Raw genomic sequence first — 114,750 nt, 5'->3', positions numbered from 1 at the left:
GCGCACCGGCAGGGCGGCCGGTGGCTCGTGCCCGGCGCGGGCTGGCGGCGCGACGACCTCTCGCACGGCACCGGGACGGCCGGGAGCCTCGGCTTTCTCGTTCGCCTCCGGCACGGGATCGGCGCCCCGTGGTCACCGCCGGGAGGACGCCCGCTCACGGCAGGCGCGCGCGCCAGCCTCGTCTGACGCCTTTCACGAACACCCTCAAGGAGGAGAACCCCATGGAACCGAACACCGACATCGACCGACTGCAGCAACTGCCGGAGACCGAGCCCGAGCCGGGAACCACCACCGGTCCCGGCGACCCCACCGTCGTCCGGCCCTACACCTCGCACACCATGCACATCGGCGACCCGGAGCCGGAGGACGTCGACGCGGACATCGACGCCGAGTTCGTCGCCGAGTTCGGCGACGGAGAACCGGCCCCGGAGGCCGACGAGACCGCCAAGGCCTGACCGGCCACCGGCTCGGGGGCGGGCGGAGGGGATCCGCCCACGGGGAGCCGGGAGCGGGGACGGCCTCGGGGGGTGCGCGGGGGCTCGGCGATCACGCCGGGCCCCCGCGCCCACGTTCACGCCCTGAACGACCCGTTTGGTGCGTTGAGCGCACTGAACGGGTCGTTCAGTGCGTTCAAGGACCTCAACGGGTCGTTTGGTGCGCGTGGTCAGGAGAGGTCGGCGAGGGCGGAGGAGATGGCGCGGTGGAAGGTCGGGTAGGCGTAGATCATCGAGGTCAGCCGGGAGACGGGGACCTCGCCGTGCACCGCGACGGCCAGCGCGCCGAGGATCTCGCCGCCGCCGGGGCCCACGGCGGTCGCGCCGACGAGGACCCTGCGGTCGGCGTCCTCGACGACCTTGATCAGGCCCTCGTTGCCAGCGGCGTGGATCCAGCCGCGCGAGGAGGAGGCCAGGTCAGTGGTGCCGGTGCGCACGGAGATGCCGCGCTCGCGGGCCTGCGCCTCGGTCAGGCCGACGGCGCCGACCTCGGGTTCGGTGAAGGTCACCCTGGGCATCGCGCGGTAGTCGGCGGGTGGCCCGTCGCGGCCGAGCACGTCGGCGATCACGACGTCCGCCTGGTACATCGACGTGTGCGTGAACGCGCCCTTGCCGGTGATGTCGCCGACCGCCCAGACGCCGTCGGCGACGCGGAGCCGCTCGTCGACCTCCAGCAGCCGGGCCTTCTCGTCGATCCCGATCGCGCCGACGCCGAGCTTGGCCAGCTCGGTGCACCTGCCGGTCGCCACGAGCAGCTTCTCGGCCGTGACGGTCGAGCCACCCAGGTCGACGGTGAAGGTCGTCCCGTCATGTGAGACCCCGGCGGCCCTGGCGCCGACACGCACGGTGAGCCCCTCAGCCTCAAGGACCTCGGCGAGCAGGGCACCCGCCTCGGGCTCCTCAAGGGCGAGCAGCCTCGGCTGGGCCTCGATCACGGTGACCGCGACGCCGAAGCGGGCGAAGACCTGCGCGAACTCCACGCCGATCGCGCCGCCGCCGAGGATTGCCAGCGATCGGGGCAGCTCCGTGAGCTGGACCGCGTCGCGGTTGGTCCAGTACGGCGTGTCCGCGAGGCCGGGGATCGGCGGGACGGCGGGCTCGGTGCCCGTGTTGATCACGATGCCCTTGCGGGCGGACAACCGGTGCTCAGCGCCGTCCGCCGCGGTGACCACGACCTCGTTCTTGCCGGTCAGCTTCGCCTCGCCCCGGAGGAAGGTGCCACCGGTGTCGGTGAAGCGGCGAACCGCCACCTCGTCGTCCCAGTCGTCGGTCGCCTGCTCGCGCACGCGCTTGGCCACCAGGGACCAGTCAGCGCGCACAGTGCTCTCACCAGCGAGTTCGGGCACGCGCCCGGCCTCGGCCAGCAAGCCTGCCGCGCGGACCATCATCTTCGTCGGCACACAGCCGTAGTACGGGCACTCGCCGCCGACGAGGCGCCGGTCCACGCCCACGACGCTCAGCCCGGCCTCGGCCAGCCTGCTCGCGACGTGCTCTCCACCGGGACCCATCCCGATCACCACGACATCGACCTGTCCGGCCGGTCCTGCCGCCATCCGCGAGCCTCCTCGTCAGCGTGTTTCCCCTGGGTTTCGCCCCTGGTCCTGCCTCGCCTTCCAGCTTCCCGCAGACGCGCCGCCAAGCGCCGCACACCACGCTAGGCGCGCCGGGGCGTTCTCGCTGGGGCACGCCTCCGTCGTCGCCGACAGTGTCCGGATGCGGCACCCAAAGCCGTGTGGTAATTGCGGTGGACGCAATACGGGAAGCCTGATGGAAACTCGGGAAATGACAGATCGAACGACTCGATAAATGCTGCGTAACCGGCTCGTGACCTCCGTGAATTCGCGGTTACGCCAAATAGCAGCCGACCTCTTCCAGGTGAACGCGAACCGGCGATGCCACCCCCCGATGATCACCTAGCGTGAACATCGGGGCTTGAGAGTGGTCACGGTCACGTCTCGTTCGTGGCCCGGGGCTAACGCTGCGGACGCCCTGGAGCGACGACCGAGCGGGGCGCGGACCCCCTCGCGGACCCCATTCGCCCCCGATCGGCAGGAAAACCCCCGGTCGAGGGAATCAGGGTCGTTCGGGATCGGCCGAAATTAGGGTCTACAGCCGCCGCCAGCCGGGACCGTGCCACTTGAGTCCCGCTTGAGGATCGCTCAAATCGAGCTTGAGACGACCTCAAGATGCTGTACTGCCCGTTGCACCATTTCGTTTTTCCCAGATAGCTTCCCGCTTCGATTCAGCCATTCGGGTTGGACCTCGCATGTCCAGCCGCACTGTCAGGTTGTGTTGATCGACGGAGGCTCAATGTCCGCGGAAACGGTGAGGCGCGAGCTGATCATCGGGGTGACCCCCTTCGGTGAGCCGAACGCCCGCCTGGTCGCCGCGCTCTGCCGCGCGGGTGCGCTCGGGGTCCTCGACCTCGGACGCGGTGACCGGCACGCGAGGCACGCGCTCGACCTGACGGCCCGCTGGGCGCAGGGCAGCTTCGGCGTCCGCGTGGCCCCAGGCTGCGCCCTGCGCCCACAAGACCTCCCAGCTGGCCGCGTCGACACCGTGGTCCTCGCCGAGGGCTCCACCTGGAGCGTCGCCGAGGCCGGTCCGCGCGTCCTGGTCGAGGTCACCTCGCCGGAACAGGCCCGCGCGGCCGTCGCGGCGGGCGCGCACGGACTGATCGCCCGCGGCCACGAGGCCGGAGGGCGGGTCGGCGAGCTGAGCTCCTTCGTCCTGCTGCAGAAGCTCGTCTCCGAATTCGACCTGCCGGTGTGGGTCAACGGCGGCATCGGCCAGCGCACCGCGACGGCGGCAGTCGTCGGCGGCGCCGCCGGTGTGGTCCTGGACAGCCAGCTGGCCCTGCTCGCCGAGTCCGACCTCGCCGAGGAGGTCACCGCCGCGCTGAGCACCATGGACGGTTCGGAGACCGTGCTCGTCGGCGGGCACCGCGTGCTCCTGCGGCGCGGCCCCGGTGCCCCGTCCACCACCGACCTGACCGAGGCCGACGTGCTGGCCCGGCTCGGCGCGAAGGACCTGCGCGAGCAGCTGCTGCCGATCGGCCAGGACGGGTTCCTCGCCAAGCAGTTCGCCGACCGCTTCGGCTCGGCCGCCGCGTGCGTGCGCGGGCTGCGCGAGGAGCTGCTGGCGTCCCTGAACACGCACTCCGGCGCGGACGCGCTGCGCCCCGGCGCGCCGCTGGCCGCCTCGCTCGGCATCGAACTGCCGATCGCGCAGGGCCCGATGACCCGCGTCAGCGACCAGGCCGCCTTCGCCAAGGCCGTCGCCGAGGGTGGCGCGATGCCGTTCCTCGCGCTGGCGCTGGCGGGCAAGAGCCAGACCCGCGCGCTGCTGGAGCAGACCCGCGACCTGCTCGGCGAGCGCCCGTGGGGCGTCGGCGTGCTCGGCTTCGCGCCGGAGGACGTGCGCGCCGGGCAGCTGGAGGTCATCCAGGAGATCAAGCCCGCGTGCGCGATCATCGCGGGCGGTCGTCCCGCCCAGGCGAACGCGTTGGAGGACAACGGGATCGCCGCGCTGCTGCACGTGCCCTCCCCCGGGCTGCTCAAGCAGTTCCTGGACGCGGGCGCGCGCCGGTTCATCTTCGAGGGCTCCGAATGCGGCGGCCACGTCGGCCCGCGCTCCAGTTTCCCGTTGTGGGAAGCGCAGATCTCCGTGCTGCTCGACTATCTGTCCACTAAGGACGGTCACGGCATCCAGGTGCTCTTCGCCGGTGGTGTGCACGACGAGCGCTCGGCCGCGATGGTGACCGCGATGGCCGCCCCGCTGACCGAACGCGGTGTCGCCGTCGGCGTGCTGATGGGCACCGCCTACCTCTTCACCGAGGAGGCCGTGGCGGCGGGCGCCGTCCAGCCCGCGTTCCAGCGCCAGGTGATCGCCGCCGAGCGCACGGAGCTGCTGGAGACCGCGCCCGGCCACGCCACCCGCTGCGTCACCTCCCCGTTCGCCGAGGAGTTCCTGGCGATCAAGGAGGAGCTGCGCACCAGCGGCGTCCCGGACCGCGAGGCCTGGGAGAAGCTGGAGCAGCTCAACGTCGGCCGCCTGCGCATCGCCAGCAAGGGCGTGACCCGCGACGGCGACCAGCTGGTCGAGGTCGCCGAGGCCGGGCAGCTCGCCGACGGCATGTTCATGGCCGGTCAGGTCGCGGTGCTGCGCTCGGCCGTCACCACCGTCGCCGACCTGCACGCCTCGGTCAGCACCGGCGCCGCCGAGCACCTGACCGCGCGCCTGGACGAGCTGGGCGCGCTCAGCGGGCGGGAGAGGGCCGAGGTGCCCGCGCCGCCGCCGGTGGACGTGGCGATCGTCGGCATGGCGTGCATGTTCCCCGGCGCGGCCGACCTGCCGACCTACTGGGCCAACGTGGTCGGCGGCCGCGACGCGGTGACCGAGGTCCCCGGCAGCCGCTGGGACCACGACACCTACTACTCGCCCGAGGCGACCGGTCGCAGCGCGGGCGAGAAGACCCCGTCGAAGTGGGGCGGTTTCCTGCCGGAGATCCCCTTCGACCCGCTGAGCTACGGCATCCCCCCGGCATCGCTGGCCGCGATCGAGCCCGTGCAGCTGCTCGCCCTTGAGGCCGCTCAGCGCTCGCTGGTCGACGCGGGCTACGCGACGGGCCGGGCCTTCGACCGCTCGCGCGTCGGCGTGGTGTTCGGCGCGGAGGCGGGCTCCGACCTGTCGAACGCGTCCTCGCTGCGCGCGGTGCTGCCGGGCTACATCGGCGAGCTTCCGGCGGCGCTGGACGAGCAGCTGCCGAAGCTGACCGAGGACTCCTTCCCCGGCATGCTGGCCAACGTCATCTCCGGCCGCATCGCCAACCGCCTCGACCTGGGCGGCGCCAACTACACCGTCGACGCGGCGTGCGCTTCCTCGCTCGCGGCGCTGGACGTGGCGTGCAAGGAGCTGGTCAGCGGCGCGGCCGACATGATGCTCTGCGGCGGCGCGGACCTGCACAACGGCATCAACGACTACCTGCTGTTCTCCTCGGTGCACGCGCTCTCGCCCACCGGGCAGTGCCGCACCTTCGACGGCAGCGCGGACGGCATCGCGCTCGGCGAGGGCGTCGCGTGCGTCGCGCTGAAGCGCCTTGAGGACGCCGAGCGCGACGGCGACCGGGTCTACGGCGTGATCAAGGGCGTCGGCGCGGCCAGTGACGGCAAGTCGCTCGGCCTCACCGCCCCGCGCCCGGAGGGCCAGCGCAACGCCCTGGAGCGCGCCTACGCCAACGCGCGGATCTCCCCCGCCGAGGTCGGTCTGGTCGAGGCGCACGGCACGGGCACGGTCGTCGGCGACCGCACCGAGCTGGGCACGCTGACCAAGATGTTCGCCGAGCACGGCGCTCAGCCCGGCAGCTGCACGGTCGGCTCGGTGAAGTCGCAGATCGGGCACACCAAGTGCGCTGCGGGCCTGGCCGGTCTGATCAAGGCGGCGCTCGCGCTGCACACCGGCATCAAGCCGCCGACGCTGCACGTGTCCGAGCCCAACGCCGCGTGGCAGCCGGACAGCAGCCCCTTCACCTTCACCTCGGCCGCGCTGCCGTGGGCCGAGGAGCCCGCCGAGCGCGTCGCGGGTGTGAGCGCATTCGGCTTCGGCGGCACGAACTTCCACGTGGTGCTGCGCGGCTACGACGGCGGCCCGGCCCCGCGCCACGTCGGCGACGAGTGGCCCGCCGAGCTGTTCACCTTCCGCGGCGCGGATCTCAAGACCGCGGGCAAGCACGTCGAGCAGACCTTGGAGCTGTTGCGCGGCAACGACTCCAGTGGTCGGCCGTGGCGGCTGCGGGATGTCGCGCGCACCGTGGCGCGCCGCTCCGACGCGCGCACCGAACCCGTGCAGATCGCTGTCGTGGCAACGGATCTGGACGAGCTGGCCCAGCTGCTGCGCTCCGCGCTCGCCGGGGAGACCCCGCGCGGCGTGCACCTGGCGTCGGTCTCGCCCGAGGTCGGCGGCAAGGTCGCGTTCCTGTTCCCCGGTCAGGGCAGCCAGAAGCCGGGCATGCTGGCCGATCTGTTCGTGGCCTTCCCCGAGGTGCACCACCTGCTGCACGAGGGCCGCAAGTGGGCCTCGACGATCTTCCCGCCCACCGCCTTCGACGAGCGCAGCGCCAAGGAGCAGGACGCGCGGCTGCGCGACACCCGCGTGGCGCAGCCCGCGCTGGGCATCGCCGGGCTGGCCGTGCACGAGCTGCTCAGCCGCTTGGACGTGCGCCCCGACATGGTCGCCGGGCACAGCTACGGCGAGCTGATCGCGTTGGCGGCGGCGGGTTCCCTGGACTCCGCGACGCTGCTGCGCCTCAGCGAGGCGCGTGCGGATTCGATCCTCGGCGCCACAGGGGACGACCCCGGCGCGATGGCCGCGGTGAAGGGCGGGATCGAGCGCGTCACCGAGGTTCTGCGCGATGCCGGGTTGGCCGACGAGGTCGTGGCCGCCAACCACAACTCGCCCGAGCAGCTGGTGATCTCCGGGCCGACCGCCGCGATCGACGAGGCGGTGACCGCGCTCAAGGCCGCCGGGCTCGGCCCGAAGAAGCTGAACGTGGCGTGCGCCTTCCACAGCCCGCTGGTCAGCGGCGCCACCGAGACCTTCGGCGCGGTGCTGGCCGACGCCGATGTGCGCGCCCCCGAGCTGCCGGTCTACGCCAACCGCACTGCGGCTGTGTACGGCGAGGACGTTCGCGCCGAACTGGCCGCTCAGGTCGGTGCTCCGGTGCGCTTCGTCGAGCAGATCGAGGCGATGTACGCCGACGGCGCGCGGATCTTCGTGGAGGCCGGGCCCGGCAAGGTGCTCAGCAACCTGGTGAAGGCGATCCTGGGCGACCGGCCGCACCTGACCGTCGGCTGCGAGGGCCGTCCCGGGCACGGGCTGGCCGGGCTGCTGAACGCCGCCGCCACGCTCGCGGTGTCCGGGGCCGGCGTGCGCACCGGCTGGCTGTTCGCCGGTCGCGACGCCAAGGACCTGACCAACGCCAAGCCGCCCAAGCGCGCAGGCTGGACCATCGACGGCCACGTCGTGCGGACCGCCGCCGGCGACTTCCTGCCCAACGGCCTCGCGCCCGCCCGACGTGTGGAGATCACCACCATGACGACCCCAGGCGGTTCCCCGCAGCCCGGCACCAACCGCGACGCCATGGTCAACCAGTTCCTCCAGGCCAGCCGCGAGATGGTGCAGGCGCAGCGCGACGTGCTGCTGACCTACCTCGGCTCCGCGCCGGAGGTGCAGTACGCGATCCCGGCGGTCGCCGCGCCGCTCGCGCCGGTTCAGCAGGTTCAGCAGTACTCGCCGCCCGCGCCCGCTGTTGTTGAAGCTGCTCCCGTCGCTGTCGCCCCAGCACAGTCCACTGTGGACGTCCTGGGCGTGGTGCTGGAGATCATCAGCGAGCGCACCGGCTACCCGCTGGACATGATCGAGCCCGACCTCGACCTTGAGGCCGACCTCTCGATCGACTCCATCAAGCGCACCGAGATCGCGGGCGAGCTGGCCTCGCGCATCGGCGCGGCGGACACGCAGCTGGAAGACGACCAGCTGGAGGAGCTGGCCAAGGCGCGCACCGCGCAGGCGATCTCCGACTGGCTGAGCAGCCGAGTGGGCTCGACCGCCCCGGCCCCCGTCGTCGCCGCGGCGGCTCCCACTCCGTCCACTGTGGACATTCTCGGCACGGTGCTGGAGATCATCAGCGAGCGCACCGGCTACCCGCTGGACATGATCGAGCCCGACCTCGACCTTGAGGCCGACCTGTCCATCGACTCCATCAAGCGCACCGAGATCGCCGGTGAGCTGGCCTCGCGCATCGGCGCGGCCGACACCCAGCTGGCCGACGAGCAGCTTGAGGAGCTGGCCAAGGCGCGCACCGCCCAGGCCATCGCGGACTGGCTCGGCGGGCACACGGGTTCTTCGGCCCCTGCCGCCGCGGCTCCGGTCAAGGCCGAGGAGCCGGTGAACCCGGGCATCGCGCCGAAACGGCTGGTCATGGCACCCGCCGCGCTGGAGGCGATCTCCCTCGACGGCGCCGGGAAGGCATTGGGCGGCAAGAAGTTCCTGCTCTTCGGCACCGGCGCGGTGAGCACCGAGGTCGCGGCGCTGCTCGGCGAGCACGGCGCCACGGTGTCCACTTCGGACACTCCGCGCCCGCTGACCGGCTCCGACGGCGACGTGCACGGCGTCCTGCACCTGGACGGCTGGGACGAGGCCGACGAGCCGGTGCTGCCGGAGACCTTCCCGTCGTTCAAGTCGGCGCTGACCTCCGGGCTGAGCTGGCTGATCTCGGTCAGCCCGACCGGTGGTGGCACCTCCGTTCCCGAGCTGACCCACGGCCGCGCGGCCGGTCTGCGGGGCTTCTTCCGCACCGTGCAGCGCGAGTACCCCGACACCGTCGCCCGCCTCATCGAGGTCGACCACACCTCCGACGCGGCCGTGGTCGCGAAGCTGGTGCTGGCCGAGCTCCTGTCCACTGAGGACGCTCCGGTCGTGCTGGCCACCCCGGACTCCAGGCACGGCCTGGTGATGACCGAGCTGCCGCTGACCCTGGGCAGCACGGGTGCCGGTCCCGCCGGTGACGGTGCGGCCGAGGCGCAGGCGATCGGCCTGGACCGCGACTCGGTGGTGCTGCTGATCGGCGGGGCGCGCGGGATCACCGCGCAGTTCGCCGCGACCGTGGCGACGGCGAGCGGCTGCCGGATCGAGCTGGTCGGGCGCACCGCCGCCGGAGGAGAGGACGAGGACCCCAAGACCGCCGCGGCCACCGACAAGACCGCGCTGCGCAAGGCGCTCATCGAGCTGGGGCACCGCTCCCCCGCCGAGATCGAGAAGCTGAGCAAGCAGATCCTGGCCCAGCGCGAGGTCTCCGCGACCGTGGAGCAGCTGCGCGGGCTCGGCAGCCAGGTCCGCTACCACAGCCTGGACGTCCGCGACCACGACGCGTTGCGCCAGCTGGTCAAGGAGATCCACACCGAGCACGGCCGGATCGACGGCGTCGTGTACGCGGCGGGCGTGATCGAGGACAAGCTGTTGGCGGAGAAGGACGTCGAGTCCTTCCACCGGGTGTTCACCACCAAGGTCGGCGGCGCCCGCGCGCTGCTGGGCGCGCTGGAGGAACTGCCGACCGGGCCGAGCTTCGTGACCCTGTTCGGCAGCATCGCCGCCGTGCTGGGCAACCGGGGCCAGTCCGACTACTCCTCGGCCAACGACGCGCTGGAGGCGATCGGTGCGGGCTGGGCGAGCCGCACGGGCAACCGCGCCGTGACCGTCCACTGGGGACCGTGGGCGCCGAGCGCGCAGCACGGCGGCATGGTGACCGTTGAGCTGCAACAGGAGTACGCGCGCCGGGGGATCTCGCTGATCGACCCTGAGGAGGGCACGATGTCACTCCTGCGCGAACTCGCCTTCGGCGCACCGGACTTGCGAGCCGTCGTCTACACCGCTTCCGGATGGTGACGGGCTAAACAGCATGCAAATCGCGATCACAGGTATGTCCGTGCTTCTACCGGGCGCGCCTGACCTGGAGAGCTACTGGCGCAACCTCGTCGACGGGGTTGACGCGATCACCGAGGTGCCCGAGGGACGCTGGGACGCGGAGTTCTACAAGCCGTCCTCGGCGACCGGGAAGGCCGAGGCGGATGAGATCTACTGCCGCCGTGGTGGTTTCGTCGACGCTTACGCCGAGGTCGACCCGACGCGGTTCGGCATCATGCCCAACTCCGTCGCGGGCACCGAGCCGGACCAGCTGATCGCGCTGCGCGTGGCCGCCGCGGCCATCGCCGACGCCGGTGGTGACGCGAAACTGCCCGCCAGGGACCGGATCGGCGTCGTGCTCGGCCGAGGCGGCTACCTGACGCCCGGCCTGGTGCGGTTGGAGCAGCGGGTGCGGACGGCGCACCAGCTCGTGCGCACGCTGGCCGAGCTGATGCCGGATCTGCCCGCCGAGAAGCTGGAGTCGGTGCGCGCGGCGTTCACCGAGCAGCTCGGCCCGCACCAGCCCGAGTCCGCGATCGGCCTGGTGCCCAACCTCGCCGCCTCGCGGATCGCCAACCGGCTCGACCTGCGCGGCCCGGCGTACACGGTGGACGCCGCGTGCGCCTCCTCGCTGATCGCGGTCGACCAGGCCGTCAACGAGCTGGCCTCCGGGCGCTGTGACGTGATGCTCGCGGGCGGGGTGCACCACTGCCACGACGTCACGTTCTGGAGTGTTTTCTCGCAGCTGCGCGCGCTTTCGGTCAACCAGAGCATCCGCCCGTTCAGCAAGGACGCCGACGGCATCCTGATCGGCGAGGGCACCGGCGTGGTGGTGCTGAAGCGCCTTGAGGACGCTCAGCGCGACGGTGACCGGGTGTACGCGGTGATTCGCGGAACCGGTGTCGCCAGCGACGGCAAGGCGGCCAGCCTGTTCAACCCGGAGCCGGACGGCCAGGTGCTCGCGCTCCAGCGGGCGTGGGGCGCCGCCGGGCTCGACCCGACCGCCCCGGACGCCATCGGCCTGCTGGAGGCGCACGGCACCGCGACCCCCGCCGGTGACGCCGCCGAGCTGGACACACTGCGTCGGATCTTCGGTTCTGGCCCGGAGGAATCCAGCACAGCGTCTGAGTCCTCAGATTTTCCCGTGATCGGCTCGGTCAAGTCGATGATCGGGCACACCATGCCCGCCGCCGGGATCGCCGGGCTGGTCAAGGCCGCGCTCGCGGTGCACCGGGGCGTGCTGCTGCCGACGCTGCACTGCGAGGAGCCGCACCCCGCGCTGGCCGAGACCCGGTTCCGGCCGATCTCCACCGCTCGCCCGTGGGAGACCGCTGAGGGCACTCCGCGCCGCGCTGCCGTCAACGCCTTCGGCTTCGGCGGGATCAACGCTCACGTCGTCATCGAGCAGGCGTCCACTGTGGACGTTCCGGTCTCGGTCTCCGAGCCCGAGCAGGTGCTGCGGCTCAGCGCTTCCTCGCCCGCCGAGATGGCCAAGCTGCTCGAAGCCGACGACGCCGAGCTGCGCGCGATGTCCTTTGTGGACGGCTCCTCGTCGGACACTCGGCTGGGCATCGTCGGGCCGACCGCGCGAAAGCTCACCCTGGCCCGCAAGGTCGCGGCGAAGGCGGTGTCCTGGCGCGGCCGCAACGACGTGTGGTTCAGCCCCTCGCCGCTGCTGGGCGCGCCGAACGCGAAGATCGCCTTCGTCTTCCCCGGCCTCGAAGCCGACTTCGAGCCGAAGATGGACGACGTGGCGGCGCACTTCGGCCTCCCCAAGCGCGAGCTGTCCGGTGAGACCGTTGGCGCGCACGGAGAAGCGGTCTTCAGCATGGGCCGCATGCTCGACACCGTGTTGCGGCGCAGCGGGATCACGCCGAACGGCTTCGCCGGGCACAGCGTCGGCGAGTGGACCGCGATGGTGGCCGCCGGGATCTACTCCGACGCGGAGATCGACGGCTTCCTGCAGAACTACGACCCTGACGCGCTGAAGGTGCCCGGAGTGGCCTTCGCCGCGCTGGGTTGCGGTGTCGACCGGGTCACCGAAGCACTGCTCGCGCGCCCGGAACTCGTGCTCTCCCACGACAACGCGCCCAACCAGTGCATGGTGTGCGGCCCGGTCGACGTGGTCGAGGACCTGGTCCGCGAGATGCGCGGGAAGAACGTGCTCGGCCAGGTCCTGCCGTTCCAGTCCGGCTTCCACACGCCGATGCTGGCGCCGTTCATGGACCCGATCCACACCGCCGTGAACGAGCTGACGCTGCACCCGGCCGCGCTGCCGATCTGGTCGGCGACCACGGCTTCTCCCTACCCCACAACGGAGTCCGACGTCCGCGAGCTGTTCGTCCGGCACCTGCTGGAGCCGGTCAGGTTCCGCCAGCTGATCGAGGCGATGTACGCGGACGGCTACCGGGTCTTCGTGCAGACCGGCACCGGCCAGCTCGCCTCGCTGATCAGCGACACGCTGCGCGGCCAGGAACACCTCGCCGTGGTGGGCAACTCGGGCAAGCACTCCGGCATGGAGCAGCTGCGCCGCGTCGCCACGGCCCTGTGGGTCGAGGGCGGCACGCCGTCGCAGGACCTGTTCGGCCAGCCCGCTCGGGTCGCCCCGGCGCCGTCGGCTCCGAAGAAGAAGGCCAACCGGCCGCCGATGCGCCTGGACCTCAACGGTTCTCTGGTGTCGCTCAACGGTTCCGTGCCGCCGCTGGGCCTGAGCAGGCCGGTCGCCGACGCTGGCGCGCTGGGCAAGCTGGGCACCCAGTTCCCGCTCGCCGCGCAGCTCGAAGACCTGCTGCGCGAGACCGCTGACACCGCCGCCGCCGTCATCGGCGCCGCCGGGAGCGCACCGGCTCCCATCACAACCGTTGCGGCGCCGCGGGAACTGCACGAGAAGATGGCGGTCAACACCACGACGATGCCGTACCTGTTGGACCACTGCTTCTTCCACCAGCGCCCGGACTGGCCGGACGTGACCGACCGCTGGCCGATCGTGCCCGCGACCACGTTGGTGCAGCACATGATGGACGCGGCCGAGCGCAGTGCTCCCGGCCAGCGCGCGGTCACGTTGCACGACGTGAAGTTCAACCGCTGGATGGTCTCCGCGCCCGGCATCGAGGTCGACGTCACCGTCGTCCCCGTTTCCGCGCACCGGGTCGAGGTGTCGATCACCGGCTACTGCCAGGCCACGGTCGAGCTGGCCCCGAGCTACCCCGGCCAGGCACCCGCGCCGTGGCCGCCGTTCGCCGGTGAGCAGACGCCGGAGCTGCCCGGCGAAGGGCTCTACACCCAGCGCTGGATGTTCCACGGCCCGCTGTTCCAGGGCGTGACCGCGCTCTCCGGTGTCAGCGAGAACCACGTGCGCGGCACCATCACCACGCCCGCCGCTCCCGGTGCCCTGCTGGACAACGTCGGCCAGATCCTCGGCTACTGGATCATGTCGCGCTTCACCGACAAGAAGGTCGTCTTCCCGGTCGGCATGCGCTCCATCCGGTTCTTCGGCCCGCACCCGGCCGCCGGGGTCCCGCTGGAGTGTGTGATCGGCATCCGCGGTGTCACCGACACCCTGCTGGAAGCCGACATGCAGCTGCTGCTGCCCGACGGCACGCTGTGGGCGCACATCGACAGCTGGGTGGACCGGCGCTTCGACAGCAACCCCAAGACCGAGCCGGTGGAGCGCTTCCCGGAGCGCAACACGATCTCGCAGGCCCAGGACGGCGGTTGGTTCCTGCTGCACGAGCTGTGGCCGGACCTCGCCTCCCGCGACCTGATCATGCGCAACCACCTGTCCGCCGTCGAGCGCGCGGAGTACGAGGCGCGCTCGCCGAGGACGCGCAGGCAGTGGCTGCTCGGCCGCATCGTCGCCAAGGACGCTGTGCGCCAGCAGTTGTGGGCCGCGGGCGCACCGCCGCTGTTCCCCGCCGAGGTCCGGGTGGCCAACGAACCCAGCGGCAGGCCGTTCGTCACCGGGCGGCACGGCGCGGAGTTCACCGACACCGACGTCTCGATCGCGCACAGCCGCGAGATCGGCGTCGCCATCACCCGCCCGGTCCACGAGCGGGAAACGCCGTCGATCCCCGGCATCGGCATCGACGTGGAGGAGGTCGCCGAGCGCGACGAATCCACCGTCGCTTTCGCGCTGACCACCGAGGAACTCGACCTGCTCGACGCGCTCGTCGCGTCCACGGGTGAGTCGAGGTCGCTGTGGTTCACCCGGTTCTTCACCGCCAAGGAGGCCGTCTCCAAGGCGGAGGGAACCGGACTGCAAGGAGAACCGAAGAACTTCGTCGTCGAGCAGGCCACCGGCGTCCAGCTCGTCGTCCGCGTCGGAGAACGGCGCTACCTGGTGCACAGCACCGCGGCGAGCAACGCCGAAGGACTACCGGAACGGCACTACGTGGTGGCCTGGACTTCGGGCCTTACACAGCAGGAGGAAACCAAGTGACGACGATCCCTGACCAGTCGGCACCTGAGCAGTCGGCCGCCGTTGTGCTCGCGGACATCAGCAGGATGCTGCGCGAGGTGCTCGGCGAGTACGGCATGGACGACGCGGTGATCGAGGCGGACACCAAGTTCCACGAGGACCTGGAGCTGGAGAGCATCGACCTGGTCACGCTGTCCGGCGAGCTGCGGCAGCACTACGGCGACCGGATCAACTTCGCGGAGTTCATGGCCACGCTGGACCTCGAGGAGATCATCCACCTCACCGTCGGGCAGCTGGTCGACTACGTGGTCAGCTGCCTCGGTTCCGCCACGTCCGTCAGGGGGCAGTGACATGGCGATGGTGACAGCGAACGGAATCCGGCACCACGTGCAGCAGATGGCCGCCAAGGACACCGTCCTCGGGGAAGCCCCCGTCGTGGTGTTCATCCACGGGCTCTGCATCGACAGCCTGGCGAGCTTCTACTTCACGCTGGCCGCTCCCACCTCCGCGGCGGGGTTCGAGGTGCTGGCCTACGACATGCGCGGGCACGGCCGCAGCGAGAAGCCCGCGACCGGCTACCGGCTGAGCGACTTCGTCGAGGACCTGCACGAGCTGCTGAACGAGATGGACGTGCACCGGCCGGTGCACCTGGTCGGCAACAGCTTCGGCGGCACGGTGGCCTTCAGCTACGCGGTGGCCCACCCCGAGCGGGTCGCCAGCGTCGTGATGATCGAGACCGGGCCGGCGACCGAGGACTGGTCGACCGAGCTCGGCGCGGTCCTGGAGCGCGCCAAGCAGCTCGAGGACCCCGAGGTGATCACCGCGATCGAGGACACCTACGACCCGCACACCTTACGGCGGGCCAAGTCCCTGCGGGACGGGCTGCGGAACACCACCATCGCGCGGGAGGTCCCCTCCGGGCCGCTGCTGAGCGCGGAGCAGATCGAGTCGGTCGAGTGCCCGGTGCTCGCCATCTACGGCGGCGATTCCATCCAGGCCGCCCTGCACGCCAAGCCGCTCCAGCGCCTGCTGCCCCGCTGCCGGGCGGAGATCGTGCCCAACGCCTCGCACTGGGTGCTGGTGGAAGCTCCCCAGGCCGTGCGCGACCTTCTGCTGCCGTGGGTCTCCGAGCACGAGGCGAACGCGAGCCTGCTGCTGGAGGGCGCTTCGGCATGATCGGTGACAAGCGCCGTTCGCCCGCCCGTGGCGGCTGTGCCTCATGAGTCGCTTCCTGTTCGTCGTGCCGCCGCTGGTCGGTCACGTCAACCCGCTCGTCGGGGTGAGCGCCCGGCTCACCGAACTCGGCCACGAGGTGGCGTGGGCCGGTTCGCGCGACCTGGTCCACCAGCTCACGGGACAGCAGGCCCCGGTGTTCGACTGCGCCGCACCGCCGCGGCTGCACCGCCCGCCGGAGCTGAAGGGCCCCGCAGCGCTGAAGTTCCTCTGGCAGAGCTTCCTGGAGCCGCTGGCACGGACGATGGCGCCTGGCGTGCGCGAGGCCTGCGAGCGGTTCCGGCCCGACGTCGTGGTCGCCGACCAGCAGGCCCTGGCGGGCGGTCTCGTCGCCAACTCCCTCGGTCTGCCCTGGGCGACGACGGCCACCACCTCGGCGGAGTTCACCGACCCGCTCGCCAGCATGCCCAAGGTCGAAGCCTGGGTGCGCGACCTGCTGCGGCAGCTGCACGAGGACCTCGGTGGCGGGGCCGCCGAGATCGACCCGCGGTTCTCGCCGCACCTGGTGCTGGCCTTCACCACTCGCGCGCTGGTCGGCGAGACCGCCCACGAGCACGTGCGCTTCGTCGGCCCCTCGATCACCGCCCGGCCAGACGACACCGCTTTCCCGTTCGAGGAGCTGGCGCGGGACCGGTCGACGGTGCTGCTCACCCTGGGCACCGCCAACGACGAGGCCGGGGAGCGGTTCCTGCGCGAGGCCACCCGGGCGCTTGTCGAGCGCGCCGACCGGATCCAGGCCGTCATCGCCGATCCGGCCGGTGTGCTGACCGAGCACCCCGGGGGCGGAGCCGTTGTCGCGCCGAGGGTTCCGGTGCTGCGACTGCTCGACCGGGTCGACGCGGTGATCTGCCACGCCGGGCACAACACCGTCTGCGAGACGCTCTCGCACGGGCTTCCGCTCGTGGTCGCCCCGATCCGCGACGACCAGCCGATCGTCGCCCAGCAGGTGGTCGACTGCGGGGCGGGCGTCAGGCTGCGCTTCACCCGGGCGGGTGCCGAGCAGATCGGCGCGGCCGTCGACGCCGTGCTCTCCGGAGCGGAGCACCGGGCCGCGGCCGAGCGGGTGCGGGACTCCTTCCGCGCGGCCGGCGGGGCGGCGAGCGCGGCGAAGCACCTCGAGCTCCTGGCGCACGACGCCACCGCCACCGCACTCGCGGGCACAGGAGGGACCACAGCGTGACCGCAGGAAAGTCTCCTCGCAGCCGTTCCGGGAAGTGGGTCCGGCGCTGCATCCAGGCCGGGATCATCGCCGGGCTCGTGCTGGACACCGCGCAGCTGCGCCGCAGGCTGGCCGGTCTGCGCACGTTGCCGGACCGCCCGGAGCCCGGCCAGGACCGCTTCCGCGTGCTGGAGGCCGAGGACGTCCGGGTGGACCGGGCGACGCTCGCCGCGGCACGCGCGCACGCGCAGGCCGAAGGTCTGTCCACTTTGGACCTCGTACCGCGCGACCTCCCGGTGGCCCAGGCGCTGGACCTGTTGCGCGCGGTGGACCCGACGACCTACCGCACCGACCGGCAGGCACTCGGCCGAGGCGCGCTGCACGCGACGCTGGCCGATGACGGCGTGCTCCGCGCGGCGGGGATCCCCACCGACAACGGGCGCCCGAGCGCGCCGGAACTGGCCGAGGCGATCGCCCAGCTGAAGCTGCACGCGCCCGGGGGCACCGACCTCATCGTGGCGCCGCGGCTGACCAGCGCGCCGGACGTGGTGGCCAAGGACCCCGAGGTGCTGGCGTCGATGCACGGCGAGAACACCGCCGGTGCCCTGCTGCCGCAGTTCGCGTGGCTGTCGACGCTCGCGGCGAGCACGCTGATCAACCCCGCGTGGGCGTTGGCCGCGATCGGCGCGTGGTCCGTCCAGCCGCTGATCGTGTTCTACGGCAGCAAGAACATGCGCCCGGCGGATCTGCTGTCCTACAGCGCCACCCGCGCGGTGAAGGAGCCCAAGCGGCTGCTCGCCGCGCTGGCGACCGCCCGGTCCCGCACCGTCGAGCGGGTGGACCCGGTCGAGCAGCGCCGCCCCGCCTACCAGGCCGAGCTGGCCAAGGGCGTCGAGCGCTTCTTCGGGCAACGCCGCACCGACTGCCCGTGGTGCTCCTCGACGCGCCTGGAGGTCCGGCTGCGCACGCGGGATCTGATCCAGTGCAAGCCCGGCACGTTCGTGCTGGACCGCTGCCAGGACTGCGGACACGTCTTCCAGAACCCGCAGTTGACCCCGGCCGGCCTGGACTTCTACTACCGCGACTTCTACGACGGCCTCGGCGAGAAGCAGCTCGACGGGCTGTTCAAGGCGCGCGGGGTCATGTACCGGCCGCGCGCGGAGTCGCTGAAGCGCTTCGCCCAGCCCGAGTCCTGGCTCGACGTCGGCACCGGCCACGGCCACTTCTGCAACGCCGCGCGCGAGGTGTGGCCGCAGACCACCTTCGACGGCCTGGACATCACCGACGGCATCAAGATCGCCGAGCACCGCGGCTGGATCGACCGCGGCTACCGGGGCAGCTTCGTGGACCTGTCGCCGTCCATGGCCGCGAACTACGACGTGGTCAGCATGTTCCACTACCTGGAGCACAGCCTGGACCCCAAGCGGGAGCTGGAGGCCGCGCACACCGCGCTGCGCTCCGGCGGTCACCTGGTGATCGAGGTGCCCGACCCCGAGGCGCGCTGGGCGAGCCTGCTCGGCAAGTGGTGGCTGCCGTGGCTTCAGCCGCAACACCTGAACTTCGTGTCGATCGGCAACCTCCGGCGGCAGCTGGAGAAGATGGGCTTCACCGTGGTGCTGGAGCAGCGCGCCGAGGCCCACGAGGCGCTCGACCTGCTGTCGGCGACGTGGACGCGGCTCAACGACCTCGCCTCCCGAGGTGAGGACCTGCCGTGGCACGCCGCCAAGCCCGAGCCCGCCGCCAGGGCGTTGCACGCGGCCACCTTCATCGTTGGTAGCCCGGTCATGCTCGCGGCGAGCCTGGTCGATCGCGCGCTGCGCCCCTTCGCGGAGCGGCTCGGCCTGACCAACGCCTACCGCGTCATCGCCCGCAAGTCCTGACCGGACACAGGCAGCACCACGCTCCACAGTGGAGGGCCGTCTCCGCTGGGAAAACGACGCGGGTTCTCTTGGCGTGCGCCGATTCCTCCGCGTTCCGGCCCGACACCGAGGAATGCTCACCGGACGCTTATGTGCGTCGGGGAAGCACTGCTATAACTGCACGAATGGAACGCATCTCGATCGAACTCGGCACTGTCCAGGAGACACTGCTGAGCACCCTGTACGCCCGCGCCCTGGAAACGGGGAAGAAGAAGCGGGGTCTCATCCAGGACCCCAGGGCCGTCGAGATGGTGGAACAGATCGACTACGACTTCACGAAGTTCGTCGGGTCGCCGACGCTGGGCGCGTCGGTGCTGCGCACACTGTTCTACGACGACTGGGTGCGGAAATTCCTTTCTTCGCACCCCGGTGGAACCGTTGTCGAGATCGGAGCCGGGCTGAACACCCGGTTCGAGCGCGTGGACAACGGCCGGATGCACTGGGTCGACGTGGACCTCCCGGACGCGATGGAGCTGCGCGAGCGGTTCTTCTCCGAATCGGAGCGGCGTCGGTTGGTGGGCGGCTCCGTGCTGGACGATTCCTGGTTCGAGGTCGTCCGCTCGCTGCCGGCGCCGTATTTCTTCGTCTCCGAGGGTGTTCTGCTCTACCTCGACGAGGCGGACGTCCGCAGCGCGCTCGGCCAGCTCGCGCAGGGTTTCCCCGGATCCCGCGTCGCATTCGACACCGCGGGCCGCTGGATGGTCGAACACCAGGGCGACGAGATGTTCGTGAAGACGGTCGACGCCGAGTACTCCTGGCACTGCGACGACCCCGAAGTGGTGCAGCGCTGGGACATCGGTCTGCGCCTCACCGAATCCCGAACGCTGCTCCAGCTCCCCAGAGGACTCCGCTCCCGCCTTCCCCTGGTGCCGCGCCTGGCGCTCGCGGGTGCCAAGGCGTTCTACGGCAAGAAGGCCCGCGTCTACATGCTCAACCTGTTCGAGTCCCAGCCGTCCCTGAGCGCCAGCAACCAGTAGGTCCTGATTCGACGCTCCGTCACCCACAAGATCGGGTAATCGGGTTACCGCTGGTAGATGCCGATATCTGCGGTATGGCGAAGCGTGGGTGGTCCAAAGCTGTGCGCGTCCTGCCCGTGGCCGCGGTGCTGGTGACGGTGCTCGACGCGCTGGCCAAGCGGCGCAGGCTGGCCGGGCTGCCGGTGCTGCCGCTGGTGCCGAGGCAGCGCTCTGGCGAGTCCGAAGTGGACGGACAGGGTGCCGCGCTGCGCATGGTGCGCGCCAAGGGGGTCGTGGTCGACCAGGTCACCGAGGTGGCCGCGCGCGAGCTGGCCAAGCGCGACGGGCTCTCGGTGGTGAACCTGGTGCCGCGCGACCTGCCGACCTCGCGCGTGCTGGACCTGCTGCACGAGGTCGACCCGCGCACCCACCGCCAGGACCGGCAGGCGAAGGGCCACGGTGGCGGGCACGCGGTGCTGGTCGAACAGCAGTTGCTGCGCAAGGTGGGGCTGCCGCAGCGGGGCACGCCGAGCGCGGTGGAGCTGGCGAAGGCGGAGAAGGAGCTGAAGCCGCACGCGGCGGCGCGAACACAGGTCGTGCTGGCGCCGAGGCTGTGGTCCTCGCCCGCGGTGCTGGCCGACGACGCCGAAGTCCTGCGAGTCCGGCACGGTTCCCGGCTCGGCCCCAACGCGGCCACCCTGCTGACGATTCCGGCGCTGATCGTCGCAAGTGGACTGTTCAGCCCCGGCTGGGCGTTCGCCGCGCTGGCCGCGTGGTCGGCGCACCCGCTGATGGTGCTGGCGGGCAACCGCCACCTCAAGCCTGCGGATCTGTGGTCCTACAGCCTCCTTCGCCTGGTCCGCGAGCCGAAGCGGCTGGTGGCGGCGCTGCGCGCGGAGGCGGAGCACAGGGCGGGCGGCGAGGACCCGGTGCAGCGCAGGCGCGCGGCGTACCAGGCCGACATCGAAGCCGGGCTGGACAGGTTCTTCGAGCCGGAGCGCGCGGACTGCCCGTGGTGCCACGGCACCGAGTTGACGGTGCGACTGCGCACGAGCGATCTGAACCAGGGCAAGCCCGGCGAGTTCAAAGTGGACGAATGCCGGTCCTGCGGCCACATCTTCACCAACCCGCAGCCGACCGCCGAGGGCCTCGGTTTCTACTACCGCGACGCCTACGACGGGCTGAACGAGGACATGATCCAGGGCATCTTCGCGACGCGGCGCGGGTACTTCCAGCCGCAGGCGGAGACGGTGCGGCCGCACATCACGCCGGAGAAGTGGCTGGACGTGGGCACCGGCCACGGCCACTTCTGCAACGCCGCCAAGGAGGTCTGGCCGGACACCAGCTTCCACGGGCTGGACATGAGCGAGGGCATCGGCATCGCCGAGAGCAGGGGCTGGGTCGAGCGCGGATACCGGGGCATGTTCGTGGACCTCGCGCCGAGCATGCCCGACCGCTACGACGTGGTGAGCATGTTCCACTACCTGGAGCACAGCAAGGACCCGCAGCTGGAGCTGGAGGCGGCGACGAAGGTGCTGCGCCCGGGCGGCTACCTGCTGATCGACGTGCCCGATCCCGCGTGCCGCTGGGCGAAGCTGCTCGGCAAGTGGTGGTCGATCTGGCTCCAGCCGCAGCACCTGCACTTCTTCCCCGCGCAGAACCTGCGCGAGCGCTTGAGCGAGCTGGGCTGCACCGTGGTGCTCGAACAGCACGCGGAGGCGCACCAGCCCGCCGACCTGCTGATCTCGACGTGGACGGCGTTGCGCGCGGTGGCGCCGGAGCGCGATGTGCCGTGGCGCCCGGAGCCTCCGTCGACGCTGAGCCGGATCGCGAGGGGCGTGACTTTCGCGGCGGGCACTCCGCTGATGGCGGCGGGTGTCCTGGCCGATGTGGCGCTCAAGGACGTGGCGGAGAAGTACGGGCTGTGCAACTCCTACCGGCTGCTGGCCCGCAAGGACTGACCAACGGCCTAGGGTGAGCTGATGGGCGACACCCGCAGGCGGTTGATCGACGGCGCGATCGAAACGGTGCGCTCGCAAGGCATCTCGGGGGTCTCCGCCAGGACCATCGCCGCGACCGCGGGCGTCAACCAGGCCTTGGTCTTCTACCACTTCGACAGCGTCGACAACCTCCTCGCGCAGGCGTGCCTGGTGTCCACCGAGGAGCGGGTGGAGCGCTTCCGCGAGCGCTTCGCCGAGGTGGACTCGTTCTCCGGGCTGCTCGCACTCGGCGCGCGGCTGCACGAAGAGGAGACCGAGGCGGGCAACGTCACCGTGCTGGCGCAGATGCTGGCCGGAGCGCAGCGCGATCCCAAGGTCGCCGAAGCCACCGCCGCGGCGGTCGGGTTGTGGGTGACCGAGATCGAGCACGTGCTGCGCCGCCTGCTCGCCGATTCGCCGCTGGACGGGCTGCTCGATCCGGCCACGCTGGCGGGGACGATCGCCGCGACCTTCGTCGGCCTGGAGCTGTTCGAGCCGGTCGCGCCGATCGGCTCCACGCTGGAAGAACTCGCGAAGCTCGTCGAGGTCGTGGACGAGCTGGGCCCCCTCGCACGGCGCGTGGTGCGCGCGAAGCTGCGGAACACGGTCAAGAAGGAGCGCGCATGAACGAGATCACCGCCTTCGGCGTGCCCGGTTGGAGCTGGCTCAATCCGCCCGCCGAATGGTCCACAGTGGACGGACTCACGGTGACGACCAAGGACGACAGCGACTTCTGGCGCACCACGCACTACGACTTCGTCAGGGACACCGGGCACGCGCTGCTGCGGCCTGTGCGCGGCGACTTCGAGCTGCGGCTGAGCTTCACCGGCGACTACGCCGAGCAGTACGACCAGGCGGGCGCGCTGCTGCGGGTCGACGAACGGAACTGGATCAAGACCGGGATCGAGTTCGTGGACGGCGAGCACTTCCTCAGCGCCGTGGTGACCAGGGACTTCTCCGACTGGTCGGTGGTGGCGCTCGCCGAACTCACCGAAGCGGTGACCCTGCACGTCGACCGCACCGGTGACGCGGTCACCATCCGTTACGGCGTCGGCGCGGCCGAACCGAGCACCATGCTGCGGTTGGCCTACCTCCCTCCGGGCGGCGACGTCCTCGTCGGGCCGATGTGCGCGTCTCCGCAGGGCAAGGGCTTCACCACGCGTTTCCACCACTTCGAGGTGCGCACCTGATCAACTGGGTAGCGCTGCTCCGGTCGGGGTATCCGTTGTGCCCGAGCAGGCCAGGAGGTGCGCGATGGACACCCGGACCGCACAGGAGACCCAGCGCACCGAGACCGTCCAGGAGGTCTTGGTCACCTACTCGCTGCGCCGCTTCGTGTTCATGAGCGTGCTCGGATTCCTGTTCGTGGCCACCGGGCACGAAGCCTTCAGCACCGCCGCGACGCACGTCGCCGCCATCGGCCTGGCGATCAGCATGGTCATGCGCCCCGCTCGGGCCAACCGCGTGCAGGCTCGCGAGGAGCGCACCCGCTGGCGAGTGCTCGTGCCGAGGTGGTTCTGCTCGGGCCGCGAGCACGAGACGCACGCACCGCTGCTGCGCTACCGGGTTGACCGGCACCGATCGGGGTAACCGACAGCGTCAGAAGGGAGCTGACGATGTCGAAGACAGCGAATGCGGAACCGACGACCGGTGAACTCGTCGCGCAGTTGTCCGAGCAGGTCTCCCGCCTCGTGCGGGACGAGATGCGACTCGCCCAGGCCGAGCTCAAGGAGAAGGGCAAACGCGCGGGCGTCGGCGCCGGGGCGTTCGGGGTGAGCGGAGTCCTCGCGCTCTACGGGCTCGCCACGGTGTTCGCCGGTCTTGTGCTGCTGCTGGCGGTGGGCATGGCCCCGTGGTTGGCGGCGTTCGTCGTCGGCGCGGCACTGCTGCTCATCGCGGGTGTGCTCGCGGTGGTCGGCAAGAAGCAGCTCGCGAAGGCTGTGCCACCGGTACCGGAACAGACGATCGCCAACGTGCGCAAGGACATCACCGCGCTCAAGGAGGGCTCTGCCCGATGACGACGAAGCGGACCAACGACGGCGTCGCTGTGATCGGTGGCGCGGAACCCGAGACTCGCGAAGAGTTGCGCGAGGACATCTTGCACACACGTGCGAAGCTCGCCGGAACCGTGGATGCCTTGTCCTACAAGCTGGACGTGAAGGCACGCGCGAAGGAGAAGGCCGAGCAGCTGCGTGAGAAGGCCCAGTACGCGGTAGGACACGCGGTGGACTGGGCGCGCACGGTCGATCGCAAACGGGCGGCCACCGCAGCGGGCGGAGTGGCCGCTGGCGTACTGGTGCTCCGCCTGATCAAACGCAGGAAACACAGCTGAAGCTAAGCCCCCGCCATCATCTTCGGCGGGGGCTTACTTCTTGCTACGCAACAGGTTCCAGTTCGCGGAGCACCTTCTCGACTGCCTTGACGACCACCGGGTGCCCCAACGGTAAAGGTGCACCGGCCTCGTTGCGCGTGTCATCGCTGACCGCGACGACCCGCACGGGAACGGGAAGCTCGCCGAGCGTGCTCTCGTCGGTCATCGGGTCCACCAACAACACCGAACGCACCACGTCGGCGTGCAGTTGCGACACGCGGATCGCCGCCTCAGCCGCGCTCCCGTTCGCTAGCACGTACACGCGCTCGGCGTCCTGAGGCACGAAAGCGAACGCGTCTCCGCGCTGCTCAAGGAAAACCGGCATCCGCACCCAACCGACACGGGCGCGGTCGAGCAGCGGTGCCCACGTCGGAGGGAGATGGCCGCGCTTGGCTTCTCCCTCCGCGTCGAGCACGAGCAGCGCGGGTTCGCGGCACCGGCCCTCGTACACCACCGGCGGCCCCTGGGAACGCGGGGAGTCCATGCACGCCTCCTTCAGCAGACACAACTCCCCGCCGGATACCCGTTGCGGCGCCTGCTATCCCTGCTGCTCCGCCGCCCACGCGGCCACGACGTCGGCGAGCACCGACAGCGGGAGCGACCCGCCGCCGAGCACCACGTCGTGGAACGCGCGGATGTCGAAGCGGTCGCCGAGCTTAGCCTGAGCCTCCGCGCGCAACCGCAGGATCTCCAAGCGCCCCACCATGTACGCGAGCGCCTGGCCCGGGTAGGAGATGTAGCGGTCAGTCTCCGAGGAGATCTCCACCGCGGGCATCGGGGTGTTCTCGGTGAGGTAGTCCACCACCTGCTGGCGGCTCCACCCCAGCGCGTGCACGCCCGTGTCCACGACCAGCCGTGCCGCGCGCATCGAGTCCATCGACAGCATGCCGAGCCTGGCGATGTCGTCGGAGTACAGCCCCATCTCCTCGGCCAGGCGCTCGGTGTAGAGGCCCCAGCCCTCCGCGTAGGCCGTCACCACGGAGATCCTGCGCAGCATCGGCAGCTCCGTCAGCTCCTGCGAGAGCGCGATCTGGAAGTGGTGGCCCGGCACGGCCTCGTGGTAGGCCAGCGCCTCGCTGCCGAAGCGGAACCGCTCGCTCGCCTGGTAGGTGTTGAGGAAGTAGATGCCGGGGCGCGCGCCGTCCAACGACGGCTGCATGTAGTAGGCGGCGGGGTTGGCGGGAGCTTCGGCGGCGGGCACCTCGCGCACCTCGCACTTCGCCTTCGGCAGCAGCCCGAACCACTGCGGCGCAGCGGCTTCCGCCTTCGCCACGGCGGCGCGCGCCGCGGTCAGCATCTCCTCGGCGCCGGTCCACCGCAGCTCCGGCGCGGTGCGCATCTTCTCGAAGATCTCGGCGAGGTCCGTGGTGCCCCACAGCCGCGAGCCGATCTCCTTGTACTCCTCCGCGAGCTTCGCGATCAGCTCAAGGCCGGTGCGGTGCAGCTCCCTCGGGTCGCGGTCGGTGGTGGTGTGCAGCTTGGCCAGCTTCGCGTAACGGCGCTCGCCGTCGGGCAGCCAGCACAGCCCGGCCTTGTCCTCGGGACGCCCGTGCGGCAACACCTCGTCGATCAGCAGCTGCCGGTACTTCGCGTAGGCCGGCCGCACCTGCTCGCTGAGCACGCGGTCCAGCTCCTGCGCGAACGCCTCGTCCGTGACCGGTTCGCGCAGCACATCGGCTTCGGGGTCGCTCAGGTAGCGCTCGATGTAGGTGATCGCGCCCTCGACGAGGTGGGTCACCGGCAGCAGCCCGTCCGCGACCGCCGCGACGTTGAGCGCGCCGAGCTCGTCCAGCACGCGCGGGATCTCCGCGAGGCGGGCGAGGTAGGCGCGGGTCTGCTCCGGCGTCTGGCACACCGTCATCGGGATCGCGGTCAGCAGCTCCGCGTACGGCGCGATGAAGTCGTCGGTGACCGCGAAGTCCTCGAAGCGCACCTCGAACTGGTCCAGCGCCGACTCCGCGCTCTGCACCACGACCGCCCTGGTGACCGCGTCCCGCGCGCTCAGCCCGTCCGCAGGCAGCGCACGCGCGCGCTCCAGGACGTCGGTGTAGCGCGCCGTCAGCTCCGCGCGCAGCGGCGCGGAGTAGCCGCCGAGCAGGTGATCCCGCTCGCGCATCCCGGTGATCGTGGCGAAGACCGGGTTGTGGTCGAAGATCACGTCAAGCAGTTCGTCGGCGAGCCGGTCCACGGCGGACATCCACTACCCCCAAAGATTTGTTTTCCTGTCCGCATCCTAGGCCGCGAGCACCTCTGGACTCCACACCTATTCACCTTCCGCCCCAACCCGCACTCCGCCCCACCAACGGAAAGTCCGCCAGTCTTCAAGACCCACAAACCCCCGCCCCAGCAGTCACCAACCGCACCTAACCCCCATACACCACACAGGGGTTAACCACCGTTAACGACCAAAACCAGCGGGGTTCGCCGGTCTTGAAGACCCACAAACCCAGCACGCGCCAGGCCACACGTGCGGCTCAACACAGCGCCGACGATCGCGTGCACGCACAGGGCCGCACTCCGCGACTCGGCCGGGGCTCCGCGACTCAGCCGGGGTTCCGCGACTCAGCGGGGGTTCGCCAGTCTTCAAGACCCACAAACCCCCGCCCCAGCAGTCACCAACCGCACCTAACCCCCATACACCACACAGGGGTTAACCACCATTAGCGACCGAAACCAGCGGGGTTCGCTGGTCTTGAAGACGCGCGAACACCCCGCGCGACGGGGGTCGGGAGTCGGACTGTTCGGGCACTGCCTAGGCTGAGCCGGTCCCGCCCGACTGCCCCATGGGGAGCCATGCCGTTCCTGGCCACGTCATCGTCCGAGGCCAATGGTGACCAGAACTCCGGTGATCAGAACTCCGGTGTCACCGAACGCACGCTCGCGCTCCCGATCTGGCTGCGGGTCTTCGCGCCGGTGCTGCTCGTGGCGGCGCTCGCGGCCCACGCGGTCACGGTCGTCGTCTGGCCGGGCCACCAGATCATGATCGACGTGCTCGTCTACAGCGCGGGCGGCGACATCGTGCTCCAGGGGCGGCCGCTGTACGAGGGCCCGGTGCTCAACGCGCTGGAGTTCACCTACACGCCCTTCGCCGCGCTGCTGTTCACCCCGCTCGCCCTGTTCGAGCCGGACACGCTGAAGATCCTGTCCACGCTGGGCAACCTCGCGCTGCTGGTCGCGGCGATCTGGCTGTCGCTGCGCCGCCTCGGCTACCGCGCCAACCGCGACCTCGTCCTGCTCACCGTGCTGCTGACCGGCCCGCTGTTCTGGCTGGAGGCGGTGCGCACCACGTTCTGGCTCGGCCAGATCAACCTGTTGCTACTGGTCATCCTCTTGTGGGATCTCACGAGCCGGGCGAGCAACCGGTGGAAGGGCGTGGGGGTCGGCATCGCGGCGGGCATCAAGCTCACGCCCGCGATCTTCATCGTCTACCTGCTGGTGACCCGCCGCTTCCGCGCGGCGGGCGTGGCGACGGCGAGCTTCCTCGGCACCATCGGGCTGGGCTTCCTGATCATCCCGGCCGACGCGGTGAAGTACTGGACAGGCACCTTCTTCACCTCGGGCCGGGTCGGGCCGACGATCTGGCCGAGCAACCAGTCGGTGCGCGGCATGCTCGCCCGCCTCTTCGGCACCAACGAGCCGCCGACGATCCTGTGGCTGGTGGTCGCTGGGGCGCTCGGCCTCGCCGGGCTCGCGGTCGCGGCGTGGGCGGCCAAGCGCGGCAACGAGCTGCTCGGCGTGACCATGTGCGGGCTGACCGGCACGATGGTCTCGCCGTTCTCCTGGTGCCACCACTGGGTCTGGTTCGTGCCGCTGCTGGTCTTCCTGCTGCACGCCGCGCTGACGTACGAGAAGAAGGCGGCGACGGCGCTCGTCGTCGCCGTGTACCTGCTCGGCTTCGCGTGGCTGGTGAAGGTGCACCAGCTGACCCCGCCGCACACGCCGCCGCCGGACAGCGGCCTGTTCCTGTGGGACGCCCCGGCCTGGCTGGAGCCGCTCAGCCGGAACGTGTACCTGCTGGCGTTCGTGCTGGCACTGGGCTATGTGGCGCAGTACCTGCGGCGCACCGCGCCTCGCGTTCTGTGATTCCCGTCACGCCTTTGTGATCGCATGACCACCCCCGCCGTGGGACACTCCTTTCTTGTGTGATTTCCCCACAAGCCTCTTTCACTGTGCGTGATGTTCTCACGCACGTTCGGCGCAGCGACTGGTTCTCCTCAGCGATCCAGAGAGCACGAACCCGCACGCGTGCGCTACTCTGTGCGTATGAGTGTTGCGCTGGAGGACGTCCTTGCCCGAGCGGGACTCCGCGTCACCGCCACCGAGTTCCTCTCCCTCGTGGAGGACGCGGCGCGCAAGCTGGCACCGCCGCACCCGGACCCCTCCGCCTACTTCTCCGCCGACCAGCGCGCCGCATTGGCCGAGGTCGGAGCCGATCTGCGGCCCCGTGGCGCCGAGGAGGCCGACCCCAGGGCGAAGTCCGTGGCCGCCCAGGCCGTGCTGCGCGACTCGGCCCTCTCGGTCGCCGACGCCGCGCGCTGCCTGGACGTGGACACCAGCCGGATCAGGCACCGCGTGAGCGCGGGTCGCTTGACGGGGTGGAAGGATCGGGGTGGCTGGCGCCTGCCGGCGTGGCAGTTCACCGACAGCGGGGTGCTGCCGGGTCTGGAGGTCGTGCTGGCCTCGATCCCGGCCGACCAGCCGCCGCTGGTGGTGGCCGCCTTCATGACGACGCTCCAGGAGGACCTGATGCTCGGCGACCGCGCAGCAACGCCTCGGGACTGGCTGCTCGCCGGGGGCGACCCGCAGCCGGTGGCCCAGCTCGCCTCGGTCCTGGGGACCCCGGCCTGACGAGAGCTCGTCACGCCAGTCGCCCACGACCGAGACGAGTAGGACACGCATGGCACGGCTCCCCCAGCCGCCGTCCGCAGCTGCCCTCCAGGCCCTGCTGCGCCGCACCGAGGACGTGGTGGCGGTGCACAGGGCCACCCGCTTGGTGAGGATCTTCGCAGCGGGAGGCACCCACCCCCAGCGGTGGAACTCCTTCCGCTACGCGGGCCCGCTGCCGCACGCGCGCTTCGACCCGCACCCACCCGCCGTCGGCGGCGTCTACCAGGAGACGCACGAGAACGGCGTGCTCTACTTCGGCCTGTCCGTGCGCACGAGCGTCGCCGAGGTGTTCCAGGCGACCTCCACCGTGGACCGCCGCACCCGCAGCCCGCACCTGGTGGTCATGCGCCCCAAGCGGACGTTGCGGCTGCTGGACCTCGCCGGGCTCTGGCCGACGCGGGCCGGTGCCTCGCAGGCGATGAGCAGCGGCCCGAAGAACCGGACCCAGGCGTGGGCCAGGGTGATCCGCGCGGCCTACCCGGAGCTCGACGGCCTCTGGTACCGCTCGTCGATGGACTCCGGCAATCCCGCGATCTGCCTGTGGGACCCGCCGGGCGGCAGCGGGATGCCCGCGACGCCCGACGTCCTGCTGCCCCTGGACCACCCCGGCCTTGACCTGCCGCTGGGCCGGATCTGCCAGGAGCTGAACTACACGCTGTTGGGATGATCCACTCCCAGGCGCGCCTGGGAAAGATCAACCGAGTACCTGCGCTCGGGCAAGTGCTTCCCGTTCAGCTCGAAGTCCTTGTGCACGTCGTCGTCCTGCCACCCCTGTGAGCGGTAGAAGTTGCGCGCAAGGGCGTTGTCGTCGAGCACCCACAGCACGGCCGTGGTGAACCCGCTCTCCGCGAGGTGCCGCAGCGCGACGCGGTGCACGGCTCCACCGGCCCCGGTCCCCCACAGATCGGGGTCGGCGTAGATCGCGTACAACTCCCCGGTGGGCTCCGGGAAGTCCTCGTCGTCCTCTTCCGGGCGGGCCGCGCCGACGCCCGCGTAGGAACCGATCCGGCCGGTCTCGTCGACCGTGACGAACACCGCCGACGGCTCCGGGGAGGCGATCCAGCGCTCCCAGCCCGGCACGCGCTGTTCGGGGTCCATCGCGTCGAGGAAGTCGTCAGCCACGATCCCTCTGTACGCCCGCCGCCACGAGTTCACGTTGATACGGGCGATCTCCGCCGCATCCGCTGCGGCCGCCCGGCGCACTGTCCACGTCATGCGTGGAAGCGTGCGCCAAGCGGCCGCAAACGGCGAGCTGATTTCTCCAATGTCTCGATATCGGTGTGAGCTACACCAGGTGCCTGCTCCACCAGTCGAGCACCGCGGCGAAGCGCTGCTCGCGGTGGCGCGGCAGTCCGCTGCGGCTCAGTTCGTGGCCCTCACCTGGGAAGAGCAGGAACTCGGCCGCGACTCCGTTGCGGCGCAAGGCGACGAACTGCCGCTGGGCCTGCTCGATCGGGCAGCGCCAGTCCTCCTCGGAGTGCACGACGGCGAACGGGATCGTGACCTTATCCGCGTGGTAGAGCGGACTCTGTTGCCGCTGCGCCTCCGGGTCCGCGCCGCAGTACGCCTCCGCGAAGTACCACCCGATGTCGGAGGAGCCGGTGAAGGAGTCCCACGCGTTGACCGCGCGCTCGCTCCACGCCGCCTTGAACCGCTCTCCGTGGTGCGCGGCCAGCCAGCTCGCCATGAAGCCGCCGTAGGAACCGCCCATCACACCAACGCGTTCAGCGTCGCAGTCGGGGCGCTCCAGTGCGGCGTCCAGCAGCGCGAGCACGTCGTCAGCGTCGACGGTGCCCATCGCTTCGATGATCGCGCGACCGTGCGCTTCGCCGTACCCGGCGGAGCCACGCGGGTTCGGCAGCACCACGGCGTACCCGGCGTTCGCGTACACCTGGGCTTCATCGAAGAAACCCCAACCGTAGTAACGGAAAGGCCCGCCGTGCACGTTGAGCAGAACCGGGTGCGGCCCTTCACCCTCCGGCAGCACGAGCCAGCCGTGCACCGGGTAGCCGTCCGGCGAGGTCCCGGTGATCTCGACCGTCTCGCGCAGCCCGGTGGCGCGCACCTCGGCGGCGAAGTCGGTGCGCACCACCGGGTTCTCCGCCTCAAGCGTGACGACCTCACCCGGGCTGTCCACTGTGGACACAACGGCGGCGATGCGGTCGCCGTCCGCGGTGAAGGCGTTGACCACACCGCGCTCGCCGAGAACTGGCTTCAGCTCGTCCAGCACGGCGGCTTCAGCCCCGTCGGGCACCAGGCGAAGCTCGTTCGCCCCGCGCACGCGCACCACGACCAGCACGCCACCGGACACCGGAACCGGTGCGCCAGAACCGGATTCGCAGTCGACGGTCTCGGTGTCGGTGAGGCGGACGCCGGTGGTCGGCTCGCCGCCGATGCGCAGGGGCGCGCGGAAGAGCCCGCTGTTGCGCGCGACCGCGTGGACGCCCTCGAACTCGATGCCGTAGTACAGAACATCGCCGTCGGGCAGCACGACCGGGTGCTCAGCGCCACCACCGGTGCGCACAGCCAGGGTCAGCCCGCCGCTCCCGTCGGCTGAGACCGAATAGATGTCCGTGTGCAGCGTGTCCCAGGCATCGAGGTCGCGATCGGCGACGACTAAGAGATGAGCACCGTCGGCCGTCCACGCCGGGGAGGAAACGGCGGCGGAGCCATCGGTGAGCTGCACCGGCTCGGCGTCGAAGTCCAGCGCGTCCACGACGAACAGCCGTGGCCGCCGGTCGCTGAGGAAGCCGACGTTGTCGAGGCGGTACTGGTAGCCGGTGAAGCGCCGAGGCGCTTCCTTGGCCGCTGTCACGCCTTCCTCGGTGCCGTAGCGACCGTCCTCGGGAATGCGCGCCACGAACGCGATGCGACGGGAATCCGGGGCCCACACGGGGACGTCCACGCCGAGCGGCAGCGCGGTGACAGCGCGAGCGTCGCCGCCGGTGGTCGGCATGACGTGCAGCTGCGGCTTGCCGCCCTCCTCCGCGACGCGCAGGAACGCCACCCACTCGCCGTCCGGGGAGATGCGGGGCGCGGAGTCGCGCGTGCCGAAGGTCAGCCGCTTCGGCGCTTCCGGGGCTCCGGCGAGCGGAATCCGCCACAACGCGGAGCGGTAGGCGTTGGCCTCCAGGTCCGGCCGCGCCACGTCGGTCAGGAGCAGATCTCCGTGCAGGGACAACGTTCCGGGAGTGTGCAGCAGCGCAATGTCATCCGGTCGCATGAACCCGGACCGTACCCGACACTTAGCAAGGCGTACGAAAAAAAGTTGCCATCGTTGTACACCTCGCTACAGCAGCACGGCCGCCAGCGAGTGGGCCGCATGGCGTACCTCCGGGGCGAAGGCCTCGATCTGCTCGCGGCTGACGAGGAAGGCCACCCCGGACACGCTGACCGCTCCCACCGGGCTCCCGGAGGAGTCCAGCAACGGTGCCGCGACGCAACGGATCGAGGCCTCGTTCTCCTCGTCGTCGACGGCGTAGCCACGCCGCCGGACCTCGGCGAGCTCGGTGTCCAGCTCGTCGCGCTCGGTGATGGTGGCCGGGGTCCGCCGCGCCAGCCCGGCGGCGCCCAGGACGTCGTCGCGCTCGAGCACGCCGAGGTGCGCCAGCACGCACTTGCCGATCGCCGTGCTGTGCAGCGGCAGCCACATCCCGATCCGCGAGGAGGTGCGGAAGGGTTGATCAGCTTCCACCTTGTGGGTGTAAACCGCGCGGTCCCCCGCGCGCAGCGCGAGGTGCACCGTATGGCCCACTTGGCGTTGCAGCTCCGCGAGGACCTGGTCCACCCCTCGGTCGTCGTCCCCTGCGACCTGTGCTGCCATCGCGCGCAGCCGGGGTCCCGGCGCGTACCGGCCGCCGCCGTGGCTGTGCACGAACCCGCGCTCGGCGAAGGTGCCGAGGATGCGGTGGGCACTGGGCTTGGGCACCCCGGCCGTCGCGGCGATCTCGGCGAGCCGGTGCGGGGCGCCCGGCATGGACACCGCCTCCAGCACCCGCAGCGCCTTCTCCACGGCGTTGCCGGAGGACGACGAACGCCCGTCGCCCCCGGTCTCGGCTGTCATTGGCACTCCTCGCCGCGTTGATCTGCGACCCACAATTCAAGCAGCGCCCCTGCCGTTCCACAACGTGGAACAATTCGGGCATATTCCCCGGCAGAGCCCCCGGTCGGCCGATCAGGAGCGCCCCCGGCGAGGTCGATCACTCCAGTGGGATCACGTGCCTTCGGGGAGGTGCCAGATGACCCGGTTCACCGAACGCGAGTTCGCCGCGGTTCTGCACGGGCCGCGCGACGTCCGGCTGGAGGAGGTGGACCGGCCGCGACCCGGTCCCGGCCAGGTCCTCGTCCAGATCGAGCGGGTCGGCCTCTGCGGCACCGACCTCAACTACTACGTCGACGGCTTCAACGGGCCCACGGTGCTGAGCGCGCCCACCGTCCTCGGTCACGAGGCCTCCGGCATCGTCGTCGGGGTCGGCGAGGGCACGCCGCCGAGGCTGCTCGGCAGGCAGGTCGCGCTCGAACCCGCGACCTCCTGCGGGGTCTGCCTGATCTGCCGCAGCGGGCGGTCCAACCTGTGCCCCAGCGGTTTCTGCCTCGGCTCGCCGCCCACCAACGGCGCGCTGCGCGAGCACGTGGTGATCGAGCACCGGCTCGCCCACCCCTTGCCCGAGCGGCTCAACCCGGAGGAGGGCGTGCTGATCGAGCCGCTCGCCGTCGGCTGCTGGGCGGTGCACCGCGCCCGGGTCGCCACCGGGCACCGCGTGCTCGTCACGGGCGCCGGGCCGATCGGCCTGCTCACCGCCAAGGCGGCGCTCGCGGCGGGGGCGTTGGAGGTCACCGTCGCCGACGTGCACCCGCAGCGCCTGGAGCTGGCCCGCAGGCTGCACCCCGGCCCCGTCGTGGACCTCGGCACCGACGAGCTGCCCGGCGCGAGCATCGACCGCATGCTGGAGTGCTCCGGCGCGGCGACGGCCCTCGAGGCGGTGGAGTCGCTCAAGCCGGGCGGGGTGATCGCGCTCGTCGGCGTCCCGCAGCGCTGGCCCGCCGCTCCGCTGGGCTACGTGCAGCGCTGGGAGGTCGACCTCGTCGGCTGCTTCCGCTACGGCCCCGCCGCCTTCCGCAGCGCCATCGGGTGGTCCGGCACCGGCCGCGTCCGGCTGTCCGGACTGGTCACCGCGAGGTTCTCGCTGGCCCACACCGGCCAGGCCATCGAGACCGCGCTCACTGACCGCACCCAGCTCAAGGTCGTCGTCCAACCCAACGCCGCCTGAGGATCTTCCCTCCAGGACCACACAGGAGCACCCTCGACACCGAGAGCGAACCGTCGCGGACGGCATGCCCTGAGCCGTGCGACATCGCGGCCAAAGCCGTCTTAAGCCCTGAACGACCCGTTTGGCGCGCTCAACGCACTGAACGGGTCGTTCAGCGCGCTCAACGCACCAAACCGTCCGTTCACTGGCACCCCTTGCGAGCTGAATGACTCATTGAGGTACTTGAGCGTCCTGAATGAGTCATTCAGGTCCCCGAGGACTCCAGACACGCGAACGGGGGCCGGTGCGCGTGCACCGGCCCCCGTAGTCGCGAGAGCGGCTAGTCGAGCTGCTTGACCGCTTCCGGGTCGCGGCGGACCTTGATCAGGCTGGCGATGGTGGTGATCGCCAGGACGCCGACGATGACCGAGAGCGAGAGCTCGATGCCGATGTGCGGCACGTCCAGCGGCTGGCCGCCGTTGATGAACGGCAGCTGGTTGCCGGCGAGCGCCTCCAGGATCAGCTTCACGCCGATGAAGCCCAGGATCACAGAGAGGCCGATGGAGAGGTAGACCAGCTTGTTCAGCAGGCCACCGATGAGGAAGTACAGCTGCCGCAGGCCCATCAGCGCGAAGGCGTTGGCGGTGAAGACCAGGTAGGTCTCCTTGGTGAGGCCGAAGATCGCCGGGATCGAGTCCAGCGCGAAGAGCAGGTCGGTGGAGCCGATGGCCACCATCACCACGAACATCGGGGTGACCCAGCGCTTGCCGTCGATGCGCACGAAGGACTTGGCCTCGTGGTAGTCCTTGGTCACCGGGAGCACCTTGCGGACGATCCGCAGCAGCGCGTTCTCCTTGAACTCCTCGTCGTCGTGCCCGGTGAACGCCAGCTTCCAGCCGGTGTAGATCAGGAACGCGCCGAAGAGGAAGAAGACCCAGGTGAAGCGCTCGATGAGCTGGGCGCCTGCCGCGATGAACGCGCCGCGCATGACCAGCGCCATCAGGATGCCGATCAGCAGCACCTTGTGCTGGTGGATCGCGGGGACCGAGAAGGTCGACATGATGATGACGAAGATGAAGAGATTGTCGATCGACAGCGAGTACTCGGTGATGTACCCGGCGAAGAACTCACCGGCGAACTGCCACCCGGAAAACATCCAGATGCCGAGTCCGAACAGAACCGCGAGAGCGACGTAGAAGACGACCCATCTGGACGCCTCACCGATCGTGACCTCGTGCGGCTTTCTGTCCACGATCACGAGATCGATCGCGATCAGGACGAGCAGGCCGACGATCGTCGCGATCCACAGCCAGACGGGAACGTTCACCATTCACCTCCGGTTCACAGGCGTGCGCCATTGACCGGAGGTCTCTTCCGCCGACTGTCGTCCAGTCGACCGACGGCACCGGGAGGAGAACCTCCGTGATGACGATGCCGCCGCGAAGGAATACTCCCCTCCAACAACGGAACAAGATTCTCACGCCCGACCGCCCCGGCACCAGCCGGGGTGAGCGGACACACGCTGCACGCCTCCCGGGACGGCTGGGACGATGTGCGGCCATGATCCTCGAAGTCGCCGAGATCCTTGTCCAGCCGGGCGAGGAAGAGGAGTTCGAAGCCGCCTACCGGGTGGCCGTCGAGCACGTGCTGGGCAGCCCCGGCTGCCGTTCCGCCCGCCTGACCAGGGGCGTTGAGAACCCGAGCCGGTTCGTGCTGTTCGTGGAGTGGGACAGCGTCGCCGCGCACGTCGAGGGCTTCCGGAACTCCCCGGCGTTCACCCGTTGGAGGGAAGGAATCGGCCGCTTCCTCGTGGGTACCCCGAGGGTCGAGCACTTCGTTCCCGCAGGTGAGTGAGGGTGCGAGGGGGGTGCTGACAAAAGTCACGGCTGGGCCGGGCGCCCCGACCGTGCGACGATCAGCGATGTGATCGTCACGATCGCCGAGATCATCATCCGTCCCGGTGACGAGAACGCGTTCATCGCCGCCTACCGCGAGGCGCGCAGGCACATTGCCGACTCGCCCGGCTGCCGGATGCTCCGGCTGGTGCGCGGGATCGAACAACCGAACCGTTTTCTGCTCTTCTCGGAGTGGGTTTCACTCGAATCTCACATCGAAGGTTTCTACGGTTCGGACGGTTTCCTGTCGTGGCGGGCGGGCGTCTGCGAATACTTCGCGGAACCGCCCTGCGTGGAACACGTGGTCGACCTGCGCGACCGATCTGACGAGTGACGTGACGACGGACACGGCAGCTCCCGGGTGTTGATCCCGGACACGTATCGATTCCACGTTCCGTGACGCCTTGCTCACGGCAGTTCGCATAACGTCGGCCCCGTGCCCGTCCAGCGCTCCCGAAACCGGGCGTTGCCCCTGTTCGCCCTCGTCGTCCTGCTGATCTGCGGCGGGGTCGTGCTGTGGTCGAACACCCCGGCGACACCCGCCCCCGTCACCACCCGCCCCGTGCTGCTCGACGTCGTCGACGGCCCTCAGCGGAGCGAGCGGGTCCAGATCGACGCCACGCTCTACCTGCCAGAACGGACACCGGCCCCCGCCGTGATCGTCGCTCACGGCTTCGGCGGCAACAAGGACTCGGTCGCCACCGACGCCACGGAGCTGGCCAACCGGGGCTTCGTGGTGCTCGCCTACTCGGCGCGCGGTTTCGGCCGCTCGACCGGCCAGATCGCGCTGAACGCGCGCGACTACGAGATCGCCGACGCCGAGCAGCTGGTGAGCTGGCTGTCCCGGCAGCCGGAGGTAGCGCTCGACGGGCCGGGCGATCCCCGGGTGGGCGTGACCGGCGGTTCCTACGGTGGCGCGCTGTCGCTGATGCTGGCCGGGGTGGACCGGCGCGTCGATGCGATCGCGCCGGTGATCACCTGGAACGACCTCGCTCAGGCGCTCATCCCGAACGCGGGGACGCGGGACCTCTCGGCTCCTGGAACTCCGGCGGGCGGCGGAGGCGCGGACGGCGGCGTGTTCAAGCGCGCGTGGGCAGGCATGTTCTTCTCCTCAGGACTCGGTCCGGCGAGCACCGGCGGCGGCGCGGCTGGCCAGGAGGCACCGGAGCCCGGCGTGCCCTCCAGCGGGTCGAACGCCCCCGCTCCGGCAGCGCAGCCTCAAGAGCGCGCGGCGCCGAGCCTCGGTGGCCCCGGACAGGGACCTGCGACCTGCGGGCGGTTCCGGCCCGAGGTCTGCGCGGCCTACACCGAGGTGGCCACCACCGGGAAGGCCAGTCAGCAGACCATCGACCTGCTGCGGCGCTCATCGCCGGTCAGCGTGGCCGACAAGATCACGGTGCCGTCGCTGATCGTGCAGGGCGAGCGGGACACGCTCTTCGGACTCGACCAGTCCGACGCCAACGCCAGGCAGATCGCAGGAGCGGGCGGCAAGGTCAAGACGATCTGGTACGCGGGCGGCCACGACGGCGGCGGGCCAGGACCGTTGCTGCGCGGGCAGATCGGCGACTGGTTCTCCTTCCACCTCGCCGGTCAGGGCGCCGACCCCGGTACCGGTTTCTCCTACGCGGTCCAAGGCGCGTTCCGCACCGGAGGCGGCGTGTCCGTCCGTGAGGTCGTCGCAGGCGGCTACCCGGGGCTGCACGGGCAGCGAGCGGTCGCACGCGAACGTTTCGAGCTGACCGGCAAGGCCCAGCCGGTGATCAACCCCGCGGGCGGCAACCCGTCAGCCATCAGCGGCTTCCCAGGACTTTCCGACAGGATCGGCGGATCGTCCTCGGCGCTGAGCGGAGGACTGGCCATCGACATCCCCGGGCAGTCCGCGAGCTTCACGACGCAGCCGCTGACCGAACAGGTGCTCGTTGCGGGGGCGGCAAACGTCCGCGTTCGGGTGCGGTCGATCCCCGGTCAGCCCACGACGGGCGAGGCCGTGCTGTTCGGCAAGCTCTACGACGTCAGCCAGGACGGGCGGCGAACGCTCGCAGGCGGAGCGGTGGCGCCGGTGCGCGTCACCGGGCTGCCGGCTGACGGCTCCCCCGTCGATGTGAACGTCGCGCTGCCCGGCGTCGTGCGGCCGTTCGAGACGGGTCACCGTATGCAGGTCGTGCTCGCAACGACGGACCAGTCCTTCGCAGGGGCGAGCGAACCGGCGACGCACCTCGTCGAGCTCGCCGATCCCGCGCTGTCGGTCCCGGTCGTTCCCGGAACGCGCAGCGCGTCCCCCGCTCCGATCGGGGCGCTCATCGGCATCGGCGCCGTGCTCGCGGTCGCCGTGCTCGCCGCGCTGATCGCCAGGTTCCGCAGGCGGCGCGCGGACGACGTCGACGAGTCCTTTGTGGACACTCCGCTGGTGATCAGCGGCCTTCGCAAGGAGTACAAGGGCGGACTCACTGCGGTTGACGGGTTGTCCTTCACCGTTCAGCGCGGCCAGGTGCTCGGCCTGCTCGGCCCCAACGGCGCCGGCAAGACCACGACGCTGCGCATGCTGATGGGCCTCGTCCAGCCGACCGACGGCGAGATCCGGGTCTTCGGCCACCGGGTGCACAGCGGAGCCCCCGTACTCTCGCGCATCGGGTCCTTCGTCGAGGGTTCGGGTTTCCTGCCGCACCTCTCCGGCACGGCGAACCTGCGGCTGTACTGGGCGGCGACCGGCAGGCCTGCCGAGGAGGCGCGCTTCGACGAGGCGCTGGAGATCGCGGGGCTCGGCAAGGCGGTGCGGCGGCGCGTGGGCACCTACAGCCAGGGCATGCGGCAGCGGCTGGCCATCGCCCAGGCGATGCTGGGGCTGCCCGACCTGCTGGTGCTCGACGAACCGGCCAACGGCCTCGACCCGCCGCAGATCCACCAGATGCGCGAGGTGCTGCGGAGCTACGCGGCGACCGGGCGGACGGTGGTGGTGTCCAGCCATCTGCTCGCCGAGGTCGAGCAGACGTGCAGTCACGTCGTGGTGATGCACCGCGGCAGGCTCGTCGCCTCCGGCGAGGTCGCCGAGATCGTCGCGGGCGGTGGCGCCGCCTCGTTCCGCGTGGACCGGCCGAGCACGGCGGTGAACACGCTGCGCACGCTGGAGGGCGTCAGCGAGGTGAGCGCGGAGGGTGAGTTCGTCTCCGCCGAGCTGGGCGTGCTGCCCAGGGCGATCGCGGTCGCCGCGCTGGTGCGGGCGGGGATCGCGGTCGAGCAGGCGGGGCCGCGGCGGCGGCTAGAGGACGCCTTCCTTCAGCTTGTCGGTGAGGAGTCGGTGCAGTGAGCGAGGGTTCGGTCCCATCAACCGCGACGCGGGCGGACGGCGCGATCGCGGGTTACCGCGAGGGCCGCACGCTGCCGCTGCGCGTGGAGCTGGCCAGGCAGTTCGGCAGGCGGCGCACGCAGGTCACGCTCGGCCTGCTCGCGGTGTTGCCGGTGGTGCTGCTGCTCGCCTTCGAGCTGGGCTCCAACAGCACGGCACGCCGTCAGGGCGGCCTTGTCGATCTGGCGACGGCGAGCGGGCAGAACTTCGTCACCTTCGCGCTGTTCGCCTCGGCGAACTTCCTGCTGGTCGTGGTGGTCGCGCTGTTCTTCGGCGACACCGTGGCCAGCGAGGCGTCGTGGTCCAGCCTCAAGTACCTGCTGGCGATCCCGGTCCCGCGCGGGCGGTTGCTGCGGCAGAAGGCGCTGGTCTCCGGTCTGCTGTCGGTTCTCGGCCTGCTGGTGCTGCCCGCGATGTCGTTGGCGGTCGGGCTGATCTGGTACGGCGCGGGCGACATGGTGACGCCGACCGGCGAGTCCGTTGCGCTCGCCGACGGGCTCACCGCCCTGGTGCTGGCGCTGTGCTACCTGGCCGTGCACCTGTTCTGGGTGGCCGGGCTCGCGCTGCTGCTGTCGGTGTCCACGGACGCGCCGCTGAGCGCGGTCGGCGGCGCCGCGCTGGTGTCCATCGTGTCGCAGATCCTCAACCAGATCACCGATCTCGGTTCCCTGCGCGAGTTCCTGCCGACGCACTACTCCACGGCGTGGGCGGACCTGCTGAGCACCGACATCGACTGGTCGAACATGGCGGCGGGCGCGTTCTCCTCGCTGGCTTACGGCACGTTCTTCGTGCTGCTGGCCGTGCGGCGGTTCGCGCGCAAGGACATCACCAGCTGAGGTTCTAGAACCAGAGGAGTCCGACGCCGCCGCTGGGCAGGATGACAGCGGCGGCGATCACCAGCAGGGGCGCCGCGATGGCGACCGCGATCCGGCCCCGGCTGGTGCCGTCGGTGCGCGGCTCCCCCGTCATCAGCAACCCGATCACGATGGTCAGCAGGATCGCCAGGAACGTCACCAGGCGGTCGGCGAAGACGTAGTTCGCAGCTGCAAGGCTCACCATGGCCCCACCGAACACCCTCCACCCCCTCAAGGTCAACTTTCTGCCCACCCCACCTTTTCCGTTCCGCACGCACAACGGACTTGAGAGCGCTCTCCCTTGCGGCGATGAGTGCGGAACAGGAGTTTCGGACGTGCGCGCGGATGTGCTCCAAGCGCCGTTCGTCAACACCCGCGACGCACGCTCTCCAAGCGCTACCGCGACTCGCCGCTCCGCTTCAACACCACCTTCCCCGGCGCACCTTCCACCACCGCCGTCCGTACCGATGAGACGGATTCCCCCCACCCGCGACCTGCGCGTTGACGCCTCCCGGCAAATGCCGGAACAATTGAATCGGGGGGATCCCCACAGCGGACGAAAGCCACCCTCGTCCCCACCGAACCCGCGTTTCGACTTTTTGCCACCGTGGCAATCAATAACGCGTTGGAGTGATTCACCGCCCCCGAGCCCGTTCGACGGCCTTTTTCGTCAGTGCCCCGCGCAACCATTGCGCCGAAATCGTCCACGAAGCTGGAGGGCACATGACCGACCCCGATCCGACGCTGCGCGGGCAGGACCTCGGCGAACGGCTGCGCAGGCTGCGGATCGCCTCGGGGCTGACCCTGGCCGACGCCGGGGAACGGATCGACGCCTCCAGCAGCAAGCTCAGCCGGATCGAGTGCGGCAAGCGCTGCGCGCGGGTGGAGGACGTCGCCGCGCTGCTCGCGCTGTACGACGTGACCGGCGACCGCCGCGCGCGGCTGCTCGCCCTCGCCAGGGAGGTCGACCGGCGCGGCTGGTGGCAGCCGTACCACCCCGACCACGAGGAGCGCCTGCGCACGCTGCTGCGACTGGAGGCCGAGGCCAACGGCATCGTCGACTTCCAGGCGACGCACGTACCGGACCTGCTGCAGACCACCGAGTACGCGCGGGCGCTGCTGACCGAGAGCGAGATGCTGACCGAGCGCGAGATCCGGCAGCTGGTGACGAGCAGGAAGCGCCGCAGGGCCCGGCTGCGCGAGGAGCGCTCGCCCACCCTGCTTGCGATCACCACCGAGCACGCGCTGCGCTACACCGTCGGCGGCGTTCCCGTGCAGCGCAGGCAGCTCGACCACCTGCTGCGAATGTCGACGAGGCGCCGTGTGACGCTGCTCGTGGTGCCGAACTCCACCAGGGCGAACGTGGGCTGGACCGGCTCGTTCTCGGTGTACGCGCGCAGCACGCCGCCGACGGTGGTCTTCGTCGACCACCTCACCTCGCACCTGTTCCTGGAGGACGACGGCGACGTCGAGACCTACGAGCGCGCCGTCGATCGCCTCGTGGACGCCGCGCTCGACACCGGCGAGTCCGCCGCGCTCATCGCCAGGGTCGCCAAAGAACTGGAGTGAAACTCACCATTCCCTTGCCCGCGTTGACATCCAGGCGCACGCGGTGCTCGGCGACCTTGCCTGCGGGAGAGCGTTGAGAAAGCGGCGGAGCCGTGCCGCCGGGATCGGCGGCGGCGCAGGAGTCGCTCCAGTGCTCCTCGGGGATGCCGTGCGCCCGCGCCCAGAACCGGCCCAGCGCACCGGGATCGGCCACGTCGAAGCTCGCCCGGGGCGCGGAGGGTCACCAGGCGATCATGCTCGGCGACGGACTGTCTAGGATCTGCCTCTCCCCCTGCCGACATCCCCACCCCGGAGGAGAGACAACGATGGGAACCCCCGTCCACTTCACGATCAACGCCAGCGACCCGGCCCGCGCGCAGGCGTTCTACAGCGCCGTCCTGGACTGGAAGTTCAGCCAGCTCGGAGACATGCCGTACTGGGGGATCGAGACCGGTGAGGACGCCACCATCGGCGGCGGCATGGTGCAGCGCACCGGCGACGCCCCGGCCGCCGGCCAGCCTGCGAACTCCTTCGTGCTGACCGTGCTCGTCGAGGACTGCGACGCCACCGCGGAGTCCGCGGTCGCCAACGGCGGTGCGATCGCCGTCGCCAAGACCACGCTGCCCGGTCTCGGCTGGACCGTCCACATCTCCGACACCGAGGGCAACATCTTCGGCGCCATGCAGCACGACCCGAGCGCGGCCTGATGACGCGCGGGGCCGGTCGGCTCACCACCGTCCGGCCCCACCGCCGCACTCCGCGGCGGGTTCCCCGGTCTTCAAGTACCCAGAACCCCACCCCCAGCGGTCGCCAACCGCCACAAACCCGCGCCACAACGCCTGCGAGCGATCGGGTTCGCCAGTCTTCAAGACCCGCAAACCCAGACCCCAACGGTCGTCAACGGTCGCAAACCCCCGCGAGGCCGCCGGGTTCGCGACCGTTGACGATGATCGACAAGGGGGTTGGGTGGTCTTGAAGACACCCCAACCCCGACGACGCGGCAGCGTCACCTTGACGCCTGCGGCAGTGGCTACTTGACGCCTGCGGCGTCCATGCCGCGGAGCTCCTTCTTCAGGTCGTGGATCTCATCGCGCAACCGCCCGGCCAACTCGAACTGCAACTCGCGCGCCGCGTTCATCATCTGGTCGGTCAGCTGCTGCACGAGATCCGCCAGCTCGGCCCTCGCCATCGTCTTGACGTCGCGGTCACCGAGGACGCCCGCGGTGGTGCGGCCACCGCCGCCCTGCTCCGGCTTCTTGCCGCGCGAGGCGTTGCGGCCGGAACCGCCGACGGCCACCTGCTCGCTGTCCTCGGCCTCGGCGTAGACGACGTCGAGGATGTCGGCGATCTTCTTCCGCAGCGGCGTCGGGTCGATGCCCTGCTCGGTGTTGTAGGCGGTCTGCTTGGCACGGCGCCGATTGGTCTCGTCGATCGCGTACTGCATCGAGTCGGTGATCTTGTCGGCGTACATGTGCACCTGGCCGGAGACGTTGCGCGCCGCGCGGCCGATGGTCTGGATGAGGCTGGTCCCCGAGCGCAGGAAGCCCTCCTTGTCGGCGTCCAGGATGGACACCAGGGAGACCTCGGGCAGGTCGAGCCCTTCGCGCAGCAGGTTGATGCCGACGAGCACGTCGTACTCGCCGAGCCGCAGCTGGCGCAGCAGTTCCACCCGGCGCAGCGTGTCCACCTCGGAGTGCAGGTAGCGCACCCGGATGCCCAGCTCCAGCAGGTAGTCGGTGAGGTCCTCGGCCATCTTCTTGGTCAACGTGGTGACCAGGACGCGCTCGTCGCGCTCCGCGCGCACGCGGATCTCGTGCACGAGGTCGTCGATCTGGCCCTCGGTCGGCTTGATGACGACCTCGGGGTCGATGAGGCCGGTGGGCCGGATGACCTGCTCGACGAACTCGCCCTGCGCCTGGCCCATCTCGTAGGAGCCGGGCGTCGCGGACAGGTACACCGTCTGCCCGATCCGGTCGGTGAACTCCTCCCAGGTCAGCGGGCGGTTGTCCAGCGCGCTCGGCAGCCGGAAACCGTGCTCGACCAGGGTGCGCTTGCGGGAGGCGTCGCCCTCGTACATGCCGCCGACCTGCGGCACGGTCACGTGCGACTCGTCGATGACGAGCAGGAAGTCCTCGGGGAAGTAGTCGAGCAGCGTCGCGGGCGCGGTCCCCGCCTCACGGCCGTCGACGTGCCGCGAGTAGTTCTCGATGCCGGAGCAGAAGCCGACCTGGCGCATCATCTCGATGTCGTAGTTGGTGCGCATGCGCAGCCGCTGCGCCTCCAGCAGCTTGCCCTGCTTCTCCATCTTCGCCAGCGTCACCTCGAGCTCCTGTTCGATGTCGCGGATCGCCCGCTCCATCCGCTCAGGGCCCGCCACGTAGTGCGTCGCGGGGAAGATCCGCAGCTCGTCGCACTCCTTGACCACGTCGCCGGTCAACGGGTGCAGGTAGTACAGCCGCTCGATCTCGTCGCCGAAGAACTCCACCCGGACGGCCAGCTCTTCGTAGGCGGGGATGACCTCGACGGTGTCGCCGCGCACGCGGAACGTGCCGCGGGCGAAGGCGATGTCGTTGCGCGTGTACTGCACGTCCACCAGCGCGCGCAGCAGCGTCTCGCGCTCGACCTCCTGGCCGACCTTGAGCTGCACCGAGCGGTCGAGGTACTCCTGCGGCGTGCCGAGGCCGTAGATGCAGGACACCGAGGCGACGACGATGGTGTCGCGGCGCGTCAGCAGGCTCATCGTCGCGGAGTGGCGCAGGCGCTCGACCTCCGCGTTGGTCGAGGAGTCCTTCTCGATGTAGGTGTCGGTCTGCGGGACGTAGGCCTCTGGCTGGTAGTAGTCGTAGTAGCTGACGAAGTACTCGACCGCGTTGTTCGGGAACAGTTCGCGCAGCTCGTTCGCCAGCTGGGCGGCCAGCGTCTTGTTCGGCGCCATCACCAGGGTCGGCCGCTGCAACCGCTCGATCAGCCACGCGGTGGTCGCGGACTTGCCGGTACCGGTGGCGCCCAGCAGCACGATGTCCCGCTCGCCCGCCCTGACCCGGCGTTCGAGCTCGTCGATGGCCGCAGGCTGGTCACCTGCGGGCTTGTAGTCGCTGACCACCTCGAACCGGGCCGACGTCCGTGGAATCTCGCCAACGGGGCGGTGTTCGGAGATCGGGCCGGCAGAGGGGTAGTAGTGCGGTTCTTGTGCCACGTCGTCGAGGGTATGTCGGAGCACTGACAGTCTGCTCAGCAGGAGCAATCACAGTCGCAGCTACGGCAGCAGGCGCGGCATCCGCAGTTCAGGCCGCCCTCGCACGCGCGGCAGCCGCACTCGCCGCAGCAGTCCCCGCAACACTCGTTGCAGCAGTTGTCCCGACGGCAGAAGCCCTCCTTCTTCTTGCGGTCCCACGGGTCGTTGTACTCCTTGCGGCAGCACATCTGGCCCGTGCAGAACAGGAACGAGGCGATGCCGCAGCCGACGAACCAGTTGCGCCTCGGCAGGTCAGGGGCCTGCGGCGCGGTCGGGTCGGCGTGCTGGGCGAAGACGCGATCAACAGCCGCCTCCAGCTCGTGCACGAGCAGCGCGTGGGCCAGCCGCTGGTCGGTGAAGTCGACCTCCTTCAGCGCCAGCCGCACGCCGAGGACCGCGTCGTCGCAGAGCCGCCGGGCTTCCTCGAAGGAGGTGCCGGTGGCCAGCAGCGGGTTCCAGGCGCCGGACGCGCGGTCGGCGGCGAGGTCCTCCACCGCGTCGAGCAGGTGCGCGACCCGGCCGAACAGCCGCCCGGCCTCGGCGAGCGCGTCGGCGTTGCCGGGGCGGTCCGCCAGCACGGCGGTGTGGGAGAAGGCGGCCGCGGTGGCGGTCTCGGTGGGCTCGGTGGCCAGCAACGGCGAGTCGCCGACGCCGATGCCGCGCTCCAGATCTCCTTGGCGCAGAACGGCTTCGGTGAGCACGGTGGTGTCGAAGCCGATGCTGTCGCCGGTGCTGGCGCCCTGCCTGGCCCAGCGCGTGGCGACGCGGCGACCGACTCCGGCGAACCGCGCGTTGGCGAAGGCCCCGTCGCCGTCCTCGGCGTGGTCGCGGATCTTCGCCGAGGCCAGCACGAGGGAGACGGCGGCGGCCAGCTGCGCCCCGGACCCGATGCTGATCTTGGCGGGCATCATGGCGCGCAGCGGGCACGGACCCGCGGTGCGCCTGCTCGCCCGCTCCGACTGCGCCTCGACCAGGACCGAGATGACCAGGCCGTCGTAGTTGGTGACGACCCTGGCGAGCTGGCCGTGCTCGTCGCGCAGCGCGTGGCAGAGCCCGCACAGGTGCGCGAGCCAGGCTTCGCGCAGCTGCTTGGACAGGCGGTTGCGACAGGGTCGAATGATGCCGAACACGGCTCCCCCTCGTGATGGTCCCCGGCCCAGTCCGGGGGAGGCAGGATGCCACGACGCGACCAGGCGTGTGATTGTTCTGGACGAACTCCGCCCACATCGCGATCGTGGACGGCGTGACGCCCAGCGCAGCCCACCCGGGATCAGGCCACCTCCACCCGCCGAAGGTGGAGGTCTTCGACGTCGACGCGGGCACGAACACCGATCCCAAGGGGTTCGTGCGCCAGGTCGACACCTACCGGAGCGAGCCGTTCGGCCTCTACATGGCCCGGCCGACGCCGGGACACCCCCGGCTGGCCTACTTCCGGAGCTGGTTGCTGCCCTCGCTCGGACTGCGCGTGGGCAGCTGGAGCTGGCACCCGGGCTGCGAGGAGAGCTTCGACTATTACCTCGATGTGGTGAACATCAGCCGCGTCGGAAACGTCTGGCGGACCAAGGACCTCTACCTGGACCTGCTCGTGACGTCCGGATCGGCGGTCCAGGTGGTCGACGTCGACGAGCTGCTGAGCGCGCTCGGCTCGGGTCTGGTCGACGCCGAGGAGGCCGAGTGGGCACTCACCGTGACGCATCGCACAGTCGACGGACTCAGCGGTAGTGGCTATGACCTCGACAAATGGCTCACCGGTCACGGTATCGCCCTGTCGTGGAAACCGTGACCACGGGTAACCACCCTCAGGCGTGAACCCCCGATCGGCGTCGGCGAGCCGTGGCGGCCAGCTTCCCCGGATCGATACTTGGGCACTGACCGCACGTGAGCTCGACACCAGACCCGTCGATCACGTCTCGCAGCTCCCCCGCTACTCTCCGATTTGTGAGCGCGGTCATCACACCGCAGCTGGTCGACGTGGTTGACACGTTTACCTCGGTGCGAAACTACTCGTCAGGAACTGCCCGGCAGCTGACTACGTGCCGGGTCGAGCCGTGGGGTCTCCGCACGGAGTGCCCCACTCCGGAGGATCCGTTCTCCGAGTGCGAGGTCACCTGGCTGTTGCCGGACCTCGGGCTGCGGTTGACGTACCACCGGCCGAGATCCAGGCACTCCCGCAGCGCGCCCAGCGTGCTGACGGCAGTGCGGGTGCAGCGAGATACCCGGTCCTGGCGAACCACCGATCTGTTGCTCGGGCTCGCCGTGCCCGGCGGGACCACGGCGCGGATCGTCCGCTCCGAGGAGTTCGCCGCCGCGGTCGCCGGGCGGGTTCTGCGCGCTCCCGACGCCGACCTGGCGCTGCGGACGGTGCACCGCACGCTGGAGGAGATCTCCTACCAGCGCCACGACATCAGCAGCTGGCTGTCCTCCATGGGGATCTACGACAGCTGGCCCCCGATGCCGGAGATCTAGCAGAGCGTGCGCCGACCGGTCACCACGACCGGTCGGCGTGGCCTCCCGCCCACGCGACGGCGCGAGCCAGCGCGGCGTGCATCCACGGGTCCTTGGCGTCGGCGTAACGGGTGGCACCCCCGTCGGCGGCGAAGGCCGGAGCCAGCTCACGCTTGAGCGCCGCGTAGGCAGTGACCTCGTGCGGGTGCGTGCGCATCCAGTCGCGGAAGACCAGCGCGTAGCGCCACGCGGGCCACTCGCGGACGCGGACGTGCAGGTTCACCGGGCGCCCGGGGTCGGCGGAGCAGTGCACGCGCTTGCGCCAGAGCTCGGGGTCCGGGTGCGAGGGCAGCGCGGTGTCGCTCAACGCCTCCGGACAGCGCGGGAAACCTGCCTCCGCCAACGCGTGCGCGAGCTTGTCCGCTTCCTCCAGCGAGTCCACACCGACCTGGAGGTCGACGATGTCCTTGGCTGCCAGGCCGGGGATCGACGTGGAGCCGATGTGCTCGACGGGTGCCCCTCCGGTGGCCGCCTGGACACGGGCGATCAGACGAGCCGCCTGCGCGGGCCACGCTGGGTCGTAGTCGACGATCTTCGGCGCCCCGACGCGGTGAACGCGCTGCTCACGGGTGTTCGCCTCGAAGGGCAGCAGGCGCCGCTCCCACAGCCCGTCCACTTCGGCCAGCACGACGGCGCGCTCACCGCCGTTGTCCAGCCACACGTCCGCCGCTGCCCTGCGCTGCTCGTCGCTGGCCTGCGCGGCGATGCGCGAGCGCGCGTCGGCCTCCGCCATGCCGCGCGCGGCGACCAACCGCCGCACGCGTTCTTCGACCGGCGTGTCCACCACGAGCACGAGGTGGTAGGCGGGCGCCATGCCGTTCTCCACCAGCAGCGGGACGTCGTGCACCACGATCGCGTCCGAGGGTGCGGCGGCCATCATCTCGCCGGTGCGTGCGCCGACCCTGGGGTGCACGATCGCGTTCAGCGTGCGGCGCGCGTCGTCATCGCTGAACACGATCTTGGCGAGCGCGGGGCGGTCCAGCGATCCGTCCTCGGCGAGTACCCCTTCGCCGAAGGCGGCCACGACGTCCCGCAGGCCGTCGGTTCCCGGCGCGACGACCTCCCTGGCCAGCAGGTCGGAGTCGATCACGACCGCGCCGAGTTCGGCGAGCCTGCCCGAGACGGTCGACTTCCCAGATCCGATCCCACCGGTGAGCCCCACGCGCAACATGAAGCGGATTGTGTCAGCTGTGGTGGGCCTTGTGCGCGTGGTTGCCGACGGCCCGGCCGAGCCGAGCGGTCTCGGCCTCGTAGTCGTCGATGAAGCTGCCCATCAGGCGCCGTGTAACGAGGTCGGCGACGTGGCTGGTGACCAGGCTGCGCGCCCAGTACGCCACCGCGACCGAGCCTGGGACGTAGACCCGCCTGGAGCGGCGCTCGATCCCCCGGACCACGGCGCGGGCGCATTCCGCGACGTCGGTGGTGGAGTTCGCGGGCCACGGCAGGCGGGAGCGCAAGCGCGCGAAGCTGGGCAGCTCGGAGTCGGCGTCGCGCACCATGTCCGTGTTGATCCAGCCGAAGTGCGCCGAGCCCACCGTCACTCCGAGGTGGGCGACCTCGTTGCGCAGCGAGCACGTCATGGCGTCGACCCCGGCCTTGCTCGCCGCGTAGGCCGCCATTCCGGGCGCGGGCGTGAACGACGCGAGCGAGGCGACGGTCAGCACGTGCCCCTTGCCCGCGATGATCCACGGCAACGCCGCGCGCACCGTGTTGAAGACGCCGTTCACGTTGACGTCGATCGTGCGCGCGAAGTCGGCGGGCTCGGTGGTGCGGACGGTGCCGTAGTTGACGATGCCCGCGTTCGCGACCACCACGTCGAGCCGCCCGAACTCCGAGACCGTGGCGTCGACGGCGGCGCGCAGCGACTCGGGCTCGGTGACATCGACGAGGTGCCACAGGTGACCGGGTCCGAGCTCGTCGGCCAGTTCGGCGAGGCGCTCCGGCTCCAGCCCCACCACGGCGACGCGAGTTCCCTTGGCCGCCAAGGCTTTCGCGGTGGCGGCACCGATGCCCCTGGCGGCTCCGGTGATCAGAGCGGTCTTCACCGGACGCTCGCCAGCTCGTCGCGGACCGCGCGGGAGCGGACCAGGGTGCGGTAGGCGTCGGGGTCGAACTTCCGCGTGGCCATGCGCAGGCTGAAGCTGAAGCCGGGCCACAGCGCGATGTTGCGCCCCTGGTCGTCCAGGTACCAGCTCGAACAGCCGCCGCGCGACCAGACCGTGCGCCGCATCCGCCGCTGGATGCGCTTGTTGAACCGGATCTGCGGCTCCCGCAAGGGTTCCACGGCGGTGACGCGGTGCTCGCGCAGGTGGTCGAGCGCGTCCAGCACGTAGTTGAGCTGGCTCTCGATGATGAACACCATCGAGGTGTGGCCGAGTCCGGTGTTCGGCCCGATCAGCATGAACAGGTTGGGGAACCCGGCGATCGTGGTGCCCCGGTACGCGCCGGGCTCGTCCTGCCAGGTGCCGGTCAGGGAGGCGCCGTCGCCGTTGAAGACGCGGTGGCCGATCGGGAAGTCGGTGGCGTGGAACCCGGTGCCGAAGATCAGGGTGTCGACCGGGCGCTCGGTCCCGTCGGCGGTGACGATGGAGTGCGGCCGGACCTCGGCGATGCCGTCGGTGACCAGCTCGACGTTCGGCTTGGTCAGCGCGGGGTAGAAGTCGCTGGTCACCACGACGCGCTTGCAACCGAAGGCGTAGTTCGGGGTCAGCTTCTCGCGCAGCACCGGGTCGGCGACCTTGCGGCGGAGGTTGCGCAGCGAGAGGCGGCGGGCGATGCCGAGGATCTTCGGCTGCACGGTGAAGCCCAGCGCGAAGCTCTCCCTGCCCCAGTACACGGCGTAGCGGGCGAGGCGTTGCAGCGCGGGTAAGCGGCGGAAGAGCAGGCGCTCCACCTTGCTGACCTTGCGGTCCCACCTGGGCATGGTCCAGTGCGCGGTGCGCTGGAAGACGTGCAGCTTGGCGGCCTTCGGCTGGATCTTCGGCACGAACTGCACCGCCGAGGAGCCGGTGCCGACCACGGCGACGTTCTTGCCGGTGAGGTCGTGCTCGTGGTCCCAGCGCGCGGAGTGGAACGCGGTGCCCTCGAAGGACTCCAGACCGGGGAGGTCCGGGATCGACGGCTGCGACAGCGGGCCCGCGCCGAGGATGAGGACGTCACCGGTGAACTCGCCCCGGCTGGTGCGCACGTGCCAGCGCATGCGCTCGGGGTCCCACCGCGACTCCAGCATCTCGTGGCCGAAGCGGCAGCGCGGGTAGATCTCGTTGTCCCTGGCGAAGCGCTGGAGGTAGGCCAGGATCTCCGGCTGCGAGGAGAAGGAGCGCGACCACTCGCTGTTCTGCGCGAAGGAGAAGGAGTAGAGCAGCGAGGGCACGTCGCAGGCCGCGCCGGGGTAGCTGTTGTCCCGCCAGGTCCCGCCCACGTCGTCGGCGCGCTCCAGCAGCAGCACGTCGGTGATCCCCCGCTCGCGGAGCCGGTGGGCCGCGCCGAGCCCGGAGAAACCGGTACCGATGATCAACACGTGCGCGTGCTCGGCCATGCCCCGCCATCCCTTCACCGGTTACTGAGAAGTACTCAACTCCACGGTAGGGTGACTGTTGAGAAGAAGTCAATAGCGCGCGGGGGTCCCTACACTGGGCCCATGTCGTCGATCACCGAGCCCGCAGCCGAGATCCCGGCCGGGCGCCCCCGAGGCCGGATGACCAGGGACGCCCGCCGCGCCCAGCTGCTGGAACTGGCCACCGAGCTGATCATCGAACGGGGGGTCGACGGCTTCTCCACCAACGAACTGGCCCGGCGCGCGGGCATCTCCAACCCGCTGCTGTTCCACTACTTCCCCACCAGGGGCGACATCGTCTTGGAGGTGGTCAGCGCGACCATCGAGGACCTCGTGGAGCAGGTGCGCCCCAATCCCGAACTGTCCCCGATCGACCAGCTGAAAGAGGGCTTGAGCCGCTACGTCGCCTACGTCGAGCGCACGCGCAACGGGTACCTGTCCCTCGTGCGCGGGGCCGCCGCGGCCGACGCGGACCTGCGCGCGGTGGTCGACTCCAGCAGGACGCGGATCGCCGGGTACTTCGTCGACAGCCTCACCGCGGCGGGCATCGAGGTGGACGCCGCGATGTCGTTGCTGGTCCGCGGTGCCGTGGCGTTCGTGGAGGAGATCGCGCTGCACTGGGTCTCCAGTCCCCAGCTCGACCGCGAGGACCTCGTCCAGCTGCTCCGCGACTCGCTCCTGCGCTCGCTCCCCTTCTCCGCCGAGCAACTCGAAGCCCTCACCACCGCCTGACGCCCGCTCCACTGCCCCCGCGAACGCCTCCTTCGGTGCGTTGAACGCGCTGAACGACCCGTTCAGTGCGTTCAACGCACCAAACGGGTCGTTCAGGGCTTCAGTGCGGACTGAATGAGTCATTGAGGTGGTGGGGACCGCCGCCGCGACCCCGGAACGGGGAAGGCCCCGCACCACGTGGAGTGGTGCGGGGCCTTCGCCTCTGCGTACTGCGGTGCTGCTACCCGAGCGGGGTGTCCTACTGCTGGCCGCCGGAGAGCTTCTCGCGGAGCGCCGCGAGCTGCTCGTCGCTGGCCAGCGAGCCCGAGGACTCGCCACCCGAGGAGTAGTTGCCGCCACCGGTCGCGGCGCCACCAGCGGAGCTGGAGGAACCAGCGGCCGCGGCCTCGGCGCCACCGTTCGCGGCGGCCTCCGCCTCGGCCTCGGAGGCCTTGACGACCTGCTTGATGTGGGCGTCGTAGCGCACGCGGGCCTCGGCGTACTGCCGCTCCCACTCCTCGCGCTGCTTGTCGTAGCCCTCGAGCCAGTCCTGGGTCTCCGGGTCGAAGCCCTCGGGGTAGATGTAGTTGCCCTCGCCGTCGTACTCGGCAGCCATGCCGTACTGGGTCGGGTCGAACTCCGAGTCCGCGGTGAAGCCCTCGTTGGCCTGCTTCAGCGACAGCGAGATGCGGCGGCGGTCCAGGTCGATGTCGATGACCTTGACCATGACCTCGTCGCCGACCTGCACGACCTGCTCCGGGATCTCGACGTGGCGCTCGGCCAGCTCGGAGATGTGGACCAGGCCCTCGATGCCCTCGTCCACGCGGACGAACGCACCGAACGGAACCAGCTTGGTGACCTTGCCCGGCACGATCTGGCCGATCGCGTGGGTGCGGGCGAACTGGCGCCACGGGTCTTCCTGGGTGGCCTTCAGCGACAGGGAGACGCGCTCGCGCTCCATGTCGACGTCGAGCACCTCGACGGTGACCTCCTGGCCGACCTCGACGACCTCGGAGGGGTGGTCGATGTGCTTCCAGGACAGCTCGGAGACGTGCACCAGGCCGTCGACGCCACCCAGGTCCACGAAGGCACCGAAGTTGACGATGGAGGACACGACGCCCTTGCGGACCTGGCCCTTCTGCAGCTGGTTGAGGAACTCGCTGCGGACCTCGGACTGGGTCTGCTCCAGCCAGGCGCGGCGGGACAGGACCACGTTGTTGCGGTTCTTGTCCAGCTCGATGATCTTGGCCTCGAGCTCGCGACCGACGTAGGGCTGGAGGTCGCGCACGCGGCGCATCTCCACCAGCGAGGCGGGAAGGAAGCCGCGGAGGCCGATGTCGAGGATGAGACCACCCTTGACGACCTCGATGACGGTGCCCTTGACGGGCTCGTCCTTCTCCTTGAGGGCCTCGATCGTGCCCCAGGCGCGCTCGTACTGGGCGCGCTTCTTGGACAGGATCAGGCGGCCTTCCTTGTCCTCCTTCTGGAGAACCAGGGCCTCGACGTGGTCACCGACGGAGACGACCTCGGCCGGGTCGACGTCGTGCTTGATCGACAGCTCGCGCGAGGGGATGACGCCCTCGGTCTTGTAGCCGATGTCGAGCAGCACCTCGTCGCGGTCGACCTTGACGATGGTGCCCTCGACGATGTCGCCATCGTTGAAGTACTTGATGGTCTTGTCGATGGCGGCGAGGAAGTCCTCTTCCGAACCGATGTCGTTGATCGCGACCTGCGTCTTGGCGGGCGCGGGACCGGCGTAGGAAGGGATGGTGACGGTGTCGGTGGACATTAGGTGGGGTGCTCCGGTACGGATAGGTGTAGTTGGCCTCTGCACGTTCTTTCGCTGCGGGCTTTGTCTAGCCGGCGCAAGTCATAGTGCTACAAGGCCAACAACGAGCGACGAGCGCCCCCTGTTCCGAGCTTCTGCTTCGAGAGATGCCGGTAGCAGGCAGCGCGCACCCACCGCGCGGACGGTATCGTACGCGCCTGCTCGACGGCCGGGCAAACCGGTTACTCCGATCCAGTCCCCAGTAGGAGCAGTGTGTCTGACCAGCACCAGCACGCCAGCGCGGAACGAGCACTCGGCACGGTCGGGATCGTCAAGCGCGAGGCGGGGGTGGTGGAGTCCCGATTGGCGAACATCGCCTGGTGGGACGCTGATGCGGACGACTACCGCGAGGAGCACCAGGACTTCCTCGGCGCCGCGGACTTCGTCTGGTGCCCGGAGCGCCTGCGCGAGGAGGACGCCCGGCTGCTCGGTGACGTGAGCGGGCTCGACGTCCTGGAGCTGGGCAGTGGGATGGCCGCGTGCGCGCGGTGGCTCGCCAAGCACGGAGCGCGGGCCACGGCGCTGGACGTGTCGGCGGGCATGCTCAAGCACGCCGCGAGCGACAACGCGGCCACGGGCATCAACGTGCCGCTCGTGCAGGCCAGCGGTGACGCGCTGCCGTTCGCGGACGGCTCCTTCGACATCGTGTGCTCCGCGTTCGGCGGGGTGCCCTTCGTCGCCGACGTCGAGCTGCTGATGCGCGAGGTCGCCAGGACACTGCGCCCGGGCGGCCGGTGGGCGTTCGCGGTGACGCACCCCGTGCGGTGGTGCTTCCCCGACGACCCCGGCCCCGACGGGCTCACGGTGATCCAGTCGTACTTCGACCGCTCGCCGTACGTCGAGGTCGACGAGCTGGGCAGGGCCACCTACGTCGAGCACCACCGCACGCTCGGCGACTTCGTGCGCGCGATCACCTCGGCGGGCATGGCGCTCAAGGACATCGTGGAGCCGGAGTGGCCCGACGGGCACACGGCCGTCTGGGGCCAGTGGAGCCCGCTGCGCGGCAAGCTGTTCCCTGGCACGGCGATCTTCCTCTGCGAGAAGCTGTAGGGCATGACCGGCGACGCGGACCTGCTCACCGCACAACGAGCCCGCTTCACCGCCGTCGACCCCGCGCTCCCCGAGGCCGTCGCGCCTCCCCAAGACGACCGCACCGAGACGCTGACCGCGGCGCTGCCGGACGGCCGTCGGGTCACCGCGAGCCTCGTGCACGCTTCGTACCCCGTGGGCTCCGCACACCGACTGTGGTCCGCCGCGGAGGTTTGGGAGCTGATGCCGCTCATCGGCGACACGGGCGGCGTGGGACTCAACGCGCTGTTGAACGCGTGGGTGGAGCGGATGCGCACAGTGAGCCCTCCGACGTCCGACTCCGCGTGTCTGGTCAGTTGGCCCAGCAGGGATGTTGAGGCCACGCGGGTGTTTCTCGACCACGGGTTCCAGCCGCTGACCACGCTCGCCGTCCGCCGTACCGTGCAGCAGCCCCAACCGCGCGTGGAGCCGCTCGTGGTGCGACGGGCGCGGAACGCGGACATGGACGCGATGCTCCAGCTGACGCTCGCGGAGCTGCGGTACTCGGCGTCGGTCGGCGCGACCGTGTTCCGGGAGAACGCTGTACCGCTCAAGCGGGACGCGCTGCGCAAGCGACTGCTCGACGGCGATCCGGTGTGGGTGGCGGAGCGCGACGGAATGACACTGGCACTCGCCGACTGCGCGTGGACGCCCGTGACGCCCGGCAGCTGGGCGGGGAGCCGGTTGCAGCCCGGCAACTGGGGCTACGTCAACTGCGTGTCGGTGCTGCCCGGCGCGCGCGGCAACAGCATCGGCAGGCGGCTGATGGACGTCGTGCACGCGGAGTTCACGCGCGGCGGCGCGAGCGGGACCTACCTCTACTACAACCCGCCGAACCCGCTGTCCTCGGTGTTCTGGCCGCGCCAGGGCTACCGTCCACTGTGGACACTCTGGGAAGCCCGCCCCGCTACCGCCCTGCGCTGACCCCGCCCCAGCCCTCCGCCCACCGCGAACGCCCCGTTTGGTGCGCTCAACGCCCTGAACGGGTCGTTTGGTGCACTGGGAGCCCTGAACGGGTCGTTTAGTGCACTCAACGCACTGAACGGGTCGTTTGGTGCGCCCAAGTACCCGAAGGGGTCGTTCGGGTACTCCGAAGTGCCCCGAAGGACCCATTGGGGGCGGCCCCAAGTACCTGAATGACTCATTCAGGCCCCCCAAGTACCTGAATGACTCATTCAGCACGTTCAGCCACGTGAAGGAGTCATTGGGGTGGTGGGGTGAGCGGGGGTTTGTCTGGTTGGTGAGGGTTGGACGGGGATCACAGGTCGTGGAGTTGCTTCACGTTCGATGCGGGGCCACTATTTGAACTGACCGGTCAGTTCTAGTAGGGGGTTCGCGTGCAGATCCAGGCCAAGGCGGTGGGCGTGCGGGGCCCGCACGGACCGCTGCTGCGCCCCACGTCGCTGCGGGTCGAGCCGGGTCAGGTCGCACTGGTCACCGGAGAGCCCGGGGCGGGGCACACGGTGCTCGCGCTGACGCTGGCGGGGCGGATGCGGCCGCACGAGGGCGCGGTCCTGCTCGACGGTCGCACGAACGACTCGGGGCTGCGCGCCGGAGTCGCGGTGGTGGACGCGCCGGGGGTGACCGAACCCGACGGCTCGCTGCGGCTGCGCGACGTGGTCGGCGAGGAGCTGGCCATGGCCGGGATGCGGGCGAACCGCAGGGCGGTGCGCGAGTGGCTGGCCGAGCGCGACGCGGAGCAGCACGCAGACGCGCGCTTCGAGACGGTGCCGGCGACCACGCGCACACGGCTGCTGGTGGAGTCCGCAGCGGCACGACCCGACGTGAAAGCGCTGGTCATGGACTGCCCGGACCGGCACACCGATGACCCGCACGCGTGGTGGGCACTCGCCAGGCAGCAGGCCGAGCAGGGGCTCGCGGTCGTGGCGCTGTGCACCGAGACGTCGTCGCGGCTGCTGGGGATACCCGCCGCGCGCCTGGGCTGCCAGGAACAACCGCCCGCGCTGACCGTCCACCGCCGCCACGAAGCACAGGAGATGACCAAGTGACCCCGTTCCGCCTCGCCGCGAACGAGCTGCGCCGGCTGACCGCGGGGAAGCTCCCCCGGCTGGCCGTAGTGGCGATCACCCTCGTGCCGTTGCTCTACGGCGCGCTCTACCTCTACGCCAACTGGGACCCGTACGGGAAGCTCAACGAGGTCCCCGCGGCACTGGTCGTCGCGGACACCGGGGCGAGCCGGTCGGACGGTACGGAGCTGAAGGCCGGGCAGAAGATCGCCGACAAGCTCGACGACTCGGGCACCTTCGCCTGGACCAAGACCGACGCGGCGGACGCGGACGCGGGGGTGCGCGACGGGCGCTACACGTTCTCGATCACGCTGCCACCGGACTTCTCGCAGGCGCTGCTCTCCCCCGCCGAGTACAAGCCGCGGCAGGGCATCATCGTGATGACCACCAACGACGCCAACAACTACCTGGTCAGCACGATCGCGGACAAGGTCGTCGGCGAGGTGCGGCGCGCGGTGGCCTCCGAGGTCGGCACGGAAGCCGCGGACAAGCTGCTGGTCGGCTTCTCCACGATGCGCGAGAAGACGCAGCAGGCCGCGGAGGGCGCGGGCAAGCTCACGGACGGCTCGGCGAAGGTCCGCGACGGCGTCGGGACCGCGCGCGAGAAGATCAACGAACTTGGCGCCGGACTGACGAAGCTCTCCGAGGGCGGGCAGAAGCTGCACGACGGCGTCGCCAAGCTCTCCGGCGGACTGGGTGAGCTGAACAAGAAGACCGCCGAGCTGCCCGCGAAGTCCAAGCAGCTCAGCGACGGCGCGAAGCAGGTCTCCGACGGCAACAAGCAGTTGGCCGACAAGGGCGCTGCGGTCGCGGAAGCGGCGAAGCAGCTGATCGACACCTTGGACGGCAAGCGGGACGACATCGCGAAGAAGCTGCGTGCGCTCGGGCTGCCCGATGACCAGGTGCAGAAGGTGCTGGACCTTATGAACGACGCGGGCAAGCCACTGCACCAGGCCAACGACAAGGTGCAGGGACTCTCGGGGCAGCTCAAGACGCTTGCCAACGGCGCAAAACAGGTTTCCGACGGCGCGGCCACGCTCGCCGCGCAGACGCCGCAGCTGTCCTCGGCGGTCAAGCAGCTCGACGACGGAGCCGGACAGCTGGCCGCCAAGACGCCTGAGCTGCGCGACGGCCTGAAGAAGGCCAGCACGGGTGTTGGCCAGCTCTACGACGGCACCAAGCAGCTCAGCGACGGCGCGGTCCAGGTCGCCGACGGCAACAGGGAACTGGCTGGCAAGCTCAGCGAGGGCGTCGAGACGATCCCGAACCTCGACGAGCAGACCCGCAAGGACACGGCGAAGACCATCGGCGACCCGATCTCGGTCCGCGCCATCGGGGAGAACAAGGCAGGCAGCTACGGCGCCGGGCTCGCGCCGTTCTTCCTCGGCCTCGCCAGCTGGATCGGCGCGTTCGTGCTGTTCCTGCTCGTGCGACCGCTCTCGCGGCGGGCGCTGACCTCCGGCGCGGCGCCGTGGCGGGTCGCGCTCGGCGGGTGGATGCCCGCGGCCCTGCTTGGCAGCATCCAGGTGTCGCTGCTGTTCCTCGTCGTGACCACCGCGATCGGGGTCAGCCCGGCGAACCCGGTGGGAACACTGGGTTTCATGGTGCTGACGTCGCTGGCGTTCACCGCCGTGCTGCACGGGCTCAACGCGTTGCTCGGCCCGAGCGGGAAGTTCGTCGCGCTGGTGCTGCTGGTCTTGCAGCTGACCACGGCGGGCGGAACGTTCCCGTGGCAGACCACGCCGGAGCCGCTGCACGTGCTGCACCTGGTGCTCCCGCTGTCCTACGTGGTCGACGGGCTGCGACACCTGATCTACGGCGGCGGCTGGGCGAACATGGGCACCGACGTCGGCGTGCTCGGCGGATATCTGATCTTCGGCTTGCTGCTGGCGGTGCTGGCCGCGTACAAGCAGAAGGTGTGGACGCCCAACCGCCTCAAGCCGGAGCTCGTGCTGTGAACCCGCGACCCGCGCGCACCGCGGTGACCAAGCAGAAGCTCTTCGACGCCGCGCTGCGGCTGCTCGGGGAGCGCGGGGCCGCCGAGGTGACCGTTGACGAGATCGCCTCGGCGGCCGGGGTGGCCAAGGGCACCGTGTACTACAACTTCGGCAGCAAGGACGCGCTGATCGACGCCCTGCTGCGGCACGGCGTCGACCTGCTCGCCCAGCGGCTGCGGCCCGCCGACGACACCGCGGAGCCGGTCGAGCACCTGGTCGGTGCGGCGCTGGAGTTCTTCCGCGACTACCCCGCCTTCGGCCAGCTCCTGGTGAGCGAGATGTGGCGCAGCCCAGGGCAGTGGCACGGCACGCTGAGCCTGCTGCGCGATGACATCGTGGCCATCTTCAAGCAGGTGATACAGCGCTCCGCCGAGCAGGGGAAGCTGCCGGAGGGCGTGCAGGCGGGCACGGCTTCGGCGGCCCTGTTCGGCACGCTCCTGGTCGTGGCGCTGGACTGGCAGGTTTTCCAACCGGACCGCAGCCTCGACCAGGTGCGTGATTCGGTGATGCTGCTGGTGCGCGGGGTCAGCCCGCATCCGAGATGAGCTTTTCCAGCGCGTCGAGCTGGCTCCCGCATCCGGTCTGCCGCCACTCGGGCTCCTCGTGCCCGTCGAGGAAGGCGCCCTGTTCGGTGAGCAGGAGCCGGGTTCCGGTGCTCGAAGCCTCGAACTGCACTGTCGTCTGCGAGACGGTCGCGACGGTGTCACCGACGCTGAGGACGCCGGAGTAGACGATGCGCTCGCCGGGGACGATCTCGCGGTAGACGCCCTCGAAGGCCAGCTGCTCCCCCTCGCCGTTGACGCCCTTGGCGATCTCCGTGCCGCCGACGCGGAAGTCCAGCTCGTGCTCGGCCTTCGGCCCGGCGAACCACGTCGCCTTGCTCTGCGGGTCCGCCCACCGCGCGAACACCTCGGCGGGCGGCACGGGGAAGTCGCGCTCCAGCGTGAACGTCGTGTGCTTGATCATGTCCTGCTCCTCACGAGTCGGGTTCCAGCAGCTCGCCAAGCCGGTCGAGGCGGTTCTCCCAGCCGGTGCGCCGGCCGGACAGCCACGCCTCGGCCAGCCGCAGTCCGTCGGGCTGGACCGCGCACGTGCGGACCCGGCCCACCTTCTCCGTGCGGACGAGGCCGCAGGCTTCGAGCACCTTGAGGTGCTGCATCACCGCCTGCAACGTCATGGAGTGCGAGCCGGCCAGCTCGCTGACGGAGGCGGGGCCGCTGACGAGCCGCTCGACCATGTCGCGCCGGGTGCCGTCGGCCAGCGCCTGGAAGATCCGGTCCAACCGGTCACGATGGTCAAGCATGTACTTGAGTATTGACCCGACCCGACCAACAGTCAAGTGATTGCTTGAGTATGGGGCGAGAAAGATCCCCGCCCAGCTGGGACGGCAGCTGGGCGGGGATCTCAGGGGTGACTAGCGGCCCGGCCAGCTGGACGGGGCGTCCGCCCAGCCCGCGTTGCTCGCCGTGCTCAGGATCTCGATCTTCGAGCTCTTCTGGCCGGTGCTGACGGCGGTGCCGTTGCCCAGCGAGACCACCACGTGCCCGTAGGTCGAGTTCATGTACATGAAGACCAGGGTGCCCGCGGGCGCGGCGCCGGACTTGAGACGACCGGCGGACTTGGCTGCGTTGTAGTGCGCCTTGGCCGAGGCGTAACGGCCGCTGGTGCCGTAGGCCAGCTCGACGAACAGCTCGCAGTAGTGGTGGTACTGGCTCTTGCCGACCATCGACTTCGCCCACGAGACGGCCTTGGCACGGCCGGGGTGGGCGGCGGCGACGGAGACCTCGTCGGCGGCGACCGACGGAGCCGCGACGGCGACCGGCGCGGCGGCGCCGATGCTGGCCACCGCGATCGCGCACGCGGTGCCCAACTTGGCGATAGCAGAAAGACGCATCACAAACCTCCGTTGTGAAGGGGGGCAGGGGTCCCACCGCAGAAGATCCGCGCCGCCGCTTGTCTCTCGCTGGTCCCGAATCGTTCTCCCAGCCTCTTGAGAGCGGATTCCAGCAGGTCAGCACGGGAAGCCATTCGGTTGTTCGAAGGTCTCTGGAACTCGTCGGCGGCGCCGGTGAAGATTGGGCTCCGCGATGGTGGGGAGGCGTGAGAAATGGAATTCCGGCTCCTCGGTCCGCTCGAAGTGGTGGCGGGCAACGAGATAGTGCGCATTCCCGCCGCCAAGCACCGCGCGCTGCTGGCGGCGTTGTTGTTGCGGGCCAACCAGGTCGTGCCCTCCTCCGAGCTGATCACGCAGCTGTGGGGCGAGGACCCGCCGTCCAGCGCGCGCACCACGCTCCAGGGCTACGTGCTCAGGCTGCGGCGCACGCTCGGCCCGGTGATCCTCACGCGCAACTCCGGCTACCTGATCGAGGTCGGCGAGGACGCGCTGGACCTGAAGCGCTTCGAGCGGCTGGTGGAGCGGTCCAGGGTGGCCGAGGCCGAGGGCGAGCTGCCCCAGGCCGCGCGGCTGCTGCACACCGCGCTCGCGTTGTGGCGCGGCCCGGCGCTGTCCGACGTCGGCTCGGACTGGATGCACCGCGTGGAGGCTCCGCGCCTGGCCGAGCTGCGCGGGCGCACCCTGCACCGCAGGGCCGAGATCGATCTGCGCCTCGGCAAGCACGCCGAGGTGATCGGCGAGCTGACCGTGCTGGTCGCGGAGAACCCGCTCGACGAGGGCTTCAGCGCGCAGCTCATGCTCGCGCTGCACCGGTGCGGGCGCCGCGCGGAAGCACTGGAGGTCTACCGCCAGGCGCGGCGGATGCTGGTCGAGGAGCTGGGCGTGGAGCCCGGCACCGAGCTGCGCAGGCGGGAGCAGGAGGTGCTGCGCTCCGATCCGGAGCAGGACCGCCCGCGCTCCGCCGAGCCGTTGCGCGCACCGCACGTGCTGCCGCCGGACATCGCCGACTTCATCGGCCGCGCCGAGGAAGCGGCTTCGCTGAGCGCCGAACTGCGGCTCGATCCCGGCGGGTGCAGCCCGAAGGTGATCACCGTTGTCGGCATGGCAGGGGTCGGCAAGACCGCGCTCGCCGTGCACGTCGCGCACGGGCTGCGCGAGCAGTTCCCCGACGGCCAGCTCTTCGCGCGGCTGCGCACGGCGAACGGTCCGGCGAGCCCCGCCGAGGTGCTCGGCAGGTTCCTGCGCCTGCTGGGCATGGTCGGCAGCCACCTCCCCGAGGACGTCGAGCAGCTGGCCGAGCTGTTCCGCGACCGCCTCTCCGGCCGCCGCGTGCTGCTGGTGCTCGACGACGCCGTCGACGCCGCCCAGGTCCGGCCGCTGCTGCCCGGCGACGGTGGTTGCGCGGTGCTGGTGACCGGGCGCAACCGGCTCACCGGGCTGACCGGGCGCTCGATCGACCTCGACGTGCTCACCGAGGAGCAGGCGATCGACCTGCTCGGCGAAATCACCGGTGCGGCAAGGATCTCCGCTGAGCCGGAGGCCGCGCGCGTGCTGGTGCGGCGGTGCGGACTGCTGCCGCTGGCACTGCGCATCGCGGCTGCCCGGCTCCGCTCGCGTCCACAGAGGACGGTCGCGTGGCTGGCGGAGGAGCTGGCCGACGAGCACCGCAGGCTGGACCGGCTGGTCACGGGCGACCTGGCCGTGCGGGCCAGCATCGGGCTCAGCGAACAGGGGCTGGACGCCGAGTGCAGGCGCGCGCTGCGACTGCTGAGCGCGGTGAAGGTGCCGAACTACCCGGCGTGGCTGAGCGCGGCGGTGCTGGACCGCTCCCCCGAGCAGACCGAGCGGATCATCGACGAGTTGCTGGACGCGCAACTGCTCGAGGACGCGGGCGGGTCGGCGCGCGTCCGCTTCCACAACCTCGTCCGGATCTACGCAGAGGAGCAGCTCGACCTGGCGCCAGAGCCGGTGCTGGAGCGCGCGCTCCCGGCGATGGTTCGAGCGGCCGAGGAACGCGGCTCGAAACTTCCCAGCAGGTCGTGGAACGGTTTCCCCGCGAAGGAAAAGCCCTCGGTGGCGCTGGAGTGGTTCACCGCCGAGCAGCCCGTGCTCGTCGGCGCGGTGCGCCAGGCGGCGGCGACGGGCGACGCCGAGTCGGCGTGGCGGCTGACCTCCGCGCTGACCGGCTACCTCGACCTGCGCGGCGACTGGGACGACTGGCGGCGCACGCACTGCTGGGCGTTGTCGGCGTGCCGCTCAGCCGGTGACTGGCACGGCGCCGCGCGCATGTCCTACGGGCTCGGCCTGCTCGCCGCCGCGCGCGACCGCTACCCGCAGGGAGCGCGGTGGTTCGCCCGCGCGCTCAGCAGCTGGCGTTCCCTCGGCGCGCGCTCCGAGCAGGGCTACGCGTGGATCGGCATCGGCGACATGCACCACCAGCTCAGCGACCTGCGCCGGGCGTCGCGGTGTTTCCGAAGGGCCGCAACGATTTTCGCCGAGATCTCCGATGAGCGCGGTGCGGCGTGGGCGCGGATGAGCCTCGCGCTGGTGCACCGCGACCGCGGTGAGCGCGATCAGGCGCTGGAGTCGTTGCTGTGCACGATCGAGGACTTCGACCGGCTCGGCGACTCGTACTCGGCGACCGAGGCGCGCTTCTTCCTCGCGCTCACCTACAACCGGTGGGAGCTGCCCGAGGAGGCGCTGATCTGCGCGGAGTCCGCCCGGACGGCCTTCGCCGAGATGGGCGCCCGCCTGAAAGAGCTGCGCTGCCAACGAGTTCTGGGGCACGCGCTGGCGTCCTCCGGCGATCCCGACGCGGCGCAACCGCTGCTGGAGGAGTGCGTGCGGGAGTTCCGCGACCAGGGGGACACCTTCAGCGAGGCCGTCAGCCTGTGGAGCCTCGGCGAGCTGATCCGGCGGCACCGCGGCGCCGCCGACGCTGTCGAGGTCCTGACCAAGGCGTGCTCGCTGTTCACCGCGGCGGGGGTGCCGACCTGGCGCAGGCGGGCGGCGGCGAGCCTGAACTCCGCGCTGCACGGGTGACAGTGCTGCTGGAAAGCCTGAGCCGGGCGGTCCCCCGTCAACCCCGTGCGGGGGACGCGCCCGGCCAGGGCGCCGTGCTCCGTCAGCCGGGAAGGCCCGGACGCCCGACGCCGGTCTCGAACTGGAACAGCTCGCCGGTGGCGCGCCACATCTCGCAGCGGTTCGGCCAGGTCCTGGTGTAGGTCACCGCGTTGCCGCGGTAGGTGCCCTGCGCGGTCGTGGTGACCGGGCTGTACTCGTCGGTGCACGGGCCCTCGCGGTGGTTCAGGCGCGCGATGTCGCCGTACACCTCCCGCAGCCGGTCGCAGGCCTGGTGGGTGCGGGAGTGGGTGCCACCCAGCGGCTCGCACGCCAGCAGCGCGGTGTGCCCGGCCGGCAGCGCGCGCTCCCCGGAAGCCACGGTGAGGACCAGTGCGATCGGTCCGGCGCCGCGCACTCCGGACGGGCCCGCGGCCATCGCCGGGACCGTGCACACGCCCGCGAGCAGCACGCCCGCCAGGACCGCCTTGGCCAACCTCATTCGTGGACCTCCTCGACTCACCTGGCGCGTTGGCTCGCGCCACTGATTCGGGGATATCCGATCACGATCAGACGAGGCCGCTTGACCATCGAGCGCCGGTCCACCGCATCGTGGGCGCCAACAGACCCGGTCGATGCGGCGGCATCACGCACTGTTGATCACAAACCTGAGGGTTGCTCGGCAACCGCCTGAACCTTCCACGGAGCCGAGCCGCCCCCTATCACCGTCCGCACCCACCCCCACCGTCCACAATGGACACTCCGCCCCTGGAGGCACACCAATGCCGCATTCAGCGCGTAAGGGGCTGGGCGTCACCGGGTTCGCCGGTCTTCAAGACCCCACAACCCTCGCTCCGGCGGTCGTCAACGGCAGCAAACCCTGTGGGGGCCGGGTTTGCTGTGGTTGACGATGATCAGCGCGGGGGTTCGCTGGTCTTGAAGACACGCCAACCCCCGGGGCACACCAATGCCGCGTTCGGTGCGTTGAGCGCCCTGAATGACTCATTGAGGACGCTCAAGTACCTCAATGAGTCATTCAGCGCGTAAGCGGGCCTAGTGGGCGGCGTCGTCCCAGGAGCGGCCGTAGCCGACGGAGACCTCCAGCGGGACGGAGAGCTCGTAGGCGCCGCCCATCTCGGCGCGGACGAGCTTCTCGACTTGCTCGTGCTCGCCGTCGGCGATCTCCAGCACGAGTTCGTCGTGCACCTGCAACAGCACCCGCGAGCGCAGCTGCGAGGCGGACAGCGCCTTCTGCACGCCGAGCATGGCGACCTTGATGATGTCGGCCGCGCTGCCCTGGATCGGGGCGTTGAGCGCCATCCGCTCGGCCATCTCGCGGCGCTGGCGGTTGTCGCTGTTGAGGTCGGGCAGGTAGCGGCGGCGGCCGAGGATGGTCTCGGTGTAGCCGTCCTTGCGGGCCTGCTCGACGATCTGCTGCAGGTAGTCGCGGACCCCGCCGAAGCGCGAGAAGTACGCGTCCATCTGCGCCCGCGCCTCCTCGGCGGAGATCTTGAGCTGTGCGGCGAGACCGTAGGCGGACAGGCCGTACGCCAGGCCGTAGGACATCGCCTTCACCCGGCGCCGCAGCTCCGAGGTGACCTCGGTCGTCGGCACGTCGAAGGCCTTGGACGCCACGTAGGTGTGCAGGTCCTCGCCGGTGTTGAACGCCTCGACGAGGCCCTCGTCGCCGGAGAGGTGCGCCATGATCCGCATCTCGATCTGGCTGTAGTCGGCGGTCATCAGCTCGGCGTAGCCGGAACCGACCACGAACGCCTGCCGGATCGTCCTGCCGTCGTCGGTGCGGATCGGGATGTTCTGCAGGTTGGGGTCGGTCGAGGACAGCCGCCCGGTCGCCGCGATGGTCTGGTTGAAGGTGGTGTGGATGCGCCCGTCCGGGGCCACCGACTTCAGCAGGCCCTCGACGGTCACCTTCAGCCTGGTGGCGTCGCGGTGGGCCAGCATGTGCGCCAGGAACGGGTGCTGGGTGTCCTCGAACAGCTTCTGCAGCGCCTCGGCGTCGGTGGTGTAGCCGGTCTTGGTGCGCTTGGTCTTCGGCATGTTCAGCTCGTCGAAGAGCACGACCTGCAACTGCTTCGGCGAGCCGAGGTTGATCTCCTTGCCGATCTCGGCGTAGGCGTCCTGGGCGGCCTGGCGCACCTTCGCCGCGAACGCCGACTCCAGCTCGGTGAGCCGGTCGTCGTCCACCGCGATGCCCGCGGCCTCCAGTTCGGCCAGCTCCAGCAGCAGCGGCAGCTCCAGCTCGGCGAGCAGTCTGGTGCCGCCGGTCCGCTCCAGCTCCGCGTCCAGCGCGTCGGCCAGCTCCGCGACCGCGCGGGCCCGCACGATCTCCGCGACCGCCGTGCGCTCGGTGTCCTCCTGCTCGTCGGAGAGCAGCGAGAGCTGGCCGTCGGCCGCGCCCTCCTCCGCGCGCAGCTCGCGCTGGAGGTAGCGCAGCACCAGGTCGCCGAGGTCGAAGGAGCGCTGCCCCGGCCGCACCAGGTAGGCCGCGAGCGCGGTGTCGGTGGTCAGCCCGGCCAGGCTCCACCCCCGGTCGCGCAGCGCGTGCAGCCCGCCCTTGACGTCGTGCGCGGCCTTGGGGATCGAGGCGTCGGCCAGCCAGGCGGCCAGCGCGCGCTCGTCGTCCTCGGTCAGCGCGGAGGAGGCGAGGTAGCCGCCCTCACCGCGCGCCCCGGCCAGCGCGAGTCCTTCGAGGTCGCCGCTGCCCCTGCCCCAGCTGCCGCGCAGCGCGAGGCCGATCCGGTCGCCGCCGCGCGCGTGCTGGTCCAGCCAGGCCGCGACGCCGCCGGGCGCCACGAGACCGCCGGTGACCTCGAAGCCGTCCTCGGCCTCCGGCTCGCTGGTGGACAGCGTCGCGAACAGCCGATCGCGCAGGACGCGGAACTCCAGCTCGTCGAAGAGCTTGTGCACGCCGTCGCGGTCCCAGTCCCGCGCGGCGAGGTCGTCGACGGTGACCGGCAGCTCGACGTCCTTGATCAGCTCGGTGAGCTGGCGGTTGAGCAGCACCGAGGACAGGTTGTCCCGCAGCGCCTGGCCCGCCTTGCCCTTGACCTCGTCGGCGCGGTCGACCAGCTGGCCGAGCGAGCCGAACTCGGTGATCCACTTGGTGATCGTCTTCTCGCCGACGCCGGGGATCTTCGGCAGGTTGTCCGAGGGGTCCCCGCGCAGCGCGGCGAAGTCCGCGTACTGGTCGGGGCGCACGCCGTACTTGTCCAGCACCGCCTGCGGGGTGTAGCGCGCCAGCTCCGAGACGCCCTTCACCGGGTAGAGCACGGTGATGCTGTCGTTGACCAGCTGCAACGCGTCGCGGTCGCCCGTACAGATTGCCACCGCCAGGCCCTGCTCGGTGGCCTGCGTGGCGAGGGTGGCGATGAGGTCGTCTGCCTCGAAGCCCTCCTTCTCCAGCGTGGTCACGCCGAGCACCGCGAGCACGTCCTTGATCAGGCCGACCTGGCCCCGGAACTCGTCCGGGGTGGCGCTGCGGGTGGCCTTGTACTCCGGGAACTGCTCGGTGCGGAAGGTGACCCTGGAGACGTCGAAGGCCACCGCGATGTGGTCCGGCGCCTCGTCGCGGAGCAGGTTGATCAGCATCGAGGTGAAGCCGTAGACCGCGTTGGTCGTCTGGCCCGTGCCGGTCTGGAAGTTCTCCTTCGGCAGGGCGTAGAAGGCGCGGTAGGCCATCGAGTGGCCATCGATGAGCAGCAGCTTGCGGTCTCCGGGAGCACTCACGACCGGGAGTCTAAGCCGACCCACCGACACTCCGATCGAGCTACTCCGGCCAGACCGCCAAGCCCACTCCCCTGGCAGCCTCGGCCAACCGTCTGTCGTAGGTCACGAACCTCATCAGCTCCGCCCCTGGCTGCCCGGAGAGCACCTGCGCGGTCGCGAGGTGGACGGCGTCGAGGGAACGCAGCAGCGGATCGGCGTACACCGCTGCCGTCTGTCGCACGGTCGCGTCGATCTCCACCAGGTACAAGGACGCCAGAACGCTGGGAACTCTGGCGATGGCCTCCGGGGCGTTTCGTCGCACCGCGCGCGGCAACTCGACCTCGGCCAACGCAGAGGCAACTCGTGGCTGTCCGTTCTGCTCTGCGGCGTTGAGCCAGGCGACCAGTTCCTCCGTGTGCTCCTCCACCCTCACGAGCTTCATCAGCGCGGCGGTGTCGAGGTAGATCACCAGCGCTCGTCCTCTCGGTCGGCGGCCAGCGCGGCGGCGGAATCCACGCCGGGATCGCCGAGCACCGGTGGCATCGGCACCGTCCCCTGCGGAATCCGGGGCGGATGGGCGCGCCCGGTCGCCACGAGCTGGTCGAGCACCCGATCGCTCTGCCGAACGGGGATGAGGTGCGCGATCGGCACCCCCCGATCGGTCACCGTGTACGAGTGCCCCTCGCGGACCCGCTGGAGCGCGGCCGAGGTGCTCTGGTTCAGCTCGCGCACGCCGATCCGTTCGAGCCCGCGCGTCACCCGGACGTCGAGGTCGGTGAAGGGGTCGTTCTCTTCCACGCCGACAAGTGTAGAACATTGGGTCCTACATCGCACCCCTTGAGTCCTCGGGTCGAGCACCGACGGCGCGCGCCTAAGCTGGGCGGGGTGATTCGAACCTCCATGGTTCCGTTTCGTGCCACCGACCCCGCAAGGAGTGCCGTGAACCTCCCCGCAGCCGTCCCGAACCTGGTGCAGGCCGAGCAGCTCACCGACAAGCTCGGCATCGAGATCACCGAGTGGGACGCCGAGCGCCTGGTCGGCACCATGCCCGTCGCGGGCAACCGCCAGCCGTACGGGCTGCTGCACGGCGGCGCCAGTGCCGCGTTCGCGGAGACGCTCGGCTCGATCGCGGCGGTGATGAACGCGGGCGAGGGCCGGATCGCGGTCGGGCTTGAGCTGTCCTGCACCCACCACCGCGCCGCGCGCGAAGGCGTCGTCACCGGCGTGTGCACCCCGCTGCACGTCGGCAGGACCACCGCCACCTTCGAGATCGCGATCACCGACGAGTCGGGCAAGCGCGTCTGCACCGCCCGGCTGACCTGCGTGGTGCGCGACGCCCCGCCCGGCGAGAAGGCCTGACGATCTTCGGCAGATCTCCGACCAGAATCGGATATACGCAGCTCAGCGAGCCGCGGAGCCGGTAAAGCGGATGCCCCGGAACGGGACCTCGACGCATACTGCGGCGTGGACTTCAAGGGGCTGACCGACGACGGTGACGGACCCCCGTGGGTGGCGGCTGACGAGTCGGGATGGACGGGTGGGGCGGTGCTCCACCAGCGCGTGATGACGCACGCGACGGTGCGCGTCGACGACAGGCTGGCGGGCGCGCTGCTCAGCGAACTGCGCTCCAACACCGGGCTTCGCCAAAGCCGTGAGTTGAAGTTCTGGCAGTTCGAGAGGGACAAGCCGCTCGCAGCGCTGGTCGACCTGCTCGGCGAAGGCGGTGCGCTGCACGGCCGGGCCTCGGTGCTTGTCGCGGACAAGGTCGCGCTCACGGTGTCGACGATCGCCGGACTGCTCATCCAACGCGACGTGGAACCCCTTGTCCTCCATGGCGAATCGCTTCTCGGTCCACAGTGGACAGAGCTGGCCGCAGCACTGGCGGGCTTCGCGAAGGGAACACGCCGCAACGGCAGGTCGGTCGACATGGACGAGCTGTTCGCGCTCCTCGAACGAGCGCGGGAAACGTGCGCGGGACACCCTGCGGCGGAGGTCCTTGCGCACCTGGCAAAGAGCCGCGAACGGGCGGAGGAACTCCTGACGGAGGAGCCGCCGAAGCTCGACCCGCTCCCCAGCATGCTCGCGGAGCACGTCGAGCGCAGAACGGCAGAACTTGGCGAGTTCCGCCTGCTGCACGACCGGCACAAGATGCTGGAGCAGGAACAGAGGGCGCACACCTTCGCGATCGGCGCCTCCGCAGATCATCCGTCCATCCAGATCGCGGACCTCGTCAGCGGCGCCGGACGCGTGGTTTTCGAGCAGCGGCAAGGGAATCCGAGCAAGCAGGGCGCCGCGCTGCGCGAGGTCGTCGAGCCGTTCCTCTTCGGTACGTGAGAGCGGGCACCCTCCACTGTGGAGGGTGCCCGCTCGAGAGAGCCGTGCCTCAGGCGACGCCGAGGTAGGCCTCCTTGACCGACGGGTCGGCGAGCAGCTCCGCCCCGGTCCCGGTCTTCACGACGTGCCCGGTCTCCAGAACGTAGCCCCTGTGCGCCCTGCTGAGCGCCTGCTGCGCGTTCTGCTCGACCAGCAGCACCGTCGTGCCCTGCTCGTTGATCTCCTTGATGATCCGGAAGATCTGCTGGATGAACTGCGGGGCCAGCCCCATCGACGGCTCGTCGAGCAGCAGCAGCCTCGGCCGGGCCATCAGCGCCCGCCCGATCGCGACCATCTGCTGCTCACCGCCGGACATGGTGCCGCCCACCTGCGTCTTGCGCTCGGCCAGGCGGGGGAACAGGTCGAAGACCCGCTCGAAGTCCTCCTCGATGGCCTTGCGGTCCTTGCGGGTGTAGCAGCCCATCTCCAGGTTCTCCATCACCGTCATGCCGGGGAACACGCCCCTGCCCTCCGGTGACTGCGAGATCCCGCGCACCACGCGCAGGTCGGCACGCATCTTGCTGATGTCCTGGCCGTCGAAGACCACCGAACCGCCGGAGAGCGGCCGGATGCCCGAGACCGCCCGCATCGTGGTGGTCTTACCGGCCCCGTTGGCGCCGATCAGCGAGACGATCTCGCCTTCTTCCACGTGCAGCGTGATGTCGGTCAACGCCTGGATGCGCCCGTAGTGCACGCACATCCCGTTCAGCTCAAGCAGCGCCATCGTCGGGCACCCCCAGGTAGGCCGCGATCACCGCGGGGTTGTCCCTGATCTCCGCAGGCAGTCCTTCGGCGATCTTCTTGCCGAACTCCAGCACGACGATCCGGTCGGTCACACCCATGACGAGCTTCATGTCGTGCTCGATGAGCAGGACGGTGTAGCCGTCGTCGCGGATCTTGCGGATGAGCCCCATGAGCTCTTCCTTCTCCGCGGGGTTGAAGCCGGCCGCAGGCTCGTCGAGGCAGAGCAGCTTCGGCTCGGTCGCCAGCGCGCGGGCGATCTCCAGCCGCCGCTGGTAGCCGTAGGGCAGGTTGCGCGCCTTGTCAGCAGCCCGGTCGGCGATGCCGACGAACTCCAGCAGCGCCATGGCCTTGTCCACCGCGGCCTGCTCCTCCCGGTGGTGCCGGGGAAGCCGGAGCAGCGCGCCGATCACGCTGGTCTTGTGCCGCGCGTCGGTGCCGACCACCACGTTCTCCAGCGCGGTCATCTCGCTGAAGAGCCGGATGTTCTGGAACGTCCGCGCGATGCCGAGCCGGGTGATGGCGTTGCGCTTGGACCGCCCGAGGGGCTTGCCCTCCAGCAGCACCTTGCCCTTCGTTGGCCGGTAGACACCGGTCATCACGTTGAAGCAGGTGGTCTTGCCAGCGCCGTTGGGCCCGATCAGGCCGAGGATCTCCCCGCGCCGGATCTGGAAGTTCACCGAGTCCATGGCGGTGAGGCCGCCGAAGGCCATGGTGACCTCGTCCAGCTCCAGCAACGTGTCCCCGACTGCGACGGCGATCTCCCGGTCGGCGGCGACGACCTCGGCCACCTCGGCCTCGTGCGCCGCGCGCTCCTCCGGGCTCATCCGCTCCAGCTCGGCGACGAGGCCGCCCTCGGCGGGGACGTCGGGCTCGGAGGTGTTGTCGTGCGTCGTCATCCCTGAACCCCCTTCGCCGAGTCGGTCATCGCGCTCTCCTTGGCGATCTGCTCGGGCCTGCCGAGCAGTTTGCGGTACGCCTGTCTGCCCTTGGCCAGCAACCGCTGGCGCGAGCCGAGCAGACCCTGCGGACGGAAGATCATCAGCACGATCAGCGCGAGACCGAAGATCAGGTACTTGTACTCGGCGATGGCCTGGAAGCGGTCGGGGATGTAGGAGATGACGAACGCGCCCAGGATCACCCCGACCTTGTTGCCGGAGCCGCCGAGCACCACCGCGGCCAGGAACAGCACCGAGGTGACCACGTCGAACTTCTGGTTGTTGACGAAGCCGACCTGCCCGGCGTAGATCGCGCCGGAGAGGCCGCCGATCGCCGCGCCCATGGTGAAGGCCCAGATCTTGAACTTGAACGTGGGCACGCCCATGATCTCGGCGGCGTCCTCGTCCTCCCTGATGGCCACCCACGCGCGGCCGACGCGGCTGCGCTCCAGGTTGCCGACGAAGATCAGGATGATGATGATCACCGTGACGACCAGCCAGTACCACGGCGTGCCGTCGGAGGAGTTGAAGATCGCGGTGCCGTCGGCGTTGAGGCCCTCCGGCCGCCCGACGTCCTGGAAACCGCGCTGGCCGCGCAACGGGGTCACGTTGTCGGCGAGCAGCCGGACGATCTCACCGAAGCCGAGCGTGACGATCGCCAGGTAGTCCCCGCGCAGGCGCAGTGTCGGCGCCCCGAGCAGGACGCCGGTGGCCATCGTGATCACCACCGCGACCGGGATGATCGCGATCCACGGGTAGTCCCACCGCAGCGCGGAGTCCGGGCTGGTCAGGATCGCCGCGACGTAGGCGCCGACGGCGAAGAAGCCGACGTAGCCCAGGTCGAGCAGACCGGCCTGGCCGACCACCACGTTCAGCCCGATCGCGATCAGCGCGAAGCGCGCCGCGTTGAACAGGGCGATCTGGAAGTCGGTTCCCGGCTCGGTGGTGAGCAGCGGCGGGTTGAGGACCGGCAGCGCGTAGATCAGCACCACCAGCGGGATGAGCACGGCCCACTGCTGGAACCGGTTCAGCCCGTTCCACCAGTCGCGCACGCGCTGCCCGAACGGGGCTCGGCCTTGCGCCGGAGTCTGTTGGTGCGCGTTCATACCCGTGCCTTCCCAAGGGACTCGCCGAGGATGCCCGTCGGCCGGAACATCAGGATCACGATCAGCAGCACGAAGGCGACGATGTCGCGCCACTCACCGCCCAGCAGGGACTGGCCGTAGTTCTCCACGACGCCGAGCAGCAGGCCGCCGAGCAGCGCGCCGCGCAGGTTGCCGATACCGCCGAGCACCGCGGCGGTGAACGCCTTGATGCCCAGCAGGAAGCCGCCGTTGTAGACCACGCCCTGCGGGATCTGGAGCATGTAGAAGACCGCGGCCGCACCGGCGAGCACACCGCCGATGAGGAAGGTCAGCATGATCACGCGCTCCCGGTTGACGCCCATCAGCGTCGCGGTGACCGGGTCCTGCGCGACGGCGCGAACGCCCCTGCCCAGGCGCGAGCGGTTGATGAACATGTCCGCGACGACCATGAGCAGCAGCGCGGCGACGATCACCAGGATGTGGATGTTGGTCACCCGCGCTCCGAAGATCGTGAAGACCTCGGTCGGCCGGATCAGCCGCAGCGCGGGTTCCGGATTGGCGCCCCTGGTGACGAAGAACAGCTGCTGGATCACGAAGGAGGCGCCGACCGCGGTGATCAAGAAAACGAGCGTCGGCGCGTTGCGCTTGCGCAGCGGCCGATAGGCGACGCGTTCCAGAACGACGGCGGAGGCTCCGGAAATGATCATGGCGACAGCCATCATCAACAACAGGAAGCCGATGATCTCGACTATGCCGAGCCGGGCCGTCGGTCCCGGTTTGAGGCCGAGAGCCTCCATGGCGAAGTAGGCGCCGAAAGCGCCGGTGATGAAGATTTCGGAGTGCGCGAAGTTGATGAGGCGGAGAACGCCGTACACCAGCGTGTAGCCCAGTGCGATGAGGGCGTAGATGCTGCCGTAGGCGAGCCCGTCGACCGTGTTGCTCCAGAACTGGTCGAGGAAGAGGCCGACGTTGAAGTCGATCCAGCTGTCCTCGGCCTGCGCGAGCATGGCCGTAGCTTGAACAATCACTGATCTGCCCGTTCCCGTGCAAAGCGCCAGGGGCACGGCGACGGCAGGCGCTTCCCCGCCGTGGCCGTGCCCCTGTGCGACAACCGTTGCGTCGTGCTCTGCCGGTTAACCGATCGGCTTGTTCTTGACGATCTTGCCGCCCTCGACCTTGTAGGACCACACGGGCGTCTCGGTGAGCTCACCGGTGGCGTCCCACTTGAACTTCTTGGTCAGGCCCTGGCCCTCGTAGGTGCGGACGAACTCCAGCACGCTGGCGCGGTCCTTCTTGCCGCCGTCGATCGCCTTGAGCAGGATCGTCGCGGCGTCGTAGCCCTCGGCCGAGTAGGTCGACGGGTCGGTGTTGGCCAGCTTCTTGTACTCGGCGGTGAACTCCTTGAACTCATCCGCCGGAACGCACGGGCAGGTGAAGTAGGAGCCCTCGGCGGCGTCACCGGAGTTCTTGACGAACTGGTCGTCCTTGGTGCCGTCCGGGGCGACCAGCTTGGCGGTCACGCCCTTGTTGAACAGCTGGTCGGCCAGCGGGGCGGCCTCGGTGTAGTAGCCGGAGTAGAAGATCGCGTCCGGCTTGGCCGCCTCGACCTTGCTGACGGTGGCCGCGAACTCCTTCTGCTTGCTCTTGACCTGGTCCTCGCAGACGACCTTGCTGCCGAGCGCTTCCTTGACCGCCGCGGCGAGGCCGCTGCCGTACTCGGAGTCGTCGCGGATCACGCAGACCTTGGAGGCCTTGAGGTCGTTGGTGATGAACTTGGCCGCGGCCGGGCCCTGCACGCTGTCGTTGCCCAGCGCGCGGAAGAAGGTCTTCCAGCCGTTCTTGCTCAGGCCCGGGTTGGTCGCCGAGGGGCTCAGGGTGACCAGGCCCGCGTCGGAGAAGGTCTTGCCGACAGCCTTGGACTCACCGGAGAACGGCAGTCCGACGACGCCGAGGATGTCCGGCGTGTTCACCGCCTGCGCCACCACACCCGGGGCCTTGTCCGGCGAGCCCTCGGAGTCGAACTCCCGCAGGTTCACCTGACAGCCGGGGTTGGCCGCGTTGTGCTGCTTCACGGCCAGGCGTGCGCCGTTGAGGATGGCAAGGCCCAGCGCGGCGTTGTCACCGGCGATGGTGCCGATGTAGGCCAGCGAGGCGTTGTTGCACTGCGCCTTGCCGTCGCCGCGCGGGTCAGCCGCGTTGGCCGCCTTGGTCGGACCGGCGGCGCCGCTGGTGCCACCACCGCCCGAAGAGTCGTTGCCGCCGCCCCCGCACCCCGCGATCGCCAAAGCCACCACGGCAGTCGTCGCAAGGGCCCGCACGAGTCGTGTCCCAGACACCCGTACCTCCGTAAACCCAATTCACCACAATGCACGTTTGCCTGGTGGTGAGCCCCGTTCGATCAGGGGCGTTGGTCAGGGCAGGAAGCTAACTGTCGAAAAGCGGCATTGCACAGCAACTGTGGACGCTCGTAGCCACATCGTGACGATGAAGAGCAACCGGACTCGGCCATTAGTTTGGCAACCACGAACCTCTTGTCACCGACGGGTGACAAGACCGTTACTTCCGGTCAACCAATATTCTCGACGACGGCATCCGCAACCGCCTTCATGGTGGTACGGCGGTCCATCGCGGTGCGTTGAATCCAGCGGAAGGCCTCCGACTCGTTCAGGCCCTGCTTCGTCATGAGCAGACCCTTGGCCTTCTCCACCACCTTGCGGGTTTCCAGACGCTCGGTCAGGCCCGCCACCTCGGTCTCCAGCGCCTGGAGCTCGGCGAAGCGGGAGACCGCCAGCTCGATGGCCGGGACCAGGTCGCGCTTGGCGAAGGGCTTGACCAGGTAGGCCATCGCCCCGGCGTCGCGGGCGCGCTCGACGAGGTCGCGCTGGCTGAAGGCGGTCAGGATGACCACGGGGGCGATGCGCTCGCCCGCGATCGCCGCGGCGGCCTCGATGCCGTCCTTGCGAGGCATCTTCACGTCCAGGATGACCAGGTCCGGGCGCAGCTGGGTGGCCAGCTCGACGGCCTCGACACCGTCGGCGGCCTCGCCGACGACCTCGTAGCCCTCCTCGCGCAGCATCTCGACCAGGTCGAGGCGGATGAGCGCCTCGTCCTCGGCGACCAGGACGCGGCGCTGGACGGGCGTGGCCTCGGGGGCCTCGGTAGCCGGCTGGGTCACCGGGGTCCTCCTCTGGTCGGGCTCTCGGTTCGGTTCCGCAGCTTACTCGCGGGAGTCCTCGCCCACGGGCGCGCGAGGCTGTGACGTTGCCCGGGGCGGCACACGCACCACGATCGTCCACAGTGGACTCCACAGGCCCTCGGGAGTCGTCCGTCCGAGGTGGACGGTCGCGTCACGACCGGGCGGCGCGGCCGTCTCCCCCCTGAGCGCACCGCGGGCCCGCGCGGCTGACAACGCCGGTTCGCTCAGCTATAGAGGAGGAAGACCCCCGAGCGGGACGGAGGACCCCCGTGCACGACAAGCCTCTGAACGACAAGCCTCGCCGGACGCGGTCCGCGATCGGCACCGTCGGCCGCGTCGTCGGTGGAGTCGTCGCCGCCGTCACGGTTCCGCTCGCCACCACGCTCGGCGCGCTCGGCGCCGTGCTGTTCGTGGCGGCCAAGCACAGCGGCCCCGAGCCCGCGCCGGCGTTCGGGCCGAATCCGGCCGTCGAGGAAACGATCGCGGGCCCCGGAACGACAGACAGGGCAGCGGGCGCCGAACGGGCGCTCTAGCGACGCGGCCGACGGAAATCAGCGGTGGCCGCGAAGGAAATGGACGGCGAACGCGCGGGAAGGTCCGGCCGAAATGTGGTTTCGGCCACCGATTACCGCGGGTAATCCCGGACCGGCAGCAGCACCGGCTGCCGCTCCACCTGGAGGGAGGATCATCCGATGGCCGATAGGCGCGGAAAGAGAAGGTCGGCGATCGCGGTCGCACTGACCCTCGGAGTCTCCGTGGGCGTCCCCCTCGCCGTCACCACGCTCGGCGCGGTGGGAGCCGCGCTGTTCGTCGCGGCGAAGTACACCACCGCGGACCTGAACCCCACGACGCACGCGGCGGGCGTTGCCGCCGTCGAAGCTTCCGCGAGCCCGGAAACCCCTGCGGGACCGGGTGTGGACGTGGCCAGGAGCACGGAGAACCCGAGCACGGAGAGCTGATCCCGGCACCGATCAACGGTGGCCGTCGACCCCCCGGGTCGGCGGCCACCGGCACGTCCGGCCAGCGGCGTTCACCACGCGTCACCCGCGCCACCCGGTCGGGTGGTCCGCGCTCCCTACACAGCCCCGACCTCCGCTGATAGGGTGACGCGTTTACGCATTCCGGTGAAAACGAGAGCGTTTCGGCATCCACCGAGAGACCGGCCCTCTAGGGTGTACTCCCTCGATCACCCTGTGCTATCGTTCCCGTCATTTCGACGGCCTGTTCGCACTGGGAAAGGGCAATCTCCAGCTGAATATCGCGGGTAAATAGACGGTAGCTTCGAAAGTCGCAGAGCAGGCATTTCTACCACTATCCCCAGGGGCGGCATTACTCCCACCTGCGCGCAGCCCCGGGGTAGCACACGAACTTGTGGAGCGTCGTGAAGACCGACAGCGAGATGAACAAGAGCCACAAGTCGATCAGAACAAGGCTCACCGGCACGGTTCTGATCCCCAGTGTGGCGCTCATGGTGATGTGGCTGGGTGGCGCGTCGTTCTTCCTGTTCGAGAGCGTCTACGTGCGCGCGGTCCTCAGCGGTGTGCGGGATGTGTCCATCCCCGCCGTGACCGCGCTCGCCTCCGCGGAGAAGGAGCGCCAGCTCAGCATGGCCTACCTCGGCAAGCCCGAGGGCGGGCTGGCCGAGCTGCACTCCCGCCAGCAGCAGACCGACCGCTCGCTCACCACGATGCAGACGGCGGCCAACGAACTGGCCAAGAACGCCCCCAAGGAGATCGTCGACCGGCTGACGAAGCTCAACGGGCTGATCGCCCAGCTGCCCAGGAAGCGCTCCCAGGTGGACACCAGGGAGATCAGCAAGGCCGAGATCTACAAGTACTACAACGAGATGCTCGACGCGGGCACCGACCTCTTCGAGACGCAGGCCCGCGTGCTGCCCGACGTGACGGTGGCGCTCGGCGGTCTGACCTCCTCCGCGCTGTTCCGGGCCAACGACCTGATGTCCAGGGAGACGGCGCTGATCGCCAGCGCGCTCGTCTCGGGCACGCTCACCGCCCAGGACCACATCGAGCTGACCAAGCTCGTCGGCGTCTACCACACCGAGCTGAACACCAAGATCGCCTTCACCCAGCCCAGCGTGCAGGAGGGCTACCAGCAGCTCGTCGAGAGCGACGCCTGGAAGCAGCTGGAGCAGGCGGAGCAGTCGCTGATCAGCTTCGGGCCGTGGTCCTCGAGCGGGCGCAACCGCACCGAACCGCCGGTGAACGAGCGGCAGTGGACCGAGATCACCACCCAGGTCGGCAACAGGTTGCTCGACCTCACGGTCCGCAACGCCGACGAGGTCTCCGGGATCGGGCTCGCCGAGGCCGACACCGCCTTGATCAACGTGGCCATCGGCACCGTCGCCGCGCTGCTCGCGGCCATCGGCGCGATCGTGATCGCGCTGCGGATGTCGCGCAAGCTCGTCGACAAGGCGCTCGTCGTGCGCCTGGCCAGCCTGCGCAACGAGGCGCTCGAACTCGCCCACCGCAAGCTGCCCAACCTGGTCAACCGGCTCCGGCGCGGTGACACCGTCAAGGTCTCCACCGAGATCCCCGAGCTGGACTACGGCAAGGACGAGATCGGCCAGCTGGCGAGCGCGTTCAACGCCGCCCAGCTCACCGCCGTCGCGGCCGCGGTCAAGGAGGCGCAGGCCAGGGAGGGCATCAACAACGTCTTCCTCGGCATCGCCCACCGCAACCAGGGCCTGGTGCACCGCCAGCTGAAGATCCTGGACCGGATGGAGCGCCACGAGGAGGACCCGGAGCAGCTGGAAGGGCTGTTCCAGCTGGACCACCTCGCCACCCGCGCCCGCCGCAACGCCGAGAACCTGATCATCCTCGGCGGCGAGCAGCCCGGACGCCGCTGGCGCAACCCGATCCGCCTGGTCGACGTGCTGCGCGCGGCGATCTCCGAGACCGAGCACTACGTCCGGGTCCGGCTGCAGCGCGTGCCCGAGGCCGCGATCGTCGGATCCGCCGTCGCCGACACCATCCACCTCGTCGCCGAGCTGGTCGACAACGCCACCTCGTTCTCCCCGCCCCGCTCGCAGGTCCAGGTGCACGGCTCGCTGGCGGCCAAGGGCGTCGTCGTGGAGGTCGAGGACCACGGCCTCGGCATGAGCGAGGACGACCAGGCCGCGGCCAACGCGATGCTCAACGACCCGCCCGAGTTCGACGCGATGGCGCTCAAGGGCGACTCGCGACTGGGCCTGTTCGTCGTCGCGCGGCTGGCCTCCCGGCTCGGGGTCAAGGTGGAGCTGCGCACCTCCCCCTACGGCGGCACCAGGGCGATCATCCTGATCCCCAACGAGGTGCTTGCCTCCAGGGTCGCGCAGGAGGACGGCGGCGGCGGGACCAACCCCGGGCTCGCCCGCCAGCACCCGCACACGCCGCCCAACGGCACGCCGTTCCCGCCGCAGAGCCGGACCGAGCAGACCGGGGTCGACCAGGTGGCCGCCCAGCAGCGCGTCGCCCCCGTCGACTCCGGCGCCCGGCTCGGCGCGGACCTGGAGAGCTTCTGGTCCGAACCGCTCGGCGACGGCGAGGACGCCGACGGCGGCCGTCCGTTGAACATGCTCGGCGGACTGAGCTTCGAGGCCGTGCGGGAGGTGCCTGGACCCGAACCGATCGTCGACGAGCCCGGGAGCGGCCACCCTGTGGAGACGCCGAGGTACAGCCACACCGGACCCATCCCGGTGTATACCGGCAATAGCCAGGCAGAGCCGCCCGTTCCAGAACCGGTTCGGGCGGGCTGGGAGGATAGCGTCGGGCAGCGTCCGGCCTTACCGCAGCGCAAGCCTCAGCAGAGCCTCGCTCCCCAGCTCAGGGCGGAACCGGCACCGGTCCCGCAGGCGGCTGAGGACCCGGCCGAGAACCACCGCTCCGCAGAGGAGATCCGCAACACCATGTCCGCCTTCCAGCGGGGCACCCGCGAGGGCCGCAACGCGGACAGTCCGTTCGAGTCATGAGCCACGTGGAAGACGGAGAAGGTCACCCCCACATGAGCGAGAAGTCTAATCAGCACACCGACCTGAACTGGCTGCTCGACGAGCTGGTCAGCCGCACGGTCGGGGTCCAGCACGCGGTGGTGCTCTCCGCTGACGGGCTGCTCATCGGGCGTTCCAAGGCGCTGTCCAAGGACGATTCCGAGCACCTGTCGGCGATGGCATCGGCTTTCCAGAGCCTGGCCCGCGGCACCGGCAGGCACTTCGGCGGCGGCGCCGTCCGGCAGACCGTCGTGGAGATGGAGCACGCGTTCCTGTTCGTCACCGCGGCCGGGCGGGGCGCCTGTCTCGCCGTGCTCGCGGAGGAGAACGCGGACGCCGGCATGATCGCCTACGAGATGAACCTGCTCGTGAAGCAGGTCGGTGTGTATCTGAGCTCTGCTCCCAGGTCCGAACAGGCCGCGGCCAACGGCGCGTCGAGGGCGTGATGTGATGTCCGAACCAGATGATCGATGGTTCGACGAGGCAGCAGGTCCCCTGGTCCGTCCCTATGCCATGACCAGGGGCAGGACCCGTCCCGGGAACACCGACCTCGACCTGGCGACCCAGGTCGTCACGGTGTGGACCGAGAACGACTCGGGCTCGCTGAGTCCCGAGCACCAAGCCGTCATCGAACTCTGCCGCACGCCGTTATCGGTCGCCGAGGTGGCCGCCTACGTCGACGTCCCGCTGGTCGTGGTGAAGGTGCTGCTCAGCGACCTCATCGAACGCGGGGACGTGGTGGCACGAGCGCCTCGAATGGCGAACAACCTGCCGGACCGGAATCTACTTCAGGCGGTGCTTGATGGTGTCCGTAGAATCTGAGGCCCAGGGAGCCGCGATGGTCATCCCCACCTCGGTCAAGGTCCTCGTCGCGGGCGGTTTCGGCGCCGGCAAGACGACGATGGTCGGCTCGGTCAGCGAGATACCCCCGCTGAGCACCGAGGAGCTGCTCACCGAGGCCAGCACCGACGTCGACGACCTGGTGGGCGTCGAGGAGAAGACCACGACCACGGTCGCGCTCGACTTCGGCCGCATCACCATCAATCCCGAGATCGTGCTCTACCTTTTCGGAACCCCGGGGCAGAACCGATTCTGGTTCATGTGGGACGAACTGGCCAACGGCGCGATCGGGGCGATCGTCCTCGTGGACACGCGCAGGCTCGACAGCTCCTTCCCTTCGGTGGACTTCTTCGAGCGCCGGAAAATTCCGTTCATCATCGCGGTGAACTGTTTCGACGACGCCCACCACTACCAGACCGACGAGGTCCGGCAGGCATTAGCGCTGAGCGCTGAGATTCCCATTCTCATGTGCGACGCGCGGGAGCGGGAATCGAGCAAGCAGGCTCTGGTGCGGCTGGTGGAGCACGCGCTCAGCAGGGTGCCGGCGACGGCCGACGGGGCCCGCTAGCCCCCGAGCCCACCCGAGGGTGGGACACCCGATCAGCGAGACCCACGCGTGCGGTGGCGCCCGGGAGCGCCTGACGGCCTCTCGGGGCCCCGGGACCCCCGGGCGTCTCCGCACGAACGTGCCGTACGCTTGCGCCGAAAAGAACGCGCTGGTTACGATCTCGCGAAGACACACACGGTGAAGTTGGAGCGAGCGGGATTCGCATTGGTGTCAGCATGTGCGGTCTGGGGCTGCACAGTGTCGTGCACGAGATAACTCGCGGTAACCACTACGACACTATACGGTGAAACAACAGTCACCGTATGGGCGGTATTGGCAACAAGATCATCTCGCGTAGCATTGTCAAATAGTTGACAGTCCAATTTCTCTGCAAGAATAATCGTCGGCCGAGGGCTGTCGATCGGTTCGGCAAGCTGTTCGTTCTGGCAGGAGGAGCCTATTCATGGACTTGTCCGCTATTTCGCTTAGCGATTACGCCAGAGAGCAGCTGCGCAGCATGCATCGCGCCGTGGGTCTCGCTGACGCGCCCGGCGAACTGATCGATCCGATCGGTGACCTGTTGGGCCCCGGCGGGGCGCATCTGCTCTCTGAACCACCATTATGGTCATCTGAACTCTCGGACGACAAGACTCCAATCGAGTTCTCGGTGGCGTTTGAGGGCGAGCAAACGCCTACCGTGCGCTTATGCGTCGAGCCGCTGGCGAAGAGCCCGAGCCACGCCGCGAACGTGCAAATCTCCAAAGAAATACTGCAATTTTACTCCGAACGGTTCAGCTTCTCGTTGGACCAGTTCGACCAGGTGAGCGAACTCTTCCTCGATCCGGGACTGCCCGGCCGCTTCTCGGTCTGGGTCTCGGTCGTGCTGAAGCGGAACGATTCACCCACGTTCAAGGTGTACTTCACGCCCGATCAGCAAGCGCTTGCCTGCGCACCGGAACTGATCGAGCAGGCGCTCGTCCGGCTCGGATTCACGGAGGCTTTCGCACCGCTGCGCAGGCACGTGATGCGGCCGGAACCCGGGCTGGACCAGTTCACCTTCTTCTCGCTCGACCTGGGTGAGCGCCTGCGCTCGCGGGTGAAGGTGTACGCCTCGCACTACGCCGCGGACACCACCGACATCGAGCGGGCGGCGAGGCTGGCGCGCGGGGTGGAACCCGGCAGGCTGCGTGACTTCTGCTACCTGGTCGGCGGCGGTCCCGGGCCGTTCGCGGCGCGCCCGCTGATCTCCAGCTACGCCTTCGTGGAGGGGGACAACGACCGGCCGAGCGGCTACACGCTGCACCTGCCGATCAGGGACTACGTCACCGACGACCAGCAGTCCAGGGCGCGGGTCAACGCCCTGCTGTCCCAGCACGGCTTCCCGACCGCGCCGTTCGAGCGCGCGCTCGGCGTGATGGCGCGGCGGCCGCTGGAGGGCGGGGTCGGCATGATCCCCTACGCCTCGCTGCGGCTGGGCCTGGTGCGCCCGGGGGTGACGATCTACCTCGCCTCCGAGCTCTACGAGACGCCGCGCCCGCGCTCCTGGCACGCGCTCGCGGAGAACTTCTCCTCACCCGGCATGGTGGCGCCCCGGACCTCGGAAGACCTGTCCCTCAACCCGGTCACCTAGAGAGGACCGCCCGCAGAATGCCGATCATGGAGCCGTACCGGATCAAGGTCGTCGAGCCGATCCCGATCACCACCCCCGAGGATCGACGACGCTGGTTGGCCGCGACCGGGTACAACCAGTTCAGCCTGCGCAGTGAACAGGTCACCATCGACCTGCTCACCGACTCGGGCACCGGTGCGCTCTCGGCGGCACAGCAGGCGGCGGCGGCGAGCGCGGACGAGACCTACGCGGGCGCCAGGTCCTTCTACCGCTTCCGTGAGGTGGTCAGCGACCTCACCGGCTACCAGCACATCCTGCCGGTGCACCAGGGCAGGGCGGCCGAGCGGATCCTGTTCGGCTGCGTGCTGAGCAAGGGCATGATCTCGATCAGCAACACCCACTTCGACACGACGAGGGCCAACGTCGAGTTGCTGGGCTGCGTCGCGCTGGACATCCCGTGCGAGGAGGCCGCCGACCTCGACAGCACCGAGCCGTTCAAGGGCAACATCGACCTGGCCAGGCTGAGCCAGCTGCTGAGCGGGCCGGAGCGGCCCAGGATCGGCCAGGTGCTGATGACCATCACCAACAACGGTGGTGGTGGTCAGCCGGTGTCGATGGCCAACATCGAGGCCGCGAGCGCGCTGTGCCGCGAGCACGGCGTGCCGTTCTTCCTCGACGCCGCGCGCTTCGCGGAGAACGCGTGGTGGGTCACCCGGCGCGAGCCGGGCTACGCGGACTGGACGCCGAGGCGGGTGGCGCAGCGGGCGTTCTCGCTGGCCGACGGGTGCGTGGCGAGCCTGAAGAAGGACGGCATCGTCCACATGGGCGGCCTGGTCGCGGTCAACGACCCCGAGCTGGCCGAGCGGTGCGAGATGATCAGCACCGCGACCGAGGGCTTCCGCACCTACGGCGGGCTGGCCGGGCGCGATCTGGAGATGCTGGCGCAGGGCCTGATCGAGGTCACCGACGTGCAGTACCTGCGCGCCAGGGCGGACGCCACCCGCTACCTGGGTGATCTCGCCAAGTCCGCCGGGGTCTCGATCGTGGAGCCCGCGGGCATCCACGCCATCTACCTCAACGCCAAGCGGTTGCTGCCGCACCTGAGCGCCGCGCAGTTCCCCGGCCACGCGCTGGCCTGCGAGCTCTACCTCCAGGGCGGAATCCGGTGCGTGGAGCTGGGATCGCTCTACCTCGGCACGCTCGACGAGCAGGGGCGCCTGCAGAGCGGTCCCCCGTTCGAGCTGGTGCGGCTGGCGGTGCCCCGGCGCGTGTACACGCAGAGCCACCTGGAGTACGTGGGCGAGGTGCTGGAGGAGATCGCCAAGCAGCCCGAGCGCGTGCCCGGCTACCGGATGACGCACGCGCCGAAGCTGCTGCGGCATTTCAACTGCCGCCTCGAACAGATCCACGACTAGACCTGTCCTGTCAGTCATCGGTTTCGCCGGTCTTCAACGACAGCACACCCCGCAAGACCGCGGGGTTTGTGGCGGTTAACGATGATTATCAGCGGGGTTTGGTGGTCTTGAAGACACCTCAACCCCCGGCGGCGGGACAGGTGCTGACATTGCGGACGGGCTCGTCCGTTTTGCGTCGTTCTTCCGGTATTCGGGGGATGGGCGACCTCCCCGATAGGGTGATCACCGGTATCCCCCGATCGGAGGAGGCGATATGCCCAGCACGTCCACCCCGCCGGTCGGCCAACCCTGTTGGGCGGAGCTCCCCACGGCTGACCAGGAGGCGACGCGGGAGTTCTACCGCGCCGTGCTCGACTGGGAGTACGAGGTCCGCCGGGACGACCAGGGCGCGGAGTACACGATCGCGACCCTGTTCGGCGAGCCGGTGGCCGGGCTGCGCCCGCACGAGGGCGCGGTGCGCGACTGGACGCTCTACCTCGCCGTCGCCGACCTCGCCACGGGCGCGCACCAGGTGCGGCGCTTCGGCGGCTCGGTGCTGGAGCAGCCGCAGGTGGTCCCCGGGCTCGGCGCGAAGGTGCTCGTCGACGACCCCAGCGGGGCGACGGTCGGGCTCTGCCAGCCGGCGCGGGACTGGAACTTCACCGTGGGGCTGCCGGGATCGCTGGTGTGGGCGGAGCTGGTCACGCCGAGGCCGACGCTCGCGGACCGCTTCTTCGGCGCGGTGTTCGGCTACGAGCAGCGCCAGGTCGCCGACGGCGTGCGCGTCGACCACGTGGTCTGGTACGTCGAGGGCGAGTCGGTGCTCGCGCGGGTCAGGATGAACCTGGACACCGCGGAACCGGTGCCGCCCAGGTGGATCGCGCACTTCGCGATCGACCCGGACGTCGGCTTCGACGAGACGCTGGACCGCGCGCGGGCGGCCGGGGCCCGGCTGCGGTTCAAGCCCTACGGCTCCACCCTCGGCAAGGTCGTGGTGCTCTCCGACCCGCTCGGCACGAGGTTCGCGCTCATCGACCCGAGCCAGGCCGTCGACGAGTACGACTCCCCGCCGGAGGACCCCTACGACGACTGAGCCTGACTGTCAGGGGTCGGACATATGTTCGGCCTCATGACGGATCAGGTGGTCGAGCTACGCCAGTACACCCTTCGGCCGGGGACCAGGGACACGCTCATCGAGCTGTTCGACCGGGAGTTCGTGGAAACCCAGGACGCGGTCGGCATGCGTGTCATCGGGCAGTTCCGGGTCGAGGCGGCCCCGGACAAGTTCGTGTGGCTGCGGTCGTTCCCGGACATGGAGCAGCGCGAGCGTTCGTTGAGCGCTTTCTACGACGGGCCCGCGTGGGTCCAGCACCGCGCAGCCGCGCGGGAGACGATGGTGGACACCGACGACGTGTTGCTGCTGCGGCCGGTCGGTGACGGTTTTCCCTTGCGCGACAGGCCTTTACCGGGCTCGACCGCGTTACCGGAGAGCCGGTTCCTCCTCACCGTCCACTACGGCGACGAGCCGTTCACGGACGCGTTCGCCGACTCGCTGGAGTACGAACCGTTGGTGTGCCTGCGTTCTGAGTACGCCGCGAACACCTTCACCGCGCTGCCCGTGCGCGAGGGCGAGCACGTGTTCGTGACGGTGGAGAACTTCGCCGGGGTGCTGCGCGGTGGCGCGCGGACGGAGGAAATGGTGCTGCGGCCGACGTCGCGGTCCGGGCTGCGGTGAGCGTCCGGCGCTGTGCTGGACGTCGCTGGGTTTGGGGCGGTTGACGATGATCGAGAAGGGGGTTGGGTGGTCTTGAAGACACCCCAACCCCTCGGCTCGCCGGGGAGGAGGTCCTAGCTGAAGTAGGACATCCAGTGGTCCCAGAAGGCTTGGACGGCGAGCAGCAGGATCATGACCAACCAGGTGGTCACGACCGTGCTGTGGAAGCGCACGAGCAACGGCGCGCGCAGGCCGCCCAGGTAGCCCCGGTCCATGTTGTGCACGGTGGTGTACCAGAAGATCGGGATGGTGGCCGCCCACACGACCATGCAGTACGGGCACAGCGCGCGGATGTCGTACATGCTCTGGATCATCAGCCAGTGCACGAAGATCACGCCGAGGGTCGCGCCGATCTGGAGGCCGGTCCACACCCAGCGCGGTAGCCGCGCGCCGGCGAGGAGCACGACGCCGAGCGTGGTCACCACCGGGAACGCGATCACGCCCAGCACCGGGTTGGGGAAGCCGAACAGCTCCGCCTGCGGGGAGCGCATCACCGAGCCGCAGCTGAGCACCGCGTCCAACGTGCACGACGGAATGTGGAAGGGGTTGGCCAGCAGGAGGAACTTCTCGATCACCAACGCGAACGAGGCCGCGGTGCCGAGCGCACCGCCGATCGCCAGCACCCACGCGATGAGCCTCGTCGAGAGCACCGGCGCGTCATCGTCGTAGTCGGCGTCGTCCTCGTCGCCGTCTTCGGTGTCACGGCCTTCGGTGTCACGGCCTTCGGTGTCACGGCCTTCGGTGTCGTGCTCGGCGCTGTCTTCGAGGCGTTCGGCGCCGTGTCCGGCGTTGTCACGGCCCGGCTTGTCGGCTGCGCTGCCGGGCGCCGCGTGGGTCGCGGTGTGCGCTGCTGTTCGGGTTGCCGTGTGGGCTGGCGTGGGGGTCGCCTCGCCGGTCTCACCGCGCTCGCCGCTCTTGTCGCGGGGTTCGCCCGTGGTGTCGGGTGCGGCGGTGGTGGGCTTGTCGGTCACGCCTGTCGCCTCCGGTCGTCGCTCGCGCCGGTGGACGCGGGTCTCGTGGCCGTGCCCGCGACGAGGTGGGTCGTCATCGCGGTGCTGTCTGCTGCCGTGCTCATCGTGCTGCTGCCGTGTTCATCGTGGCTGCTGCCGTGTTCATCGTGGCTGCTGCAGTGTTCATCATGGCTGCGGCAGTGTTCATCATGGCTGCGGCAGTGTTCATCATGGCTGCGGCAGTGTTCATTGTGGTCGCGGCGGTGTTCATTGTGGCTGCTGCCGTGTTCATCGTGGGTGCGGCAGTGCTCGCCGCGCTCATCGGCCCGCGAGGGCGTTGTCGATGGCGGTGCGGAGGTCCTGCATGGAGCGCGGGGAGAGCTTGGCGCCGTTGACGTAGAAGCTCGGAGTGCCCTGGACCCCGGCGGTGGTGCCGTCGGCCTGGTCCTTGGCGATGCGCGCGTCGGTGGCGGGGTCGGCGACGGTGGCCTTGAACTTGGCGAGGTCGAGGCCGAGTTCGGTGGCGTAGCCCTCGAAGACGCTCGCGCGGGACTCGGTGCTGTGGCCCCAGCGCTCCTGGTTCTCGAAGAGCTTGATGTACATCTGCTCGAACTTGCCCTGCTGCGCGGCGGCCTCGGCGGCGCGGGCGGCGTTCTGGGAGTTGGGGTGGCTCTCGATCGGGAAGTAGCGCACGACGTAGGTGAGCTTGCCCGCGTACTCCTTGCGCAGCTGCTCGACGGCGGGGAACGCGCCGCCGCAGGCCTCGCACTCGAAGTCCAGGAACTCGACCATGGTGGCCTTGCCGTCGGCGGCGGTGGAGATCTTGTGGCTGTCGGGGCGCACGAGGACCTCGGCGGGCACGCGGGGCACCTGGGAGGTCGTGGTGGTCGGCGCCGCACTGTCCGCCTGGGGGCTGCCGCCGCCTCGGAGCAGCACGAACGCGGCCACGATGATCACCACCGCGGCGATGGTGCCGATGGTGATCTTGGCGTTCTTCGTCATCGTGCGCGCTCCTGTGCGTGGGCTGTCCGCGCCCTGTGTACCCGGGCAGCTGTCAAAGCGGGGTGATGTCGCCGCCCAGCCTGTCACGTCAACCCGGGTTGACTTCATCGTGCCCGTCAACCTACGTTGACTTCGGGAGGTGGTTCGCCGTGGTGGTGGACGTGCGGGGAAGGGTGCTGAGCGCGCGGGTCCGGGGTGCGGGACCGGCGGTGGTGCTGGACTGCGGCGGAGCGGGCGCGGGGGTCGACGGGGGCTGGGGGCCGGACCTGGAGGAGCTGCTGGCGGAGAGCCGCACCGTCGTCAGCTATGACCGCGCCGGGTCCGGACGGTCCGGCGGGGAGGCTCGACGCACGGTCGCGGAGATGGCTGACGATCTCCGGGAACTGTTGCGGGAGTTGGAGATCCGCACTCCGGCGGCCTTCGTGGGCTGGTCGTTCGGCGCGCTGGTCACGCAGGTGTACGCGGCACGGCATCCGGAGGACGTGGCCGGGCTGGTGTTCGTGGACCCGACGCCGACGGGTGAGCGACCGGGGTCGAAGGTGATGCAGCGCGCGGGGTTCACGGCCACTCCTCTGCTGCTGCGGATGAGCGCGCGGACTCGCGAGCTGGGGCGCGCGCTGCGGCACATGCGGGAGAACATCGCCGAAGCGACCGAAACCGTGGAGCGAGCCGGATTGCCTGCTGTGCCGTTGCGGGTGCTGAGGGCCTCGGTGCGGCCGAAGTTGCCGAAGGCACAGGCGGAGTTCCAGGACCGGAGCTTGCGGGAGCTGGCGGCGCGGTCACCGCTCGGCGAGTTCGTGTTGGTCGACGGCGCGAGCCACAACATCCCGTGGGAGCGCCCTGAAAGCGTGGTCGACGCGGTGCGCTCCGTGATGTCGGGTTGACCTCGCCCCTGGGGCAAGCCACAGACTGCGTTTCATGCAGATGCGCGACCCCGCAAGCGGGTCTTCGGTACCAACGCTCGACCCCGCAAGCGGGTCTTCGGTGACCGACTCCTACCTTCTCGCCGGGCGGTTCGGCGCGGCGGCGCGGTTGTCGCCGAAGGCACTGCGCCTCTACGCGGAGCAGGGATTGCTGGTGCCCGCGCGGGTGGATCCGGCGACGGGGTACCGCTACTACTCGCGGGAACAGGTGCCGCAGGCCAGGTTGATCGCGCGGCTGCGCCAGCTCGGCCTGCCCGTAGCACGGATCGCCTGGCTGGTGACGCTCTCCCCCGAGGCACTGGTCCTGGAGTTGAGGTCGTGGTTGCGGGCGCAGAACGAGCGGCTGGCGGAGCAGACGGAGATCGTGGAGGCGGTGGCGCGACACGTCGAAGGGGCTCCGCTGGCCGCCGTCGAAGTGCGCGCGGTGGCGGCCAGCAAGGTGCTCTACCGCGAGGGATTCGTTGACGTCGTAAGCCTTCTTGACTTCACAGCGGAGGCGGAGACGGCGCTGCGCGAGCACCTGCGGGCGCACGGGCTGGCCGCTGACGGCGCGATGAACGTGCACTACCACGATGAGATCACCCGCGACAGCGAAGGCCGCGTCGAAGCCTCGATCGCCTACGAAGGCAGTGTCGAACCCGCGGCGGACCTGCGCATCCGGCTGAGGCCCGCGCTACGCGAGGCCTACATACCCGCGTCGGAGGCGGACGCGCAGTTCCCTCAGGTACTGCGGTTGTACGACGCGGTGGAGACCTGGTTGGACGACCACGATCTGACCACTGTGGACAGTCCTTATGAGATCTATCCCGGAACGGGCGGCGCGGCGTTCGACGTCGCCTATCCCCTCAACCTCTAGGAAGTCATGGCGCACTTCTCGTACATCGGCTCTGGTCCTTACTGCTACAGCAACTCGTTCGCGATGATGTTCGGGGCGGACGCGCCGTCCACGGCCGTGATCGAGGTCGCGACGGGCAGCCCGTTCGGCATGCAGCTGGTCGACGGGAACCTGCCGTTCTTCGACCCGCACGGCTGGGTTCCGGAGACGGGTTTCGACGCCGCGCTGGCCGCGCTCGGGTGGACCTCCACCGAGAAGCGGGGCGAGGACGCCGCCGAGGCGCTCGCGCTGCTGCGGGAGTCCCTTGTGGACGGTCCGGTGTGGGTGGGGCCGGTGGAGATGGGTCACCTGCGGCACCAGCCGGAGATGACCGGGGCGATCGGCGCGGACCACTACGTCGTGGTGATCGGCATGGACGACGAGCACGTGCTCATGCACGATCCGCAGGGGTTCCCGTACGTCTCGTTGCCGCTCAACGACTTCGTGGAAGCGTGGCGGATCGAAAAGGTCGACTACGGCAAGCCCTTCACGATGCGCGCAGGCTTCGCCAAGGTCACCGAAGTGTCGGAAGCGGACGCGATCACGGCCTCGATCCCCCACGCGGTGCACTGGCTTTCCCAGGGCGACAACGCAGCTGCGGCCGAAGCGCTCGCGGCGCTGATCGAAGCCGGGCAGCACCCGCGCGAGCACCTGATCCATTTCGCGGTGCGCGTGGGCGTGCGGCGGCTCGCCGACGCTGCGACCTGCTTGGCGCGCATCGGGTTCACGGAGGCGTCGGAGATCGCGGGCGAGCAGGCACGCATCCTGGGGTCGACGCAGCACCCGCTCGTCGTGGGCGACCACAAGAGGGCCGCCGACGCGGTGCGGGCGCTCGCGCCGACCTACGACCAGCTGCTCAACGCTCTTCGAGATCGCCTTCGGTGCTGAGGTAGATCTGCTGGAGAGCATCCAAAGTGGACTTCTCCGGGTGCTCCCACATGCCGCGGTTGGCGGCTTCGAGCAGGCGCTCGGCGATGCCGTGCAAGGCCCACGGGTTGGACTCGGTGAGGAACTTGCGGTTCTCCTCGTCGAGCACGTAGGTCTCGGTGAGCTTCTCGTACATCCAGTCCGCGACAACGCCGGTCGTGGCGTCGTAGCCGAAGAGGTAATCCACCGTGGCCGCGAGCTCGAACGCGCCCTTGTAGCCGTGCTTGCGCATCGCGGCCAGCCAACGGGGATTGACCACGCGGGCGCGGAAGATCCGTGTGGTTTCCTCGCTGAGCGTCCTGGTGCGCACCGCGTCCGGGCGCGTGCTGTCGCCGATGTAGGCGGCGGGCGCCTTGCCGGTGAGCGCGCGGACGGTGGCGATCATGCCGCCGTGGTACTGGAAGTAGTCGTCGGAGTCGGCGATGTCGTGTTCGCGGGTGTCGATGTTCTTGGCCGCCACCGCGATCCGCTTGTACGCGGTCTCCATGTCCGGCCGCGCCTGCACTCCGTCGAGCTCGCGGCCGTAGGCGTAGCCGCCCCACACCGCGTAGACCTCGGCGAGATCGGCGTCATCGCGCCAGTTGCGGCTGTCGATCAGCGGGAGCAGACCGGCACCGTACGCGCCCGGTTTGGAGCCGAAGATCCGCATGGTAGCGCGGCGGTCGTCACCGTGGGCCGCCTTGTCGGCGAGCACGTGCGCGCGGACGAAGTTCTGCTCCGCAGGCTCATCCAGCTCGGCGACCATGCGCACGGCGTCGTCGAGCAGCCCCACCACGTGCGGGAACGCGTCACGGAAGAAGCCGCTGATGCGCATGGTGACGTCGATGCGCGGGCGCTCCAGCTCCGCCAGCGGAATCACTTCGAGGCCGGAAACGCGGCGCGACTGGTCGTCCCAGATGGGCCGAACACCGAGCAGCGCAAGGACTTCGGCGATGTCGTCGCCGGAGGTGCGCATGGCGCTCGTTCCCCAGATCGACAGGCCGACCGAGGGCGGCCACTCGCCGGTGTCCGCGCGGTAGCGGGCGAGCAGCGAATCGGCCATCGCCTGGCCGGTCTCCCACGCGAGGCGGCTGGGCACCGCCTTCGGGTCGACGGAGTAGAAGTTGCGGCCGGTCGGCAGCACGTTCACCAAGCCGCGCAACGGTGATCCGCTCGGCCCGGCGGGCACGTAACCGCCGTCCAGCGCGTGCAGCACCATGTCCAGCTCGTCGGTCGTGCGGGCCAGGCGCGGGACCACCTCGACCGCCGCGAAGGTCAGGATCTCGGTGATCTGCTCGTCGGCGCGGCCGAGGACCTCACGCGTCACGTCGAGCGCCGCCGAGGCGTCCCACTGCGCGTTCTCCATGCCCTGCACCAGGTTCCGCGCGGTCTCCTCCACCGCGTCGGTACCGGCCCTGGACGCGCTGCCGTCCTCGACGAGCCCCAGCGCCTCGCGCAGACCGGGCAAGGACGTCGCGCCGCCCCACATCTGGCGGGCCTGAAGCATCGCAAGCACCAGGTTCACCCTGGCCTCGCCGACCGGCGCGTTGCCGAGCACGTGCAGGCCGTCGCGGATCTGCACGTCCTTGACCTCGCACAGCCAGCCGTCGACGTGCAGCAGGAACTCGTCGAACTCCGCGTCGTGCGGGCGATCGGCCATGCCGAGGTCGTGATCGAGCTTGGCGGCCTGGATCAACGTCCAGATCTGCGCACGGATCGCAGGCAGCTTCGCCGGGTCCATCGCGGCGATGTTGCCGTACTCGTCCAGCAGCTGTTCCAGGCGCGCGATGTCGCCGTAGCTGTCCGCGCGGGACATCGGCGGCACCAGGTGGTCGACGAGCGTGGCGTGGGCGCGGCGCTTGGCCTGCGTGCCCTCACCGGGGTCGTTGACCAGGAACGGGTAGATCAGCGGGAGGTCGCCGAGCGCCGCGTCCGGACCGCACGCGGCGGACATGCCGACCGTCTTGCCGGGCAGCCACTCCAGGTTGCCGTGCTTGCCGACGTGCACGACCGCGTCCGCGCCGAAATCGTCGGCCAGCCAGCGGTAAGCGGCCAGGTAGTGGTGGCTCGGCGGCAGGTCGGGGTCGTGGTAGATCGCGATCGGGTTCTCGCCGAAGCCCCGGGGCGGCTGCACCATCACCACGATGTTGCCGGTGCGCAGCGCGGCCAGCACGATCTCGCCGTCAGGATCGTTGGAGCGGTCCACGAACAGCTCGCCGGGCGCGGCACCCCAGTGCTGCTCCATCTCCTCGCGCATGTCCTCGGGAAGCGTCTCGTACCAGGAGCGGTAGCGCGCGGCGGACATGCGGACGGGGTTGCCGGTGAGCTGGTCCTCGGTCAGCCAGTCCGCGTCCTGGCCGCCCGCCGCGATCAGCGCGTGGATCAGCGCGTCACCGTCGAGCGAGGCGAGGCCCGGCAGCGCGTCGGGGCCGTCGAGCGGGCCGACGTCGTAGCCGCGCTCGCGCATCTCGGTGAGCAGCCGCACGACGCTGGCCGGGGTGTCGAGCCCGACCGCGTTGCCGATGCGGGAGTGCTTCGTGGGGTAGGCCGAGAGCATGATCGCGATGCGCCGTTCGGCGGGCGGGATGTGCCGCAGAACGGCGTGGCGGTAAGCGATTCCGGCGACGCGGCGGGCTCGCTCGGGGTCGGCGACGTAGACCGTCAGGCCGTCCTCGTCGATCTCCTTGAAGGAGAACGGGACCGTGATGATCCGCCCGTCGAACTCCGGGATGGCCACCTGGGTCGCAGTGTCCAAAGGGGACAGCCCGTCGTCGTTCTCGTCCCACGCGGCACGGCTGCTGGTCAGGCAGAGCGCTTGCAGGATCGGCACGTCCAGCGCCGCGAGCGCGCCGACGTCCCAGGCTTCCTCGTCACCGCCGGCCGACGCGGCGGCGGGCTTGGTGCCACCGGCGGCGAGGACGGTGACGACGAGCGCGTCGGCCTTGCCCAGCTCCGCGAGGAGTTCGGGCTCGGCCGTGCGCAGGGAGGAGCAGAAGATCGGCAGCGCCCTGGCTCCGGCTTCCTCGACAGAGTCGGCCAAGGTGTGGACGAAGGATGTGTTTCCCGCCACGTGGTGCGCGCGGTAGTAGAGAATTCCAATGACCGGCCCCGCAGCGTCAATGCTCGACCCCGCAAGCGGGTCTTCGACGCGCGAGCTTTCTCGTTCCAGTGGCCCCCAGGTCGGCGTGGGAGCGGGCGGAGCGAAGCCGAAACCGGTCAGCAGAACGGTGTCGGAGAGGAACTTGTGCAGCTCGGTCAGGTTCGCCGGGCCGCCGTGCGCGAGGTAGGCGTGGGCCTCCGCGCAGACGCCGCCGGGCACCGTGGACAGCTCCATCAGCTCGGCGTCGGGAGCCTGCTCGCCGCCCAGGACGACCACCGGGACGGAGCCCGCGAGCAGCGCGTCGAGGCCCTCCTCCCAGGCCCGGCGGCCGCCGAGGATGCGGACAACGACCAGGTCAGCGCCCTCGACAAGGGCAGGGAGGTCGTCAACCTCGGTTCTGGCCGGGTTGGCCAGCCGGTAGTCGGCGCCGCTCGCGCGGGCCGACATCAGGTCGGTGTCGGAGGTCGACAACAACAGCAGCACAGGACACGCTCCGCTCCCCCGGGGTCCTCGCCCCGGCTCGTGTGGGCACAGCGCTGCGGGAGTTCCTGGCTCCTCTTCGCAGAGTCACAGTGGCGGGACCGCGCCGGATTCGCACCGGCTTCCTCCCTGCAACGCCGTTCGTGCTGACCCTACCGACTTGGAGTGCTCGATCCGAGTGGCAAGTAGCATCCGGCGCGTGCCAGCCGACGCCCCAGCCGACCGCTCGCGCCGGGACGCGTGTCCCGGCGCGGTCTCCGTGCACAACGCGGCCGACGGCGGGCTGGCGCGCATTCGGGTGCCGGGCGGCACGATGACGGCTCCGCAGTTCCACGCGGTGTTCGCGGCGTCGGCGGCGCTGGGCGACGGGCAGCTGGAGCTGACGTCGCGGGCGAACATCCAGATCCGCGGGTTGCGCCTGGGTGCCGAGGCGAAGCTGGCGGAGCGGCTGCGCGAGGCCGGGCTGCTGCCCTCGGTGACCCACGAGCTGGTGCGCAACATCATCGCGTCGCCGCTGGGCGCGGAGCAGCCGCTGGTCAACGAGCTGGACCGCGAGCTGTGCTCGTGGCCGGAGCTGGCCGAGCTGCCCGGGCGGTTCCTGATCACGGTGGACAGCCAAGGCGATGTGAGCGGGCTCGGCGGCGATGTCGGCCTTGCCAAGGTCGGGCCGGACTGGGCGCTGCTGCTGGCAGGTGAGGACACCGGCGTTCGCGTGCCGGAGAACCAGACCGTGACGACGGTGATCGCCGCCGCGCAGGCGTTCCTGGTCGAGCGCAGGCAGCAGGGTTCGGTCGCGTGGCGGATGAACGAGCTGACCGAAGGGCCGCAACGGGTTCTGCACCGGTTGGGGCTTCCCGCCACGCGTCGCAGGCTCATGGTCCGGCCCGCTGTGCCGCTGCCGACCGGGTTCGCGACTCCGAGGACGCTGGTCGTCGGCGCGCCGCTGGGCAGGCTCGATGCCGCGCAGTGCCGTGAGTTGTTGCGCGCGGCGGGGAACACGGTCCGGTTGACGCCGTGGCGCAGCGTCGTGCTGCGCGGCGTGGAACCGTCCACTGTGGTCGGTCGCGACCTGATCACCGACCCGAACTCGCCGTGGCACGGAGTGACCTCGTGCGCGGGAATGCCGGGCTGCGTCAAGGCTTTGGCCGATGTGCGCGCGGATGCCGCCGCGTGGCTGCGCTCCCGTCCTGAGCCCAGCGCGCAGCGCGTGCACTGGTCGGGGTGCTCGCGGCGGTGCGGCCGTCCGCAGGGCAGCGTTGTCGACGTCGTGGCGACCGGCGAGGGCTACCAGGTCAACGAGAAGCTGGCCAATGACACGGCCGCCGCGATCGCGGTGGCTCGGAGGGACATGTGACCAGGTACATCAAGGACGGCGCGGAGATCTACCGCCGGTCCTTCGCCACCATCCGCGCGGAGAGCGAGCTGGACGGGCTCCCGCAGGACATAGCCCGGGTGGCGGTGCGCATGATCCACGCGTGCGGGATGACGGACCTGGTGCAGGACATAGCTTTCTCGCCGCGCGTTGTTCTTGACGCCCGCGCGGCACTGCTCGGTGGAGCGCCAATCCTGTGTGATGCCACCATGGTCGCCGCCGGAGTGACGCGCAAGCGACTGCCGGCCGACAACGAGGTGCTGTGCATGCTCGGCGATCCTCGCGTGCCGGATTTGGCTGTGCAGCTGGGAAACACGCGCAGTGCGGCTGCATTGGAGTTGTGGCGTGACAAGCTTCACGGTGCCGTGGTCGCGATCGGCAACGCGCCGACCGCGTTGTTCCACCTGCTCGACATGATCGCGTCAGGGGCGCCTCGACCGGCGGCCGTGCTCGGTGTTCCCGTGGGCTTCATCGGGGCGGCCGAGTCCAAGGAAGCACTGGCGGACAACGACTTGGGGCTTGAGTACCTGGTCGTCCGAGGTCGGCGCGGCGGCAGTGCGATCACCGCGGCGGCCATCAACGCGATCGCGAGCGAGGAAGAATGAGCGGGCGGTTATACGGCGTCGGCGTGGGGCCGGGCGACCCCGAGCTGGTCACGGTCAAGGCCGCTCGGCTGATCGGCTCGGCCGATGTGATCGTCTACCACAGCGCCCGGCACGGCCGCAGCGTCGCGCGGTCCATCGCGGAGCCCTACTTGCGCGGCGACCAGATCGAGGAGCAGCTGGTCTACCCGGTCACCGTCGAGGAGACCGACCACTCCGGCGGCTACCAGGGCGCGATCGACGAGTTCTACGAGTCCTGCGCCGAACGCCTCGCCTCGCACCTGGAAGCCGGGCGCGACGTGGTGGTGCTCGCCGCGGGCGATCCGTTCTTCTACGGCTCCTACATGCACATGCACAAGCGGCTCGCACACCGCTTCCCCACCGAGGTCGTTCCCGGCGTGACGTCGGTGAGCGGCGCGTCCGCCGAGCTGGGGCGGCCGTTGGTGGAGCGCGACGAGACGCTGACCGTGTTGCCGGGAACCCTGCCCACCGAGGTGCTGGCCGAGCGCATCGCCGCGACCGACTCGGCAGCGATCATGAAGCTGGGGCGCACTTTTGAGAGCGTTCGGTCCGCTTTGGACAGTGCTGGGCGGCTCGATGACGCGTGGTACGTGGAGCGCGCGACGACCGGCCGGCAACGGATCTCTCCGCTGGCCGATGTCGATCCCGCTTCGGTTCCGTACTTCTCTGTCGCGATCCTGCCCAGCAAGGCACACCTGCCCGATCCGTCCACTTCGGACACTCCTCGGTCCCGTGCCGGAGAAGTCGTCGTCGTGGGGCTCGGACCGGCCGGGCGGGAGTGGACGACGCCGGAGGTGCAGGCCGCGCTGGCTTCGGCCGACGACCTCGTGGGCTACGTGACCTACATCGACCGCGTGCCACCGAATCCGCGTCAGCGCAGGCACGCCTCGGACAACAAGGTGGAGGCTGAGCGCGCGGCGTTCGCGTTGGACCTCGCCAAGCGCGGTTCGCGGGTTGTCGTTGTGTCCTCAGGCGATCCTGGCGTGTTCGCGATGGCCAGCGCCGTGCTCGAAGTGGCGGGCGAGGAGCAGTTCGCCGACGTTCCCGTGCGCGTGCTGCCCGGCTTGACCGCCGCGCAGGCCGTCGCGAGCCGGGTCGGCGCTCCGCTCGGACACGACTTCTGCGTGCTGTCGTTGTCGGATCGGCTGAAGCCGTGGGAGATCATCGCCGAGCGGTTGACGGCGGCGGCGCGGGCGGATCTCGTGCTCGCGATCTACAACCCGGCTTCGCGGAGTCGGACCTGGCAGGTGTCGCGGGCCCGGGAGCTGTTGCTGGAGCACCGTTCGCCGGACACCCCCGTGGTGATCGGACGCGATGTCGGCGGGCCCGCGGAGTCCGTTCGCGTCGTGCGCCTCGAAGACCTCGATCCGTCCACTGTGGACATGCGCTGCCTGTTGCTCATCGGGTCCTCCACGACCCAGGTCCGCGACGGGGTGGTGTTCACTCCGCGCCGCTACCCCGCATGATCCAGTCGCGGGCCTCGGCCACCGTCGCGACGTGGGCCACGCCTTCGGGCAGCGGCGGGCGGCGGAGGATCACCACGGGCAGGCCGAGGTGACGCGCCGCGACGAGCTTCGCCGTCGTCATCGTGCTGCCGCTGTCCTTGGTGACGATCACGTCGATCTCGTGCTGGCGGAGCAGATCGACTTCACCGTCCACTGTGAACGGTCCGCGATCGAGAACCACGTGGGATCTCGGCGGCAGCTCGTCCGGCGCGTCCACCGAGCGGACGAGGAAGTGCTTGTCCAGCCCGGCGAACGCGTGCAGGTCGCGGCGACCCGTGGTGAGGAAGACGCGTTCCCCCAGGGCTTTCACGGCTTCGGCGGCTTCGTTGATCGAGCTCACCCAGTGCCAGCGGTCACCGGTCTCCTCGGTCCAGCCCGGCCTGCGCAGCACCAGGAACGGCAGCCCGAGCCGCGTGGTGGCTTCGGCGGCCGAGGCGGTCATGATGGCGGCGAAGGGATGCGTGGCGTCGACCACCGCGTCGATCTCGTTGTCCGTGAGCCAGGCCGTCAGGCCGTCCACCCCGCCGAAGCCGCCGACGCGCACTTCGCCGACGGGCAGCTTCGGATCGCGGACGCGTCCGGCGAGCGAGGAGATCACCCGTCGGCGCGGGTGCAGCTCCTCGGCGAGGCGCCGCGCTTCCCCGGTCCCACCCAGAACCAGCACCGTTGTCGTCACTGTTGCATCCTCTCCTGGTGAGCACGAAACTGCGCTACGGCTGGACGACGGGGGCGTGCGCCACGGCCGCGACCACCGCGGCCTACACGGCGCTGCTCACCGGCGAGTTCCCCGACCCGGTGGAAATCGTGCTGCCCAAAGGACAACGGCCGACCTTCGCGTTGACCCGCGAGCGGCTCCGGCCTGATTTCGCGTGTGCCACGGTGGTGAAGGACGCGGGCGATGACCCCGATGTGACTCACGGCGCCCTGATCTCGTCAACGGTGTCGCACGGTTCGCCCGGCAGCGGCGTGGTTTTCCGCGCGGGACCGGGCGTCGGCACTGTAACCAAGCCCGGACTCCCGCTTCCCGTTGGGGAACCCGCGATCAACCCGGTGCCGCGCGAAATGATCCGTTCGCACGTCGCGCACGTGGCGGCGGCGCACGGGGGCTCCGGCGACGTCGTCGTGGAGATCTCGGTGGACAACGGCGAGGAGATCGCCAAGCACACCTGGAACCCGCGCTTGGGCATCCTCGGCGGACTGTCCATCTTGGGCACCACGGGGATCGTTGTGCCGTACTCGTGCTCCGCGTGGATCGACAGCATCCGGCGCGGTGTCGACGTCGCGCGCGCAGCCGGGTATCGGCACGTCGCGGGGTGCACGGGAAGCACGTCGGAGCGGGTCGCGGCGGAGCTGTACGGCTTGCCGGAGGACGCTTTGCTGGACATGGGCGACTTCGCGGGCGCGGTGTTGAAGTACCTCAAGCGGCATCCTGTGCCCCGGCTGACCATCGCGGGCGGCATCGGCAAGATGTCCAAGCTCGCCGATGGCCACCTCGACCTGCACTCCGGGCGTTCGCAGGTGAACCACGAGCTGCTGGCTTCGCTGACCTCGCAGGCGGGCGGCTCAACGTCGCTCGTGACGGCCGTGCGAGAGGCGAACACCGCGCTCGGAGCGCTGCACCTGTGCCAGGAAGCCGGTCTGCCACTGGGTGATCTCATCGCGGTGGGCGCGCTCGCCACGTGCCGCTCCGTGCTGGCGGAGGCTCCCGTGGCGGTCGACGTCGTGGTGATCGACCGCGCCGGAGTGATCGTCGGCCGCGCCTAGCCACCGGGGTTCCGCAGTCTTCAAGACCCGCGAACCCCTTCTGGATCATCGCCAACCGCCCCCCACTTCGGCGCGCGCTGAGGGTTTGCCGTCGTTGGAGACCGCGCGCAGGGGGGTTCTGGGGTCTTGAAGACTGGCAAACCCGGGCGGGGGCTACCGCGTGTGCGTCGTCTTCGGCTACGGTTTGGACGAGTGCCCAAGTCGATTGTCCAAGACGACTGCCCAAGATAGGGGGCGCCATGGGAGCGCGCAGCCACGAGGTGCGGGAACGGCTGACGACCGCGGCGACGGAGCTGATCGTCGAGCTGGGCTGGTCGGGGGTCAGCACGCGGCTGCTCGCCGAGCGGGCCGGGGTGACGCCGGGGTTGGTGCACTACCACTTCTCGTCGCTCCAAGCCCTGCTGAGCGAGGCCGCGGTCAGCGCGCTCACGCGGATGGTCGACGGGCTCGACGCGGTGCTGGAGCAGGCGAAGAGCCCGGAGGACGTCGTCGAGCAACTGCTGTCGGCGTTGTCGGAGCACTCCGGGAGCGATCCGATGTCCTTGCTGGTCAGCGAAACCTTCCTCGCCACGACCCGGGACGCCGAGTTGCGCGGCGCCGTGGCCACGGTGCTCGCCGACTTCCGGGCGCGCCTGGCCGCGTGGTTCGCCGACCACGGCGTCGACGCGCCAGAAGCGACAGCTGCGGTGCTCGCCGCGACGGTGGACGGGTTGATGCTGCACCGCGCTCTGCTGCCCGAGGCCGAAGCCACGGCAGACGTGCTGCGCCGGATCGTGGCGGTGCGGTCATGAGGGTCGTGATCTGCGGAGCGGGGATCGCTGGGCTGGCGCTCGCGGTGCGGCTGAGCGCACGTGGCGACGACGTCGTGGTCCTGGAGCGCGCGCCGGCGCCCCGCGAGCAGGGCTACATGATCGACTTCTTCGGGCCGGGGTACGCGGAGGCGGAGCGGATGGGACTGCTGCCCCGGCTGCACGAGCTGGGCTATCGCATCCCGCAGGCCAGCTACGTGGGCGAGGACGGCCGTGTGCGCGCGTCGCTCGGGTTCACGCGCTTCGCCAAGGCGATCAACGGCGGCCTGATCAGCATCATGCGGCCCGACCTGGAACTTGCGCTGCGCGAAGCAGTCCGGGCGGAGGTGCGCTTCGCGACGACGATCACGGGCGTGGACAACCGCGCGGACGGCGTGACCGTCGAACTGTCGGACGGCACTTCGACGGCGGCGGACCTGCTCGTCGGCGCTGACGGCATCCACTCCGCGATCCGCGAAATGATCTTCGGCGAGGAGCGGGAGTTCTTGCGCTACCTCGGTTTCCACACGGCGGCGTTCACCTTCGACGACCCCGAGGTGCTGGCCGAGGTGACCGGCGGCTTCTGCCTCACCGACACCGTCGACCGGCAGATGGGCCTGTACGCGCTGCGCGACGGGCGGGTCGCCGCGTTCACCGTCCACCGCACCGCTGATCCCACCCTGCCGGAGAACCCCACGGCCGCACTGCGCGAGGCCTACGGCTCGATGGGGTGGCTGGTCCCCCGTGCGCTCGCGAAGGCACCGTCGGAGATCTACTACGACCAGGTCGCGCAGGTCGAGGTGTCCCGCTGGAGTTCGGGACGAGTGGTGCTCATCGGCGACGCGTGCCACGCGGTCTCGTTGCTCGCCGGGCAGGGCGCTTCGCTGGGGTTGGCGGGCGCTGGGCTCCTCGCCGACGAGCTGCTGGCGCGGCCGACGATCGGCGAAGCGCTGGCGACCTACGAGCGTCGGTGGCGCCCGGTCGTCGAGGAGAAGCAACGCGTCGCCCGCCGTGGGACGCGGTGGTTTCTGCCCGACTCGCGAGCACGACTGTGGGCGCGCCGGGTGGCGCTGAAGCTGGCGCGGCTGCCGATCGCGGACCGCGCCGTGGCGACAGCGCTCGTCGGCAAGCTCTGAGATCAGGTGCGGCAGCGCGCGGCGGAATAGAGGTGGCTGTCGAGGAATCCGCTCGCGGTGAGCACCTTGCCGACCACGATCACCGCCGTTGTGCGGATGCCCGCAGCGTGCACCTGCGCGGCGATGTCGGCGAGGGTTCCGCGCAGGATGACCTCGTTCTCGCGGCTCGCCCAAGCGACGACCGCGACCGGGCAGTCCGAGCCGTAGTTCGGCACCAGCTCAGCGACCACCTCGTCGATGCGTTGCACCGCAAGGTGAAGCACCATCGTCGAGCGACTACGGCCGAGCGACGTCAGGTCCTCGCCCTCCGGCATCGGCGTCGAGCGCGCGGAAGTTCGGGTCAGCACAACGGTTTGGCCGACGCCGGGCACGGTGAACTCGCGCTTCAAGCTCGCCGCAGCCGCCGCGTAGGCGGGGACGCCGGGCACCACCTCGTACGGCACACCGGCGTCGTCCAGGCGGCGCATCTGCTCGGCCATGGCGCTGAACACCGAGGGATCACCGGAGTGCAGGCGCGCCACGTCCTTGCCTTCGCCGTGCGCCGCAACGAGTTCAGCGAGGATCTCGTCCAGGTTGAGCTTCGCGGTGTCGATCACGCGGGCGTCGGCCGGGCACAGCTCGAGCAGCTCGTCCGGCACGAACGCGCCCGCGTACAGGCACACCGGCGAGGACTGGATGACTCGCTGACCGCGCACCGTGATCAGGTCGGCCGCGCCCGGCCCCGCTCCGACGAAGTACACGGTCACGGCGATTCTCCTTTGGTAGCAACCCAGATCGTCACTGGCATCATCGCTCGCCAACCGGTGAACCCACCGATAGGCGCGCCCCTGCTGACCGCCAGGCGCACCAGCTCTCCACCGAGTTCGGCGTGCCAGCGCGCGAGAACGGCTTCCGACTCGACAGTGACCGCGTTGGCCACCAAGCGCCCTTGCGGCTTGAGCTTGTCGTAGCAGCGCTCCACCACGCCGGGCGTGGTGACGCCGCCGCCGATGAACACCGCGTCGGGCTGTTCTTCCGGCAGCGCATCGGGAACTTCGCCGAGCACCACTCGAATCGACGGCACACCAAGCTTTTTCGCGTTGGCCGTGATGCGGTCGGCGCGCTCGGGGTGCTTCTCGATCGCGATGGCCCGGCAGCTCGGATGCGCGCGGGACCATTCGATCGCGATGCTGCCCGCTCCCGCGCCGACGTCCCACAGCAACTCGCCTGGCACGGGCGCGAGCATGGCCAGGGTGACCGCGCGGACCTCGCGCTTGGTGAGCTGACCGTCGTGGTCGAAGGCGTCGTCGGGCAGGCCCGGCACCGCGGAGAGCTTCGGCCCGACGCACTCCACGGCGATCACGTTGAGCGCGGCGCACTTCTCGTGCCACTCCGCCGCCGTCGAGCTGATCTTGCGCTCTCCAGATCCGCCGATGTGTTCGAGCACGGTCAGCGTGCTGGCGCCGAAACCGTTCTCCGTCAACAACTTCGCGACCTCGACGGGCGTGTTGCCGTCCGCGCTCAACACCATGACCCGGCGACCGTGGTGGAAGACGGCGTTCACGGGGCGGCCCACGGCGGACACCACCTCGACCTCGTCGAGCGGCCAGCCGAGGCGCGCGCAGGCGAGGGAGATCGACGACGGGTGCGGCACGACGTGCAGGCGCTCCGGCCCGACGAGCCGCGCCAGGGTCGAGCCGATACCGAAGAACATCGGGTCACCGCTGGCCAGCACGCAGATCGCCTTGCCGCGGTGGGCTTCGAGCAGGCCCGGCAGCGCGGGCAGCAGCGGTGACGGCCAGCTGACCCGCTCGCCACCGGAGGGCACGAGCGCGAGTTGCCGCGAGCTCCCGAAGAGCACGTCGGCGCCCGTCACCAGGCGGCGCGCGCTCTCCGGAAGTCCGTCCCAGCCGTCGGCCCCGATCCCGACGACCGCGATCTGGTCAGCGTCCACGCGCTGACCCTACGACAGCTGCGAGGTGATCCAGTCCGCGTAGTGAGCCACATTGCTCCCGACGGTCGGGTAGCGCTTCTGGCCGCACGGCGCGGCGCCCCACGAGATCACGCCGACGAGCTTCCCCTTGGCGTACATCGGGCCGCCGTGGTCGAGGATGCAGCCGCCCGTGCCCTCGTCGCCGCCGACGCACAGCGCGCCGTCGCCGACGGGCAGGACGTCCTTGTAGTTCGCGGCGCACGTGGCGTGCGGCACCGGCTTCTGGGTGACCTTGCGCAGGGAGGTCTGCTGCTCGTTCTTGGCGTTGAACCCCCACCCGGCGAGGACCACGTCACCGCTCGCCTGCTCGCGGCTGAGCTCGACGGCGCGGATGCGCTTGGTGGGCGCGACCTTTTCGGTCAACCGAACGACCGCGAGGTTGTTCGTCAGGTTGGCGACGTCGTAGGCCGGGTGCACGGTGACCTTCTCCACGCCGACCGTGCGCTGACCAGGTGCCGCGACGCGCAGGGAATGCCCGCCCAGCATCACTTTCAGCGTCGCGGGATCCGGCTGGCGAACGCAGCTGGCGGCCGTGAGCACGTGCTGCTCGCCGACCACGATCGCCCCGCACGCGAAATCGACGCCCTCCTGAACGTATGCGGCGGAAGGGAATTCCCCCGACTTCGCGGCGTTCCCACCCGCGATCGCGTTCGCCGGAACCGCGGGTACCAGTGCTGTCAAGGACAGTGTTGCTATCGAGAGGACCTTTCGGCGCACAGCGGCGTTTTCCCTTCGGGCTGCGTGAATATCGGCTCGCAGAGTATGGCGAACATCGTCCGGGATGGCATGCTCGGAGGATGGCAATCTTCACCCTTGACGAGGCGCGTGCGGAGCTGCAACGGCTCCTGCCCGTGTTGCGCGAGATCGTCGCCGTGCGCGCCGACGCCGCCGAACTAGCCGGCGCAGTCGCCGAGGGCGGGCGTTCCGTGCGGCTCGGCGGCCTGCCGGAGTTCAAGGCGGCGCAGGCGAAACTCGACGAACTGATGACCCGCGTTCAGGGGACCGGCGCCGAGCTGAAGGGCTTCGCGCCGCTGCTGGTCGACTTCCCCGCCGAGCTCGACGGCGTTCCCGTGCTGCTGTGCTGGCTCGAAGGCGAGGCCGACCTCGGCTGGTACCACCGCGCCGACCTCGGCTTCGCCGCCCGCCGCCCCCTTCCCTGACCGCGTGGGGGCATCGACACCTTGTGCCATCGTGGCCGCTCGATGTTCAGGGGGTGTGATCGCGGTGCACGAGCTGTCCGAGTCCAACACTGGGTGAGCGACAGTCTCAGTGAGCCAGCTCGACACCGACAGCTGGTAGCGCCATCGGGGGTCAACCCACCAGGTTTGCCGGTCTTCAAGACCACCCAACCCCCGGCGACACCGTCTCCAACCGCAGCAAACCCCACAAGACCGCAGGTTTGCGGTGGTTAACGATGATCAACAGGAGGGTTTGCTGGTCTTGAAGACACCCCAACCCCCGGCGACACCGTGCTTAACCCCTTGCAGGACAGGCGCTAGACGTCGGGGATGACGCGCTTGTCGTACCCGGCCTGGACCAGGCGCTCGTAGGCGGTCCACACCTCGGCGGGCATCTCCTGCGGGATCGCGTGGCCCTGCTCGCCGTAGACCTTGATGCGCTGCGTGTCGGCCACGATGGTGTTGACGACCCGGGCGTCGTCGCCGATCCCGGCCAGGTAGTCCACCAAGCTGATGTCCTGCGATGCGCAGATCACCTCGACCTCGGGCCAGATCTTCCGGCAGGCGGCATACGCGCGGCGCTGCTGATACGGCCGCGAGATCAACATGACTGACCGCACCTCGACGCCCTGTGACTCCAGCAGCGCTCGGGACAGCGCGATGTTCGCCCCGGTGTGCTTGGCCTCCGGCTCCACCAACACCGCATCATCAGGCACACCAAGGGAAAGAGCGTGTTCGCGGTAGTGCACGGCTTCTCCGCGCGGGAAGCGGTCGATCGTCGTCGGAGCGTTCGCGCCACTGAAGACCACCAGCGGGAAGTGGCCGGAGTGGAACAGCTCCGCAGCACGGGTGGCGACGCCGAGATCGTGGCTGCCGAGGCCGATCCCGATATCGCACGGGCGCAGCTCGTGGCCCATGTGGTTGTAGTCCCACAACACCTGGACATCAGCCAACAACTGCTCACCCAATGCGCTCGCTCCTAGTCGGGGACCTGGAAGTTGTAGGACCAGGCGAAGCGACTCGCCGCATGCACGCCCCGCGCGAACTCCACGGGCACGCCGTCCCTGGTCACGGTGCGCCGCTTGAGCACCATCACGGGCTCGCCTGCTGGCAGCTTCAGCAGCTCGATCTCATCCGGGCTGGGCATCCGAGCGAACACGGTTTCGGTGATCGCGTCCGGCTCCAAGCCCTGCATGGTCAGCACTGCGAACCCGCCACCTCGACCAGCGGGGCCGGGCGTCGGGTCCACGAGCGGCGTGCCCTCGACGTGCTCGGGCCGGTAGTAGCTCGTGAGCGTGTGCGTCGGGTTGTCGCCGTCCTTCACCAAGCGGGAACGCTCGTAGACCTCGCTGCCTTCCTCGACGCCCAGCGCTTCGGCGATCTCAGCATCGGCAGTGGCCCTGCGTACCGTGTTGGTCTGGTCGCCCGGCTTCCACTCCCGGCCCGATGCCTCGCGGTCTGCGGCGAACGCGACCAAGCCGAACTTCCACTTGCTCTTGGCGTAGCGCTCGGCGCCGAGCCTCTTCATGACGGGCCGCTCGCGCACGACGGTTCCCCTGCGGCGGACCGGGGTCACCAAGCCCTCGGCTTCCAGCACGGCCACAGCCTTGCGCACGGTGTTGATGTTTACGCCGTACTGCGCCGCGATCTCCTCCTGCTTCGGCAGGGTGCCGCCAGGCGGGTACTCGCCTCGCTGGATCGCTGCCCGCAGGGCGTCCGCCAGCTCCCGATAGCCAGTGCCCAAGAGACCTCCTCCGCTCCAATAAGCCTATCTGTACCAGCGGCGCCGCCAATTAGAAATAGCTCTATTGACACAGCGGGCGACGGCCTGTTCCATAGAACTAGATCTAACTGGCCACTAGGAGGCAGGCGTGAACCGGGATTGCGACTCGCAGACGAGGGCGTCGTGACCGCGCGCCGCCTCGACCCATATCTCGGTGCGGTGGTCGGCGCCGTTCACGTGCTTCTCCGCAAGGTGGACTCGGACAACGCCGCCCTCGATCGCAGGGTGCTCACCGAGGGCGTGCGATGGTGGCAGCGTTTGCTGGACCAACACGAGCCGATCGACTCGCCATCTGGATTCGTCTGCGCAAGCTGTCGGTCCCCAGTTTTTCGCCGTCCCGTGCGCTTTCCGTGTCCAACGTGGGAAGCCAGCGCGCTGCACGTTTCCACGATCACATTGGCGTTGAGGCACGACGAGATCGTTCGTCCGCAGATCGAGCCGCCCGGAGGACCACGAGTCGCAGTGGCGCTCGGTTCGTTCCGCCCACACCACCGGTCACCTTCCACATCTCTTACCGCACAAGGGAAATCGTTGGTCGGGGTGGATTGTCCGCCGGAGTAGGCATTCCATTCTCGGCCTGGACGGCTCGGCAGGGCGAGCGCCGCTGACGAAGCCTGTGCGGGACCGCACTGCCGGACGTGACCATCCAGAACAGCTTCTGCGTGCCCTTGGCCCTCAGCACCCGTCACATTGCGACCGGTCCCGTGACAAGCTCAGCCACTCAGCGCATCCAATAGCCACCAGCAAACCCATGCAGAACAGGAACAGCTACCCACGAAAACGCAGGTCAACAAGTGTCTTCCCCGCGCGAGCGGGGGTGGTCCCACCTCGGTGTGCAAGGCCCAGCACGAGTACGTGTCTTCCCCGCGCGAGCGGGGGTGGTCCGGTCTCCACCCAGGCGACGCGGGTGATGCGTTCGTCTTCCCCGCGCGAGCGGGGGTGGTCCTGGGCAAGACAAGACGAAAATGCCCGACCTGACGTGTTCCCCGTGCAAACGGGGAGGTCCGCCGCTGACGATCATGAGCCCGTCACCGACCATGAGACCCTGATCGAGATCCCGAGGACGTGCTCAAGATGTACGCCCCTCGCTACCTGGAGCAGGAGGGGCAGCACTTGAGTCGCACGATCGAACCTGGCCCCGAGTTCGGCCAGCTCTTCCACAGCTTCGAGCACACCGCTTTCCGGCTGGAGACGCGCGACCTCTACAAATCCGCGAACGAGGCGAGGGCGCTCGATCAGTTCACAGCGGGCGAATCCGTGGACATGGGCTGGTTCCAGAACTGGCTGAGCATGATCCGAGAGGCCACCTCGGCAGGGCGCCGCTTCTCACGCGTGCGAGTGGTCAGCATGCCGCCGACCGTCTACAGCCGCTTCGGCATCTTCTGCTCGGAGTACACCAACGAGGCGGGCGAGGACATCCGATACTTGAGGCGGGACGATGCCGCTGGCCTGCCGGACTACGACTACTGGCTGTTCGACTCGCGCAATCTGGTGCGGATGCACTTCGACGGCGACGAGAACTTCCTGGGCGGCGAACTGATCGAGGACTCCGCCGAGATCGTGCAGCACAACCATTGGCGAGATGCGGCTTGGCACCGTGCCGTACGACGGGATGACTTTGCCATCGAAGCGAACGACCAGCATCACCGGCGTTCGCCAAGCTCGTAACGCGCAAGCGACTCTGCGGGACTAGGCGGCGCGGACCTCAGCTTCACCGCCCGCCGCATCACTGACCGCTCCTGAGCTACCGATCGCGCCAGCTCAGCGTCGAGATCGTCAGCGCCGCATCGGCGATGCGTTGTGCGGTCTCGGTCTTCAAGCCCGCGCGCGAGGAGTCAATCCAGCCTTGCACTCCGTCGTGTCCGGCGGCGCGGTACTCGACCGCCTGGAGCAGACACTCCAACTTGTCGGCGTCCTTCGCGCAAAGCGCCTCAGCGGAGTCTTGCGCCTCATACGCCGCGACCGCTTCCTGCACGACCGTCGCCGACGCGGTCGGCATACGAGCGACCTGAACCGCCGTGATCGCTTCGTTGTCCCCACCGCTGATGAACGGCTTCGCAGTGTGGGGGATATCGCCGGTGCGCGTTTCCTGCGAGTCGTGCCAGATCGCGAAGAATGACGCCTGTGCCGGGTCCGCGCCTTCGTGGGCTGCGATCAACGCCGCCAAGTGGGCCACGCGCAGGCTGTGCTCCGCGACGGACTCCGGATCGCGCACTCCGACGTGCCACCATCCAGCGCGCCGCATCCTCTTCAACACACCCAGCTCGAACGCGAACGACGCGATCCCCTCAGCGCCTCCGTTGTCGAGCGGGCTGGTCTCCGTGCCGCTACCACTGGCCACGTGAACGTCCCTTCTTGCGGTCAGCGACCTTGATCGCGTAAGCAACGTTAACCAGGTCCTGAAGAGTTCGTACACGCACGTCTGGTCGGACGGACGGACCCGGGCCACTGGGGACTCCCATCCAACTGAACCCTCGTCCAGTCTCCTGTCCGCCCAGAAGGCTTCCGCGTTCCCAGGGCTCTGTAAGCGCACGTCGCTCACAAGCGGTCTCATAGCAAGCTCAACCAGCCAGCGCGTCTCACGGCTACTCACAAACCCATGAAAAACGGGAACGTCTACGCGCAAAAATCCAGGTCAACGAGTGTCTTCCCCGCGCGAGCGGGGGTGGTCCTGGCTGCTCGGCCAGGAAAGCCCTACCAAGTGGGTCTTCCCCGCGCGAGCGGGGGTGGTCCGCGGTGGCGACCGCTCGCGCACTGCGGGCGGATGTCTTCCCCGCGCGAGCGGGGGTGGTCCCCGGCGCCGGAGCTCGCGGCGGTGTGCAAGGCGGTCTTCCCCGCGCGAGCGGGGGTGGTCCCTCGACGTCCCCGACGAAGCCGGTTTCGGACGGGTCTTCCCCGCGCGAGCGGGGGTGGTCCGGTCGGCCAGGCCGTTGCCGACCCACATCAGCGGTCTTCCCCGCGCGAGCGGGGGTGGTCCTGCGTCGTTCTAACCGCTGATCTTGAGGAAGACGAGGAGTCCGCCTGCGACACCTACAACCCGCAGGTTCCCGATGATGCTCCGGCGATGTCCTTCGACCACGGCCACGGTCCCGAGTTCCACCGCACCACCACCGTCCGGCTCGACGTGGTCGAGGCGGCGGTTCGCGACCTGTGTCTCATGGCAGACAGCACGACTTCTCTGGGGAGGAACGTCGCGCGCCTGGCACGGCGTCCGCACACCGCACACCGGGGGTTTGCGGTGGTTAACGATGATCGAAAGGGGGGTTTGGCGGTCTTGAAGACGCCCTCACCCGACCGGCCGGGAACGTTGCGGTGGCGCAAGGGCGCCTGGGCCGACCTGACCCCACCGACAGGTCGGCCCCCGCGTTCAGGTGGCCCGGACGGTTCCGTTCAGCGAGGCGCTCTCCCCTGGCGTCTCGGTGGTGGGAAGCGTCACGGGGTCCGGGAGGGGGCGCGGCGGCGGGCTGAAGCGCGGCCGGGCGGGCGGGTGGAACGCGGCCGGGTCGTGCGGCTGCGCGGGGTCGGAGTGTGGCACGGGAGCGGGGTGCGGAGGGCGGGACTGGAACTGGGCGTGCAGCTGGGCGTTGTCGCGGAGCTGGGCGTGGTGCTGGACCTGCGAGAGGACGTGGTCGGCGTCCATGCCGGGCAGGTGGATCCACGCGAGGTCCTGGTAGGTGGAGCTGTCGATGGGCACGGGGGCGCACCGCGCGGGCGGGACCTGCATGATGCGGAACGGCTCGACGACGTTGTGCCACACCCACCGGGAGACCACGAGCGCGGCGCCGACCTTGTCGCCGCACGGGTCGGTGGCCATGCACTGGGCGACGGCGGCGCGGAAGGCGGGGGCGTCGAGCAGCCTGCTGGCGACGATGTAGGGCCGGTGGTAGTGGCCCTCCTCGCGCATCGGTCCACAGTGGACGGCCATTCTGGCGCGCAGCGGGATGCGGTGTTCGCGGTTGCGCCAGCGGAGCAGGTGGTCGAGGTGGAAGAGCATCTCGACGAGCTTGGGCGCGGCGTCCTCGGCGTAGGCGAGCAGGACGCCGTCGCCGGTGTGCCTGGGCTGCACCGCGTCGGCGCGGTCGAGCCCGACGGCGCGCAAGGCCCGGTCGAGGTGCTCGTCGAGGTCGGTCTTCATGCCGTCGAGCTGGTCGTCAGCGACCTGGGTGGAGCTGACGACGTCGACGGCGAGCACGGCGTGCGTCGCGGGTACCTCCACTGCCACAGTCGCTCCCTCCACGCGTCTGCTTACGCAATGCATGGAGGGGAGTCTTGTCGCAGCTCCCGAACCGGACTCCCGAAAAGTGGGGAATTGTGGACGCGCTAACGGGTGATGTGATCAGGACTGCGTGAAAGCACGCAGTGCGGCCAGATCAAGAATGACCATCGTGCGGTAGCTGGTGTCGACCAGGTTCAGTTCGCGCAGCCTGCGCAGCGCGAGGTCCACGGAGGTCTCGGAGGCGGGCAGGCTCTGCGCGAGATCGCGTTGGGACCACGGGAGATCGATGTGCCAGCCGCCGTCGGGACGCGCCTTGCCGTTCTCCGTGACGAGGTCGAGCAGGCGCCGCGCGAGCCGGTAGCTGACGTCGCCCTGCGTTTGTTCGAGCCGCTGCTCATTGGCATATGCCAACCTGGAGAAGCTCATCATCATCGTTTCCCGGCGCGCGTCGTCGTAGTCGGCGAGGAAGCGGCGGAACACCTCGGCGCTGATCCGGCGGACCTCGACGTCCTCGACGGCGACCACGTCGGCCATCCTCGGCCGCTCCCCGAGCACGGCCATCTCGCCGTAGAGGTCGCCGGGCTGGCCGAGCGCGAGCACGACCTCGGAGCCGTTGCGCCCGCGCACGACGACCTTGACCCGCCCCACGAGCAGCAGGATCACGCTGTCCCCGGGCTCCCCGGCGTGCAGGACGAGAGCACCGCGCCTGTAGGACTGCACCACGCCGAGGGTGCGCAGGTGCGCCGCGGTGCTGGCGCTCAGGCGTCTCGCGAACACCGCGGGACTGGTCGCCTCGTCCATGCAGCCTCCCCGCAAGCCACCACGGAGCGTACTCGAACGACTACGTGCCGCAGTAACCGTAGTGTCAGGGCCATGGATCTCGTGTGGCCCGAGGGCGCGGAGTTCGACGACCGAGCACGACTGCTCGCCGACTCGCTGGCGACCCTCGAACACGAGCTGGACACCCCGGTCCGCTTGGTGCGCAAGGACCCCGGCGCGGGCGCGCGGTGGCTCTGCCGGGTCGACCCCGAGCACGACGGTCCGGCCGTGCTGCGCCGCGACGGCGATCTCATCGAATCGGTGGGCCGCGCCCACGAAGAGATGTGGGAGACCTTCAGCCTGCGCCACACGTGGTTGCGCACGGGGAAGGACACCTACGCGGTGGACGCCGTGGACCTCGAAGAGGTCGTCCAGCGCATCACCGACGAGATCCGCTTCAGCTACCCGGCGATGGCGCTGCGCAAGATCGACTGGGACAAGCTGTGCGAGCACTACGCGCCGAAGGTCCTCGCGGCGGAAGATCCCTTCGCGGTGTGCCAGGAGTGGGTGGCGAAGCTCGGAGACGCGCACACGGCAGTGCATCGCAGTCCACGCCCAGTTTCCTTGCCCTACAAGGCAAATCGGAGGACGTTCACGGATGTTCCCGAAGGCAGCGCGGCGTGGGGAGCCGGAGTGCGCGCGGGTTGGCGGCTGGACGCGCCGGACGAGGAGGACATCGCGCGGCGCACGGGAGCGTCACCGCACATGCTCCCGTTCATGATCGGCCGGAGGCTGCTCTCCGCGACGGAAAGCCGGGAATGGCGTGCTTTCGGGCCGAACGGCGAAGAGGCGACGTGGACGGAGAAGCCGACGGGGATGCCCTTCGGTGACGTCGTGACCTGGCGCGAGGACGGCTACCTCAGGATCAAGCAGTGGGTTCCCAACGCCGGGATCTCGGAAGCACTGGACGAGGTGTTCAAGAAAGACCACGAGGAACTGACGTTGGACCTGCGCGGGAACGTCGGCGGCAACGTGGTGCTGGCGACAGCGACGCGGGATCGTTTCCTGCGCGAGGAAACCGTGCTCGGCTCGGTGCGCTACTGCATCGACGGCGAGCTGACCGACCACATCCCCATGGTCGCCACGCCGTCGGACGGGGTGCGGTGGAACAAGAGGCTGACGGTGCTCACGGACGCGATGACGTACTCCGCGAGCGAGGACTTCCTGTTGGGGCTACAGGGACTTGAGCACGTCACGGTGATTGGCGAGCCCAGCGGCGGCGGGAGCGGGCGTCCGCGTGTGGTGCGGTTGCTGCCGGGATGGACGCTCAACGTCAGCACGGTGCTCACCTACGACCGCAACGGTCACTGCGTGGAGAACTCCGGCGTTGCGGTCAACGTCTCCAAGCAGTGGCGGTAGAAGCCCTCGACGTCGACCTTCCTGGCGCACTTGACCACGCGGCCCGTGTCGGAGCGCACGGTGCGGCCTTGGCTGGGGCCGGTGGTCAGCACTTCGCAGCGCACGTCCTCGAACTCGCACAGCTCGGGCTCGGCGAGGTAGGAGGTGGTGAGGCTGTCCCAGCAGCAGTACGCGAAGCCGGAGGTCTCGAAGCAGCCGAAGGTCATCGCGAGCAGCGACCCGGCGAGATCGCCGAGCGGAGCGCCGTAGGTGCGGCCGAAGGACTGCGCGAACTCGGGCGTGATCGGCACCTGGTCGGTGGCGTCCAAGGGGAACAGGGTGATCGGGATGCGCGAGGCGAACACGCGGTGCGCCGCGCCCGGGTCCCAGTAGACGTTCCACTCCGCGCTGCCGTCGTGCCCGGGCTCGTCGACGTTGCCGACCACGTCGATGGCGCCGCCCATGAACACGAGTTCGGCGATCTTGGCCTCCACGGCGGGGTGCTCGTCGAGGCACCACGCGAGGTTGGTCAACGGCCCGATCATCAGCAGTGTCACGGGTTCCGGCGCGGCGAGCAGCCACTGGGCGAGCTGCTCGTGCGCGGGCAGCTCGGACACGAGGGTCCGCGGATCGCGCTGGTTGAGCACCGGTAACGCGTCCGCGCGGAGGGCGTCGACCCGCCACTCCAACGGGAACGGGTTGGGACCGGTGAGCACGCCCTCGGCGACGGGCACCTCATGGGCGCCCGCCACGTCCAGGATCTTGCGGGTGGCCGAGACGGCCGGGCCGATGAGGCAGTCGGCGGGAGTCACCGTGACGCCCTTCAACGCGATTCCCCGGTACCGGGTCAACAGCGCCAGCGACAGCAGATCGTCGAGCGCCCCGTCGTGGTCGAAGTAGATCGCGCGGCTCACCCGGCGATTATCGTCAGACCTCGCCCAGCAGGGCCAGCTCCTCGTCGAAGTCGAACCACAGCTCCTCCTCGCTGGAGGGCACCAGCAGGTAGCTGTCGTTGAGGAAGTCGGCGAGCACCTCGGCGTCGGCGCCGAAGCGGGCCTGACCGGCGGGCGTGCTGAACTCGATCTCCACCAGGTTCATCGGGCCTGCGATCGGCCACAGCCGGACGTCGCCCTCACCGGCCTCGCCGAGCAGGCCGTCCGCGAGCAGGTCGCGGGCCAGCAGCCACTCGACGCTCTTGCCACGCGCCGGGTTGAACAGCATGCGGATCGCGTAGGGGTCGCGGGTGGAGTACGCCAGCTCGACCTCGACCGTGACGGCGGGGGCGAGCAGCAGGTTGAACATCGTGGTGGTGCGGATCTCGTCGTGCTCCATGCCAACTCCCTCGTCCGTTCCTGGCGGCTTCGAGGAGTAGACGTCCGAGGCCGCCGGGCTCTGACGCGGTTCGGGCCACGTCACACCCGATCGTGACAAAAAGCGGCCCCGCTCACAGTCGCGAGCGGGGCCACCTTCCGTCATCGACCGATGACTGGCGGCTAGTTCGTGTCTCCTGCCAGCGAGAACGAGCGCAGGCGGTGCGTCGCGGCCACGGTGGCGAGGATGACGAAAACCCCGGCCATCACCAACGCCGTCGTGACCGACAGCGTGCTCTTCAGGATCAGTTCGCCGGTGACCGTGTCGGTGATCGTGCTGGAGAACTGGCGCACGCTGAGCACCTTGGTGCCGTCGACGTAGGCGCCGAGCAGGTTCTCCCAGATCAGGATGTAGCTCATCCCGATGATCACCGGCCGCCGCGTGACCACGCTCAGCGCCAGGAACAGCGCCGAGTACGCGAGCGCCCCGACAGCGGCCCCGGCGAAGAGCCCCCAGCCGAGCCGGGTGGAGTCCGCGATGATCCCGGCGGCGCCGAGCGGCACCCCGGCGGCCACCGTCGTCACCAGCCACGCCACCACGAGCTTGGAGAGGATGATCTCCCGGCGCGGCAGCGGTTTGGTGAGGATGTGGGTGATCGTGCCGTCCTCGATCTCCAGACCGAGCGCGCTGCTGCCGACGATCAGCGCGGTCAGCGGCAGCAGCACGCCGAGGCCCATGCCGTTGAGCAGCATCGGCGCCCAGCGCTCCACCGGGACGTTGCTGGAGCCCGCGAAGGCGGTGAGCCCGATCAGCAGCACCGGGATCGGCAGCAGCAACAGCGCCCTGCGCCTGCCGAGC

The 114,750-nt window shown here is 69.8% G+C and carries 102 protein-coding genes, 1 CRISPR repeat array and 1 riboswitch (2 of these 104 cut by a window edge); of the genes, 58 read left to right on the top strand and 44 right to left on the bottom strand.

All coding sequences use genetic code 11. The features are described 5' to 3' along the window. Positions 1–186, top strand: the end of a protein-coding gene (gene lanL, locus ABD798_RS20580; RefSeq protein ID WP_344877417.1) for a class IV lanthionine synthetase LanL. It extends 2,505 nt beyond the left edge of the window; only the last 186 of its 2,691 coding nucleotides appear in the window; the start codon falls outside the window, past its left edge; the stop codon is at positions 184–186. Between the two features lie 35 nt (positions 187–221). Then, positions 222–455, top strand: coding sequence for a hypothetical protein (locus tag ABD798_RS20575; protein WP_344877202.1), 234 nt, complete (start codon positions 222–224; stop codon positions 453–455). Between the two features lie 209 nt (positions 456–664). Here ABD798_RS20575 and ABD798_RS20570 read toward each other — a convergent pair whose 3' ends face one another. Next, a complete protein-coding gene (locus ABD798_RS20570) occupies positions 665–2,047 on the bottom strand; it encodes a dihydrolipoyl dehydrogenase family protein (protein ID WP_344877200.1) in 1,383 nt (460 codons plus the stop codon). Between the two features lie 757 nt (positions 2,048–2,804). On the opposite strand from ABD798_RS20570, the gene ABD798_RS20565 reads away from it, so the two are divergent. From ABD798_RS20565 to ABD798_RS20505, 13 genes are all read left to right on the top strand, one after another. Further along, positions 2,805–9,935 (top strand): SDR family oxidoreductase, encoded by a 7,131-nt coding sequence (locus ABD798_RS20565; RefSeq protein WP_344877198.1) that lies wholly within the window; start codon positions 2,805–2,807, stop codon positions 9,933–9,935. A 34-nt stretch (positions 9,936–9,969) separates the two neighbouring features. Then, the gene (locus ABD798_RS20560) at positions 9,970–14,391 is read left to right on the top strand and encodes a beta-ketoacyl synthase N-terminal-like domain-containing protein (protein WP_344877196.1); all 4,422 of its coding nucleotides are present in this window, start codon (positions 9,970–9,972) and stop codon (positions 14,389–14,391) included. A 65-nt stretch (positions 14,392–14,456) separates the two neighbouring features. Then, positions 14,457–14,720: an acyl carrier protein gene (locus tag ABD798_RS20555; protein WP_344877415.1), complete on the top strand. Its 264-nt coding sequence runs from the start codon at positions 14,457–14,459 to the stop codon at positions 14,718–14,720. Between the two features lies 1 nt (position 14,721). Continuing rightward, positions 14,722–15,546 carry an alpha/beta fold hydrolase gene (locus ABD798_RS20550; protein WP_344877194.1) on the top strand — a complete coding sequence of 275 codons (825 nt, stop codon included), beginning with the start codon at positions 14,722–14,724 and terminating at the stop codon, positions 15,544–15,546. Between the two features lie 43 nt (positions 15,547–15,589). Next, positions 15,590–16,783 carry a glycosyltransferase gene (locus ABD798_RS20545; RefSeq protein WP_344877192.1) on the top strand — a complete coding sequence of 398 codons (1,194 nt, stop codon included), beginning with the start codon at positions 15,590–15,592 and terminating at the stop codon, positions 16,781–16,783. Next, positions 16,780–18,642 carry a class I SAM-dependent methyltransferase gene (locus ABD798_RS20540; RefSeq protein ID WP_344877190.1) on the top strand — a complete coding sequence of 621 codons (1,863 nt, stop codon included), beginning with the start codon at positions 16,780–16,782 and terminating at the stop codon, positions 18,640–18,642. The genes ABD798_RS20545 and ABD798_RS20540 overlap by 4 nt, the downstream gene beginning before the upstream one ends. A gap of 164 nt (positions 18,643–18,806) precedes the next feature. Continuing rightward, positions 18,807–19,658, top strand: a complete 852-nt coding sequence (locus ABD798_RS20535; RefSeq protein ID WP_344877188.1) for a class I SAM-dependent methyltransferase — start codon at positions 18,807–18,809, stop codon at positions 19,656–19,658. 101 nt (positions 19,659–19,759) lie between these two features. Beyond that, positions 19,760–21,598 (top strand): class I SAM-dependent methyltransferase, encoded by a 1,839-nt coding sequence (locus tag ABD798_RS20530; protein ID WP_344877186.1) that lies wholly within the window; start codon positions 19,760–19,762, stop codon positions 21,596–21,598. Between the two features lie 21 nt (positions 21,599–21,619). Then, positions 21,620–22,243 carry a TetR/AcrR family transcriptional regulator gene (locus ABD798_RS20525; protein WP_344877184.1) on the top strand — a complete coding sequence of 208 codons (624 nt, stop codon included), beginning with the start codon at positions 21,620–21,622 and terminating at the stop codon, positions 22,241–22,243. Beyond that, on the top strand, positions 22,240–22,806 hold the full coding sequence (locus ABD798_RS20520; RefSeq protein ID WP_344877182.1) for a DUF1349 domain-containing protein: 567 nt from the start codon (positions 22,240–22,242) through the stop codon (positions 22,804–22,806). The genes ABD798_RS20525 and ABD798_RS20520 overlap by 4 nt, the downstream gene beginning before the upstream one ends. A 64-nt stretch (positions 22,807–22,870) precedes the next feature. Then, entirely contained in the window at positions 22,871–23,206 is a 336-nt protein-coding gene (locus tag ABD798_RS20515; RefSeq protein WP_344877180.1) for a hypothetical protein, read from the top strand. Positions 23,207–23,232: 26 nt separating this feature from the next. After that, entirely contained in the window at positions 23,233–23,634 is a 402-nt protein-coding gene (locus ABD798_RS20510; protein ID WP_344877178.1) for a phage holin family protein, read from the top strand. Then, complete coding sequence (locus ABD798_RS20505) at positions 23,631–23,948, top strand: DUF3618 domain-containing protein (RefSeq protein ID WP_344877176.1); 318 nt, start codon at positions 23,631–23,633, stop codon at positions 23,946–23,948. Before ABD798_RS20510 ends, ABD798_RS20505 begins: the two co-directional genes overlap by 4 nt. Positions 23,949–23,991: 43 nt before the next feature. On the opposite strand, the gene ABD798_RS20500 is transcribed toward ABD798_RS20505, so the two are convergent. Further along, on the bottom strand, positions 23,992–24,471 hold the full coding sequence (locus ABD798_RS20500; protein ID WP_344877174.1) for a hypothetical protein: 480 nt from the start codon (positions 24,469–24,471) through the stop codon (positions 23,992–23,994). A gap of 54 nt (positions 24,472–24,525) precedes the next feature. Further along, positions 24,526–26,184 carry a DUF885 domain-containing protein gene (locus tag ABD798_RS20495; RefSeq protein ID WP_344877172.1) on the bottom strand — a complete coding sequence of 553 codons (1,659 nt, stop codon included), beginning with the start codon at positions 26,182–26,184 and terminating at the stop codon, positions 24,526–24,528. 596 nt (positions 26,185–26,780) lie between these two features. Between ABD798_RS20495 and ABD798_RS20490 the strand changes: the two genes are divergently transcribed. From ABD798_RS20490 to ABD798_RS20480, 3 genes are all read left to right on the top strand, one after another. Beyond that, a complete protein-coding gene (locus ABD798_RS20490) occupies positions 26,781–28,070 on the top strand; it encodes a glycosyltransferase 87 family protein (protein WP_344877170.1) in 1,290 nt (429 codons plus the stop codon). A 180-nt stretch (positions 28,071–28,250) separates the two neighbouring features. Further along, the gene (locus ABD798_RS20485) at positions 28,251–28,835 is read left to right on the top strand and encodes a DNA-binding protein (RefSeq protein ID WP_344877168.1); all 585 of its coding nucleotides are present in this window, start codon (positions 28,251–28,253) and stop codon (positions 28,833–28,835) included. A 49-nt stretch (positions 28,836–28,884) separates the two neighbouring features. After that, entirely contained in the window at positions 28,885–29,541 is a 657-nt protein-coding gene (locus ABD798_RS20480; protein WP_030431495.1) for an RES family NAD+ phosphorylase, read from the top strand. Here ABD798_RS20480 and ABD798_RS20475 read toward each other — a convergent pair. From ABD798_RS20475 to ABD798_RS20465, 3 genes are all read right to left on the bottom strand, one after another. Further along, entirely contained in the window at positions 29,523–30,089 is a 567-nt protein-coding gene (locus tag ABD798_RS20475) for a GNAT family N-acetyltransferase (RefSeq protein ID WP_344877164.1), read from the bottom strand. The two genes, ABD798_RS20480 and ABD798_RS20475, sit on opposite strands and share 19 nt — an antisense overlap. Positions 30,090–30,159: 70 nt before the next feature. Further along, on the bottom strand, positions 30,160–32,097 hold the full coding sequence (locus ABD798_RS20470) for a S9 family peptidase (protein WP_344877162.1): 1,938 nt from the start codon (positions 32,095–32,097) through the stop codon (positions 30,160–30,162). Between the two features lie 66 nt (positions 32,098–32,163). Then, positions 32,164–32,937 (bottom strand): IclR family transcriptional regulator, encoded by a 774-nt coding sequence (locus tag ABD798_RS20465; RefSeq protein WP_344877160.1) that lies wholly within the window; start codon positions 32,935–32,937, stop codon positions 32,164–32,166. A 175-nt stretch (positions 32,938–33,112) separates the two neighbouring features. Here ABD798_RS20465 and ABD798_RS20460 point away from each other — a divergent pair, with 175 nt between their 5' ends. Further along, positions 33,113–34,144, top strand: a complete 1,032-nt coding sequence (locus ABD798_RS20460; RefSeq protein ID WP_344877158.1) for an alcohol dehydrogenase catalytic domain-containing protein — start codon at positions 33,113–33,115, stop codon at positions 34,142–34,144. 319 nt (positions 34,145–34,463) lie between these two features. On the opposite strand, the gene ABD798_RS20455 is transcribed toward ABD798_RS20460, so the two are convergent. Then, positions 34,464–35,450 carry a TerC family protein gene (locus ABD798_RS20455; RefSeq protein ID WP_344877156.1) on the bottom strand — a complete coding sequence of 329 codons (987 nt, stop codon included), beginning with the start codon at positions 35,448–35,450 and terminating at the stop codon, positions 34,464–34,466. A 233-nt stretch (positions 35,451–35,683) separates the two neighbouring features. Between ABD798_RS20455 and ABD798_RS20450 the strand changes: the two genes are divergently transcribed. The 4 genes from ABD798_RS20450 (at position 35,684) to ABD798_RS20435 (ending at position 40,197) form a co-directional block, all read left to right on the top strand. After that, positions 35,684–35,977, top strand: coding sequence for a putative quinol monooxygenase (locus ABD798_RS20450; RefSeq protein WP_344877154.1), 294 nt, complete (start codon positions 35,684–35,686; stop codon positions 35,975–35,977). Positions 35,978–36,046: 69 nt separating this feature from the next. Further along, the gene (locus tag ABD798_RS20445; RefSeq protein ID WP_344877152.1) at positions 36,047–36,352 is read left to right on the top strand and encodes an antibiotic biosynthesis monooxygenase family protein; all 306 of its coding nucleotides are present in this window, start codon (positions 36,047–36,049) and stop codon (positions 36,350–36,352) included. Positions 36,353–36,454: 102 nt separating this feature from the next. Further along, the gene (locus ABD798_RS20440; protein WP_344877150.1) at positions 36,455–39,322 is read left to right on the top strand and encodes an alpha/beta fold hydrolase; all 2,868 of its coding nucleotides are present in this window, start codon (positions 36,455–36,457) and stop codon (positions 39,320–39,322) included. Next, on the top strand, positions 39,319–40,197 hold the full coding sequence (locus ABD798_RS20435) for an ABC transporter permease (RefSeq protein ID WP_344877148.1): 879 nt from the start codon (positions 39,319–39,321) through the stop codon (positions 40,195–40,197). The genes ABD798_RS20440 and ABD798_RS20435 overlap by 4 nt, the downstream gene beginning before the upstream one ends. 4 nt (positions 40,198–40,201) lie before the next feature. On the opposite strand, the gene ABD798_RS20430 is transcribed toward ABD798_RS20435, so the two are convergent. Then, entirely contained in the window at positions 40,202–40,417 is a 216-nt protein-coding gene (locus ABD798_RS20430) for a hypothetical protein (protein WP_344877146.1), read from the bottom strand. A 521-nt stretch (positions 40,418–40,938) separates the two neighbouring features. Between ABD798_RS20430 and ABD798_RS20425 the strand changes: the two genes are divergently transcribed. Next, positions 40,939–41,784, top strand: coding sequence for a helix-turn-helix domain-containing protein (locus tag ABD798_RS20425; RefSeq protein WP_344877144.1), 846 nt, complete (start codon positions 40,939–40,941; stop codon positions 41,782–41,784). On the opposite strand, the gene ABD798_RS20420 is transcribed toward ABD798_RS20425, so the two are convergent. Next, entirely contained in the window at positions 41,753–41,977 is a 225-nt protein-coding gene (locus tag ABD798_RS20420; RefSeq protein WP_344877142.1) for a VOC family protein, read from the bottom strand. The two genes, ABD798_RS20425 and ABD798_RS20420, sit on opposite strands and share 32 nt — an antisense overlap. A 112-nt stretch (positions 41,978–42,089) precedes the next feature. Here ABD798_RS20420 and ABD798_RS20415 point away from each other — a divergent pair, with 112 nt between their 5' ends. Next, the gene (locus ABD798_RS20415) at positions 42,090–42,470 is read left to right on the top strand and encodes a VOC family protein (RefSeq protein ID WP_344877140.1); all 381 of its coding nucleotides are present in this window, start codon (positions 42,090–42,092) and stop codon (positions 42,468–42,470) included. 323 nt (positions 42,471–42,793) lie between these two features. Here ABD798_RS20415 and uvrB read toward each other — a convergent pair whose 3' ends face one another. Further along, complete coding sequence (uvrB, locus tag ABD798_RS20410; RefSeq protein WP_344877138.1) at positions 42,794–44,959, bottom strand: excinuclease ABC subunit UvrB; 2,166 nt, start codon at positions 44,957–44,959, stop codon at positions 42,794–42,796. A 35-nt stretch (positions 44,960–44,994) separates the two neighbouring features. Then, positions 44,995–46,128, bottom strand: coding sequence for a DUF5685 family protein (locus ABD798_RS20405; RefSeq protein WP_344877136.1), 1,134 nt, complete (start codon positions 46,126–46,128; stop codon positions 44,995–44,997). A gap of 113 nt (positions 46,129–46,241) precedes the next feature. Between ABD798_RS20405 and ABD798_RS20400 the strand changes: the two genes are divergently transcribed. Both ABD798_RS20400 and ABD798_RS20395 read left to right on the top strand, forming a co-directional pair. Next, positions 46,242–46,781, top strand: coding sequence for a ribonuclease FAU-1 family protein (locus ABD798_RS20400; RefSeq protein WP_344877134.1), 540 nt, complete (start codon positions 46,242–46,244; stop codon positions 46,779–46,781). A 155-nt stretch (positions 46,782–46,936) separates the two neighbouring features. Beyond that, entirely contained in the window at positions 46,937–47,464 is a 528-nt protein-coding gene (locus tag ABD798_RS20395) for a ribonuclease FAU-1 family protein (protein ID WP_344877132.1), read from the top strand. 19 nt (positions 47,465–47,483) lie between these two features. On the opposite strand, the gene coaE is transcribed toward ABD798_RS20395, so the two are convergent. The 3 genes from coaE to ABD798_RS20380 are packed head-to-tail and all read right to left on the bottom strand — an operon-like array spanning position 47,484 to position 51,041. After that, complete coding sequence (gene coaE, locus ABD798_RS20390; RefSeq protein ID WP_344877130.1) at positions 47,484–48,674, bottom strand: dephospho-CoA kinase; 1,191 nt, start codon at positions 48,672–48,674, stop codon at positions 47,484–47,486. Between the two features lie 13 nt (positions 48,675–48,687). Further along, the gene (locus tag ABD798_RS20385) at positions 48,688–49,548 is read right to left on the bottom strand and encodes an SDR family oxidoreductase (protein ID WP_344877128.1); all 861 of its coding nucleotides are present in this window, start codon (positions 49,546–49,548) and stop codon (positions 48,688–48,690) included. Further along, complete coding sequence (locus ABD798_RS20380) at positions 49,545–51,041, bottom strand: flavin-containing monooxygenase (RefSeq protein WP_344877126.1); 1,497 nt, start codon at positions 51,039–51,041, stop codon at positions 49,545–49,547. Before ABD798_RS20380 ends, ABD798_RS20385 begins: the two co-directional genes overlap by 4 nt. Positions 51,042–51,143: 102 nt before the next feature. On the opposite strand from ABD798_RS20380, the gene ABD798_RS20375 reads away from it, so the two are divergent. Next, on the top strand, positions 51,144–51,791 hold the full coding sequence (locus ABD798_RS20375) for a TetR/AcrR family transcriptional regulator (RefSeq protein ID WP_344877124.1): 648 nt from the start codon (positions 51,144–51,146) through the stop codon (positions 51,789–51,791). A 238-nt stretch (positions 51,792–52,029) separates the two neighbouring features. Here ABD798_RS20375 and rpsA read toward each other — a convergent pair whose 3' ends face one another. After that, complete coding sequence (rpsA, locus tag ABD798_RS20370; protein WP_344877122.1) at positions 52,030–53,559, bottom strand: 30S ribosomal protein S1; 1,530 nt, start codon at positions 53,557–53,559, stop codon at positions 52,030–52,032. A gap of 252 nt (positions 53,560–53,811) precedes the next feature. On the opposite strand from rpsA, the gene ABD798_RS20365 reads away from it, so the two are divergent. The 5 genes from ABD798_RS20365 to ABD798_RS20345 all read left to right on the top strand — a co-directional run bounded on the left by ABD798_RS20365 (position 53,812) and on the right by ABD798_RS20345 (position 59,235). Further along, positions 53,812–54,648: a class I SAM-dependent methyltransferase gene (locus ABD798_RS20365; protein ID WP_344877120.1), complete on the top strand. Its 837-nt coding sequence runs from the start codon at positions 53,812–53,814 to the stop codon at positions 54,646–54,648. A 3-nt stretch (positions 54,649–54,651) separates the two neighbouring features. Continuing rightward, entirely contained in the window at positions 54,652–55,590 is a 939-nt protein-coding gene (locus ABD798_RS20360) for a GNAT family N-acetyltransferase (RefSeq protein WP_344877118.1), read from the top strand. 413 nt (positions 55,591–56,003) lie between these two features. Further along, the gene (locus tag ABD798_RS20355; RefSeq protein WP_344877116.1) at positions 56,004–56,675 is read left to right on the top strand and encodes an ATP-binding cassette domain-containing protein; all 672 of its coding nucleotides are present in this window, start codon (positions 56,004–56,006) and stop codon (positions 56,673–56,675) included. Beyond that, entirely contained in the window at positions 56,672–58,651 is a 1,980-nt protein-coding gene (locus ABD798_RS20350; protein WP_344877114.1) for a YhgE/Pip family protein, read from the top strand. Before ABD798_RS20355 ends, ABD798_RS20350 begins: the two co-directional genes overlap by 4 nt. After that, positions 58,648–59,235, top strand: coding sequence for a TetR/AcrR family transcriptional regulator (locus ABD798_RS20345; RefSeq protein WP_344877112.1), 588 nt, complete (start codon positions 58,648–58,650; stop codon positions 59,233–59,235). Before ABD798_RS20350 ends, ABD798_RS20345 begins: the two co-directional genes overlap by 4 nt. On the opposite strand, the gene ABD798_RS20340 is transcribed toward ABD798_RS20345, so the two are convergent. The 3 genes from ABD798_RS20340 to ABD798_RS20330 all read right to left on the bottom strand — a co-directional run bounded on the left by ABD798_RS20340 (position 59,216) and on the right by ABD798_RS20330 (position 60,584). Then, the gene (locus ABD798_RS20340; RefSeq protein WP_344877110.1) at positions 59,216–59,656 is read right to left on the bottom strand and encodes an SRPBCC family protein; all 441 of its coding nucleotides are present in this window, start codon (positions 59,654–59,656) and stop codon (positions 59,216–59,218) included. The two genes, ABD798_RS20345 and ABD798_RS20340, sit on opposite strands and share 20 nt — an antisense overlap. Positions 59,657–59,666: 10 nt before the next feature. Then, positions 59,667–59,993 (bottom strand): ArsR/SmtB family transcription factor, encoded by a 327-nt coding sequence (locus tag ABD798_RS20335; RefSeq protein ID WP_344877108.1) that lies wholly within the window; start codon positions 59,991–59,993, stop codon positions 59,667–59,669. A 111-nt stretch (positions 59,994–60,104) separates the two neighbouring features. Further along, positions 60,105–60,584: an NlpC/P60 family protein gene (locus ABD798_RS20330; RefSeq protein WP_344877106.1), complete on the bottom strand. Its 480-nt coding sequence runs from the start codon at positions 60,582–60,584 to the stop codon at positions 60,105–60,107. Between the two features lie 213 nt (positions 60,585–60,797). Here ABD798_RS20330 and ABD798_RS20325 point away from each other — a divergent pair, with 213 nt between their 5' ends. After that, positions 60,798–63,626 (top strand): AfsR/SARP family transcriptional regulator, encoded by a 2,829-nt coding sequence (locus tag ABD798_RS20325; protein WP_344877104.1) that lies wholly within the window; start codon positions 60,798–60,800, stop codon positions 63,624–63,626. Between the two features lie 82 nt (positions 63,627–63,708). On the opposite strand, the gene ABD798_RS20320 is transcribed toward ABD798_RS20325, so the two are convergent. The 4 genes from ABD798_RS20320 to ABD798_RS20305 all read right to left on the bottom strand — a co-directional run bounded on the left by ABD798_RS20320 (position 63,709) and on the right by ABD798_RS20305 (position 68,168). Next, positions 63,709–64,146, bottom strand: coding sequence for an SSI family serine proteinase inhibitor (locus tag ABD798_RS20320; protein ID WP_344877102.1), 438 nt, complete (start codon positions 64,144–64,146; stop codon positions 63,709–63,711). Between the two features lie 551 nt (positions 64,147–64,697). After that, the gene (gene polA / locus ABD798_RS20315; RefSeq protein ID WP_425549249.1) at positions 64,698–67,343 is read right to left on the bottom strand and encodes a DNA polymerase I; all 2,646 of its coding nucleotides are present in this window, start codon (positions 67,341–67,343) and stop codon (positions 64,698–64,700) included. 88 nt (positions 67,344–67,431) lie between these two features. Continuing rightward, the gene (locus ABD798_RS20310) at positions 67,432–67,839 is read right to left on the bottom strand and encodes a type II toxin-antitoxin system VapC family toxin (protein ID WP_344877098.1); all 408 of its coding nucleotides are present in this window, start codon (positions 67,837–67,839) and stop codon (positions 67,432–67,434) included. Next, positions 67,836–68,168 (bottom strand): type II toxin-antitoxin system Phd/YefM family antitoxin, encoded by a 333-nt coding sequence (locus ABD798_RS20305; RefSeq protein ID WP_344877096.1) that lies wholly within the window; start codon positions 68,166–68,168, stop codon positions 67,836–67,838. Before ABD798_RS20305 ends, ABD798_RS20310 begins: the two co-directional genes overlap by 4 nt. 141 nt (positions 68,169–68,309) lie before the next feature. On the opposite strand from ABD798_RS20305, the gene ABD798_RS20300 reads away from it, so the two are divergent. Both ABD798_RS20300 and ABD798_RS20295 read left to right on the top strand, forming a co-directional pair. Beyond that, the gene (locus tag ABD798_RS20300; RefSeq protein WP_344877094.1) at positions 68,310–68,729 is read left to right on the top strand and encodes a hotdog fold thioesterase; all 420 of its coding nucleotides are present in this window, start codon (positions 68,310–68,312) and stop codon (positions 68,727–68,729) included. Between the two features lie 105 nt (positions 68,730–68,834). After that, the gene (locus tag ABD798_RS20295) at positions 68,835–69,704 is read left to right on the top strand and encodes a hypothetical protein (protein WP_344877092.1); all 870 of its coding nucleotides are present in this window, start codon (positions 68,835–68,837) and stop codon (positions 69,702–69,704) included. A 49-nt stretch (positions 69,705–69,753) separates the two neighbouring features. Here the strand turns inward: ABD798_RS20295 and ABD798_RS20290 are convergent, their stop codons facing one another. The 6 genes from ABD798_RS20290 to ABD798_RS20265 form a co-directional block, all read right to left on the bottom strand. Further along, entirely contained in the window at positions 69,754–70,467 is a 714-nt protein-coding gene (locus ABD798_RS20290; protein WP_425549244.1) for an ABC transporter ATP-binding protein, read from the bottom strand. Next, complete coding sequence (locus tag ABD798_RS20285; protein WP_344877090.1) at positions 70,454–71,383, bottom strand: ABC transporter ATP-binding protein; 930 nt, start codon at positions 71,381–71,383, stop codon at positions 70,454–70,456. Before ABD798_RS20285 ends, ABD798_RS20290 begins: the two co-directional genes overlap by 14 nt. Then, positions 71,380–72,528, bottom strand: a complete 1,149-nt coding sequence (locus tag ABD798_RS20280) for a branched-chain amino acid ABC transporter permease (RefSeq protein ID WP_344877088.1) — start codon at positions 72,526–72,528, stop codon at positions 71,380–71,382. Before ABD798_RS20280 ends, ABD798_RS20285 begins: the two co-directional genes overlap by 4 nt. Next, on the bottom strand, positions 72,525–73,514 hold the full coding sequence (locus ABD798_RS20275; RefSeq protein ID WP_344877086.1) for a branched-chain amino acid ABC transporter permease: 990 nt from the start codon (positions 73,512–73,514) through the stop codon (positions 72,525–72,527). The genes ABD798_RS20280 and ABD798_RS20275 overlap by 4 nt, the downstream gene beginning before the upstream one ends. Before the next feature lie 126 nt (positions 73,515–73,640). Then, positions 73,641–74,843: a branched-chain amino acid ABC transporter substrate-binding protein gene (locus tag ABD798_RS20270; protein WP_425549243.1), complete on the bottom strand. Its 1,203-nt coding sequence runs from the start codon at positions 74,841–74,843 to the stop codon at positions 73,641–73,643. A gap of 230 nt (positions 74,844–75,073) precedes the next feature. Continuing rightward, positions 75,074–75,682, bottom strand: coding sequence for an ANTAR domain-containing response regulator (locus ABD798_RS20265; RefSeq protein WP_086819149.1), 609 nt, complete (start codon positions 75,680–75,682; stop codon positions 75,074–75,076). 290 nt (positions 75,683–75,972) lie between these two features. Here ABD798_RS20265 and ABD798_RS20260 point away from each other — a divergent pair, with 290 nt between their 5' ends. The 10 genes from ABD798_RS20260 to ABD798_RS20215 all read left to right on the top strand — a co-directional run bounded on the left by ABD798_RS20260 (position 75,973) and on the right by ABD798_RS20215 (position 85,813). Continuing rightward, complete coding sequence (locus ABD798_RS20260; RefSeq protein WP_344877082.1) at positions 75,973–76,236, top strand: hypothetical protein; 264 nt, start codon at positions 75,973–75,975, stop codon at positions 76,234–76,236. Positions 76,237–76,395: 159 nt separating this feature from the next. Further along, the gene (locus tag ABD798_RS20255) at positions 76,396–76,662 is read left to right on the top strand and encodes a hypothetical protein (protein WP_344877080.1); all 267 of its coding nucleotides are present in this window, start codon (positions 76,396–76,398) and stop codon (positions 76,660–76,662) included. Positions 76,663–77,084: 422 nt separating this feature from the next. Next, positions 77,085–79,670: a nitrate- and nitrite sensing domain-containing protein gene (locus ABD798_RS20250; protein ID WP_344877079.1), complete on the top strand. Its 2,586-nt coding sequence runs from the start codon at positions 77,085–77,087 to the stop codon at positions 79,668–79,670. 32 nt (positions 79,671–79,702) lie between these two features. Continuing rightward, positions 79,703–80,134, top strand: a complete 432-nt coding sequence (locus ABD798_RS20245; protein WP_030431546.1) for a roadblock/LC7 domain-containing protein — start codon at positions 79,703–79,705, stop codon at positions 80,132–80,134. A gap of 4 nt (positions 80,135–80,138) precedes the next feature. After that, a complete protein-coding gene (locus tag ABD798_RS20240; RefSeq protein WP_030431547.1) occupies positions 80,139–80,510 on the top strand; it encodes a DUF742 domain-containing protein in 372 nt (123 codons plus the stop codon). Then, a complete protein-coding gene (locus ABD798_RS20235) occupies positions 80,491–81,096 on the top strand; it encodes a GTP-binding protein (protein ID WP_344877076.1) in 606 nt (201 codons plus the stop codon). The genes ABD798_RS20240 and ABD798_RS20235 overlap by 20 nt, the downstream gene beginning before the upstream one ends. A 442-nt stretch (positions 81,097–81,538) precedes the next feature. Then, positions 81,539–82,705: a tryptophan dimethylallyltransferase family protein gene (locus ABD798_RS20230; protein WP_344877075.1), complete on the top strand. Its 1,167-nt coding sequence runs from the start codon at positions 81,539–81,541 to the stop codon at positions 82,703–82,705. 17 nt (positions 82,706–82,722) lie between these two features. Then, positions 82,723–84,099, top strand: a complete 1,377-nt coding sequence (locus ABD798_RS20225) for a tryptophanase (protein ID WP_344877073.1) — start codon at positions 82,723–82,725, stop codon at positions 84,097–84,099. 253 nt (positions 84,100–84,352) lie between these two features. Beyond that, on the top strand, positions 84,353–85,171 hold the full coding sequence (locus ABD798_RS20220; RefSeq protein WP_344877071.1) for a VOC family protein: 819 nt from the start codon (positions 84,353–84,355) through the stop codon (positions 85,169–85,171). A 36-nt stretch (positions 85,172–85,207) separates the two neighbouring features. Next, positions 85,208–85,813: an NIPSNAP family protein gene (locus ABD798_RS20215; protein WP_344877069.1), complete on the top strand. Its 606-nt coding sequence runs from the start codon at positions 85,208–85,210 to the stop codon at positions 85,811–85,813. 113 nt (positions 85,814–85,926) lie between these two features. On the opposite strand, the gene ABD798_RS20210 is transcribed toward ABD798_RS20215, so the two are convergent. From ABD798_RS20210 to ABD798_RS20200, 3 genes are all read right to left on the bottom strand, one after another. Then, positions 85,927–86,823, bottom strand: a complete 897-nt coding sequence (locus ABD798_RS20210) for a vitamin K epoxide reductase family protein (protein WP_344877067.1) — start codon at positions 86,821–86,823, stop codon at positions 85,927–85,929. Between the two features lie 100 nt (positions 86,824–86,923). Next, on the bottom strand, positions 86,924–87,073 hold the full coding sequence (locus ABD798_RS20205) for a hypothetical protein (protein ID WP_344877065.1): 150 nt from the start codon (positions 87,071–87,073) through the stop codon (positions 86,924–86,926). Positions 87,074–87,120: 47 nt separating this feature from the next. Continuing rightward, complete coding sequence (locus tag ABD798_RS20200; RefSeq protein ID WP_344877063.1) at positions 87,121–87,804, bottom strand: DsbA family protein; 684 nt, start codon at positions 87,802–87,804, stop codon at positions 87,121–87,123. Positions 87,805–87,953: 149 nt separating this feature from the next. On the opposite strand from ABD798_RS20200, the gene ABD798_RS20195 reads away from it, so the two are divergent. The 3 genes from ABD798_RS20195 (at position 87,954) to ABD798_RS20185 (ending at position 90,489) form a co-directional block, all read left to right on the top strand. Then, positions 87,954–88,688, top strand: coding sequence for an alpha/beta fold hydrolase (locus ABD798_RS20195; RefSeq protein ID WP_344877061.1), 735 nt, complete (start codon positions 87,954–87,956; stop codon positions 88,686–88,688). Positions 88,689–88,788: 100 nt separating this feature from the next. Further along, positions 88,789–89,583, top strand: coding sequence for a MerR family transcriptional regulator (locus ABD798_RS20190; RefSeq protein ID WP_344877059.1), 795 nt, complete (start codon positions 88,789–88,791; stop codon positions 89,581–89,583). A 6-nt stretch (positions 89,584–89,589) separates the two neighbouring features. Continuing rightward, the gene (locus tag ABD798_RS20185; protein WP_344877057.1) at positions 89,590–90,489 is read left to right on the top strand and encodes a hypothetical protein; all 900 of its coding nucleotides are present in this window, start codon (positions 89,590–89,592) and stop codon (positions 90,487–90,489) included. Here ABD798_RS20185 and cobN read toward each other — a convergent pair. Next, complete coding sequence (gene cobN, locus ABD798_RS20180) at positions 90,458–94,090, bottom strand: cobaltochelatase subunit CobN (RefSeq protein WP_344877055.1); 3,633 nt, start codon at positions 94,088–94,090, stop codon at positions 90,458–90,460. The two genes, ABD798_RS20185 and cobN, sit on opposite strands and share 32 nt — an antisense overlap. A gap of 39 nt (positions 94,091–94,129) precedes the next feature. Continuing rightward, a riboswitch (cobalamin riboswitch) is annotated at positions 94,130–94,258 on the bottom strand. Positions 94,259–94,286: 28 nt separating this feature from the next. Between cobN and ABD798_RS20175 the strand changes: the two genes are divergently transcribed. The 3 genes from ABD798_RS20175 to cobJ are packed head-to-tail and all read left to right on the top strand — an operon-like array spanning position 94,287 to position 97,548. Then, entirely contained in the window at positions 94,287–95,441 is a 1,155-nt protein-coding gene (locus ABD798_RS20175; protein ID WP_344877053.1) for a hypothetical protein, read from the top strand. Next, the gene (locus tag ABD798_RS20170) at positions 95,438–96,064 is read left to right on the top strand and encodes a precorrin-8X methylmutase (RefSeq protein WP_344877051.1); all 627 of its coding nucleotides are present in this window, start codon (positions 95,438–95,440) and stop codon (positions 96,062–96,064) included. Before ABD798_RS20175 ends, ABD798_RS20170 begins: the two co-directional genes overlap by 4 nt. Then, on the top strand, positions 96,061–97,548 hold the full coding sequence (cobJ, locus tag ABD798_RS20165; RefSeq protein WP_344877049.1) for a precorrin-3B C(17)-methyltransferase: 1,488 nt from the start codon (positions 96,061–96,063) through the stop codon (positions 97,546–97,548). Before ABD798_RS20170 ends, cobJ begins: the two co-directional genes overlap by 4 nt. Here cobJ and ABD798_RS20160 read toward each other — a convergent pair. Then, positions 97,523–98,263 (bottom strand): cobalt-precorrin-6A reductase, encoded by a 741-nt coding sequence (locus ABD798_RS20160; protein WP_344877047.1) that lies wholly within the window; start codon positions 98,261–98,263, stop codon positions 97,523–97,525. The two genes, cobJ and ABD798_RS20160, sit on opposite strands and share 26 nt — an antisense overlap. 17 nt (positions 98,264–98,280) lie before the next feature. Between ABD798_RS20160 and ABD798_RS20155 the strand changes: the two genes are divergently transcribed. From ABD798_RS20155 to ABD798_RS20145, 3 genes are all read left to right on the top strand, one after another. Further along, positions 98,281–99,351 carry a cobalt-precorrin-5B (C(1))-methyltransferase gene (locus ABD798_RS20155; protein ID WP_344877045.1) on the top strand — a complete coding sequence of 357 codons (1,071 nt, stop codon included), beginning with the start codon at positions 98,281–98,283 and terminating at the stop codon, positions 99,349–99,351. Between the two features lie 239 nt (positions 99,352–99,590). After that, positions 99,591–100,142 carry a TetR/AcrR family transcriptional regulator gene (locus ABD798_RS20150; RefSeq protein WP_344877043.1) on the top strand — a complete coding sequence of 184 codons (552 nt, stop codon included), beginning with the start codon at positions 99,591–99,593 and terminating at the stop codon, positions 100,140–100,142. Beyond that, positions 100,139–101,275, top strand: a complete 1,137-nt coding sequence (locus tag ABD798_RS20145; RefSeq protein WP_344877041.1) for an FAD-dependent oxidoreductase — start codon at positions 100,139–100,141, stop codon at positions 101,273–101,275. Before ABD798_RS20150 ends, ABD798_RS20145 begins: the two co-directional genes overlap by 4 nt. Positions 101,276–101,277: 2 nt before the next feature. On the opposite strand, the gene cobM is transcribed toward ABD798_RS20145, so the two are convergent. The 3 genes from cobM to ABD798_RS20130 are packed head-to-tail and all read right to left on the bottom strand — an operon-like array spanning position 101,278 to position 103,928. Beyond that, the gene (gene cobM, locus ABD798_RS20140; protein WP_344877039.1) at positions 101,278–102,021 is read right to left on the bottom strand and encodes a precorrin-4 C(11)-methyltransferase; all 744 of its coding nucleotides are present in this window, start codon (positions 102,019–102,021) and stop codon (positions 101,278–101,280) included. Continuing rightward, positions 102,018–103,208, bottom strand: coding sequence for a precorrin-6y C5,15-methyltransferase (decarboxylating) subunit CbiE (gene cbiE / locus ABD798_RS20135; RefSeq protein ID WP_344877037.1), 1,191 nt, complete (start codon positions 103,206–103,208; stop codon positions 102,018–102,020). The genes cobM and cbiE overlap by 4 nt, the downstream gene beginning before the upstream one ends. Before the next feature lie 9 nt (positions 103,209–103,217). Then, on the bottom strand, positions 103,218–103,928 hold the full coding sequence (locus tag ABD798_RS20130; RefSeq protein WP_344877035.1) for a S1 family serine peptidase: 711 nt from the start codon (positions 103,926–103,928) through the stop codon (positions 103,218–103,220). Between the two features lie 116 nt (positions 103,929–104,044). Here ABD798_RS20130 and ABD798_RS20125 point away from each other — a divergent pair, with 116 nt between their 5' ends. After that, positions 104,045–104,407, top strand: a complete 363-nt coding sequence (locus ABD798_RS20125) for a DUF2203 domain-containing protein (RefSeq protein ID WP_344877033.1) — start codon at positions 104,045–104,047, stop codon at positions 104,405–104,407. A gap of 335 nt (positions 104,408–104,742) precedes the next feature. Here the strand turns inward: ABD798_RS20125 and ABD798_RS20120 are convergent, their stop codons facing one another. Together ABD798_RS20120 and ABD798_RS20115 are read right to left on the bottom strand one after the other, a co-directional pair. Next, entirely contained in the window at positions 104,743–105,342 is a 600-nt protein-coding gene (locus ABD798_RS20120; protein ID WP_344877409.1) for a YdcF family protein, read from the bottom strand. Positions 105,343–105,404: 62 nt separating this feature from the next. Next, the gene (locus ABD798_RS20115; RefSeq protein ID WP_344877031.1) at positions 105,405–106,169 is read right to left on the bottom strand and encodes a GntR family transcriptional regulator; all 765 of its coding nucleotides are present in this window, start codon (positions 106,167–106,169) and stop codon (positions 105,405–105,407) included. Between the two features lie 1,113 nt (positions 106,170–107,282). Here ABD798_RS20115 and ABD798_RS20110 point away from each other — a divergent pair. Then, positions 107,283–107,876: a DUF6879 family protein gene (locus tag ABD798_RS20110; RefSeq protein ID WP_344877407.1), complete on the top strand. Its 594-nt coding sequence runs from the start codon at positions 107,283–107,285 to the stop codon at positions 107,874–107,876. A 76-nt stretch (positions 107,877–107,952) separates the two neighbouring features. Here ABD798_RS20110 and ABD798_RS20105 read toward each other — a convergent pair whose 3' ends face one another. From ABD798_RS20105 to ABD798_RS20095, 3 genes are all read right to left on the bottom strand, one after another. Continuing rightward, on the bottom strand, positions 107,953–108,549 hold the full coding sequence (locus ABD798_RS20105; protein ID WP_344877029.1) for an HD domain-containing protein: 597 nt from the start codon (positions 108,547–108,549) through the stop codon (positions 107,953–107,955). 303 nt (positions 108,550–108,852) lie between these two features. Further along, a CRISPR array of direct repeats spans positions 108,853–109,185; the repeat unit is 28 nt; unit sequence GTCTTCCCCGCGCGAGCGGGGGTGGTCC. Between the two features lie 390 nt (positions 109,186–109,575). After that, complete coding sequence (locus ABD798_RS20100) at positions 109,576–110,430, bottom strand: hypothetical protein (protein WP_344877027.1); 855 nt, start codon at positions 110,428–110,430, stop codon at positions 109,576–109,578. 114 nt (positions 110,431–110,544) lie between these two features. Then, positions 110,545–111,225, bottom strand: a complete 681-nt coding sequence (locus ABD798_RS20095; protein WP_344877025.1) for a Crp/Fnr family transcriptional regulator — start codon at positions 111,223–111,225, stop codon at positions 110,545–110,547. A gap of 72 nt (positions 111,226–111,297) precedes the next feature. Between ABD798_RS20095 and ABD798_RS20090 the strand changes: the two genes are divergently transcribed. Further along, positions 111,298–112,602: a S41 family peptidase gene (locus tag ABD798_RS20090; protein WP_344877023.1), complete on the top strand. Its 1,305-nt coding sequence runs from the start codon at positions 111,298–111,300 to the stop codon at positions 112,600–112,602. Here ABD798_RS20090 and ABD798_RS20085 read toward each other — a convergent pair. The 3 genes from ABD798_RS20085 to ABD798_RS20075 all read right to left on the bottom strand — a co-directional run. Then, positions 112,548–113,495 carry a nucleoside hydrolase gene (locus ABD798_RS20085; protein WP_344877021.1) on the bottom strand — a complete coding sequence of 316 codons (948 nt, stop codon included), beginning with the start codon at positions 113,493–113,495 and terminating at the stop codon, positions 112,548–112,550. The two genes, ABD798_RS20090 and ABD798_RS20085, sit on opposite strands and share 55 nt — an antisense overlap. Before the next feature lie 13 nt (positions 113,496–113,508). Continuing rightward, a complete protein-coding gene (locus tag ABD798_RS20080) occupies positions 113,509–113,913 on the bottom strand; it encodes an SsgA family sporulation/cell division regulator (protein WP_344877019.1) in 405 nt (134 codons plus the stop codon). A gap of 161 nt (positions 113,914–114,074) precedes the next feature. Further along, a protein-coding gene (locus tag ABD798_RS20075) for an ABC transporter permease (protein WP_344877017.1) crosses the window boundary here: on the bottom strand, positions 114,075–114,750 show its 3' portion. Its footprint extends 29 nt past the window's final position; only the last 676 of its 705 coding nucleotides appear in the window; its start codon lies off the right edge, out of view — the gene reads right to left on this strand; its stop codon occupies positions 114,075–114,077.

It is taken from the genome of Allokutzneria multivorans, assembly GCF_039537405.1.
Classification (GTDB): Bacteria; Actinomycetota; Actinomycetes; order Mycobacteriales; family Pseudonocardiaceae; genus Allokutzneria; species Allokutzneria multivorans.
The sequence above is the reverse complement of the archived record's forward strand: the minus strand, read 5'-3'. Positions and strand labels throughout refer to the sequence as shown.

Bases quoted from the DNA above. Each gene is read 5' to 3' on its own strand.
- ABD798_RS20575 (WP_344877202.1), top strand. From the start codon at position 222: ATGGAACCGAACACCGACATCGACCGACTGCAGCAACTGCCGGAGACC.
- ABD798_RS20570 (WP_344877200.1), bottom strand. From the start codon at position 2,047: ATGGCGGCAGGACCGGCCGGACAGGTCGATGTCGTGGTGATCGGGATG.
- ABD798_RS20565 (WP_344877198.1), top strand. From the start codon at position 2,805: ATGTCCGCGGAAACGGTGAGGCGCGAGCTGATCATCGGGGTGACCCCC.
- ABD798_RS20560 (WP_344877196.1), top strand. From the start codon at position 9,970: ATGTCCGTGCTTCTACCGGGCGCGCCTGACCTGGAGAGCTACTGGCGC.
- ABD798_RS20555 (WP_344877415.1), top strand. From the start codon at position 14,457: ATGCTGCGCGAGGTGCTCGGCGAGTACGGCATGGACGACGCGGTGATC.
- ABD798_RS20550 (WP_344877194.1), top strand. From the start codon at position 14,722: ATGGCGATGGTGACAGCGAACGGAATCCGGCACCACGTGCAGCAGATG.
- ABD798_RS20545 (WP_344877192.1), top strand. From the start codon at position 15,590: ATGAGTCGCTTCCTGTTCGTCGTGCCGCCGCTGGTCGGTCACGTCAAC.
- ABD798_RS20535 (WP_344877188.1), top strand. From the start codon at position 18,807: ATGGAACGCATCTCGATCGAACTCGGCACTGTCCAGGAGACACTGCTG.
- ABD798_RS20525 (WP_344877184.1), top strand. From the start codon at position 21,620: ATGGGCGACACCCGCAGGCGGTTGATCGACGGCGCGATCGAAACGGTG.
- ABD798_RS20520 (WP_344877182.1), top strand. From the start codon at position 22,240: ATGAACGAGATCACCGCCTTCGGCGTGCCCGGTTGGAGCTGGCTCAAT.
- ABD798_RS20515 (WP_344877180.1), top strand. From the start codon at position 22,871: ATGGACACCCGGACCGCACAGGAGACCCAGCGCACCGAGACCGTCCAG.
- ABD798_RS20510 (WP_344877178.1), top strand. From the start codon at position 23,233: ATGTCGAAGACAGCGAATGCGGAACCGACGACCGGTGAACTCGTCGCG.
- ABD798_RS20505 (WP_344877176.1), top strand. From the start codon at position 23,631: ATGACGACGAAGCGGACCAACGACGGCGTCGCTGTGATCGGTGGCGCG.
- ABD798_RS20500 (WP_344877174.1), bottom strand. From the start codon at position 24,471: ATGGACTCCCCGCGTTCCCAGGGGCCGCCGGTGGTGTACGAGGGCCGG.
- ABD798_RS20495 (WP_344877172.1), bottom strand. From the start codon at position 26,184: ATGTCCGCCGTGGACCGGCTCGCCGACGAACTGCTTGACGTGATCTTC.
- ABD798_RS20490 (WP_344877170.1), top strand. From the start codon at position 26,781: ATGCCGTTCCTGGCCACGTCATCGTCCGAGGCCAATGGTGACCAGAAC.
- ABD798_RS20485 (WP_344877168.1), top strand. From the start codon at position 28,251: ATGAGTGTTGCGCTGGAGGACGTCCTTGCCCGAGCGGGACTCCGCGTC.
- ABD798_RS20480 (WP_030431495.1), top strand. From the start codon at position 28,885: ATGGCACGGCTCCCCCAGCCGCCGTCCGCAGCTGCCCTCCAGGCCCTG.
- ABD798_RS20475 (WP_344877164.1), bottom strand. From the start codon at position 30,089: ATGACGTGGACAGTGCGCCGGGCGGCCGCAGCGGATGCGGCGGAGATC.
- ABD798_RS20470 (WP_344877162.1), bottom strand. From the start codon at position 32,097: ATGCGACCGGATGACATTGCGCTGCTGCACACTCCCGGAACGTTGTCC.
- ABD798_RS20465 (WP_344877160.1), bottom strand. From the start codon at position 32,937: ATGACAGCCGAGACCGGGGGCGACGGGCGTTCGTCGTCCTCCGGCAAC.
- ABD798_RS20460 (WP_344877158.1), top strand. From the start codon at position 33,113: ATGACCCGGTTCACCGAACGCGAGTTCGCCGCGGTTCTGCACGGGCCG.
- ABD798_RS20450 (WP_344877154.1), top strand. From the start codon at position 35,684: ATGATCCTCGAAGTCGCCGAGATCCTTGTCCAGCCGGGCGAGGAAGAG.
- ABD798_RS20425 (WP_344877144.1), top strand. From the start codon at position 40,939: ATGACCGACCCCGATCCGACGCTGCGCGGGCAGGACCTCGGCGAACGG.
- ABD798_RS20415 (WP_344877140.1), top strand. From the start codon at position 42,090: ATGGGAACCCCCGTCCACTTCACGATCAACGCCAGCGACCCGGCCCGC.
- coaE (WP_344877130.1), bottom strand. From the start codon at position 48,674: ATGTTGCGCGTGGGGCTCACCGGTGGGATCGGATCTGGGAAGTCGACC.
- ABD798_RS20380 (WP_344877126.1), bottom strand. From the start codon at position 51,041: ATGGCCGAGCACGCGCACGTGTTGATCATCGGTACCGGTTTCTCCGGG.
- ABD798_RS20375 (WP_344877124.1), top strand. From the start codon at position 51,144: ATGTCGTCGATCACCGAGCCCGCAGCCGAGATCCCGGCCGGGCGCCCC.
- rpsA (WP_344877122.1), bottom strand. From the start codon at position 53,559: ATGTCCACCGACACCGTCACCATCCCTTCCTACGCCGGTCCCGCGCCC.
- ABD798_RS20360 (WP_344877118.1), top strand. From the start codon at position 54,652: ATGACCGGCGACGCGGACCTGCTCACCGCACAACGAGCCCGCTTCACC.
- ABD798_RS20340 (WP_344877110.1), bottom strand. From the start codon at position 59,656: ATGATCAAGCACACGACGTTCACGCTGGAGCGCGACTTCCCCGTGCCG.
- ABD798_RS20335 (WP_344877108.1), bottom strand. From the start codon at position 59,993: ATGCTTGACCATCGTGACCGGTTGGACCGGATCTTCCAGGCGCTGGCC.
- ABD798_RS20330 (WP_344877106.1), bottom strand. From the start codon at position 60,584: ATGCGTCTTTCTGCTATCGCCAAGTTGGGCACCGCGTGCGCGATCGCG.
- ABD798_RS20325 (WP_344877104.1), top strand. From the start codon at position 60,798: ATGGAATTCCGGCTCCTCGGTCCGCTCGAAGTGGTGGCGGGCAACGAG.
- ABD798_RS20320 (WP_344877102.1), bottom strand. From the start codon at position 64,146: ATGAGGTTGGCCAAGGCGGTCCTGGCGGGCGTGCTGCTCGCGGGCGTG.
- polA (WP_425549249.1), bottom strand. From the start codon at position 67,343: ATGGCCTACCGCGCCTTCTACGCCCTGCCGAAGGAGAACTTCCAGACC.
- ABD798_RS20290 (WP_425549244.1), bottom strand. From the start codon at position 70,467: ATGGCGCTGCTTGAGCTGAACGGGATGTGCGTGCACTACGGGCGCATC.
- ABD798_RS20285 (WP_344877090.1), bottom strand. From the start codon at position 71,383: ATGACGACGCACGACAACACCTCCGAGCCCGACGTCCCCGCCGAGGGC.
- ABD798_RS20280 (WP_344877088.1), bottom strand. From the start codon at position 72,528: ATGAACGCGCACCAACAGACTCCGGCGCAAGGCCGAGCCCCGTTCGGG.
- ABD798_RS20275 (WP_344877086.1), bottom strand. From the start codon at position 73,514: ATGCTCGCGCAGGCCGAGGACAGCTGGATCGACTTCAACGTCGGCCTC.
- ABD798_RS20255 (WP_344877080.1), top strand. From the start codon at position 76,396: ATGGCCGATAGGCGCGGAAAGAGAAGGTCGGCGATCGCGGTCGCACTG.
- ABD798_RS20245 (WP_030431546.1), top strand. From the start codon at position 79,703: ATGAGCGAGAAGTCTAATCAGCACACCGACCTGAACTGGCTGCTCGAC.
- ABD798_RS20240 (WP_030431547.1), top strand. From the start codon at position 80,139: ATGTCCGAACCAGATGATCGATGGTTCGACGAGGCAGCAGGTCCCCTG.
- ABD798_RS20235 (WP_344877076.1), top strand. From the start codon at position 80,491: ATGGTGTCCGTAGAATCTGAGGCCCAGGGAGCCGCGATGGTCATCCCC.
- ABD798_RS20230 (WP_344877075.1), top strand. From the start codon at position 81,539: ATGGACTTGTCCGCTATTTCGCTTAGCGATTACGCCAGAGAGCAGCTG.
- ABD798_RS20225 (WP_344877073.1), top strand. From the start codon at position 82,723: ATGCCGATCATGGAGCCGTACCGGATCAAGGTCGTCGAGCCGATCCCG.
- ABD798_RS20220 (WP_344877071.1), top strand. From the start codon at position 84,353: ATGCCCAGCACGTCCACCCCGCCGGTCGGCCAACCCTGTTGGGCGGAG.
- ABD798_RS20215 (WP_344877069.1), top strand. From the start codon at position 85,208: ATGACGGATCAGGTGGTCGAGCTACGCCAGTACACCCTTCGGCCGGGG.
- ABD798_RS20205 (WP_344877065.1), bottom strand. From the start codon at position 87,073: ATGAACACCGCCGCGACCACAATGAACACTGCCGCAGCCATGATGAAC.
- ABD798_RS20200 (WP_344877063.1), bottom strand. From the start codon at position 87,804: ATGACGAAGAACGCCAAGATCACCATCGGCACCATCGCCGCGGTGGTG.
- ABD798_RS20185 (WP_344877057.1), top strand. From the start codon at position 89,590: ATGGCGCACTTCTCGTACATCGGCTCTGGTCCTTACTGCTACAGCAAC.
- cobJ (WP_344877049.1), top strand. From the start codon at position 96,061: ATGAGCGGGCGGTTATACGGCGTCGGCGTGGGGCCGGGCGACCCCGAG.
- ABD798_RS20150 (WP_344877043.1), top strand. From the start codon at position 99,591: ATGGGAGCGCGCAGCCACGAGGTGCGGGAACGGCTGACGACCGCGGCG.
- ABD798_RS20145 (WP_344877041.1), top strand. From the start codon at position 100,139: ATGAGGGTCGTGATCTGCGGAGCGGGGATCGCTGGGCTGGCGCTCGCG.
- ABD798_RS20125 (WP_344877033.1), top strand. From the start codon at position 104,045: ATGGCAATCTTCACCCTTGACGAGGCGCGTGCGGAGCTGCAACGGCTC.
- ABD798_RS20120 (WP_344877409.1), bottom strand. From the start codon at position 105,342: ATGGGCCACGAGCTGCGCCCGTGCGATATCGGGATCGGCCTCGGCAGC.
- ABD798_RS20110 (WP_344877407.1), top strand. From the start codon at position 107,283: ATGTACGCCCCTCGCTACCTGGAGCAGGAGGGGCAGCACTTGAGTCGC.
- ABD798_RS20095 (WP_344877025.1), bottom strand. From the start codon at position 111,225: ATGGACGAGGCGACCAGTCCCGCGGTGTTCGCGAGACGCCTGAGCGCC.
- ABD798_RS20090 (WP_344877023.1), top strand. From the start codon at position 111,298: ATGGATCTCGTGTGGCCCGAGGGCGCGGAGTTCGACGACCGAGCACGA.
- ABD798_RS20080 (WP_344877019.1), bottom strand. From the start codon at position 113,913: ATGGAGCACGACGAGATCCGCACCACCACGATGTTCAACCTGCTGCTC.